General features: G+C 57.3%; 107 protein-coding genes, 3 tRNA genes and 2 pseudogenes. 45 read left to right on the top strand and 67 right to left on the bottom strand.

Annotated elements, in window-relative coordinates; all coding sequences use genetic code 11:
- The first annotated feature begins 250 nt into the window (after window positions 1–250).
- Window positions 251–1810 (top strand): TerC family protein, encoded by a 1560-nt coding sequence (locus CKW14_RS25510; RefSeq protein ID WP_095126364.1) that lies wholly within the window; start codon window positions 251–253, stop codon window positions 1808–1810.
- Between the two features lie 95 nt (window positions 1811–1905).
- Here the strand turns inward: CKW14_RS25510 and CKW14_RS25505 are convergent, their stop codons facing one another.
- Together CKW14_RS25505 and CKW14_RS25500 are read right to left on the bottom strand one after the other, a co-directional pair.
- A complete protein-coding gene (locus tag CKW14_RS25505; RefSeq protein WP_095047816.1) occupies window positions 1906–2334 on the bottom strand; it encodes a co-chaperone YbbN in 429 nt (142 codons plus the stop codon).
- A 97-nt stretch (window positions 2335–2431) separates the two neighbouring features.
- Window positions 2432–2836 carry a hypothetical protein gene (locus CKW14_RS25500; protein ID WP_095047815.1) on the bottom strand — a complete coding sequence of 135 codons (405 nt, stop codon included), beginning with the start codon at window positions 2834–2836 and terminating at the stop codon, window positions 2432–2434.
- A 417-nt stretch (window positions 2837–3253) separates the two neighbouring features.
- Between CKW14_RS25500 and CKW14_RS25495 the strand changes: the two genes are divergently transcribed.
- From CKW14_RS25495 to CKW14_RS25460, 8 genes are all read left to right on the top strand, one after another.
- A complete protein-coding gene (locus CKW14_RS25495; RefSeq protein ID WP_095047814.1) occupies window positions 3254–4102 on the top strand; it encodes a transporter substrate-binding domain-containing protein in 849 nt (282 codons plus the stop codon).
- 51 nt (window positions 4103–4153) lie between these two features.
- Entirely contained in the window at window positions 4154–4816 is a 663-nt protein-coding gene (locus CKW14_RS25490) for an amino acid ABC transporter permease (protein WP_003225455.1), read from the top strand.
- 9 nt (window positions 4817–4825) lie between these two features.
- Entirely contained in the window at window positions 4826–5488 is a 663-nt protein-coding gene (locus tag CKW14_RS25485; RefSeq protein WP_095047813.1) for an amino acid ABC transporter permease, read from the top strand.
- Window positions 5485–6276 carry an amino acid ABC transporter ATP-binding protein gene (locus CKW14_RS25480; RefSeq protein WP_095047812.1) on the top strand — a complete coding sequence of 264 codons (792 nt, stop codon included), beginning with the start codon at window positions 5485–5487 and terminating at the stop codon, window positions 6274–6276. The genes CKW14_RS25485 and CKW14_RS25480 overlap by 4 nt, the downstream gene beginning before the upstream one ends.
- Before the next feature lie 30 nt (window positions 6277–6306).
- The gene (locus CKW14_RS25475) at window positions 6307–6696 is read left to right on the top strand and encodes a RidA family protein (RefSeq protein WP_007912330.1); all 390 of its coding nucleotides are present in this window, start codon (window positions 6307–6309) and stop codon (window positions 6694–6696) included.
- A gap of 129 nt (window positions 6697–6825) precedes the next feature.
- Window positions 6826–7590, top strand: a complete 765-nt coding sequence (locus tag CKW14_RS25470) for an IclR family transcriptional regulator (protein ID WP_095126363.1) — start codon at window positions 6826–6828, stop codon at window positions 7588–7590.
- Window positions 7591–7629: 39 nt separating this feature from the next.
- Entirely contained in the window at window positions 7630–8844 is a 1215-nt protein-coding gene (locus CKW14_RS25465) for an amino acid deaminase (protein WP_095126362.1), read from the top strand.
- Between the two features lie 157 nt (window positions 8845–9001).
- Window positions 9002–9937, top strand: coding sequence for a sugar kinase (locus tag CKW14_RS25460; protein ID WP_095047809.1), 936 nt, complete (start codon window positions 9002–9004; stop codon window positions 9935–9937).
- 130 nt (window positions 9938–10067) lie between these two features.
- Here the strand turns inward: CKW14_RS25460 and CKW14_RS25455 are convergent, their stop codons facing one another.
- Together CKW14_RS25455 and CKW14_RS25450 are read right to left on the bottom strand one after the other, a co-directional pair.
- On the bottom strand, window positions 10068–10343 hold the full coding sequence (locus CKW14_RS25455; protein ID WP_007912322.1) for a peptidylprolyl isomerase: 276 nt from the start codon (window positions 10341–10343) through the stop codon (window positions 10068–10070).
- A gap of 51 nt (window positions 10344–10394) precedes the next feature.
- On the bottom strand, window positions 10395–12932 hold the full coding sequence (locus CKW14_RS25450; protein WP_095047808.1) for a PAS domain S-box protein: 2538 nt from the start codon (window positions 12930–12932) through the stop codon (window positions 10395–10397).
- Between the two features lie 113 nt (window positions 12933–13045).
- On the opposite strand from CKW14_RS25450, the gene CKW14_RS25445 reads away from it, so the two are divergent.
- The gene (locus CKW14_RS25445) at window positions 13046–14155 is read left to right on the top strand and encodes a PilT/PilU family type 4a pilus ATPase (protein ID WP_095047807.1); all 1110 of its coding nucleotides are present in this window, start codon (window positions 13046–13048) and stop codon (window positions 14153–14155) included.
- Window positions 14156–14282: 127 nt separating this feature from the next.
- Complete coding sequence (locus CKW14_RS25440; protein ID WP_141231828.1) at window positions 14283–18050, top strand: hypothetical protein; 3768 nt, start codon at window positions 14283–14285, stop codon at window positions 18048–18050.
- A 48-nt stretch (window positions 18051–18098) separates the two neighbouring features.
- Here the strand turns inward: CKW14_RS25440 and CKW14_RS25435 are convergent, their stop codons facing one another.
- From CKW14_RS25435 to CKW14_RS25390, 10 genes are all read right to left on the bottom strand, one after another.
- Window positions 18099–20054, bottom strand: a complete 1956-nt coding sequence (locus CKW14_RS25435) for an acetoacetate--CoA ligase (protein WP_095047805.1) — start codon at window positions 20052–20054, stop codon at window positions 18099–18101.
- A gap of 151 nt (window positions 20055–20205) precedes the next feature.
- Window positions 20206–20979, bottom strand: a complete 774-nt coding sequence (hbdH, locus tag CKW14_RS25430) for a 3-hydroxybutyrate dehydrogenase (protein ID WP_095126360.1) — start codon at window positions 20977–20979, stop codon at window positions 20206–20208.
- 7 nt (window positions 20980–20986) lie between these two features.
- A complete protein-coding gene (locus tag CKW14_RS25425) occupies window positions 20987–22378 on the bottom strand; it encodes a GntP family permease (RefSeq protein ID WP_007912313.1) in 1392 nt (463 codons plus the stop codon).
- Between the two features lie 296 nt (window positions 22379–22674).
- Entirely contained in the window at window positions 22675–24081 is a 1407-nt protein-coding gene (locus CKW14_RS25420) for a sigma-54-dependent Fis family transcriptional regulator (RefSeq protein WP_095126359.1), read from the bottom strand.
- A 166-nt stretch (window positions 24082–24247) separates the two neighbouring features.
- Window positions 24248–25822 (bottom strand): ABC transporter ATP-binding protein, encoded by a 1575-nt coding sequence (locus CKW14_RS25415; protein ID WP_095126358.1) that lies wholly within the window; start codon window positions 25820–25822, stop codon window positions 24248–24250.
- A gap of 9 nt (window positions 25823–25831) precedes the next feature.
- Entirely contained in the window at window positions 25832–26854 is a 1023-nt protein-coding gene (locus tag CKW14_RS25410) for an ABC transporter permease (protein ID WP_095047801.1), read from the bottom strand.
- Entirely contained in the window at window positions 26854–27915 is a 1062-nt protein-coding gene (locus CKW14_RS25405; protein WP_034154280.1) for a microcin C ABC transporter permease YejB, read from the bottom strand. Before CKW14_RS25405 ends, CKW14_RS25410 begins: the two co-directional genes overlap by 1 nt.
- Entirely contained in the window at window positions 27915–29783 is a 1869-nt protein-coding gene (locus CKW14_RS25400; RefSeq protein WP_093430974.1) for an extracellular solute-binding protein, read from the bottom strand. Before CKW14_RS25400 ends, CKW14_RS25405 begins: the two co-directional genes overlap by 1 nt.
- A gap of 133 nt (window positions 29784–29916) precedes the next feature.
- On the bottom strand, window positions 29917–30198 hold the full coding sequence (locus tag CKW14_RS25395) for a peptidylprolyl isomerase (protein ID WP_007912303.1): 282 nt from the start codon (window positions 30196–30198) through the stop codon (window positions 29917–29919).
- A 98-nt stretch (window positions 30199–30296) separates the two neighbouring features.
- Window positions 30297–31166 (bottom strand): triacylglycerol lipase, encoded by an 870-nt coding sequence (locus tag CKW14_RS25390; RefSeq protein ID WP_095048096.1) that lies wholly within the window; start codon window positions 31164–31166, stop codon window positions 30297–30299.
- 335 nt (window positions 31167–31501) lie between these two features.
- Here CKW14_RS25390 and CKW14_RS25385 point away from each other — a divergent pair, with 335 nt between their 5' ends.
- Complete coding sequence (locus CKW14_RS25385; protein ID WP_095047800.1) at window positions 31502–32581, top strand: hypothetical protein; 1080 nt, start codon at window positions 31502–31504, stop codon at window positions 32579–32581.
- Window positions 32582–32635: 54 nt separating this feature from the next.
- On the opposite strand, the gene CKW14_RS25380 is transcribed toward CKW14_RS25385, so the two are convergent.
- Complete coding sequence (locus CKW14_RS25380; RefSeq protein WP_095126357.1) at window positions 32636–33712, bottom strand: 3-deoxy-7-phosphoheptulonate synthase; 1077 nt, start codon at window positions 33710–33712, stop codon at window positions 32636–32638.
- A 614-nt stretch (window positions 33713–34326) separates the two neighbouring features.
- On the opposite strand from CKW14_RS25380, the gene CKW14_RS30265 reads away from it, so the two are divergent.
- The 9 genes from CKW14_RS30265 to CKW14_RS30055 all read left to right on the top strand — a co-directional run bounded on the left by CKW14_RS30265 (window position 34327) and on the right by CKW14_RS30055 (window position 38882).
- Entirely contained in the window at window positions 34327–34494 is a 168-nt protein-coding gene (locus CKW14_RS30265) for a hypothetical protein (protein WP_245397985.1), read from the top strand.
- Window positions 34494–34937 (top strand): N-acetyltransferase, encoded by a 444-nt coding sequence (locus CKW14_RS25375; protein WP_095126356.1) that lies wholly within the window; start codon window positions 34494–34496, stop codon window positions 34935–34937. The genes CKW14_RS30265 and CKW14_RS25375 overlap by 1 nt, the downstream gene beginning before the upstream one ends.
- Before the next feature lie 127 nt (window positions 34938–35064).
- A complete protein-coding gene (uvrY, locus tag CKW14_RS25370) occupies window positions 35065–35706 on the top strand; it encodes a UvrY/SirA/GacA family response regulator transcription factor (RefSeq protein ID WP_016984198.1) in 642 nt (213 codons plus the stop codon).
- A gap of 2 nt (window positions 35707–35708) precedes the next feature.
- A complete protein-coding gene (gene uvrC / locus CKW14_RS25365) occupies window positions 35709–37532 on the top strand; it encodes an excinuclease ABC subunit UvrC (protein WP_093430986.1) in 1824 nt (607 codons plus the stop codon).
- 32 nt (window positions 37533–37564) lie between these two features.
- The gene (gene pgsA / locus CKW14_RS25360; RefSeq protein ID WP_007950102.1) at window positions 37565–38125 is read left to right on the top strand and encodes a CDP-diacylglycerol--glycerol-3-phosphate 3-phosphatidyltransferase; all 561 of its coding nucleotides are present in this window, start codon (window positions 37565–37567) and stop codon (window positions 38123–38125) included.
- A gap of 60 nt (window positions 38126–38185) precedes the next feature.
- Window positions 38186–38261 (top strand) — tRNA-Gly (locus CKW14_RS25355).
- Between the two features lie 47 nt (window positions 38262–38308).
- Window positions 38309–38382, top strand: a tRNA-Cys gene (locus tag CKW14_RS25350).
- Between the two features lie 196 nt (window positions 38383–38578).
- Window positions 38579–38665 (top strand) — tRNA-Leu (locus CKW14_RS25345).
- A 31-nt stretch (window positions 38666–38696) separates the two neighbouring features.
- Complete coding sequence (locus CKW14_RS30055; RefSeq protein ID WP_176471337.1) at window positions 38697–38882, top strand: hypothetical protein; 186 nt, start codon at window positions 38697–38699, stop codon at window positions 38880–38882.
- 206 nt (window positions 38883–39088) lie between these two features.
- Here the strand turns inward: CKW14_RS30055 and CKW14_RS30050 are convergent, their stop codons facing one another.
- The 11 genes from CKW14_RS30050 to CKW14_RS25295 form a co-directional block, all read right to left on the bottom strand.
- Complete coding sequence (locus tag CKW14_RS30050; RefSeq protein ID WP_176471336.1) at window positions 39089–39250, bottom strand: hypothetical protein; 162 nt, start codon at window positions 39248–39250, stop codon at window positions 39089–39091.
- Between the two features lie 325 nt (window positions 39251–39575).
- Window positions 39576–40136 carry a fasciclin domain-containing protein gene (locus CKW14_RS25340; protein WP_095126355.1) on the bottom strand — a complete coding sequence of 187 codons (561 nt, stop codon included), beginning with the start codon at window positions 40134–40136 and terminating at the stop codon, window positions 39576–39578.
- A 246-nt stretch (window positions 40137–40382) separates the two neighbouring features.
- On the bottom strand, window positions 40383–40667 hold the full coding sequence (locus tag CKW14_RS25335) for a hypothetical protein (protein ID WP_095126354.1): 285 nt from the start codon (window positions 40665–40667) through the stop codon (window positions 40383–40385).
- A 257-nt stretch (window positions 40668–40924) separates the two neighbouring features.
- Complete coding sequence (locus CKW14_RS25330) at window positions 40925–41155, bottom strand: hypothetical protein (RefSeq protein WP_008082703.1); 231 nt, start codon at window positions 41153–41155, stop codon at window positions 40925–40927.
- A 118-nt stretch (window positions 41156–41273) separates the two neighbouring features.
- Entirely contained in the window at window positions 41274–41504 is a 231-nt protein-coding gene (locus tag CKW14_RS25325) for a hypothetical protein (protein ID WP_095126353.1), read from the bottom strand.
- A gap of 71 nt (window positions 41505–41575) precedes the next feature.
- On the bottom strand, window positions 41576–43213 hold the full coding sequence (locus tag CKW14_RS25320) for an ABC-F family ATP-binding cassette domain-containing protein (protein WP_095126352.1): 1638 nt from the start codon (window positions 43211–43213) through the stop codon (window positions 41576–41578).
- A 144-nt stretch (window positions 43214–43357) separates the two neighbouring features.
- Window positions 43358–44395, bottom strand: a complete 1038-nt coding sequence (locus tag CKW14_RS25315; protein WP_095047793.1) for a DNA topoisomerase IB — start codon at window positions 44393–44395, stop codon at window positions 43358–43360.
- A gap of 72 nt (window positions 44396–44467) precedes the next feature.
- On the bottom strand, window positions 44468–45547 hold the full coding sequence (modC, locus tag CKW14_RS25310; protein ID WP_095126351.1) for a molybdenum ABC transporter ATP-binding protein: 1080 nt from the start codon (window positions 45545–45547) through the stop codon (window positions 44468–44470).
- 3 nt (window positions 45548–45550) lie between these two features.
- Window positions 45551–46231: a molybdate ABC transporter permease subunit gene (gene modB / locus CKW14_RS25305; protein ID WP_093431052.1), complete on the bottom strand. Its 681-nt coding sequence runs from the start codon at window positions 46229–46231 to the stop codon at window positions 45551–45553.
- A 1-nt stretch (window position 46232) separates the two neighbouring features.
- A complete protein-coding gene (modA, locus tag CKW14_RS25300; RefSeq protein ID WP_095047790.1) occupies window positions 46233–47000 on the bottom strand; it encodes a molybdate ABC transporter substrate-binding protein in 768 nt (255 codons plus the stop codon).
- A gap of 170 nt (window positions 47001–47170) precedes the next feature.
- Window positions 47171–48235 (bottom strand): nitronate monooxygenase family protein, encoded by a 1065-nt coding sequence (locus tag CKW14_RS25295; protein WP_095126350.1) that lies wholly within the window; start codon window positions 48233–48235, stop codon window positions 47171–47173.
- Between the two features lie 354 nt (window positions 48236–48589).
- Between CKW14_RS25295 and CKW14_RS25290 the strand changes: the two genes are divergently transcribed.
- Window positions 48590–49573 (top strand): MDR family oxidoreductase, encoded by a 984-nt coding sequence (locus CKW14_RS25290; RefSeq protein WP_095126349.1) that lies wholly within the window; start codon window positions 48590–48592, stop codon window positions 49571–49573.
- A 32-nt stretch (window positions 49574–49605) separates the two neighbouring features.
- Here the strand turns inward: CKW14_RS25290 and ada are convergent, their stop codons facing one another.
- From ada to CKW14_RS25265, 5 genes are all read right to left on the bottom strand, one after another.
- Complete coding sequence (ada, locus tag CKW14_RS25285; protein WP_095126348.1) at window positions 49606–50673, bottom strand: bifunctional DNA-binding transcriptional regulator/O6-methylguanine-DNA methyltransferase Ada; 1068 nt, start codon at window positions 50671–50673, stop codon at window positions 49606–49608.
- An 87-nt stretch (window positions 50674–50760) separates the two neighbouring features.
- Entirely contained in the window at window positions 50761–51426 is a 666-nt protein-coding gene (alkB, locus tag CKW14_RS25280) for a DNA oxidative demethylase AlkB (RefSeq protein ID WP_095126383.1), read from the bottom strand.
- Between the two features lie 5 nt (window positions 51427–51431).
- Window positions 51432–52142 (bottom strand): 2OG-Fe(II) oxygenase, encoded by a 711-nt coding sequence (locus CKW14_RS25275; protein ID WP_095126347.1) that lies wholly within the window; start codon window positions 52140–52142, stop codon window positions 51432–51434.
- Between the two features lie 93 nt (window positions 52143–52235).
- Complete coding sequence (locus CKW14_RS30045; protein ID WP_176471335.1) at window positions 52236–52403, bottom strand: hypothetical protein; 168 nt, start codon at window positions 52401–52403, stop codon at window positions 52236–52238.
- A 34-nt stretch (window positions 52404–52437) separates the two neighbouring features.
- Window positions 52438–52740, bottom strand: coding sequence for a DUF1883 domain-containing protein (locus CKW14_RS25265; protein WP_007912251.1), 303 nt, complete (start codon window positions 52738–52740; stop codon window positions 52438–52440).
- A gap of 210 nt (window positions 52741–52950) precedes the next feature.
- On the opposite strand from CKW14_RS25265, the gene CKW14_RS25260 reads away from it, so the two are divergent.
- Both CKW14_RS25260 and CKW14_RS25255 read left to right on the top strand, forming a co-directional pair.
- Window positions 52951–53307: a hypothetical protein gene (locus CKW14_RS25260; RefSeq protein WP_095047784.1), complete on the top strand. Its 357-nt coding sequence runs from the start codon at window positions 52951–52953 to the stop codon at window positions 53305–53307.
- Window positions 53308–53378: 71 nt separating this feature from the next.
- Window positions 53379–53609 (top strand): hypothetical protein, encoded by a 231-nt coding sequence (locus tag CKW14_RS25255; RefSeq protein WP_008082673.1) that lies wholly within the window; start codon window positions 53379–53381, stop codon window positions 53607–53609.
- Between the two features lie 3 nt (window positions 53610–53612).
- Here the strand turns inward: CKW14_RS25255 and CKW14_RS25250 are convergent, their stop codons facing one another.
- Both CKW14_RS25250 and CKW14_RS25245 read right to left on the bottom strand, forming a co-directional pair.
- Window positions 53613–53900 (bottom strand): hypothetical protein, encoded by a 288-nt coding sequence (locus CKW14_RS25250; RefSeq protein WP_093431076.1) that lies wholly within the window; start codon window positions 53898–53900, stop codon window positions 53613–53615.
- A gap of 137 nt (window positions 53901–54037) precedes the next feature.
- Window positions 54038–54223 carry a hypothetical protein gene (locus CKW14_RS25245; protein WP_090283267.1) on the bottom strand — a complete coding sequence of 62 codons (186 nt, stop codon included), beginning with the start codon at window positions 54221–54223 and terminating at the stop codon, window positions 54038–54040.
- Between the two features lie 258 nt (window positions 54224–54481).
- Here CKW14_RS25245 and galU point away from each other — a divergent pair, with 258 nt between their 5' ends.
- Window positions 54482–55321: a UTP--glucose-1-phosphate uridylyltransferase GalU gene (gene galU / locus CKW14_RS25240; RefSeq protein ID WP_093431079.1), complete on the top strand. Its 840-nt coding sequence runs from the start codon at window positions 54482–54484 to the stop codon at window positions 55319–55321.
- Window positions 55322–55449: 128 nt separating this feature from the next.
- Entirely contained in the window at window positions 55450–56808 is a 1359-nt protein-coding gene (gorA, locus tag CKW14_RS25235; RefSeq protein WP_095126346.1) for a glutathione-disulfide reductase, read from the top strand.
- Here gorA and CKW14_RS25230 read toward each other — a convergent pair.
- The gene (locus tag CKW14_RS25230) at window positions 56805–57821 is read right to left on the bottom strand and encodes a DNA-binding protein (RefSeq protein WP_095047782.1); all 1017 of its coding nucleotides are present in this window, start codon (window positions 57819–57821) and stop codon (window positions 56805–56807) included. The two genes, gorA and CKW14_RS25230, sit on opposite strands and share 4 nt — an antisense overlap.
- 177 nt (window positions 57822–57998) lie before the next feature.
- Here CKW14_RS25230 and CKW14_RS25225 point away from each other — a divergent pair, with 177 nt between their 5' ends.
- The 3 genes from CKW14_RS25225 to ahpF all read left to right on the top strand — a co-directional run bounded on the left by CKW14_RS25225 (window position 57999) and on the right by ahpF (window position 61324).
- Window positions 57999–58937: a site-specific integrase gene (locus CKW14_RS25225; RefSeq protein ID WP_095126345.1), complete on the top strand. Its 939-nt coding sequence runs from the start codon at window positions 57999–58001 to the stop codon at window positions 58935–58937.
- Between the two features lie 136 nt (window positions 58938–59073).
- Window positions 59074–59637, top strand: coding sequence for an alkyl hydroperoxide reductase subunit C (ahpC, locus tag CKW14_RS25220; protein WP_047602282.1), 564 nt, complete (start codon window positions 59074–59076; stop codon window positions 59635–59637).
- A gap of 124 nt (window positions 59638–59761) precedes the next feature.
- The gene (ahpF, locus tag CKW14_RS25215; RefSeq protein ID WP_095126344.1) at window positions 59762–61324 is read left to right on the top strand and encodes an alkyl hydroperoxide reductase subunit F; all 1563 of its coding nucleotides are present in this window, start codon (window positions 59762–59764) and stop codon (window positions 61322–61324) included.
- A 372-nt stretch (window positions 61325–61696) separates the two neighbouring features.
- Here the strand turns inward: ahpF and gloA are convergent, their stop codons facing one another.
- Window positions 61697–62218, bottom strand: coding sequence for a lactoylglutathione lyase (gene gloA / locus CKW14_RS25210; protein WP_007963339.1), 522 nt, complete (start codon window positions 62216–62218; stop codon window positions 61697–61699).
- 139 nt (window positions 62219–62357) lie between these two features.
- On the opposite strand from gloA, the gene CKW14_RS25205 reads away from it, so the two are divergent.
- Window positions 62358–62876 carry a DUF4946 domain-containing protein gene (locus tag CKW14_RS25205; RefSeq protein ID WP_095047779.1) on the top strand — a complete coding sequence of 173 codons (519 nt, stop codon included), beginning with the start codon at window positions 62358–62360 and terminating at the stop codon, window positions 62874–62876.
- A 219-nt stretch (window positions 62877–63095) separates the two neighbouring features.
- On the opposite strand, the gene CKW14_RS25200 is transcribed toward CKW14_RS25205, so the two are convergent.
- Window positions 63096–63461, bottom strand: a complete 366-nt coding sequence (locus tag CKW14_RS25200; protein WP_093431101.1) for a histone-like nucleoid-structuring protein, MvaT/MvaU family — start codon at window positions 63459–63461, stop codon at window positions 63096–63098.
- A 235-nt stretch (window positions 63462–63696) separates the two neighbouring features.
- A complete protein-coding gene (locus CKW14_RS25195) occupies window positions 63697–65232 on the bottom strand; it encodes an EAL domain-containing protein (RefSeq protein WP_095126343.1) in 1536 nt (511 codons plus the stop codon).
- A gap of 364 nt (window positions 65233–65596) precedes the next feature.
- Between CKW14_RS25195 and hppD the strand changes: the two genes are divergently transcribed.
- Entirely contained in the window at window positions 65597–66673 is a 1077-nt protein-coding gene (gene hppD, locus CKW14_RS25190) for a 4-hydroxyphenylpyruvate dioxygenase (RefSeq protein ID WP_093431113.1), read from the top strand.
- 145 nt (window positions 66674–66818) lie between these two features.
- Here the strand turns inward: hppD and rarD are convergent, their stop codons facing one another.
- The 4 genes from rarD to CKW14_RS25170 all read right to left on the bottom strand — a co-directional run bounded on the left by rarD (window position 66819) and on the right by CKW14_RS25170 (window position 72790).
- Window positions 66819–67700, bottom strand: coding sequence for an EamA family transporter RarD (gene rarD, locus CKW14_RS25185; RefSeq protein WP_093431116.1), 882 nt, complete (start codon window positions 67698–67700; stop codon window positions 66819–66821).
- 202 nt (window positions 67701–67902) lie between these two features.
- Entirely contained in the window at window positions 67903–70017 is a 2115-nt protein-coding gene (locus CKW14_RS25180) for an acyltransferase family protein (RefSeq protein WP_095126342.1), read from the bottom strand.
- A 113-nt stretch (window positions 70018–70130) separates the two neighbouring features.
- On the bottom strand, window positions 70131–71144 hold the full coding sequence (locus CKW14_RS25175) for an aldo/keto reductase (RefSeq protein ID WP_095047776.1): 1014 nt from the start codon (window positions 71142–71144) through the stop codon (window positions 70131–70133).
- A 335-nt stretch (window positions 71145–71479) separates the two neighbouring features.
- The gene (locus CKW14_RS25170; RefSeq protein ID WP_095126341.1) at window positions 71480–72790 is read right to left on the bottom strand and encodes an MFS transporter; all 1311 of its coding nucleotides are present in this window, start codon (window positions 72788–72790) and stop codon (window positions 71480–71482) included.
- Window positions 72791–72961: 171 nt separating this feature from the next.
- On the opposite strand from CKW14_RS25170, the gene CKW14_RS25165 reads away from it, so the two are divergent.
- The 4 genes from CKW14_RS25165 to CKW14_RS25150 all read left to right on the top strand — a co-directional run bounded on the left by CKW14_RS25165 (window position 72962) and on the right by CKW14_RS25150 (window position 78643).
- Window positions 72962–74083, top strand: a complete 1122-nt coding sequence (locus CKW14_RS25165) for a sugar diacid recognition domain-containing protein (protein ID WP_095050898.1) — start codon at window positions 72962–72964, stop codon at window positions 74081–74083.
- A gap of 246 nt (window positions 74084–74329) precedes the next feature.
- Window positions 74330–75469 (top strand): glycerate kinase, encoded by a 1140-nt coding sequence (locus CKW14_RS25160; RefSeq protein WP_095050897.1) that lies wholly within the window; start codon window positions 74330–74332, stop codon window positions 75467–75469.
- A gap of 319 nt (window positions 75470–75788) precedes the next feature.
- Window positions 75789–77414: a methyl-accepting chemotaxis protein gene (locus tag CKW14_RS25155; protein WP_095050896.1), complete on the top strand. Its 1626-nt coding sequence runs from the start codon at window positions 75789–75791 to the stop codon at window positions 77412–77414.
- A gap of 41 nt (window positions 77415–77455) precedes the next feature.
- The gene (locus CKW14_RS25150; protein WP_095126340.1) at window positions 77456–78643 is read left to right on the top strand and encodes a pyridoxal phosphate-dependent aminotransferase; all 1188 of its coding nucleotides are present in this window, start codon (window positions 77456–77458) and stop codon (window positions 78641–78643) included.
- Between the two features lie 131 nt (window positions 78644–78774).
- On the opposite strand, the gene CKW14_RS25145 is transcribed toward CKW14_RS25150, so the two are convergent.
- From CKW14_RS25145 to CKW14_RS25125, 5 genes are all read right to left on the bottom strand, one after another.
- Window positions 78775–79752 (bottom strand): D-glycerate dehydrogenase, encoded by a 978-nt coding sequence (locus CKW14_RS25145; protein WP_095126339.1) that lies wholly within the window; start codon window positions 79750–79752, stop codon window positions 78775–78777.
- 13 nt (window positions 79753–79765) lie between these two features.
- The gene (locus tag CKW14_RS25140) at window positions 79766–81064 is read right to left on the bottom strand and encodes an MFS transporter (RefSeq protein ID WP_095050893.1); all 1299 of its coding nucleotides are present in this window, start codon (window positions 81062–81064) and stop codon (window positions 79766–79768) included.
- 48 nt (window positions 81065–81112) lie between these two features.
- The gene (locus tag CKW14_RS25135) at window positions 81113–82141 is read right to left on the bottom strand and encodes a sugar kinase (RefSeq protein ID WP_141231827.1); all 1029 of its coding nucleotides are present in this window, start codon (window positions 82139–82141) and stop codon (window positions 81113–81115) included.
- Complete coding sequence (locus CKW14_RS25130) at window positions 82134–82916, bottom strand: sugar phosphate isomerase/epimerase (protein WP_095126338.1); 783 nt, start codon at window positions 82914–82916, stop codon at window positions 82134–82136. Before CKW14_RS25130 ends, CKW14_RS25135 begins: the two co-directional genes overlap by 8 nt.
- Before the next feature lie 89 nt (window positions 82917–83005).
- On the bottom strand, window positions 83006–84034 hold the full coding sequence (locus tag CKW14_RS25125) for a LacI family DNA-binding transcriptional regulator (RefSeq protein ID WP_095050891.1): 1029 nt from the start codon (window positions 84032–84034) through the stop codon (window positions 83006–83008).
- A gap of 108 nt (window positions 84035–84142) precedes the next feature.
- Here CKW14_RS25125 and CKW14_RS25120 point away from each other — a divergent pair, with 108 nt between their 5' ends.
- The 3 genes from CKW14_RS25120 (at window position 84143) to CKW14_RS25110 (ending at window position 89932) form a co-directional block, all read left to right on the top strand.
- A complete protein-coding gene (locus tag CKW14_RS25120) occupies window positions 84143–85072 on the top strand; it encodes a hypothetical protein (protein ID WP_218233213.1) in 930 nt (309 codons plus the stop codon).
- Window positions 85073–85151: 79 nt separating this feature from the next.
- A complete protein-coding gene (locus CKW14_RS25115) occupies window positions 85152–87299 on the top strand; it encodes a hypothetical protein (RefSeq protein ID WP_095050890.1) in 2148 nt (715 codons plus the stop codon).
- 173 nt (window positions 87300–87472) lie between these two features.
- Window positions 87473–89932: an autotransporter outer membrane beta-barrel domain-containing protein gene (locus CKW14_RS25110; protein WP_095126336.1), complete on the top strand. Its 2460-nt coding sequence runs from the start codon at window positions 87473–87475 to the stop codon at window positions 89930–89932.
- 63 nt (window positions 89933–89995) lie between these two features.
- On the opposite strand, the gene CKW14_RS25105 is transcribed toward CKW14_RS25110, so the two are convergent.
- The 4 genes from CKW14_RS25105 to CKW14_RS25090 all read right to left on the bottom strand — a co-directional run bounded on the left by CKW14_RS25105 (window position 89996) and on the right by CKW14_RS25090 (window position 95856).
- Entirely contained in the window at window positions 89996–90463 is a 468-nt protein-coding gene (locus tag CKW14_RS25105; protein ID WP_095126335.1) for a hypothetical protein, read from the bottom strand.
- Between the two features lie 298 nt (window positions 90464–90761).
- A complete protein-coding gene (locus CKW14_RS25100) occupies window positions 90762–91403 on the bottom strand; it encodes a DUF1345 domain-containing protein (RefSeq protein ID WP_095050887.1) in 642 nt (213 codons plus the stop codon).
- 181 nt (window positions 91404–91584) lie between these two features.
- A complete protein-coding gene (locus tag CKW14_RS25095; RefSeq protein WP_095126334.1) occupies window positions 91585–94683 on the bottom strand; it encodes an efflux RND transporter permease subunit in 3099 nt (1032 codons plus the stop codon).
- 15 nt (window positions 94684–94698) lie between these two features.
- Window positions 94699–95856: an efflux RND transporter periplasmic adaptor subunit gene (locus CKW14_RS25090; protein ID WP_095050885.1), complete on the bottom strand. Its 1158-nt coding sequence runs from the start codon at window positions 95854–95856 to the stop codon at window positions 94699–94701.
- Between the two features lie 266 nt (window positions 95857–96122).
- On the opposite strand from CKW14_RS25090, the gene CKW14_RS25085 reads away from it, so the two are divergent.
- Window positions 96123–96824 carry a response regulator transcription factor gene (locus CKW14_RS25085; protein WP_007912171.1) on the top strand — a complete coding sequence of 234 codons (702 nt, stop codon included), beginning with the start codon at window positions 96123–96125 and terminating at the stop codon, window positions 96822–96824.
- A gap of 4 nt (window positions 96825–96828) precedes the next feature.
- Window positions 96829–98130, top strand: coding sequence for an ATP-binding protein (locus tag CKW14_RS25080; protein ID WP_095126333.1), 1302 nt, complete (start codon window positions 96829–96831; stop codon window positions 98128–98130).
- 127 nt (window positions 98131–98257) lie between these two features.
- Here CKW14_RS25080 and pncA read toward each other — a convergent pair whose 3' ends face one another.
- The 4 genes from pncA to CKW14_RS25060 form a co-directional block, all read right to left on the bottom strand.
- A complete protein-coding gene (gene pncA, locus CKW14_RS25075) occupies window positions 98258–98884 on the bottom strand; it encodes a bifunctional nicotinamidase/pyrazinamidase (RefSeq protein ID WP_095126332.1) in 627 nt (208 codons plus the stop codon).
- Window positions 98885–98931: 47 nt separating this feature from the next.
- A complete protein-coding gene (locus CKW14_RS25070; protein ID WP_095126331.1) occupies window positions 98932–99693 on the bottom strand; it encodes a transcriptional regulator in 762 nt (253 codons plus the stop codon).
- Window positions 99690–100175, bottom strand: a complete 486-nt coding sequence (locus CKW14_RS25065; RefSeq protein WP_371857763.1) for an RNA polymerase sigma factor — start codon at window positions 100173–100175, stop codon at window positions 99690–99692. Before CKW14_RS25065 ends, CKW14_RS25070 begins: the two co-directional genes overlap by 4 nt.
- 63 nt (window positions 100176–100238) lie before the next feature.
- Window positions 100239–100772, bottom strand: a complete 534-nt coding sequence (locus CKW14_RS25060) for a tetratricopeptide repeat protein (RefSeq protein ID WP_095126330.1) — start codon at window positions 100770–100772, stop codon at window positions 100239–100241.
- A gap of 159 nt (window positions 100773–100931) precedes the next feature.
- Between CKW14_RS25060 and CKW14_RS25055 the strand changes: the two genes are divergently transcribed.
- The gene (locus CKW14_RS25055) at window positions 100932–101705 is read left to right on the top strand and encodes a class I SAM-dependent methyltransferase (RefSeq protein WP_095126329.1); all 774 of its coding nucleotides are present in this window, start codon (window positions 100932–100934) and stop codon (window positions 101703–101705) included.
- Between the two features lie 120 nt (window positions 101706–101825).
- Here the strand turns inward: CKW14_RS25055 and CKW14_RS25050 are convergent, their stop codons facing one another.
- Entirely contained in the window at window positions 101826–102164 is a 339-nt protein-coding gene (locus CKW14_RS25050) for a DUF2834 domain-containing protein (RefSeq protein WP_095050878.1), read from the bottom strand.
- Window positions 102165–102539: 375 nt separating this feature from the next.
- On the opposite strand from CKW14_RS25050, the pseudogene ilvA reads away from it, so the two are divergent.
- Window positions 102540–103535: pseudogene (gene ilvA / locus CKW14_RS25045) on the top strand (threonine ammonia-lyase, biosynthetic); the annotation flags it as partial.
- 30 nt (window positions 103536–103565) lie between these two features.
- On the opposite strand, the gene CKW14_RS25040 reads toward ilvA, so the two are convergent.
- Window positions 103566–103871, bottom strand: coding sequence for an NIPSNAP family protein (locus CKW14_RS25040; protein WP_095126327.1), 306 nt, complete (start codon window positions 103869–103871; stop codon window positions 103566–103568).
- Window positions 103872–103892: 21 nt separating this feature from the next.
- Window positions 103893–104378 (bottom strand): serine protease inhibitor ecotin, encoded by a 486-nt coding sequence (gene eco / locus CKW14_RS25035; RefSeq protein WP_095050876.1) that lies wholly within the window; start codon window positions 104376–104378, stop codon window positions 103893–103895.
- A gap of 367 nt (window positions 104379–104745) precedes the next feature.
- On the opposite strand from eco, the gene CKW14_RS25030 reads away from it, so the two are divergent.
- Entirely contained in the window at window positions 104746–105015 is a 270-nt protein-coding gene (locus CKW14_RS25030) for a DUF1652 domain-containing protein (RefSeq protein WP_007912157.1), read from the top strand.
- Here CKW14_RS25030 and CKW14_RS25025 read toward each other — a convergent pair.
- Window positions 105012–105410 (bottom strand): hypothetical protein, encoded by a 399-nt coding sequence (locus CKW14_RS25025; RefSeq protein WP_095126326.1) that lies wholly within the window; start codon window positions 105408–105410, stop codon window positions 105012–105014. The genes CKW14_RS25030 and CKW14_RS25025 overlap by 4 nt on opposite strands.
- An 89-nt stretch (window positions 105411–105499) precedes the next feature.
- Window positions 105500–105769: a DUF2790 domain-containing protein gene (locus CKW14_RS25020; protein WP_095126325.1), complete on the bottom strand. Its 270-nt coding sequence runs from the start codon at window positions 105767–105769 to the stop codon at window positions 105500–105502.
- A gap of 14 nt (window positions 105770–105783) precedes the next feature.
- Between CKW14_RS25020 and CKW14_RS25015 the strand changes: the two genes are divergently transcribed.
- Entirely contained in the window at window positions 105784–106182 is a 399-nt protein-coding gene (locus tag CKW14_RS25015) for a hypothetical protein (RefSeq protein ID WP_095126324.1), read from the top strand.
- Window positions 106183–106260: 78 nt separating this feature from the next.
- Window positions 106261–106557 carry a hypothetical protein gene (locus tag CKW14_RS25010; RefSeq protein WP_038368500.1) on the top strand — a complete coding sequence of 99 codons (297 nt, stop codon included), beginning with the start codon at window positions 106261–106263 and terminating at the stop codon, window positions 106555–106557.
- A 66-nt stretch (window positions 106558–106623) separates the two neighbouring features.
- Here the strand turns inward: CKW14_RS25010 and CKW14_RS25005 are convergent, their stop codons facing one another.
- The 8 genes and pseudogenes from CKW14_RS25005 to CKW14_RS24970 form a co-directional block, all read right to left on the bottom strand.
- Entirely contained in the window at window positions 106624–107394 is a 771-nt protein-coding gene (locus tag CKW14_RS25005; protein WP_095126323.1) for a PoNe immunity protein domain-containing protein, read from the bottom strand.
- Window positions 107369–108178 (bottom strand): PoNe immunity protein domain-containing protein, encoded by an 810-nt coding sequence (locus tag CKW14_RS25000; protein WP_095126322.1) that lies wholly within the window; start codon window positions 108176–108178, stop codon window positions 107369–107371. The genes CKW14_RS25005 and CKW14_RS25000 overlap by 26 nt, the downstream gene beginning before the upstream one ends.
- Window positions 108179–108209: 31 nt before the next feature.
- The gene (locus CKW14_RS24995; RefSeq protein ID WP_095126321.1) at window positions 108210–109232 is read right to left on the bottom strand and encodes a type VI immunity family protein; all 1023 of its coding nucleotides are present in this window, start codon (window positions 109230–109232) and stop codon (window positions 108210–108212) included.
- 310 nt (window positions 109233–109542) lie between these two features.
- Window positions 109543–110526: a type VI immunity family protein gene (locus CKW14_RS24990; protein WP_371857762.1), complete on the bottom strand. Its 984-nt coding sequence runs from the start codon at window positions 110524–110526 to the stop codon at window positions 109543–109545.
- Window positions 110519–111301 (bottom strand): PoNe immunity protein domain-containing protein, encoded by a 783-nt coding sequence (locus CKW14_RS24985; protein WP_095126320.1) that lies wholly within the window; start codon window positions 111299–111301, stop codon window positions 110519–110521. Before CKW14_RS24985 ends, CKW14_RS24990 begins: the two co-directional genes overlap by 8 nt.
- A 202-nt stretch (window positions 111302–111503) precedes the next feature.
- A complete protein-coding gene (locus CKW14_RS24980) occupies window positions 111504–112445 on the bottom strand; it encodes a PoNe immunity protein domain-containing protein (RefSeq protein ID WP_095126319.1) in 942 nt (313 codons plus the stop codon).
- A gap of 3 nt (window positions 112446–112448) precedes the next feature.
- Window positions 112449–114011, bottom strand: a complete 1563-nt coding sequence (locus tag CKW14_RS24975) for a hypothetical protein (protein ID WP_095126318.1) — start codon at window positions 114009–114011, stop codon at window positions 112449–112451.
- Window positions 114008–114864 (bottom strand): annotated as a pseudogene (locus tag CKW14_RS24970) (type VI secretion system tip protein VgrG); the annotation flags it as partial. The pseudogene CKW14_RS24970 and the gene CKW14_RS24975, both read right to left, overlap by 4 nt.

Below are 114864 nucleotides of genomic sequence, written 5' to 3'. Positions count from 1 at the left end.
ATTTGCCGCTGTAGGAAATGTTCCCAAAGCCTGTACGCTCCAAGGCCATTTTTCATTCAGGATTTGCATGAACACCCTCTCGGAGCCTCCCAGTCGCACCTTCCCCTCGCGCCATGGCGCGGTCTTGACGCACTCGCAGCATCCGGTTTTCCGACATCCGACTATCGTTGCTAACGCGGCCCTAAAGCCTTCGCGTTGCGCTTTGCCGTGTCCGGCAGCCTGAATTCATCGAGAGAGATAGAGACGTTTTATGGAATGGTTAGCGGATCCCACGGCCTGGTTAGGCTTGTTGACTTTGATCGTGCTGGAACTGGTGCTGGGTATCGACAACCTGGTGTTCATTGCAATTCTGGCAGACAAGCTGCCACCGCATCAGCGTGACCGCGCGCGGATTATTGGCCTGTCGCTGGCGCTGATCATGCGCCTTGGCCTGTTGGCGAGTATTTCCTGGCTGGTCACCCTCACGCAGCCATTGTTCGAGGTGTTCGACAAGAGTTTCTCTGGTCGCGACCTGATCATGTTGTTCGGTGGTGTGTTCCTGCTGTTCAAGGCCACCATGGAATTGCACGAACGCCTTGAAGGCCACATCGGTGAGCGCACGACCAACGCCGCTTACGCCTTGTTCTGGCCGATCGTCGCGCAGATTGTGGTGCTCGACGCGGTGTTCTCGCTGGATGCGGTGATCACGGCCGTGGGCATGGTCGATGAACTGGCGGTGATGATGATCGCGGTGATCATCTCGATTGGCTTGATGATTGTCGCCAGCAAACCGCTGACGCGCTTCGTCAACGCGCACCCGACGGTGATCATGCTGTGTCTGGGCTTCCTGATGATGATTGGTTTTGCCCTGACGGCCGAAGGTCTGGGCTTCCACATTCCGAAAGGTTATCTGTACGCCGCCATCGGTTTCTCGATTCTGATCGAGGTGTTCAACCAGATCGCCCGGGCTCGCCGCAAGCGTTCGATGCAGGGTTTGCGGCCGATCCGCGAGCGCACGGCTCATGCGGTCATGCGCTTGCTGGGCGGGCGCAAACTGGCGGCGGAAGAGGTCGGCGAGGAAATTTCCGACCTGCTGGACAACGGAGAAGCGCCAAGCGAGGAACTGTTCGACCGTCGCGAACGGGTGATGATCAGTGGCGTACTGCAACTGGCCGAGCGGCCGATCCGCCATTTGATGACCGTGCGCGCCGATGTCGACACCATCGACCTGGCGGATGACGCTGAGGCGATTCGCACGAAGTTGATGCACTCGTCCTACTCTCGCCTGCCGCTGATCCGCGACGGCGTAGTGGATGAACCGCTGGGCTTCGTGCACAAGAAGGAACTGCTCAAGGAATACCTGGCTGGCACTGAGCCGAACCTGGAGCATCTGGCGCGCAAGACTGTCAATCTTCTCGACAGCTATTCGATCCTCAACGCGCTGGAGCAGATGCGCGCAGCGTCGACCCACATTGCCTTTGTGGTCAACGAGTTCGGCGATTTTGTCGGCGTGTTGACCATGACCGACATTCTCGAATCGATTGCCGGCGAGTTGCCTGATGCCAGCGAAGTCGAAGGGCCGGATGTGGTGGAAGAGCAGGGCGGTTTCATGGTCAGTGGTGCGTTGAACCTGACGCGTGTCCGCCAACACACCGGTTTCGGCGCCGAGCCTACCGAGGATTATCAGACCATGGCCGGGTTGGTGATGAGCTTGCTGGATCGGCTGCCGATGATGGGTGATCGTCTGGAATATGAAGGCTGGCAGATGACCGTCAAGGCTGTTGAAGAACGGCGGGTGACGCGGGTGTTGTTGGTGCGTGAGGCCGCGTAAATCCAGGTCCGGCGCTGACAGTGGCGGCCCCTTCGCGGGCTTGCCCGCGAAAGCGATTTGTCAGACGCCGCAACGATTAGGGTAAATGCATTGCCTCAAATCATCCGCCGATGCGCACGCGTGATCGTGCAGAGCCTGCTCAACGTTCGGCGCAACCACGGCAGATCATGCCGTGGTTTCAAATGAGTACCGGGTGCCTTGGTCTTGCCAATATGCAAGGCGAAGTCAGCCGCCAACGTTTCTTCAGTGCCAATCCCCTTGAGCTTTTTCACCAGCCTGCCGTTCTTGTAGAACAGCACCGTCGGCGTGCCGGTCACTTGCGGATGACGTGGCGATTCGCTGGTTTTGAGCATGTAGATGTTGGCGCGATGCCGGTACGGCTCGGCAACCTGGCGAAACACCGGCCCGGCCCATTCGCAGGCGGGGCAGTGTTCGTTGGCGAAGTACAGAATTACCGGACGCCAGGTTTTCAGGGCTTTGCGGTAGGTAGTGGGTAGCGCTGAGTGAGGGGCTGGCGAACTCATTGAAAACTCCTTTTCACGATACTCGGCAATGCATTCACGAGGCGTAAAAGCGAGTCACCATTGAGTGGCGACTCGCTTGTCTGACTTCAGCGGTGTGTTAGAGCAACTTCGACAGCACCACATCGCCAAAATAAGATCCTGGGACACCAAACTCACCATCACTGGCTTCCAGCGTGACTTTGAACTTGAGGGTCGAGATCTGTACGTCAAATTTCTTCGACAGCACTATCCACTCTTGACCGCCATGAAGGTCAAGGTGAACTTTTTCGCCTGTTGGAAGAGGCTCAACAGTGATACGGGCAGCATGGCTAGGTAAAGTTTTCAGCCTTGCGGAGAGCATGAACTGCCCACCGCCGCCGCTGCCGGTGAGGACTTCCTGACTGATTGAGTCGGGGGCAGCGACGATGCAGTGACCGGTTACGTAGAGCACATTCTCCGGGTTGGTCGCCGTCCAATGCTCGCCTTGCTGAGAAAAGTCGTAGTTTTTAATGAGGTTGGCCATTACGAATATCCTTATCGAGAGTGCTTTCAAGCCCTGATTGGCCAAGTCAGTAGGCTTGTAAATCTGCCCCTCGACAACTGTCAACTCTGACAGGTGTAGCCGTAAATCCGATGAGTGGTCATGGCTTGTCAAACGTCTTTTTCATCCCCGCGTTGGACCTTGATCGTGGATTTGATCAGGCATCCGGATGCACACAAATGTGACGTTACTTCCCACAGGGTTGCATTTGGTAGCGCGCATCAGGCAGCAGTCTTGTTTTCTCTTGATTCCGGCTTTCAACTAACACTCTGAATAGGTTCGATTTTCTACACACGCATGTTTTTCAGCCAATCCTGTGGCACACTTTCTGCTGTCTATTCCGTAGTAACAAACCGTGTTCCGGTATAGCGGAATAAACACCATCCTGGAGTGCTTGCCATGCATCGCCGTCCTTCGTTGTTCAAAGCGTGTGTTTTTGTTCTTGTGGCTTCGTCCGCTGTCATGGGTATGGCCCAGGCAGCCGACAGCAAGCTCGACAGTGTTCTGGCCCGTGGCAAGTTGATCGTGGGCACCGGCAGCACCAATGCGCCGTGGCACTTTCAGGGCGCGGACGGCAAGTTGCAGGGGTTTGATATCGACATCGCCAGGATGGTGGCCAAAGGTCTGTTCAACGACCCGAGCAAGGTCGAATTCGTCGTGCAGTCGTCCGATGCGCGAATTCCCAATCTGCTCACCGACAAAGTCGACATGAGCTGCCAGTTCATCACCGTCACCGCCAGCCGTGCGCAGCAAGTGGCGTTCACCCTGCCGTACTACCGCGAAGGCGTCGGCCTGCTGCTGCCGAACAACAGCAAGTACAAGGAAATCGAAGACCTGCAAGCCGCCGGCGACAGCGTCACCGTGGCGGTGCTGCAAAACGTCTACGCCGAAGAGCTGGTGCATCAAGCATTGCCAAAAGCCAAGGTCGATCAGTACGACAGCGTCGACCTGATGTACCAGGCCGTGAACTCCGGCCGCGCCGATGCCGCCGCCACTGACCAGTCCTCGGTCAAATACCTGATGGTGCAGAACCCTGGCCGCTACCGCAGCCCGACCTATGCGTGGAGCCCACAGACTTACGCGTGCGCAGTCAAACGAGGCGATCAGGATTGGCTGAACTTCGTTAACACCGCACTGCATGAAGCGATGACCGGCGTTGAATTCCCGACCTACGCCGCCTCGTTCAAACAATGGTTCGGTATTGATCTGCCGTCGCCCGCCATCGGTTTCCCTGTCGAATTCAAATGATCCCGTGAGAGTGGGGCGATTAAAGTCGCCCCGCTCAAGGTACTGCTGACCATGAACTATCAGTTGAACTTTGCCGCCGTGTGGCGCGATTTCGACACCTTGCTGGCGGGGCTCGGTCTGGGCCTTGAACTGGCCTTGGTGTCGATCGCCATCGGCTGCGTGATCGGCCTGCTGATGGCGTTTGCCTTGCTCTCCAAGCATCGCGCCTTGCGGGTGCTGGCTTCGGTGTACGTCACGGTGGTGCGTAACACGCCGATTCTGGTGTTGATTCTGTTGATCTACTTTGCGTTGCCGAGTCTCGGGATTCGTCTGGACAAGATTCCGTCGTTCATCATCACGCTGTCGTTGTATGCCGGGGCGTACCTGACCGAAGTGTTCCGTGGTGGCTTGCTGAGTATCCCCAAAGGCCAGCGCGAGGCCGGGCTGGCCATCGGACTCGGTGAATGGCAGGTCAAGGCCTACGTCACCGTGCCGGTAATGCTGCGCAATGTGCTGCCGGCGCTGTCGAACAATTTCATTTCGCTGTTCAAGGACACCTCGCTGGCCGCCGCGATTGCGGTGCCGGAGCTGACCTATTACGCGCGCAAGATCAACGTCGAAAGCTACCGGGTAATCGAAACCTGGCTGGTGACCACGGCGTTGTATGTCGCGGCCTGTTACCTCATTGCCATGCTGCTGCGATACCTGGAGCAGCGTCTGGCGATCCGCCGATAGGAGGCTGCGATGTACGAATCTCCCAGTTGGTTACATGAATTGTGGGTCGCGCGTGAGCCGTTGTGGCAGGGCTTTCTGACCAGCGTGCAAGTGTCGGCACTGGCGATTCTGCTCGGCACGATGCTCGGCGTGGTCACCGGTCTGGTGCTGACCTACGGCAAATTCTGGATGCGCGCGCCGTTTCGTTTTTACGTCGACCTGATTCGTGGCACGCCGGTGTTTGTGTTGGTGCTGGCCTGTTTCTACATGGCGCCGGCACTCGGTTGGCAGATCAGCGCATTTCAGGCCGGGGCCTTGGGCCTGACGCTGTTTTGCGGTTCCCACGTCGCCGAGATTGTTCGCGGTGCATTGCAAGCTTTGCCGCGCGGGCAGATGGAAGCGAGCAAGGCCATCGGCCTGACGTTCTACCAATCGCTCGGCTACGTGCTATTGCCTCAGGCGCTGCGGCAGATCCTGCCGACCTGGGTCAACTCGTCCACGGAAATCGTCAAGGCGTCGACCTTGCTCTCGGTGATCGGCGTCGCCGAATTGCTCCTCAGCACCCAACAGATCATCGCCCGGAACTTCATGACCCTGGAGTTCTACCTGTTCGCCGGTTTTCTGTTCTTCGTCATCAACTACGGCATCGAATTACTCGGCCGGCACATTGAAAAGCGGGTGGCCTTGCCATGACTCAAGCTCAAGTTTCCCCTCAGACTCAGGCGTTGCTGGACATCCGCGGCCTGCACAAACAGTACGGCGCAGTCGAAGTGCTCAAAGGTGTCGATCTGAGCATGCAGCGCGGCAACGTGGTGACGCTGATCGGCTCCAGCGGCTCGGGTAAAACCACGCTGCTGCGTTGCGTGAACATGCTCGAAGAATTCCAGGGCGGGCAGATCCTGCTCGATGGCGAATCCATCGGCTATGACGAGGTCAACGGCAAGCGTGTGCGGCATGCGGAAAAACTCATCGCCCGCCATCGTGCGATGACCGGCATGGCGTTCCAGCAATTCAACCTGTTCCCGCATTTGACCGCATTGCAGAACGTCACCCTGGGCCTGCTCAAGGTGAAGAAAATGCATAAGGATGAAGCTGTGGCGCTCGCCGAGAAATGGCTGGAGCGCGTCGGCTTGCTGGAGCGGCGCAATCACTTTCCCGGTCAGTTGTCCGGCGGTCAGCAACAGCGCGTGGCGATTGCCCGGGCGATTGCGATGAACCCGAGCCTGATGCTCTTCGATGAGGTCACTTCGGCTCTCGACCCGGAGCTGGTTGGCGAAGTCCTCAACGTGATCAAGGGCCTGGCCGAAGACGGCATGACCATGCTGCTGGTGACGCACGAGATGCGTTTCGCCTTCGAGGTCTCGGACAAGATCGTTTTCATGAATCAGGGGCGGATCGAAGAGCAGGGGCCTCCCAAGGAACTGTTCGAACGCCCGCAATCGCCGCGTCTGGCTGAGTTTCTGAAAAATACGCGGTTTTAATCTTACGTTTTCACATCAGGAGAAACACCCATGAGCATTACGCGTTACGGCACCGGCAGCACCGCCGCTGGCGGCCAGCCACGTCCCTTCGCTCGCGCCGTTGAAGCGGATGGCTGGCTGCATGTGTCCGGCCAGGTACCGGCGGTGGATGGCGAGATTATTGTGGGCGGTATCGTCGAGCAGACCCATCAGACCATGAAAAACCTGATCGCGATTCTCGAAGAGGCCGGGTATGGCCTGGAAGACGTGGTGCGCGCAGGCGTGTGGCTGGATGATCCGCGGGATTTCAGCAGTTTCAACAAGGTCTTTGGCGAGTACTTCAAGCCTGAGCACGCACCGGCGCGCGCCTGTGTGCAGGCGAGCATGATGGTTGATTGCAAGGTCGAGATCGATTGCATCGCGTACAAGAAAAAGGCCTGATACACCGCGGCTCTTGTAGGAGCTGCCGAAGGCTGCGATCTTTTGGCATTTTTGGATGCGCCAGAAAGGCAAGATCAAAAGATCGCAGCCTGCGGCAGCTCCTACAGGGAATATTGAGTGAGTAATGACATGACCGAAGACACCATCAAACGCCGGGCTCGCGGTCTGGACCGGGCGTTCGATATTCTCGATTTCCTCAAGGAGATCGGCCAGCCGCTGCGCCCGAATGACATCGCCAACGGCATCGGCAGCCCGAAATCCACGGTCTACGAACTGGTTGCATCGTTACTCGAACGACGGATTCTGGAGCCGGTGGGCAAGGACGGTCATGTCTACCTGGGCCGGCAGTTGTACTTCCTCGGTCAGGCACATTTGCGTCATTTCGACCTCAGCCGCGAGGCCGATCATGCCTTGCAGGATATCGTCAGCCAGACCCGTGAAACCGCGCAGATGTGTCTGCTCAACGGGCGTAAATACACCGTGGCACTGATGAAGGAGGGCGAGCGGCATTTCCGCATTTCCTCCGACATCGGTGAAAACGCCCCCATCCCGTGGACCGCCTCCGGGCGCCTGCTGCTTGCGCATTTAAGCGATCAACAAATCATCGACCTGATCGACGAAAACGACTTCATCCTGCCCGACGGCGAGCGCCTGCCGCTGGAGCGTTTTCTGGCGGAAATCCGTCAGGCCGGCATCGATGGTTTCTTCTCCTTCGACAGTGTTGCCGACACCTTTACCCATTGCTTCGCCGCGCCGGTCAAAGACCCGCAAGGCGTGGCCATTTGCACCTTGTGCATCGTCGCGCCACGGGCCGATGCGAAAAACAATTACAACGACTATCGCCGGGTGCTGATCGAGAGCGCCAACAGCCTCGCCCGGCGCATCAACGAATAACGGCGGCTGGCTGCAGCCGCGAATGTGAGGAGTTCGACCATGACCACTGCCATCAATACTGCTGGAGAAAAGGGCGACGCTGCCATCGGCGCGCACCTGGTACGTGACGTCAGCCTGCCGGCGCTGGTGCTGCATCGTGCAGCGCTGGAGCACAACATCCACTGGATGCAGAAATTTGTCAGCGACAGCGGCGCGGAACTGGCGCCCCACGGCAAAACCAGCATGACCCCGGCACTGTTCAAGCGTCAGCTCGACGCCGGCGCGTGGGGCATCACCCTCGCCAGCGCGACCCAGACCCGGGCGGCTTATGCCCATGGCGTGCGTCGGGTGCTGATGGCCAACCAATTGGTCGGCACGCCGAACATGGCGTTGATTGCCGACCTGCTCGCCGATCCGTCATTCGATTTCTATTGCATGGTCGATCACCCGGACAACGTCGCTGATCTCGGCGCGTACTTCGCCTCGCGCGGGGTGAAGCTCAACGTGATGATCGAGTACGGCGTGGTCGGCGGGCGTTGCGGTTGCCGCAGCGAGCAGGAAGTCATTGAGCTGGCCAAGGCAATCAGCGCGCAACCGGCGCTGGCCCTGACCGGCATCGAAGGTTACGAAGGGGTGATCCACGGCGATCACGCCGTCAGCGGCATTCGTGAATTTGCCGCGTCGCTGGTGCGCCTGGCGGTGCAGTTGCAGGACAGCGGCGCATTCGCCATCGGCAAGCCGATCATCACCGCCTCGGGTTCGGCCTGGTATGACCTGATTGCCGAGTCGTTTGAAGCGCAAAACGCCGCTGGGCGTTTCCTCAGCGTGTTGCGCCCGGGCAGCTACGTGGCCCACGACCATGGCATCTACAAAGAGGCGCAGTGCTGCGTACTCGACCGTCGCAGCGATCTGCACGAAGGTTTGCGCCCGGCGCTGGAAGTCTGGGCCCACGTGCAGTCGCTGCCGGAGCCGGGTTTTGCGGTGATCGCACTGGGCAAGCGTGATGTCGCGTTCGATGCCGGTTTGCCGGTGCCGTTGCTGCGCTACAAGGCGGGCGTAGTGCCGGCGCTGGGCGAGGATGTCGGTGCGTGCAAGGTCACGGCGGTGATGGATCAGCACGCGTTCATGACGGTGGCGCCGGGCGTTGAGTTGCGCGTGGGCGACATCATTTCCTTTGGTACGTCGCACCCGTGCCTGACGTTCGACAAGTGGCGTGTGGGGTTGTTGGTGGATGAGCAGTTGTCGGTGATCGAGAGCATGGAGACTTGTTTCTAAGGCTTCAGACCGAGTTGCGGCCAATCGCTGGCAAGCCAGCTCCCACAGGGTTCAGTGTTGATTACAAAATCTGTGAGCGACATGAATCCTTGTGGGAGCTGGCTTGCCAGCGATGAGGCCCGCCCAGACACCCGCGAATCAACAGAGACACCACAAGATGAACACCCTCAGCCCCCTGGGCCCGAACATTCCACGCATCGCCCTGATCGGCGAATGCATGATCGAACTGCAGCAACGCGCCGACGGTAGCCTGCAACAAAGCTTCGGCGGCGACACCCTGAACACGGCGGTGTATCTGTCCCGCGCCATGGGCGAGAAGGCGCAGGTCGATTACGTCACCGCACTGGGCGATGACAGTTTCAGCGACGCCATGTGCCAGATCTGGACCAGCGAAGGCATCGGCCTGGATCTGGTGCAACGTCTGCCGGGTCGCCTGCCGGGCCTGTATTGCATCCAGACCGATGCCAGCGGCGAGCGGCGTTTTCTCTACTGGCGCAACGAAGCGGCAGTTCGCGACTGTTTCACCACCCCGGCCGCCGCGCCGATTCTGGCGGCGTTGCCGGATTACGATGTGCTGTATTTCAGCGGCATTACCCTGGCTGTGCTCGGTGCGTTGGGCCGGGAAAAACTTATCCAGACTTTGATCGAAGGCCGTCAGCGTGATGCGCGCATCGTCTTCGACAACAACTATCGACCGCGCTTGTGGGCCTCGGTCGAAGACGCGCGGGACGCCTATCGCAGCATCTTGCCGTACGTTGATCTGGCGTTGTTGACGGTGGATGACGAACAGGCACTGTTCGGTTTTGCCGATTGCGCGGCAGTGTTTGCTGCTTACGCGCAGTTCGGCACGCCGGAAGTGGTGCTCAAGCGTGGCGCCGAAGCTTGTTTGATTCAGTGTGATGGTGAAGCGTTCGAAGTGCCGGCGCAGAAGGTCGAGAAGGTGGTGGACACCACGGCGGCGGGGGATTCGTTCAGTGCGGCGTATCTGGCCAGTCGATTGCTGGGCGGCAGTCCGGTGGAGGCTGCCGAGGCCGGGCATCTGCTGGCCAGCAAGGTGATTCAGGTGCCGGGGGCACTGATTCCCAGAACCTGAAATGCAACACCTGTAGGAGCTGCCGAAGGCTCGGGCCGCGATCGGACGATCTTTTGATCTTGATGTTAAAAAACAAGATCAAAAGATCGCAGCCTCGTTTCACTCGACAGCTCCTACAGGGCTGCAGTGTTTAATCGCGGTAAAACACCTGCACTAGGTGATAACCAAACTTGCTCTTGATCGGCCCATGCACGGTGCGCAGCGGCTTTTTGAAAATCACCGCATCAATCGCCCCGACCATCTGCCCCGGCCGCACTTCACCCAGATCGCCGCCACGCTTGCCGGACGGGCAGGTCGAGAATTTCTTCGCCAGCACATCGAACGCTTCACCCTTGGCGATGCGTTGTTTGAGCTGTTCGGCCTCTTCGGCGGTTTTCACCAGAATGTGGCGGGCTTGGGCTTTCATCGTGCGATACCTGATAACGGGGTGACGGCGGGTCGCGGATTATGCCTCAAGTCACGGGGTTTGGCTGATCATCGTGTGGATCTTGCTGGCCAGCAGCTCAATGGCAAACGGTTTGGCAACCATGTCCATGCCGTCCTCAAGAAATCCCTGACGCTCGGCGGCTTTCTGCGCATAACCGGTCATGAACAACACCTTGAGGCCCGGCCGATGCTGGCGGGCGATCTCCGCCAGTTGCCGGCCGTTCATGCCTGGCAGGCCGACGTCGGTGACCAGCAGATCCACGCGTAGATCGGACTCCAGCAGGGGCAGGGCGGTCTTGGCGTCTTCGGCTTCGTGGGCCTGATAACCCAACTCCCTGAGCAGATCGAGCACCAGCATGCGCACCGCTGGGTCATCCTCAACCACCATCACGGTTTCACCGGTCGCCGTCGCCGACGGTTGTTCAACGGCGACGATGGCCGGCCGTTCCGGTTCGACGCCATACAAGCGCGGCAGGTACAAGCGCACGCAAGTGCCCTGGCCCGGCAGGCTGTCGAGGCTGACATGACCACCCGACTGCTGGGCAAACCCATAAATCATCGACAGCCCCAGCCCGGTGCCCTGGCCGATGGGCTTGGTGGTGAAGAATGGATCGAAGGCCTTGGAACGCACCGAGGGCGTCATGCCGGTGCCGTTGTCGCTGACCGCCAGCATCAGGTAATCGCCGGCCTTGACCGGTTCGAGCGTGGTGATGTCGCTGCCGTCGAGGTAGACGTTGGCCGTTTCGATCACCAGTTCACCGCCATCGGGCATCGCATCACGTGCATTGATGACCAGGTTGAGCAAGGCGTTTTCTAGCTGACTGACGTCGGTACTGACCGGCCAAACGTTCTCGGCCAGACGCAGGGTCAGTTCGATCGGATCGCCCTTGGTACGGCGGATCAGATCTTCCAGCGAATGCACCAGTTCATTGGCGTCGAGGGTTTTGCGATCCAGCGACTGGCGCCGCGAGAACGCCAGCAATCGATGGGTCAGCGCTGCCGCACGGTTGGCCGATGACACGGCGGCTTCGGTAAAACGGCCAATTTCGTCAGCCCGGCCGTTGGCGATGTAGCGCTGCATCAAATCGAGGCTGCCGATAATGCCGGTGAGCATGTTGTTGAAGTCGTGGGCGATACCGCCGGTGAGCTGGCCGACAGCCTCCATCTTCTGCGCGTGGCGCAAGGCATCTTCGGCGCGCTCGCGTTCGAACATCTCGTTCTGCAAACGCTGGTTGGCCTGGGCCAACTGTTCGGTGCGGGCGCTGACCCGTTCTTCCAGGGTTTCGTTGAGATTGCGCAAGGCTTCTTCGGTTTTCTTGCGCTCGGTCTCATCGATCACAAAGATATAGAAACCACTGATCGCGCCGTCGGCGGCGTAACGCGGCAGGTAATTCATCAGCGCGTGGCGATTGCTGCCATCGCGGTGCGGGGTATACAGGCTGAATGAGCACGGTCTGCCGGCCAGCGCCTCGGCAATGTAGGGCAGGCGCAGGAAATACGCTTCTTCACCGATGACTTCGCGAATCGTGCGCCCGTAGAGTTCCTGTGGCGTGAGGCCGTACCAATCCAGATAGGCCGCGTTGTTGAGGCGAAAGCGCTCTTCACAGTCGACATAACTGATCAGGATCGGCATGGCGTTGATGATCAGTTGCAGTTCGGTCTGGCTCTGGCGCAACGCCTGTTCGGTGTGTTTGCGCTCGGTCAGGTCCAGCGCCGCGCCGAGAAAACGCATGGGCCGGCCATGATGATCCTTGTAGCAGCGCCCGCGGGCGAATACCCAGCGCACCTCGCCATCGCCTTGCTGCAAGCGATATTCCTCAGCGTATTCGGTGCCGTGGGTGATGCAGTGCTTGATGCTGCGCGCAATCATGGCGCGGTCTTCCGGGTGCACGCCTTGCAAGTAATCGCTGATCGGCAACCGACCGGCGAGGCTGGGGTCGACGCCATGCAATTGGGCGAAATGCGCATCGGCGATAAAGCGGTCTTCGCCGATGTCCCAATCCCAGGTGCCGACAGCATCGGTCGCAGCCAGGGCCAGTTGCAGGCGCTCCTCGGTTTCCCGTTGGGCTTTGAGGCTTTCTTCCGAGCGTCGCTGCAGTTCCAGAGCGATGCGGCGGCGTTCGTTGGTTTCGATCGCGGTGACGAGGATTCCGGCGACTTGCGCGGTCTCATCACGAATCGGGCTATAGGTCAGATCCAGCCAGAAGTCGGATTCTCTGCCGTCTCGTTGCAGGGTGAAGCGTCTTTCGCTGTAGGTGCGAACCTGGCCCTGTAGGACGGCGCTGTAAATAGGGTCGGTAAAGTCGCGAAGTTCCGGCCAGATCTGGTGCGCAGGCTGTCCGAAAGCGTGCGGATGCTTGTGGCCGGCAAGCAGGGCGAAACCGTTGTTGTAGATCTGCGTGAGCTGCGGCCCCCACAACAACAGCATCGGCATCGGCGAGTGAATCACGATGTCCACCGCGGTGCGCAGGCTCTGCGGCCAGTTGCCGGCAGCGCCCAGGGGGCTGCGGCTCCAGTCGGTACGGGCGATCAGTGCCTGTGCGTCGTCGGTGTTCGGTACAGCATTCATTACATCAATCCTGAGCGTGGTTCGTTGAGGCGACGTCTATCATTGTTGCAGTTGATCTGCGCCAGGCGCAGGCCGTTGTCTGTTCATTGAATGCTTCGCGGGTGCTTTTTGCCATGGAAATCGATGCGCTGTTGTCAATTTTGTCCAATAAAAACGGTTCGGACCTGTTCCTCTCCACGGGAGCACCGCCCAGTGCGCGCATTGACGGCGTGCTCACAGTGTTGAGCGAACGCCCGTTCAAAAACGGTGAAACCGCGGCCATCGGCGCCTCCCTGATGGACGCCGAGCAACGACGGGAGTTCGACCGGGATCTGGAAATGAACCTGGCGATTTCGCGAGCGGGCATCGGGCGTTTTCGCGTCAATATCTTTAAGCAGCGCAATGATGTATCGATCGTCATTCGCAATGTCAAACTCGACATCCCGCGTTTTGCCGATCTGAAATTGCCGGCAGTACTGCTTGACACCGTCATGCTCAAGCAGGGGTTGATCCTCTTTGTCGGGGCCACCGATTCGGGCAAGTCGACCTCGCTGGCCGCGCTGATCGACCACCGCAACCGCCATAGCAGCGGGCACATCATCACCATCGAGGACCCGATCGAGTACATCCATCGCCACCAGCGCTCGATCATCAATCAACGGGAAGTCGGGGTCGATACACGCAGCTTCCACGCGGCCCTGAAAAACACCCTGCGCCAGGCACCGGACGTGGTGCTGATCGGCGAAATCCGTGACCGCGAAACCATGGAACATGCCCTGGCGTTCGCCGATACCGGGCATCTGGTGCTCTCGACGTTGCACGCGCACAACGCCAATCAGGCACTGGACCGAATTATCAATATGTTCCCGGAAGAACGGCGACCGCAGTTGTTGCATACGCTGGGAAACAACCTGAAAGCATTTATCTCGCAACGCTTAGTCCGCACCGTCGATGGGCAACGCAGGGCAGCTGTCGAGGTGCTGTTGGGCACGCCAACCATCGCAGATCTGGTTCGGCGCGGACAGTTCGAGGAGCTGAAACCGATAATGGAAAAATCCACCGAACTGGGTATGCAGACATTTGATGCGGCGCTGTACGCATTAGTCGCTGAAGGTGCAATCAGTGCGCAGGAAGCTTTAAAGAATGCTGATTCGGTGAATAATTTGAAGTTGCGGATGAAACTTTCTGAAGAGGCAAATGCTGGTAACGATACAACGTCCGAAGAATGGGGGTTGATCGATTAATGTTTTCTTGATTGTTTGTGGGGGGCGGAAACAGTTATTCATGTTTTTTAGATGGATTGGTCGTATCAAAGAAAGTAGAACGTCATCGCGCTGAAGTTGTCAGCTAATTACTTGGTGAGGTTCTAGTGTGAATGATAAGGCCCGGAATAAAACGTTCTGGTCTTCGGCTGTTGCTCTTTCCGAATGGAAGAGCAGGGATGAAGCCGATGCCGTTGAGCGTCAATTGGTTTTGACTCAACTAGAGGCGGCGTTAAGCCAATACACGGATGATCAAAAGATCAATTGGTATGGGCATGAAGTAGAGTTGCAAGCCGGATCGTCGTTGTTCGAGATCTACAATCCCGGCAGCCTTTTGCTTAATGAGTTACTTGCTACCGGCCCGGTATTCGGTGCGATTGCCAGAGAAGGCGCAAGCGATCATGACGGACTTCTGCGCGTTACGCCCGACGGCAAGATGGAAGTCCGTGCGGTCAGGGGGTGGGTGGATCTGGTCGCGGCGCGGCACTTTGAATACAGTGTTCCGACACAATCTGCACTGACGTTGATTTCGGATATAGCAAAAGTGGCCGGTGGTTATATATGGCCTGATAACGATATAACTCTCGATCAATGGTTTCGCTTTCATGACATAAACTTGCCGGACAACAAGGCGAAGGTCAGGAATTTGATCGATTTTTTCAAGTTTGATCCGCCAGTGCCAGAGTCGGGCAACTACTGGGAGTATTTTCAAACCGAAGATCCGGCATTTGTCGTATTAAGTGAGGAGCAGTTTTCAGCTATTCGTAATGCGACTGCCAAGTTGATGCCCAACAGAAAACTTCTCACGGCCCTCTACAATGTTACCGGTCGCGCCGCCGTCACACATGAGAGTGCGGCTCAACGGGTCATTGAACTCGTCAATCATCCGATTGCTCTTAATCTCGCCGGTGACTACCTGAAAGAACTGGGCTGGTTCGGTGTGAACGAGGGACAGCAGGCTTCCGATGACATTCTTCGGCAATTGCTGATGACGGCGATATTGCTCGACCTTGATCCATCGATTGGTCACGGCATACAACGTAATCGTGTGGTCGGACTTGATCTGTATGCGCCGAAAAATGTTGATCGTCACCCCTCGGTCATACTTGAGGCGCTGACGGCTGTGCTGCGAACCCGACAATGGCTTGAGGCTGGTCTGGAGCCGTTGGTTGCCCACTTGCTGTTGGCACGCAACGCACCCGAGTTTCTGGTCAGGGAGATTCCTTCGTCGGTTACCTTGGGTTCGATTGGATGGATCAATTTCTGTCGCGCCGTCATGCTGGTCGAGACACTGAAAACCGGTGCGACGCGTGGCATGACCTATGCGCAGGTCATGGCGTATGGCGAACTTGAACCGGTCAGTGAGTCGCAGAAACACAAGCGTGACCTGGCCATGATTGACCCAATCGTTGATTGGGCATTGATCAACCAGATTGTGACCGCCGCTGAACTTGAGCAGGCCGAGCAAACCACTACCCGACGTGCAATTGATGCATTCGAGCGCCACTCGGAAACGTTCGCTCAAGTCGCCAAGGCATTTTCGACGCCGTTACCCGACAGAGCGAAGATTGCCCGATCCGCTTTGCAAGTCGCCGCGCCTGGTTGCGACAGCCTGGACGAAAAAGCACTGTCCGAGAAAGGCGGACAGCAAGTCATGTCGATGGTCGACTTGCATCAATCAGGTGATCTGGTCACTGGCCAGTGGGATAGACGTACCGTGCGCCTGGTCACTAACGGTGTCCTCAGGCCGGCCATCAACTACAACCCGTCCGGTGTCAGCCTTTACGCGCGTTACCCGAACTTGTTGAAGCTAGGATCCTGTGACGAGGAGATGGATCGTCAGTTGGCTGTGCATTTCAATGATTTGAACAGCGCCATGTTGTCTAGCGTGAAACTGGCTTTGGCGCAGATGCCAGAGGCGGATTTGCAAGTCTTCATGAATGCCGATATTCACTTCCTGACCGTACGCGAGTCCGCCATTTATTTTAAATCGCGCGGCCTGGGCGGGCCCCTGAAAATTGATCTTGACCAGGAAACAATGCAAAGCAGAGATGCCGCCACGGGACGTTTTGGCATTGTGATGTATGCGTCTCACGAGAATGCGGACATCTGCTACGAACTGTTCACATCGCGCGCAGAGACTCGAAAAAATGACGCTTTGGCGGCTTTCATCAAGCGAGAGCGAAAACTGCGACAACGTTCAAGAATGAGTGCCAGCGCGGATCTAACGTTTCCACTGAGCATCACCGCGACGCAACTCCTGCCGCTCGATGTAAAACGCTATACCCATGCGACTGCTGAAGACTCTTCGATCACCAGCAGCATGGCCATTATCGATAATTTTGGCCTGCTGAACGCACCGCGAGCACCTTCGACGCCTAAGCCGGGGTTCTATCAAAAATTCAACGACGCGAATATCGAACGTATCGCCACGTTCCTGGTTAAAAATCGACCTTATCTGAACAAGAACGAGCTGAGAGAATTGGTACGCGTCCCGACTCCGCTTGAACTTTCCAGGGAGGAGGGCGAGCGATTGCTGACTTATTTCATCGACCTGGTGGTGCCTTTCAAAAAATGCATCGAGGATATTGCCTCGGGTGAACATGACAAGGTCGTCGACGGAGTTTACGGATGTCTGATGGATGGCATCGGCCTGGTGGGCACGGTGGCAGGAGCCACCTCCAAAGTCTTGAGCATTTCGGCGAAGGCTATTTCAACCACATCCAGGGCGGCGCGTTTTACCCGATTGGCATTCACCTCGGCCGTTTCCCTTCTCAACCCGCTGGATGGGGTGCCCTCTGGCATTCAGGCGGGCGGAAAATTGGTGAATAAGGGCTTGTTGCGTTTTAGCAAAAACAGCCATGAACTGGTTGCCAGGGCCAACAGCCAATTGCACAAACTCAGTGGCCGTCGGCAGTCCTATGATTTGCTCGGTGCGTCGCAAAGTACCCATTTGGGGTTGGGTCACTGGCAACCTCGCGGCACGCCTGGCAACGTTGTTGCTGTTCTGGCGGCCCGCAGCGGCAACCAATGGTACGCCTTGAACCGGCGTGGCAAGTTGTGGGGTCAACCGCTGAGCGGCTTCGCCTATCAAACACCCTTGCAGTTGCCGTATTCAACCAAGACACTTCCCGCGAGCTACACGTGCAACTTCATCGAAACAAGTCTACCTCGCGCTCGGGCGAAGATTGACAACGCTATTGCTGTGATCAGCCGACATGAGTTCAAGCGAGACGGCGATCTGCTGATGAAGGCACTGTTCGGTAACACGTCGCAGGTAGCGACTGATCGACTGGTGAATTATCTGCGCTTGATTCGCTTTGATTTCGCTGGCTTCTCAGTGAGCAACACGCTTCTCGATGCAGTGAAGCATAACGAGACACTCGCTTCTTTTGATGTGAACAACTACAAGCGTTGGAAAAGTGCCAGCTCCAACGACGCATCGGGTATTGCGTTTATCGAGATTTATACTCAAAACCTGAACAAACACTTCGTCAATCTGGGCTTCAACCATGACGTGGTGGCCGATGACCTGATCCACGAACTGTTTCATGGCAGTGCGCAGACCGTGGATGTCGGCTACGCCACGGACACAGAGCATGCAAGCCACAGCGGGCAGCGACTGGATGTAGCGCAGCTGCTGAATCTTGCGTCCGGCAACCTCCCTGTCGCGGACTCGATCGCTGGCAATCATGCGGTATCCAAGGCCTTTGAGAATGCCGACTCGCTGGCAATTGCCACTTCGTTACTGAGTCAAATGGCTACGGACAAAACGACATTCGACCGCAACATGACGATCATTCGCAGGGCACTCGATGCCAGTGGCGGTAGAGCGATTGGTCAGCCGGTTGTGATTACGCTGAACAAACCCCTCTGACGCCATGCACCGTCGTCAACGCTTGCCGTAAGCGTATCAGCGCCGGGTTCAAACGCTCAGTTCCAGCCGATCCCGAAACTGCTCCAGCGCTTCGGGATTGGCCAACGCATCGGTGTTTTTCACCGGCCTGCCGTGCACCACCTCGCGCACTGCAAGTTCGACAATCTTGCCGCTGATGGTGCGCGGAATGTCCGTCACCGCAACGATCTTCGCCGGTACATGCCTTGGGGTGGTATTGGCGCGGATCTCCTGACGGATGCGTTGCTCCAATGCGTCATCCAGTGCCAGCCCTTCGCGCAACTTCACAAACAGCACAACCCGCACGTCATCCTGCCACTGCTGACCGATAGCGACGCTGTCCAGCACTTCGCTGACTTTCTCGACCTGCCGATAGATCTCCGCTGTGCCAATGCGCACGCCACCCGGGTTGAGCACTGCATCAGAGCGGCCATGGATCAGCATCCCGCCGTGAGGCCGTTGCTCGGCGTAATCGCCCTGTGCCCAGACCCCGGGAAACAGGCTGAAATACGATTGCCGCAATTTTGCGCCGTCCGGGTCATTCCACAGGCCAATCGGCATGGCCGGGAAATGCCGGGTGCAGACCAGTTCACCTTTTTCACCGAGCACCGGTTGGCCGGCGTCATTCCAGACTTCGACCGCCATGCCCAGGCTCTTGCCCATGATCTCGCCGCGCCGCACCGAGGACAGCGGATTGGCGTTGACGAAGCACGAAACGATATCAGTGCCGCCCGACATCGACGCCAGGCATACATCCGCTTTCAAGTCGCGATAGACGAAGTCATAGCTTTGCGGCGATAACGCTGAGCCCGTGCACAGCAGCGTCTTCAGGCTGCCCAGATCATGACTTTCCCGGGGCTTGGCGCCGCTGCTTTCCAGGGTGGCGAGAAACTTGGGGCTGGTGCCGAACACACTGATGCGCTCGTCGTCGATCAAGTCGAGCAAACGCTGGTTGTCCGGGTGAAACGGCGAGCCGTCGTACAGCACCACCGCGCTGCCGACCGCGAGCGCCGAGACCAGCCAGTTCCACATCATCCAGCCGCAGGTGGTGTAGTAGAAAAGTCGATCGCCGGGGCCGAGATCGCAATGCAGGCCGTGTTCCTTGACATGTTGCAGCAACACGCCGCCGGTGCTGTGGACGATGCATTTCGGCACGCCGGTGGTGCCGCTGGAATACAGCACGTACAGCGGATGATGGAACGGCATCGGGACAAAATCCGGTTCGCCGCCGACCTGATAAAAGTCATCCCATAAAGTCACTTCGGCGTGAGTCTTGTATGCCTCGACACGGGCCTGCGGCTGAGCGTAAGGCACGATGATCAACTGCTTCAGCGTTGGCAGTTGCTCAAGTATTCCGTTGATCTTGTCGGTCTGCTCGATGACTTTGCCGGCATAGCGATAACCGGCGCAGGTGAGCAGCACCTTGGGTTCGATCTGGCCGAAGCGATCGATCACCCCATGGGTGCCGAAATCCGGCGAGGAGCACGACCAGATTGCACCGAGGCTGGTGGTGGCGAGCATCGCCACCAGGGTCTCCCAGGTATTGGGCATGCAGGCGGCGACGCGATCGCCAAGACCAACACCGGCGGCGCGCAAACCGGCTTGAAATCCGGCGACATGCTCGGCGAGTTCGGCCCAGGTCAACTGCTCGCGTTGACCGTTCTCCGCCACGCTGATCACCGCCACGGCATCGTCACGCCGCCGCAGCAAGTGTTCGGCGAAGTTCAGCGTGGCGCCGGGAAACCACTCGGCGTCGGGCATCTTCGAGCCTTCGCGCAGCACGGCATCGGGTTGCGTGTGGAAGCGGATATCGAAGAAATCGACAATCGCCTGCCAGAATTCCGCGCGCTGCTCGACGCTCCATTGGTGCAGGGCAGGGTAATCGTCGAGTTTCAGTGAATGGCGTTGATTGACCGCACGACGGAAGGTGTCCATGCGCGACTGGGCGATACGGTTGGCGTCGGGTTGCCAGAGGATGTCGGACATTGTTTGCCTCTTGTTTTATTCATGCACAAGGTCGAGCGCACACATAGCACCTGTGGGAGCGAGCCTGCTCGCGATAGCGGTGTGCCAGAACGGTAAAATTTAACTGACACAAAGCTATCGCGAGCAGGCTCACTCCTACCGGGACGCAGCATTACTGCGCCAACCACCCACCATCAATATTCCACGCCGCGCCGCGCACCTGGCTGCCAGCCTCGCTGCACAAAAACAACACCAGTTCGCCCAGATGCTGCGGCGTCACGAATTCCAGCGATGGTTGCTTCTCGGCCAGCAAATCATGCTGCGCCTGCTGCGGATCGACCCCCTTGGCCGCACGGTCGTCGATCTGCTTCTGCACCAGTGGCGTGAGCACCCAGCCCGGGCAGATCGCGTTGCAGGTGACATTGCTGGTCGCGGTTTCCAGGCCGACCACTTTGGTCAAGCCGATAACGCCGTGCTTGGCGGCGACATACGCCGCTTTGCCGGTCGAGCCGACCTGGCCATGCACGGAGGCGATATTGATGATTCGCCCCCAGCCTTTGGCGCGCATTCCCGGCAAGCTCAGACGCGTGCTGTGAAACACCGAAGACAGGTTGATGGCAATGATTGAGTCCCAGCGCTCGACGGGAAAATCCTCCACGGCGGCGACGTGCTGGATGCCGGCGTTGTTGACCAGAATGTCGACACCGCCGAATTCGCGCTCGGCGTAATTGATCATGTCGGCGATCTGCGTCGGGTCACTGACATCGGCCGGATGATGGCCGACCTTGTCGCCGAACCGGGCGACTTCGGCGATGACTTTCGACGCATCGCCAAAACCATTGAGAATCAGATTCGCGCCAGCCTTGGCCAGGCTCAGTGCGATGCCCAGACCAATGCCGCTGGTGGAACCAGTCACCAGCGCGGTCTTGCCGGAAAGAGTCGTCATGAGTACCTCACACAATGCCAGTGGCGTAGAAAGTGCCGATCACTACGAAAACCGCCAGGGTCTTGATCAGCGTAATACAGAAAATGTCTTTGTAGGCTTCGCGGTGGGTCAGGCCCGTCACCGCGAGCAAGGTGATGACCGCGCCGTTGTGCGGCAGGGTGTCCATGCCGCCACTGGCCATCGCGGCGACGCGGTGCAGCACTTCCAGCGGAATGTTCGCGGCGTGGGCCGCACTGATGAACTGCTCGGACATCGCCGCCAGCGCAATGCTCATGCCGCCCGACGCGGAGCCGGTGATACCGGCCAGAAGGGTCACGGTGATGGCTTCGTTGACCAGCGGATTGGGAATCTGTTTGAGCCAGTCCGCCAGCACCAAAAAGCCTGGCAGCGACGCGATCACCGCGCCGAAGCCATACTCCGAGGCGGTGTTCATCGCCGCCAGTAATGCGCCGCTCACGGCACTTTTGCTGCCTTCGGCGAGCTTGCTGCGAATCGCCTGAAAGCCAAACGCCAGGACCATCAGAATGCCGACCAGCAAAGCCGCCTGCACGGCCCAGATCGCCGTCAGTTTGGCGATCTCGGTGGTCACCGGTGCCGCCATGCCCGGCAGCGCGAGGCTGTGGGTCTTGCCGTACCACTGCGGAATCCATTGGGTGAAGAGCAGGTTCATGATGCCCACCGCCAGCAATGGCGACAGGGCAAGCCATGGGTTTGGCAGTTTCAGATCTTCAGCGGTTTCCGGCTCGTTGCGCAATTCAGTGCCGTAGCCTTCGCCAGCACGTTGCGCCTTGTTGCGTTGCCGCTGCAGAAACAGCATGCCGGCGCAGAACACGAAAATCGTGCCGATCACGCCCAGCCACGGCGCCGCCCATGCGGTGGTGTTGAAAAAGGTGCTGGGGATGATGTTCTGGATCTGCGGCGTGCCGGGCAGGGCGTCCATGGTGAACGAGAAAGCGCCGAGAGCGATGGTGGCCGGGATCAGCCGCTTGGGGATATTGCTCTGGCGGAACATCTCGGCAGCAAACGGATAGACCGCGAAGACCACCACGAACAGCGACACGCCGCCGTAAGTAAGCAGAGCGCAGACCAGCACGATCACCAGCATCGCTTGCTTGGTGCCGAGCAAGCGAATGGCCGCCGCGACAATCGAACGGGAGAAGCCCGACAGTTCGATCAACTTGCCGAACACGGCACCGAGCAGGAATACAGGGAAATACAGTTTGATGAAGCCGACCATTTTCTCCATGAACACCCCGGTGAACGCAGGGGCGACGGCGGAAGGGTCGGTGAGCAGAACTGCGCCGAGGGCGGCAATCGGGGCGAAGAGGATAACGCTGTAGCCACGGTAGGCGGCCAGCATCAGCAGCGCCAGGGCTGCCAAAGCAATGATCACACTCATGGTGTGTCTCTCCAGAATTGTTATTTTTGTGGGTAGAACGGGTGTGGGAGAGGCTATAGCGAGATCTGTGCCAGATGTCTAACTAATTGAAATATAAGAATTTTATTGATTTGCTTGAGGGGTTTTCAGGTATTTTGTCTCATTTTGGAGACCGGGTTAAGCCGAAAAGATCGCAGCCTTCGGCAGCTCCTACAGTGCGGACGCGAATTTCCCCTGTAGGAGCTGCCGAAGGCTGCGATCTTTTGATCTTCAAACAATCGATCTACAGAAAGAGATCATTGTCTCTATTTAGAGACTCAGGCAATCCCCAACGCCACCATCTTCTTGTACAACGTCGACCGCCCAAGCCCCAATCGTACCGCCGCTTCCGGCACGTTCCCCGCACATTTCGCAAGAGCTGCCTGAATCAACTGCCGATCAAACCGCTCCCGCGCCTGAGCAAAAGTCTCGTCAGCCAGCGTCTCCATCGTCGGCACCGAGGCACGCTCAACTGGCGTCAAGGTGCCAATCGCCGCACGAATATCCTGCTCAGTCAGCATCAAGTCATCACTGAGCAACGCCGCCCGTTCGAGCACATTACGCAGTTCGCGAATGTTCCCCGGCCAGGCATGCTGGCCGAGCAACGCCAGCGCATCCCGGTGCAGTTCGTGTTGGCTGCGCAGTTCTTCCAGAATCGCTTCACTGAGTGCCGGTAAATCATCAAGGCGTTCACGCAATGGCGGCACCTGAATCGGCAACACATTCAGGCGATAGTACAAATCGGCGCGGAACTCGCCGCGCTTGATCGCCGCTTGCAGATCGGTCGAGGTGGCAGCAATCACGCGCACGTCGCTCTGAATCACCTCGTTGGAGCCGACCGGTTCGAACTCCTTTTCCTGCAACACGCGCAGCAGTTTGCTCTGCAAGGGCAGCGGCATGTCGCCGATCTCGTCGAGGAATAACGTGCCGCCCTGAGCGATCTGCAACTTGCCGGTGCGACCCTTGCGGTCGGCGCCGGTGAACGCGCCCGGTGCCGTGCCGAAAAATTCCGCCTCCAGCAGTGCCTCGGGAATTGCCGCGCTGTTGATGCTGACGAACGCTTTGTGCGCCCGTGGCGAGGCGCTGTGAATCGCCTGGGCCAACAGCTCTTTGCCGGTGCCGGTCTCGCCGAGCAGCAGCACCGGCGACTCCGCGCTGGCGCTGCGCCGAGCGCGGCGTTTGACTTCGAGGCTGGCAGCGCTGGTGCCGATGAAATGGGCGAAGTTGTATTTGGTTTGTCGGGCGCGCAGCAGAGAACGGGTCGAGGCCAGCTCTTCCTGCATGCTTAAGTAGCGTTTGAGCATCGGCGACAGCGTGCGCAACTCGTCGAACAGGGCAAAACCGATCGCGCCGATGACCGTGCCGGCGTCGTCGTGGATCGGCAGGCGCATCACCACCAAAGGCTCCTTCGGCGTGTCCTGCATGTCCAGAAGAATAGGGCGACCGGTGCGCACGACTTCGCGCAACAGGCTGCCGGGAATTACGCTTTCACAGGGTTTGCCGATCGCGCCTGCAGCCGATTCAAGACCGAAACGCCGAGCATAACGCTCGTTCATCCAGACGATACTGGCATCGCGGTCGACAATCACCGTGCCCTCGCTGGATTGCTCGATGATCTCGAACAGCGAACGGATCGCCAGGGTGCGCACCCGTTGGTAGTCCTTGAGGCTTTCGGTGGTGTTCATGGATGCTGATCCTGATTGTGTATGGCCTGTGCCGGCCCCTTCGCGAGCAGGCTCGCTCCCACAGTAGATTGGGTCTTTCCCAAATTTTGTGTCCGGCGTGAACCTTGTGGGAGCGAGCCTGCTCGCGAAAGCCTCGACCCGGTTTCACGCCGAACACATATGACGCCTACCCCGGATGCGCCGCCGCCAACAGCTCTTTGGTGTACGGATGCTGCGGTGCAGCAAACACCTCATGGCTGGCGCCACGCTCGACCACTTTGCCGTCCTTGATCACGATCATGTCGTGGGCCAGCGCGCGCACCACCGCCAGGTCATGGCTGATGAACAGATAAGTCAGACCGTGTTTTTCCTGAAGCTGGCGGAGCAGCGCGACCACTTGTTTCTGTACCGTGCGATCCAGCGCCGACGTCGGCTCGTCGAGCAGGATCAGCGCCGGTTTCAGCACCAGAGCCCGCGCGATAGCGATGCGTTGGCGCTGGCCACCGGAGAATTCGTGGGGATAGCGATGGCGACTTTGCGGGTCGAGACCGACCTCTTTGAGTACGCGGATGACTTGTTCATCGCACTCGTCAGCGCTTGACTCGCAATGCACTTCCAGGCCTTCGCTGATGATCTGCGCGACTGACATGCGCGGGCTGAGGCTGCCGAACGGATCCTGAAACACCACCTGCATCTGTCGGCGCCATGGGCGCATTTGCTTCTGATTGAGACCGTCGAGTGCCTCGCCCTGAAAGCGGATACTGCCTTCGGAGTCGAGCAGACGCAGGATCGCCTGACCCAGCGTCGATTTGCCGGAACCAGACTCGCCGACGATGCCCAGCGTCTTGCCACGCTGGATGCTTAGGCTGATGCCATCCACCGCACGCAGGTACTGCTTGCGCTGGAACAGACCGCCACCGACGACAAACTCAACCTTGAGATCGTCGACCTCCAGTACGTTTTCGCGCTCATCCCGAGGCAGTGCTTCGCCTTCGGGCTCGGCGTTGAGCAGCACGCAGCTATAAGGATGCTTCGGTTCGGTAAACAGGGTTTCGCAGGGCGCCTGCTCGACGATTTCCCCGGCCTTCATCACGCACACCCGTTGCGCGATGCTGCGCACCAGATTGAGGTCATGGCTGATCAGCAGCAGCGACATGCCCAGGCGCTGTTGCAGGGATTTGAGCAGCAGCAGGATCTTGCGCTGCACGGTCACGTCGAGCGCGGTGGTCGGTTCGTCGGCGATCAACAGCTCCGGTTCGCAGGCCAGGGCCATGGCGATCATCACCCGTTGTCGTTGTCCACCGGAGAGTTGATGCGGGTAAGCCTTGAGGCGTTCCTTGGGTTTCTGGATGCCCACCAGTCCGAGCAGTTCGAGGATCCGCGCCTGCGCCGCTTTGCCGCCGAGGCCACGGTGCAGCAGCAGGGTTTCGCCGATCTGTTTTTCGATGGTGTGCAGCGGATTCAGCGAGGTCATCGGCTCCTGAAAAATCATGGCGATGCGGTTGCCACGCAGTTCGCGCAAGACTTTGGGATCGGCGCCGATCAGTTCCTGTCCGCGATAGCGAATGCTGCCAGTGGTTTGCGCTTCGCTTTCGGGCAGCAATTGCAGAATCGAATGGGCGGTCACCGATTTGCCCGAGCCCGACTCGCCAACCAGGGCCAGACACTCACCGGGGCGAATGTCCAGGCACAGGTCGCGCACCACGGTCTGGTCATGGAAGGCAACGTTGAGGTTACGGATTTCAATCAGGTTGTCAGTCATGGCCACGCTTCAGGATCGAGGGTCGAAGGCGTCACGTAACGCTTCGCCGATGAACACCAATAAAGAAAGAATCAGCGCCAGGGTGAAAAACGCCGTCAACCCGAGCCACGGTGCTTGCAGATTCTGTTTGCCCTGGCCGATCAACTCACCCAGCGAGGCGCTGCCGGCGGGCATGCCGAAACCGAGAAAATCCAGCGCGGTGAGGGTGGAAATCGCCCCGGTCAGAATGAACGGCAAGTAGCTCAATGTTGCATTCATGGCGTTGGGCAGAATGTGTCGGAAGATCACCTTGCGATCGCTCAGGCCCAGCGCGCGGGCGGCTTTGACGTACTCCAGATTACGTCCGCGCAGAAACTCGGCGCGCACCACATCCACCAGCGCCAGCCATGAGAACAGCGCCATGATCCCCAGCAGCCACCAGAAATTCGGCTCGACGAAACCAGAGAGGATGATCAGCAGGTACAACACTGGCAGCCCCGACCAGACTTCCAGCACGCGCTGCCCGAGCAAATCGACCCAGCCACCGTAGTAGCCCTGCAATGCCCCGGCGGCGATGCCGATCAGAGCGCTGACAAAGGTCAGCATCAAGGCAAACAGAATCGACACCCGCGCGCCGAATATCACTCGCGCCAGTACATCCCGCGATTGATCGTCTGTGCCTAACCAGTTGACTGACGTCGGCGGGCTCGGCGCCGGTTTGGTGAGGTCGTAGTTCGGTGTGTCGTCACTGAACGGAATCGGCGGGAACAGTAGCCAGCCGCCGTCCTTGCGAATCAGGTTCTGCACATAGTCGCTGCGATAATCGGCCTGGAATGGCAGTTGTCCGCCGAACTCCTGTTCGGTGTGGCGCTTGAACACCGGGAAGTACCACTGGTCCTGATAGCTGACGACCAGAGGCTTGTCATTGGCGATCAACTCACCACCCAGTGTCAGCACAAACAGGCCGATAAACAGCCATAACGACCACCAGCCACGGCGGTTTTTCTTGAAGCGCTCGAAGCGCCGACGCCCTAGAGGGGAGAGCTTGAACATCAGGCGTTCCTCGCGGCGAAGTCGATACGCGGGTCGACCAGCGTGTAGCACAGGTCACCCACCAGTTTTATCAGCAGGCCGAAGAGGGTAAAGATGAACAGCGAACCGAACACCACCGGATAATCCCGCGAAACTGCTGCTTCGTAACTCATGCGCCCAAGACCATCGAGGGAGAAGATCACTTCGATCAGCAAGGAGCCGGCGAAGAACACACTGATGAACGCCTGCGGGATGCCGGACACCACCAGCAGCATCGCGTTACGGAACACATGGCCGTACAGCACGCGACGCTCGCTCAGGCCTTTGGCGCGAGCGGTCACCACATACTGGCGGGTGATTTCATTGAGAAACGAGTTCTTGGTCAGGATCGTCAGCGTGGCGAAACCGCCGATCACCAGTGCCGTCACCGGCAGCACCAAGTGCCAGAAGTAGTCGGCAATCTTGCCGAGGGTCGACAGCGATTCGAAGTTATCCGACACCAGGCCACGCACCGGAAACCAGTTCAATGACGTGCCGCCGGCAAACACCACGATCAAGAACATCGCAAACAGAAACGCCGGCATCGCGTAGCCGATGATGATCGCCGTGCTGCTCCAGATATCGAAATGACTGCCATGGTGCACGGCCTTGCGGATCCCCAGCGGGATCGACACCAGATAGGTGATCAGCGTCGCCCATAGCCCGAGGGAAATGGTCACGGGCATTTTTTCCAGGATCAGGTCGGTGACTGTCGCGCCACGGAAAAAGCTTTTGCCGAAATCCAGTTGTGCGTAGTTCTTCAGCATCAGCCACAGGCGCTCATGGGCCGGTTTGTCGAAGCCGTACTGTTTTTCGATGTCCTTGATCAGTTGCGGATCGAGGCCGCGACTGGCGCGGGAAGTACCGCTCATGGTTTCGCTGGCACCGCCGCCGACACTGGCGCCGCCGATCCCTTGCAGGTGGGCGATGGCCTGTTCCACCGGACCGCCGGGCGCGGCCTGGATAATCACGAAATTGACCAGCAGGATGATCACCAGCGTCGGGATGATCAGCAGCAGGCGCCGCAGTATGTAACCCCACATCAGTGCGGCCCTCCGGGTCTGCCACGGGCAATTTTTTCCGCGGTCATCTGCTGATTGGTCAGCGGTGTGCTGCTGATTTCCCACCAGCTCTCGATGGCTTCGTCATTGCTGGCTTGCACCGACGGTATGCCGAAGCGGTTCCACCACACGGTCGAGGTGCCCGGTGGATAGTAGTTGGGAATCCAGTAGTAATTCCATTGCAGCACCCGGTCCAAGGCGTGCGCGTAATGCAGCATGTCGGACTGGGTGGAGGCGCGGATCAGGCCGTTGATCAACGTATCCACGGCAGGATTTTTCAACACCATGTAGTTGTTCGCGCCCGGGTCGTTGGCCGACGCGGAGGCGAAGTAATTGAGCAATTCGCCCCCCGGCGAGGTGCTGACCGGGTAACCGGTGACGATCATGTCGTAGTCGCGGCTCATCAGGCGATTGACGTATTGCGAGGAGTCGATACGGCGAATGTTCAGATCGATGCCGATCTGTTTCAGCGTGCGCTTGTACGGCAGCAACAAGCGATCCATGCCGTTCTGGCTGACCAGGAAGGTGAAGCTCAGTGGTTCGCCCTGGGCGTTCACCAACTGATCGCCATCCGGTTTCCAGCCCGCCTGTTCGAGCAGTTCGAGGGCCTGCAACTGTTTGTCACGGATGACACCGCTGCCATCGGTTTTCGGCGCTTCGAAGACTTTAGTGAAAACCTCTTCGGGAACCTGGCCGCGCAGCGGTTCGAGGATTTTCAGTTCCTGCGCATCGGGCAGTTCGCTTGCCGCCAGTTGTGTGTTGGAAAAGTAGCTCTGCTGGCGGATATACATACCGCGCATCATCTGCCGGTTGCTCCACTCGAAATCCCAAAGCATGGCCAAGGCCTGGCGTACGCGGCGATCGGCGAACATGGGTTTCTGCAGGTTGAACACAAAACCCTGGGCTGACTGTGGCGCCTCGGTGGCCAGATGCGCCTTTTGCAGGCGTCCGTCGCTCAGTGCCGGGCTGTCATAGCCGATCGAGTAGCCAGTGGCCGAAAACTCGCGGTTGTAGTCATAGGCGCCACCGCGCAGCACTTGGCGGGCGACGTCGGTATCACCGAAGTACTCGATGCTGAAATGATCGAAATTGTACAAGCCACGACTGACCGGCAGATCCTTGCCCCACCAGTCGGCGTTGCGTTCAAACGTGATACTGCGCCCCGAATCGACCTTGCCGACTCGATACGGGCCGCTGCCCAAGGGGGCTTCATAACCGCCGCCGCCGGCGAAATCGCGGCTCTTCCACCAATGCTCGGGGAATACCGGCAGGGTCGCGATGTCCAGTGGCAGGGTGCGGTTTTCATTACTCTTGAAATCGAAGCGCACGGTCAGCGGCGCTTCGACTTCGACGCCTTTGACGTCGGCAAACTGGGTGCGATAACGCAGGCTGCCCTGGGTCATCAATAAATCGTAGGTGTAACGCACGTCTTCGGCGGTGATCGCTTTGCCGTCGGCGAAGCGTGCCTTGGGATTGATATAGAAGCGCAGCGACAGACCATCATCCGAGCGTTCCATCTTTTGCGCGACCAGACCGTAGACCGTGTAAGGCTCGTCGAGCGAGCGCTGGGCCAGCGGCGAATAGAGCAAGCCATCGATCTGAGTGACGCCGATGCCTTTGTCTATATAAGGAAGGACATGGTCGAAGTGGCCGATCTCGATGGCCGAGCGGCGCATTGTCCCGCCCTTTGGCGCTTGCAGGTTGGTGTAGTCGAAATGACTGAAGCCGGCAGGATACTTGGCAGGCTCGCCATAAACGGTCAACGCGTGTTGCGGTGCAGCGTTTGCGCCGGTGGCGCCCGTCAACAGGGCGAGGGCGGTGAGCATCAATGTGGGGAAAACCAGTCGCATTGTCAGCCTTGGAACCGGGAAATCGATAAGCGCAAGTTGTACGCGAGAGGCGCGTCAGTCGCCAGCCGTATATGTAACTGAAACACAACGGCCCACCAGAAGGCGGGCCGTTGGCGAGCAATCAGGCGACGGATCAGTCCTGACGGCTGGTGACTTCCAGCAGGTGATAACCGAACTGGGTTTTTACCGGACCTTGCACGACGTTGATTGGCGCGCTGAAGACCACGGTGTCGAATTCCTTGACCATCTGGCCAGGACCGAACGAACCCAGATCACCGCCCTGACGGCTCGATGGGCAGGTGGAGTTGGCCTTGGCGACTTCGGCGAAATCAGCGCCGCCTTCGATCTGGGCCTTGAGTTCGTTGCACTTGTCTTCGCTGGAAACCAGGATGTGGCGGGCAGTGGCTTTAGCCATGGGGAAACTCTCCAATCTATTTCAGTAAAAGTGTGGAGCCTACCGGATTCAGTGGGCGAATTCTCGGCAAAGTTCCGTTCGGTTGTCCGTGGCTTTGATCAGAGATTCGCGGCTCGCAGACGTTCAGCATGTTCGACGTACAGCTCAATCGGGTCGGGCAGTGCGGTTGCCGTGCTGGCCGTGCGGCGCAGGCTGCCCAGATGATCCAGCGGGTAGTCGGAGCGGATCACTTGCCCCAAGTGAGAACTGAAGCGGCCAACGAAGCCGTCATTCTGCTGCGTTTCGGTCATGAAGTACTGCGATAACGCGTGGCAAATGCTTTGGGTTGGATCGAGTGTCGACGGGCTGTTGGCCGGCAGGACGCCGCTCCATGAGTAATAGCGTACGCCGTTGACCTGTTCCGGGCCTTGTCCGCCCCAAGTGCTGGGCAATCCCTGCGGAAACTTGTCGTTGAACTCGCCTACGCCTTCGGTCGTCAGTGCATTGAGCGCCGCCAGTGCGTTCTGCGGCAAGGTGACACTGCCACTGAGCAACGATAGAAAATCGGCAAATAGCGTCGCTACATTTTGGGCGACGACCTCCGGTAGCCGCCCGGGTATCAGGGCCTTACGCAGAAAGTCGGCCAGTTCCGAACCGTGATTCGGGCCGCTGACGGAGGTTACGGAAGCGACGGCGTGTGGCGCGAGCGCCGCAGCGTATCGAGCAGCCAGTGCTCCCTGACTGTGTCCTATGAGGTTGACTTTGTCTGCACCTGTGCCTCGCAAGACACGATCAATCTGTGCAAGTAATTGTTCACCCCTGGTTTCGTTTTTATGGGTGGCAGAAAGGTGCGGAACAAACACTCGGCTGCCGGCCGTTTTCAGAGCGTCCTTTACGTCATGGAACAGCTCGAAGTGACCGATGCGCTCGAATCCGAACAGGCCATGTACCAACAGGACGGGATAGCGAGTTGAAGCATTCCGTTGCATGTTCTTACCTTTTTCGCAGAAGTTCATCGGGGAATCCGGAGGCCACTCTAAAACACTCATCCAGCCGAAGAAGTAAGAAGGGGCTTCTCTTGGCCGTTGAATCTGGACTAGTGGCTGTACGAATTTTCAGATACTTATGAAATCCGAATCGGAAGTTGAGGACATCTTTCGCTCGGTTGATGGCGTTTTTGCGTAGTTTGCCTACCCGGTGGGAGGCCTTTGCCGGATGTTCGCGGCGGATGAGGCTGACATCGAAAGTGTGCGCAATAGCGTTCAATGTTGGCTGTCGACGCCGCCCATGAAAGCGGCGTTCTTTCCAAGGAATGGAGCCACTAATGCACACGCACGAAGTCGAGTTTTGCTACCGGATGCGCCACCCCGCCAGCCCCTGTGTTTCGAACGAACTGCTGCCAGCGGCAACCGTTGATAGTCTGAAGGGGACGGTGCTTGATCCATCACTGGGCAAGGTCGTTGTCCGTATTGCTCCTTATGCAAACATGAGCTGCGGCGATCAGTTGCTCTTGAGTTGGGACGGTCTGGACATAGAGGGCTTTGCTTATCAGCATGAAATGGTTCGCTATGTCAGCGAAGCCCAGGTCGGCAAAGACATCGTTTTCGTGATCAAAGGCCTGCATATCGCTGCACTGGATGGCGGTTCGCTGGCGGTCTACTGGAAACTGTTCAGTGCGCGCTCGGCTGAACCGGCGGTGTCTGCCCGTGTGCATTTGTCCGTGGGTGATGTGCGGCCACAATTGCTTGCGCCGATTGTCGAGGGTGCGGTCGGAGGGACGCTGGATCCGGCGCGGGTGCCGGACGGCACGCTTATTGTGCTCCAGCCTTATGCCCGAATGGCGGCGGGGGATCGAGTCACGTTGCTGTGGGGCGCTGACGCATTGTCCGCAACGTTCAGCGACAGTTTGAAGGTCGAAGCCTTTGCTGTCGCAGACGTACTGTCATTCTGGGTTGAAGGGGCGCACATCGCTGCTCATCTCGGCGGCGAGGTAGTGGTGCGCTATCAGGTCGAGCAGGCGGGCGGAGTCATTCGCGAGTCCGAGGCGGCAAGAATTCTCGTTACCCCGTTCCTGCGGGGAGAGCTTGAGGCTCCCGATGTACTTGAAGCTGAAGACGGCGTGCTGTTGAAAGAGGACTCCGTCGATGGCGTCACCGTCGTGATCGGTAATGCCCGGACGCAGGAAGGCGAGTTGGTCTATCTCAAGTGCGACGGGGAACTGTTCAATCATCGGGATGACCGTGAAATCACTCGGGAGACGGCGGGGAAGCCGCTGATCTTCATTGTGCCGCACCGATTCTGGCGTGAGCACCATGGCACGACCGTGCGGGTGGCCTACACGGTTGAACGTCTGGACGATGTCAGTCAGACGTCTGCGGCCACACAGGTGCGAGTGGAGGGGTAACGCGGCGTGACCAGCCCTGCGGTTTGCGATAAATCCGCGGGGCTGGCCGGATAATCAGCCTTTTGCCTGGGCACTGAGACGTTGAGATGCGTCCAGCAGCAAACGCTCCGTTGCGCTGAAACCGAGGCAGCCATCGGTAATCGAAACCCCGTAACGCAGGGATTCGCTCAGCGGTTGGCAGCCCTCGAACAGGTGAGACTCGATCATCATGCCGATCAGAGAACGGTCACCTTGCAGGCGTTGCTCAAGCACTTCGTTGAAGACGCCAGGCTGGCGTAGCGGGTCCTTGCCACTATTGGCGTGGCTGCAATCGACCATGATCCGGCTCGGAATCTTCAGGCGATCCAGGTCGGCATGGATTTTGGTCACGCTCTCGCGATCATGGTTCGGCCCTTTATGGCCGCCGCGCAGAACCAGATGGGTGTCGGGGTTGCCTGGCGTTTGAATGATGGCCGGATGGCCCTGACTATCGACGCCGAAATGCCGGTGCGGATGGGCTGCCGAACGCATGGCGTCAACCGCAATGGCGGCACCGCCGTCGGTGCCGTTCTTGAAGCCGACGGGCATGCCCAATCCACTGGCCATCTCCCGATGGATCTGCGATTCAGTGGTACGCGCGCCAATGGCCACCCAGCTCAACAAGTCATCGAAGTAACCGGCAGCCATGGGTTGCAGCAACTCAGTGGCCACCGGCAGGCCGAGGCGGATCATTTCCAGCATCAGCTCACGCGAAAGCGTAAGGCCGCCAGCCATGTCATCACTGCCATCCAGATGCGGGTCGTAGGCCATACCTTTCCAGCCGACCGTGGTGCGCGGTTTTTCGACATAAGCTCGCATCACCAACAGCATTTCGCCGCTGACTTCCTCAGCCAGTCGAGCGAGCTTGCCAGCGTATTCGAGTGCGGATTGCGGATCATGGATAGAGCAGGGCCCGACGATGACCAGCAGGCGCTGATCCTGGCCGTTGAGAATGGCGCGAACTGCCTGACGGTGGGCGGTGACTTGCTGACTCAAGGCATTGCTCAGGGGCAATTGCTGTTTGAGTTGCAACGAGCTGGGCAGACGCAGAGTCAATGCTTCGTTGGCAGGATTCAGGGTGGACAGCGGCAGAGCAGAAACGGACGAGTTCATATTCGGTCTTCCTGGGCTGGCGGCGGGTTCTCCCGCTCGCTCGGCCCTACTGGGGTGTTCGACAATTGGCCGTATTGGCTACGTGGGTGTGCTTGCCACCTGTAGGTGACCGATCGGAGGCGGCAGGCTGTCCCGAGCGGAAGCTGGTAAATCGCCAGGCGTTAAAGCTGTCGTAACGGTAATAAGTGGCGTAGTTCATTTCGTGAATCCTCAAAGTGTCTGGTGTGTTGCTGAAAAGTTTGGGGCTGAAAAAACAAAACCCCCGGTCGGGAGGCCGACCGGGGGTTGAGAATTCTCTGGTAGGCGACCCGTTGTTATGGGCGCCGTTTGGGTATCAGGCGCGCCAGTGGCTAAACCAATACCCAAAATAAAAGCTGACCGGAGCGCAAACGTCATTCACCCGGGCAGCCGCAACCGAGCGCAAGGCGCTGGCAGTACGAAGCTGTGAGAGGGCGTTGAACATGGTCTGTCTCCAATGAATGGGCCGAGCTTACTAGAGGCCGATACGCCTCAGCAATCAGAAATTGCTATCGCGTAATCAACGAAACATCTATTGCTAGCGTCGCGCTGGAGTTGTGACATTCTGCACTTCGCTTGATGACCAAGGATGAACCGTGTCGACACAAAACATTGCTGCTGCCCATTCTCTGCTCATTGCCGGTGAGTTTTTACACTGTCGCTTTATCGAGGCCGCAGCGGCCGGGGCAGGTGATCTGTTGGTCATGGCCGAGCGCGTCGTGGGTGCATGGCTGGGGCGAATTGTTCCTGTTGTGCAAGCCTGATGACATTCCACTTACGATTGGCGGTTCCAGAAGATCTGGCGTTTGCCCGTGATCTTACCTGTCAGAACATGCTGCGCTACTACATTCGCCATGACCTGCTATGGCAGGACGAAGCGTTCGACGTGGCGTGGTTGGGGCGGCAAAACTGGCTGATAGTGAAGGGTGATGTGCCAGTGGGCTTTCTCAGTCTCAGTCGGGATATACGCGCGCTGTACATTCGTGAACTGCAGATTGCTGAAACGTATCAGGGGCAGGGTGCTGGTTCTTGGACGATCGATCAGGTTATCGACATGGTCCGCAAAGAAAGACGCCCGGCTCTACGCCTGACCGTATTTGAAAATAATCCGGCGAGAAACTTGTATGAGAGAAAAGGACTACAGGTTCAGGGCGCGGACGAGTGTTTTCTGCGAATGCAGCTTGATATCGGTACACATGTGCTCTGAAACCCACGGCCGGCAAGCCTTCAATGATGAATTGAAACTTTTTAAATGACGCTTTCCGCTAGGTCTGCGTGGCACTTTTTGCTAAGGTGTCCGGCATCCCAATATGACCATATCGCGAGGTGTCTGCTTGATTAGGGTGCTAGTGGTCGATGACCATGATCTCGTTCGTACAGGCATTACACGTATGCTGGCCGATATCGATGGCTTGCAGGTGGTTGGCCAGGCCGAATCCGGGGAAGAGTCCCTGATCAAGGCCCGAGAGTTGAAGCCCGATGTGGTGCTGATGGACGTCAAGATGCCTGGCATCGGCGGCCTGGAAGCCACGCGCAAACTGTTGCGCAGTCATCCGGATATCAAGGTGGTCGCGGTCACGGTGTGTGAGGAGGATCCTTTTCCGACACGCTTGTTGCAGGCCGGTGCTGCGGGTTATCTGACCAAGGGCGCGGGTTTGCCGGAAATGGTTCAGGCGATTCGCCTGGTATTTGCCGGCCAACGCTATATCAGTCCGCAGATTGCCCAGCAATTGGCGATCAAATCCTTCCAGCCCTCCAACGACTCTCCCTTCGATGCCTTGTCCGAGCGCGAAATTCAGATCGCCTTGATGATTGTCGGCTGTCAGAAGGTACAGATCATTTCCGACAAATTGTGCCTGTCGCCGAAAACCGTGAACACCTATCGCTATCGTATTTTCGAGAAGCTTTCGATCAGCAGCGATGTCGAGTTGACCCTGTTGGCGGTTCGTCACGGCATGGTTGATGCCAGCCTCTGACCATGACTGAAACATTCGATTCCGGCGCGTTTCTGTCGACAGTCAGTGGACGCCCAGGCGTCTATCGCATGTTCGACAGCGATGCACGCCTGTTGTACGTGGGCAAGGCCAAGAACCTGAAAAAACGCCTGGCCAGCTACTTTCGCAAAACCGGCCTGGCGCCGAAGACTGCCGCGTTGGTGGGGCGCATTGCGCAGGTCGAAACGACCATCACCGCCAATGAAACCGAAGCGCTGCTGCTTGAGCAGACGCTGATCAAGGAGTGGCGGCCGCCGTACAATATCCTTCTGCGCGACGACAAATCCTATCCCTATGTTTTTCTGTCCGACGGCCAGTTTCCGCGCCTGAGCATTCATCGCGGGGCCAAAAAGGCCAAGGGCAAGTACTTCGGCCCCTATCCGAGTGCCGGCGCCATACGTGAAAGCCTGAGTCTGCTGCAAAAGACCTTCTTCGTTCGGCAGTGTGAAGACAGCTACTACAAGAACCGTACCCGCCCATGTCTGCAGTATCAGATCAAACGCTGCAAGGCGCCTTGCGTGGGGCTGGTCGAGCCTGACGTGTATGCCGAAGACGTGCGCCACTCGGTCATGTTTCTTGAGGGGCGCAGTCACGCGCTGACCAACGAGCTGTCCACGGCGATGGAGGAGGCGGCGATCAACCTGGAGTTCGAACGAGCCGCCGAGTTGCGTGACCAGATCGCGCTGCTGCGCAGGGTTCAGGATCAACAAAGCATGGAAGGCGGCACAGGGGACATCGATGTCATCGCGGCATTCGTCAACCCGGGTGGCGCCTGCGTGCACTTGATCAGTGTGCGTGGCGGACGCGTGTTGGGCAGCAAGAATTTCTTTCCGCAAGTCGGCATCGAAGAGGACGTGTCGGAAGTCATGGCCGCGTTTCTTGGCCAGTATTTCATCAGCAGCCCTGAGCGCGATTTGCCGAGTGAGCTGATCGTCAACGTGGTGCATGAAGATTTTCCAACGTTGATCGAAGCGATCCATGAATTGCGTGGTCGCGAGCTTGCCATCAGTCATCGGGTGCGCGGTACGCGGGCACGCTGGCAGCAACTGGCCGTCACCAACGCCGAGCAGGCACTGGGTGCACGCCTGGCCAACCGCCAACACACCGCCGCGCGCTTTGAAGCCTTGGCCGAAGTGTTGAATCTGGATGAACCGCCGCAGCGCCTGGAATGCTACGACATCAGCCATTCCAGCGGTGAGGCGACGGTTGCTTCCTGTGTGGTCTTTGGCCCGGAAGGCGCGATCAAGTCGGACTACCGGCGCTATAACATCGAAGGGGTCACGGCGGGTGACGACTATGCCGCCATGCATCAGGCCTTGACGCGACGCTTCAGCAAACTCAAGGAAGGCGAGGGCAAGTTGCCAGACATCTTGCTGGTGGACGGTGGCAAGGGCCAGCTGTCGATGGCTCGCGATGTTCTCAACGAGTTGGCCGTACCAGATCTGATTCTGCTCGGTGTCGCCAAAGGCGCTACTCGCAAGGCGGGCTTCGAAACGTTGTATCTAAATGATGCGGCGCATGAGTTCACCTTGCGTGGCGACTCGCCGGCGCTGCACTTGATTCAACAGATTCGCGATGAGGCGCACCGCTTCGCGATTACCGGACACCGCGCACGCCGTGGCAAAACCCGCCGTACGTCAACGCTGGAAGGCGTTGCCGGCGTTGGGCCGACCCGACGTCGCGACTTGTTGAAACATTTTGGTGGATTGCAGGAGCTGACTCGTGCAAGCATCGAAGAGATCGCCAAAGCCCCGGGGATCAGTAAAAAGCTCGCAGAGTCGATTTATGCGAACCTGCATAGCGAGTAGAATGCCCCTTCACCTCGTAGCCAGTTGTGCCGATGAATATCCCTAATCTGATTACCGTTCTACGCGTCCTGCTCATTCCGATCTTCATTTTGCTGTTCTATCTGCCTTATCAGTGGAGTTACATGGCCTCCGCCTCGGTGTTTGCCTTTGCGGCAGCGACGGATTGGCTGGACGGTTATCTGGCTCGCCGTCTGGAGCAAAGCACTCCGTTCGGGGCGTTTCTCGATCCGGTAGCCGACAAGCTCATGGTTGCGGTGGCACTGGTGCTGCTCGTTCAAGAACACGGCAATCTTTGGCTCACTCTGCCGGCTGCTGTCATCATCGGTCGCGAGATTGTGGTGTCGGCATTGCGTGAATGGATGGCCGAACTCGGCGCCCGTGCCCACGTAGCCGTTTCAAATCTGGGCAAGTGGAAAACCGCGGCGCAGATGCTTGCGCTGGTCATTCTGTTGGCCAACCCGAAGGACTTCAGTTTCTGGGTTATCTTGGGTTATGCCTTGCTGATGGTCTCTGCCGGCCTGACCTTGTGGTCGATGGTGCAGTACCTGCGCGCCGCCTGGCCGCACCTGAAGACTGATGTTGAAAAGAAATAAAACTTTTTTGAATCAAAGGGTTGACGGAGCTTCTTAATTCTATAGAATGCGCATCACCAAGCGGGAATAGCTCAGTTGGTAGAGCACGACCTTGCCAAGGTCGGGGTCGCGAGTTCGAGTCTCGTTTCCCGCTCCAAGTTTGTACAGTGTTTGTTGTTGTGCTACTGACAGCAGATACTTTGAGGCCGAGTAGCAAAATGGTTATGCAGTGGATTGCAAATCCACCTACGCCGGTTCGATTCCGACCTCGGCCTCCACTATAAATAAGCTCCGTAGATCCATGATTTACGGAGCTTTTTTATTTGCAAAGTACCGCAAGATTTGGTCTTGAAAAACGGTCATTGCGAACTTGCTTCACCGGGAAGTGATGTATATATTTCCCGCACTGTTGTTCAAGGCTGGATCCTGTCAGGATCGCGACTGGGCAGCAGAAGATAGCAGCACCGCGCTACCGCCCGAATGGCGAAACTGGTAGACGCATGGGACTTAAAATCCCCCGCTCGTAAGGGCGTGCCGGTTCGATTCCGGCTTCGGGCACCATCTTAAATCAAGGGTTTGCGGGCGAAAGCTGATGCAAGCCCTTGTTTGTTTCTGGTCAGCAATCATTTGGTTGGCATTGCTGTTTGCCCTTGCGATTCCTGATGTATTGCTCGGTCATTATCACGGTCGTACACTCAAGTTTATTCCCCGCCTGCAAAATCTCACGCTGGACTCTGCCTTGTCTGTACTCGCCTTGGCGCGCAAATCTCGCCTCTGAAACTCAGCCTTAAGCCATCCGTTCCGCTGGTTGCCGTTGGGCGCGGAGGGGAGTGCATTCAGGTGGTGTGCCAGCGGTTTGATACGAGGCGGTTATCATAGCTCGCAGTTTCATCCAAATCCCTCGATTGCCCAGCGGCTAATATCTGCAAGCTGCATGGCGTTACGAAAAGATGCCCGGACGTAGCCGGGCTTTTAGGGAAGAGTTCAGCGCGAATCCGCTTCTTTCGGAGAACGAGACGAAGTTTTTTTACTTCGTCTCCGAAGCCAGCTAAAGAACGCGTGCACCGGATGCAGGAAGGCCACAAGCACGCCGATGAGCATGATGATGAAGATGGCCACAAGCGGGATGCTTTCGTGCGAGAACATGGTGGGTTACTCCTGTAGTCACTATGTCGGAACCCGCAGCCTAGACGCATCAAACCATGTTTTCGATGAACGTATATTCATCCTTCAGCGCTTCGGTTGTGCTACAGCGAGGCTCACGAGTCAGGCGGTATCTGGAAATCAGCGAGCAACCAAAAAGACCATCCCGAGTTGGCTGGGTTATTTGAAATTTGGTTCGTAAAACATTCGCTGTATCGCCGCGCAACCGCCAGACAAAACCATTTGCTCAATGCTAAACCCGCTCGTGAAGTGCCTATTCGGGTAATAGCACCCGGCAAACTGTGCGTCAGCCGGGAACCAGGCGCGTTTAAGGCATCAAGACAGAGTCGACAACGTGGATCACACCGTTTGACTGCATCACGTCTGCGATGCTGATACTTGCCTTACCGCCTTTGGCGTCCACCACCCATAACTTGCCTTCGTACAGCTTGATACTCAGCGACTCACCTTGAACGGTTTTCAGCATAACGGTGCCGCCGTTCTTTTTGGCCTCGGCCATTATTTGTGCAGATGTGTGAGTGCCGGGCACAACATGGTAGGTCAGGATTTTGGTCAGATCGGCTTTGTGTTCAGGCTTTACCAGTGTGTCGACGGTGCCTGCCGGAAGCTTCGCAAACGCTTCGTTTGTCGGGGCGAAGACGGTGAATGGACCTTTGCTGTTGAGCGTATCAACCAGCCCGGCAGCCTTGACCGCCGCTACAAGTGTCGTGTGGTCCTTCGAGTTGACTGCGTTCTCAACGATGGTTTTAGTGGGGTACATCGCTGCGCCTCCGACCATCACCGAGTTGGCGGCAAAGCTGAAGGTTGCAGTTACGCAGAGAATGGCGAAGCAGGCTGCTGCAGCAATTTTTTTGTAAAAGGCATGCATGATGTATCTCCTTGGCTCTTGTGCCCTCCGAGTGAGGGTATTGAATCTACGAACCAGCGATCAAAATGGATGCATCGGTTGTTGAAATGATTTTGTGAGTGCTGTCCGTGTCAGGCTTTTGTCCTGGTGCAACTGGCTGCTCGTAAGGGCGTGCCGGTTCGATTTCCGCTTCGGCCACCCTGAATAGCAAAGGCCTGCATGAGTTTCCTCATGCAGGCCTTTTTTGTGCCTTGCTTATACGCGCTGCTAGACGAATGCTTGCCCGCTAAAGCCGCGAGGCAAGCGCTGAAGACCGGCCATTGCAGTGAGGCGCTCGATCCATTCTGCGTGCCAGTTGGTCGCGCCGTGGGAGGTCTTGGCCTGACGGGCCATGCGGCGGGTGGCGTTGCGCTGATCCTTTCGCGCCTGTTTGTAGGCATCGGTATTGCGGCAACTGCGGCACTTCACGCGATTGAGTTCGCGGCTTGCCGACAGTTGTTTGCCTTTATGGCCGCAGGCCAGATGCCCGTCGACGTTGAAATGGATAACCATAACTGTCTCCTTTTCGACATGTATAAGTTATGACAACTCATGCACGGCAACCGTTCGCCGTTTGGACGCAGGCAAAAAAACACCCGCATGCGGGCGGGTGAGGGCGTTAGTTTGCAAAGGAGTGGCTTCACTGTAGACGCGCAGATGTAGTCGTCACGTGAAAAACTGGAAAAATAAACATAACGGCCAGACACAAGCGCGGTGACTCATGTGTCACCGCTAATGAGCAAACTCCTGAAACCCTGGCCGGGTCGAGTTCATCTGAACCGAGGCAGTGGCCGATCAACAGGCTTTAGCGCCGACAGCGTATTGCGAATCAGCGGAGCATCCTTCTCGATGTCGTTCAGCCGGTCTCGGATGCGCAGGGCGGTGGGGTGTCCACCTTGGTGATCGACCCAGTCGGCGATCTCTTTGCAAGCGGCGGCGAGGCGCGCTTGTCGAGCGTCGAGCAGGGTGAGGAGGGTGGTGATGGACTCTTTTTCGGACATGGAACACCTCCGTTCTATGAAACCTGGGCTGCAGCAAAAAGCCCGCGTGTTGCGAGCCTTCTGCCGTGGGGCGCTGCTCCTTCAGCTGGTTTCAGTATAGACCCGCTTCTGATCGGCATCAGCCTGAAGACTGGCGGGCCGCTGATGGGGAACTCGCTGCGTTGAGGCGTCTGCATTCACGTCGTGCGTCCTCTTCCGCGTCATGGCCATCGCCGATGAAACCGCCAGTACGTGTGTCGCAGATGCGAAACCAGCTAGTGGCTTTCGCGGGATCATGCTGGCTGTCTTCGGCACGTCGACCGTAAATAATGATCTTGTTGCAACGCTTCACGACGAAAATGTCTTCCATGGCGTCACCGCAGCTGATTCGTGTCAGATCAACTATAGAAGCCCTCGGCAATCGTGCAAAAAATAGGCAGGTCAGCTCGTCGGTTGCCAGCGCCAGCCTTCGGGGTGCCAGGTCAAACAATGGCTTGGGTTTAACGCCTGTAGAAACGCTTGATCGTGGGAAACCGCGACAATCGCTCCGGGAAATGCCTGCAAGGCGTGTTCGAAAGCGTGCACCGACGCCAGGTCCAGATGATTGGTGGGCTCATCCAGCAGCAGTAATTGCGCGGGCGTCTGGCGCCACAACGCCAGCGCAAGGGCTGCTTTCAAGCGTTCGCCGCCACTGAGTGAGGCGCACGGGCGGTTAACGCGTTGTGCGTCGAGTTGCAGATGAGCGAGAAAGCTGCGCAACTCACCTTCGCTCAAAAGTGTTTGCTGTTCCTGCAACTGATCGACAATCGATGCGTGCTCATCCAGCAGCTTCAGTTGTTGGTCGAAAAAGGCAAAAGGCACGTGCGTGATGCACTCGCCACTTACCGGCGCCCATTCACCCGCCAGCAATTTCAACAGCGTCGATTTGCCACAACCGTTGTGACCGCTGACAGCGATGCGCATCGGCCCTTGAATGGCGAGGTCAAGGCGGGTGGTGGGCGCATCTGCCGGTAACCCTGGCAAGCACGCGTCGATCAGCGTGCACACCCGCCGATTGCTCGGCACCACGCTGCCCGGCAGATTGATCAGCACGCCGTCGGCGGGCAGGACGTTTTCGTACGCCTCGCGAACACGCTGATCCAGATCGGCCTTGCGTGCCTGGTGGCCGACTTTTACCTGCCCCATGATGTCCCGCGCAGCGGCTTTCAACGCTGCCCGCTCGAAGCCCGAAACGTTGGCACTTTGTGCGTGGCGACGGCTGCCGGCGGCATGGCGCTGGATCGTGTCGTGCTCGCGGTGCAGCCGCGTACGTTCGCGCTGACGTTCGATACGGGCCTGATCGAGCTGTGCCTGCGCCGCCTGTTGATGGATCCTGCGTTGCTCGGTGAAATCCGAAAACCTTCCGCTGAAAACTGTTACTCCCAACGTCGTGAGTTCGACAAATCGCTGCATCTGCTCCAGAAGCTGGCGGTCGTGACTGACGATAATCAGGCCGCCACGCCAGCGCTCAAGCAGGCTCATCAGCCATTGCCGACCGCCGCTGTCGAGGTGATTGGTGGGCTCGTCGAGCACCAGCAATGGCGCCTGACTCAGCAGTGCGCCGATCAAAGCGATTCTGGCTTGTTGGCCACCGCTGAGGTGCTCCGTCAGATCCGACCCGGTGAGGTCGGTCAGCCCGGCCCCATCGAGCATCTGGCGCAAGCGCTCGGCCAGATCCCAGCGTTCATCGATGAGGTCGAAGTCGTGCGCAGTGGCAGCACCGCATCTTAGTCGCTCCAGTGCGCTGAGCGCCGGGGCCGTCCCCGTTGCATCGGCGACGGTTTGCCCGGGTGTGGCGATGAACGTTTGTGCGACGTAATGCACGCAAACCGAGCGTGCCACGCTGCCGGTGCCGGGTTGTAATTGCCCGGCAATCAAACGTGCAAGCACACTTTTGCCAACACCATTGCGCCCGACGATCGCAGTCGGTTGATGATCGAAAGTCAGGTTCAGGTCTTCGAACAGTGTTGCGCCATTGGCGAACTGAAAGCCCAGTTGATTCAGGGAAACGAGTGCGGGTGTACGCGAGACGTGAGTCATCGGCACCTCCAAAAAATGTCGTGAAAACTGACAAGCGCCGAGAACGGCGTGTCGCGATTACATTTTTAGAAGGCTGGATTGTTCACTGCTGCGGTCGTCCGAAGGAGGGGAAGGTGGCTAGCCTAGTTGACGATGTGCGGCGGATCAAGGTGCGTCGGTCATCTCGCTCATTCGCTCGAGAAACATCGCCAGCGCCACTTCCTCCGCACGCAGGCCTTTGCGCACGCGCGGGCGAGGCAGTTCAGCGAGGGCGCCGAGCATGAATTTCTCCACCACGGCGGGGTGGATGTAGCATTTTCGGCACACTGCCGGGGTGTTGCCCAACTGCTTGGCGACGCCTTTGACCATCTCCACCACATGCCGCTTGGCCTCGGTCTCGGACTCCCATTGCAACTCGCGCAATACCGCCAGCGCCAAGGCACTGCCGGCCCAGGTGCGGTAATCCTTGGCGGTGAAATCGGCACCGGTCAGGGTTTGCAGGTAGGCGTTGACGTCGGAAGAACTGACGGTGTGTCGCTCACCGTTTTCATCGAGATACTGAAACAGATTCTGCCCGGGAATTTCCAGGCAACGCTTGATGATGCGTGCCAGACGCCGATCCTTGACGGTGATCTGGTGTTCGATGCCGCTTTTGCCGCGAAACTGGAACAGGATCGCGCTGCCGTTGACTTCGACATGTCGGCTGCGCAGGGTGGTCAGGCCGTAGGAACGGTTGTCGCGGGCGTATTGGGTATTGCCGACCCGGATCAATGTGGCGTCGAGCAGGGTGATCACCGTGGCCATGACCTTGTCACGACTGAAGCCGGGCGCGGCCAATAGCGCCTCCAGTTGTTTGCGCAGTTTCGGCAACGCGAGACCGAACTCACGCAGGCGCGAATACTTGTCGGCATCGCGCACTTCGCGCCAGCGCGCGTGATAGCGATATTGCTTGCGGCCACGGGCATCACGGCCGGTGGCTTGCAGATGACCGCGCGGATCCGGACAGATCCACACATCGGTATAGGCGGGTGGTACGGCAAGGGCATTGATGCGTTTGATTTCATCCGGATCACTGATGCGCTGGCCTGACGGCTCGAAATAGCTGAACTTGCCACGCAGCTTTTTGCGGGTGATACCGGGCTGGGTGTCGTCGACGTAATGCAGGTCGGATGGCAGGTCGGCAGTCAGCACGGTGTCGGGCATGGCAGTTTCCTTTGATGGCGCGGCGGTCTGTAAAACGATTGACCGCACGCCGTTGCCGTGGTGCCGAATGATTTAAGCGAGGACTGCTACCGCTTTGATCTGCGCCCATAAATGCTGGCCCGGATGCACGCCCAACTGATCCCGGGAGTAGCGTGTAATACGCGCGAGCAGCGGGGTGCCGCCAACATCCAGGCGAATCAAAACGTGGGCGGCGTTGTCCGCCGATTGTTCGCTGACCACCGTCACCGGCAGTCGATTGAGGATGCTGCTGAATTCGCTGTTCTGCAGGCTCAGGCTGATATCCCGCGCGTGTACTTTGCAGCGCAGGGTCTGACCCGGTTCCATCGGCGCGTGCGTCACACGGATGCTCATCTCGGTGGCCGGCAATTGCAGGCTCAGCAGTTGATACTGCGCATCGTAGGCGCTGACCTGCCCTTCAATGATCACCCCGGCGTCATCGCCCATCGCCATCGGCAGGTCAAGACGTGCGAGGGTTTCGCCAATCGGGCCGCTGGCCAGCGCTTTGCCTTCGCTGAGTAGCACCAGATGGTCAGCCAGTCGCGCCACTTCATCCTGGGCATGGCTGACGTACAACACCGGTGTGTCCAGTTCGTCGTGCAGACGTTGCAGGTACGGCAGGATTTCACTTTTGCGCTGGCTATCGAGAGCGGCCAGTGGCTCGTCCATCAGCAGAAGTTTCGGGCTGGTCAGCAGGGCACGGGCGATGCCGACACGCTGGCGTTCGCCTCCCGACAAATGCTGCGGATGACGTTCGAGCAAATGCTCGATGCCCAAGAGTTCGGTGGCCTGCGCCATGTCGACCCGACGCTGGGACTTGGCGATGCGCTTGAGGCCGAACTGCAGATTGGCCAGCACCGACAGATGCGGAAACAGGCTGGCTTCCTGAAATACATAGCCGAGCGCGCGTTTGTGTGGCGGGACGAAAATGCCGTTATCGCTGTCCTGCCAGACTTCATCGTTGATCTGGATGAAGCCATGTTCAGCGCGCTCAAGCCCGGCAATGCAACGCAGACAGGTGGTTTTACCCGAGCCGGAGTGGCCATAAAACGCAGTCACGCCACGGCCTGGCAAGTGCAGGTCGACATCGAGACTGAAGTCCGTATAGACCCGTTTCAAACGCACATCGATCATCGATCAGCTCCAGCCTGCACGGGTCTTGCGGCTGGAATACAGCGCCAGCAACACCAGAAACGAAAACACCAGCATCGCCCCGGCCAGCCAGTGAGCCTGCGCGTATTCCATCGCTTCGACGTGGTCATAAATTTGTACGGAAACCACGCGGGTCTTGTCGGGAATGTTGCCGCCGATCATCAGCACCACGCCGAACTCGCCGACGGTATGCGCGAAACCGAGTATCGCTGCGGTGATAAAACCGGGGCGCGCCAACGGCACAATCACGCTGAAAAACGTGTCCCACGGATTGGCGCGCAAGGTCGCGGCCACTTCCAGGGGGCGGGTGCCGATCGCCGAGAACGCGTTCTGCAACGGTTGCACCACGAACGGCATGGAATAGATCACCGAACCGATCACCAGCCCGGTGAAGCTGAACGTCAAAGTGCCCAGGCCCAGCCATTGGGTGAATTGGCCGAGAAAACCGTGCGGCCCCATCATCAGCAACAGATAGAAACCGATTACGGTCGGAGGCAGTACGAGGGGCAGGGCGACGATCGCTCCGATCGGGCCGCGTAGCCATGAATCGGTGCGCGACAGCCACAGGGCGATCGGCGTGCCGACCACCAGCAAGATCGCGGTGGTCAGGGACGCCAGTTTCAGGGTCAGCCAGATCGCCGCGAAATCGGCGCTCGTCAGTGACATTTTAGAGCTGGTAACCGTAGGACTTGATCACCGCAGCGGCTTTCGGGCCTTTGAGGTATTCGACCAAGGCTTTGGCGGCGGCGTTGTCTTTGCCTTTGTTCAGAATGACCGCGTCCTGTTTGATCGGGTCGTGCATGCTCGCTGGGACGATCCATGCCGAACCGCTGCTGACTTTGCCGTCCTTGTAGATTTGCGACAGGGCAACAAAACCCAGCTCAGCGTTGCCGGTCGAGACGAATTGGTAGGCCTGAGTGATGTTCTGGCCTTCAACGATCTTGGCTTTGGTGGCGTCGGTCAGTTTGAGTTTTTCCAGCACTTGCGTGGCTGCCAGACCATAGGGCGCGGCTTTCGGGTTGGCGATGGACAGGTGCTGGTATTCGTTCTTTTTCAGCACTTCGCCTTTCGCATCGACATAACCTTCTTTAGCCGACCACAACGCCAGCGTGCCGATGGCGTAGGTGAAGCGCGAACCTTTGACGGTCTCGCCTTCTTTTTCGAGTTTTTCCGGGGTGGTGTCGTCAGCGGAGAGGAACACTTCGAACGGCGCGCCGTTCTTGATCTGAGTGTAGAACTGGCCAGTGGCGCCATAGGCTGCGACCAGTTTGTGCCCGGTGTCTTTTTCGAAATCGGCGGCGATGGCCTGGATCGGCGCGGTGAAGTTGGCTGCCACAGCCACCTGCACTTCATCAGCCTGAACTGCGCCGACGGCGAAGACGGCGAGCAAAGAGGCCAAGCAACCAGGGGCAAGACGTGAGGCACGAATGGTCATGTAACAGCTCCGTTATTGGCGAGTGCAGCGGGCAGCTATTGTTTGAAGTGGGCTGCGCCGATGCGAGAGGTGAATTCGCTATATATCGAAATATATAGCGAAATACCGCCAAACAGGAAGTGTTGGTTAAAATCAGCGCGAGGATGTTTGAATCTTCGCGCTGTGCAGCTTCAGCGGCTTGCGAGTTTTGCCAGTGCGCCTTCGGCCAATTGTCGAGTCAGTTCAGCGCTACCGAGGTCTTTGCCCAAGGTGAATGCCTGACCGGCCCAGAGGTTGGCAAACTCTGCTTCGTTGATCGCTCGCAGCGGCATCAGCGCACCCCCGGCCAAGGGAAATGCTGGTGCCTGGGGCGAAATCGGGCCCAGCTCACGCATGACGCGGTTGAGAATGCCCCGTGCCGGCCGCCCGGTAAAAATATTGGTGATCGCTGTTTCGCTTTCCTTGGCGGTGCGCAGCGCCTTGTGGTGAGCGGCGCTGACTTTTGCTTCCGGCGTGAACAGATAGGCGGTGCCGACCTGTACCGCTGAGGCCCCCAACATAAACGCCGCCGCCATGCCGCGCGCATCGGCAATTGCCCCGGCGGCAATCACCGGTACGCTCACCGCATCGACCACCTGAGGCACCAGGGCAAACGTGCCGACCTGACTGCTCAGATCATCACTGAGAAACATGCCGCGATGGCCGCCGGCCTCGTAGCCCATGGCGATAATCGCGTCGCAGCCGTTCTGTTCCAGCCAGATCGCTTCATCGACCGTCGTGGCCGATGAGAGAATTTTCGCCCCGGTTGCCTTGACCCGCTCGAGCAAGGATTTCTCTGGCAGACCGAAATGGAAACTCACAACTTCAGGTCGAAATTCTTCCAGCACTTCACAGGCTGCGGCATCGAATGGCGCGCGGTTGGATACCGGAGTCGGTGCAGCGAAATCGGCGCCCAGTTCACGATAGTAAGGCTCCAGCAAATGCTTCCAGTCACGTGCACGTTGCTCATCGGCTGCCGGTGGCTGATGGCAGAAGAAGTTCACGTTGAAGGGCTTGTCGGTGTGCTGGCGGATGGTTTTCAGCTCTTCGCGCAATTGCTCGATGCTCAACATCGCCGCCGGCATCGAACCCAGGCCACCGGCGTTGCACACGGCGATGACCATGGACGAATTCGTCGCACCGGCCATCGGGCCCTGGATGATCGGCAATTCAATGCCGAGCAGATCAAGAAGACGGGTGTCTGGCCATTGGCTCATGAGGGCGGTTCTCCGAACGGTGCAGCGGGCAGGGGGCAAAACCGGTTTTTAGCAGCAAAACCGGATTCGGGGCCAGTTCGAAATTCAGAACAACCCGTGCAGTTTTTCAGCGTCGATGACATCCGCCGCTCTTCGGCCTCCAGAAGCGTGATGAAAATTGCTGGTACGTCGGTGGTCGCGGCAATGGCGAACTCTTTAAAAATTTCGGCGAAACCACGACTGTCGAAAAAGCATAGACGCGGGCCATGGAAATACCCGGCCGATTTGCCGATTGGCGCAAAGTCGAATGTGGCAGGGTGTTGCGATGTGCTATTTCAAGGCACGACATTCTGAAAACAGTCCAGCGAGGCAGTCATGTTTAACGCCATTGTGATCGACAAAGACGACAGCGGTTACCGCGCCAACCTGCAACAGGTCAACGAGGAGCAATTGCCTGAAGGCGATGTCACCGTGGCTGTTGCGTACAGCACGCTGAACTTCAAGGATGGCTTGGCGATAACCGGCAGCAGTCCGGTGGTGCGCAAGTTTCCGATGGTGCCGGGGATCGATCTTGCGGGCACCGTGGAAGCCAGTTCACACCCCGACTATAAGGTGGGTGATCAGGTGCTGCTCAACGGCTGGGGTGTTGGCGAGAATCACTGGGGCGGTCTGGCGCAGAAGGCGCGACTCGATGGCGATTGGCTAATTCCATTGCCCAAGGCCTTTACGGCGGCGCAAGCGATGGCTGTCGGTACGGCCGGTTATACGGCGATGCTGTGCATTCTGGCGCTCGAGCGCAATGGCGTGACGCCGGAGCAGGGTGAGGTGTTGGTCACGGGGGCCAACGGCGGTGTCGGCAGTTTTGCCATCGCCCTGCTGAGCAAACTCGGCTACCGCGTCGTCGCGTCCACCGGCCGGGTCTCCGAGCATGAATATCTGCAGAAGTTGGGCGCCGGCGAAATCATTGACCGTGCGACGTTGTCAGCGCCCGGCAAGCCACTGGCCAAAGAGCGTTGGGCGGCGGTGATCGATTCGGTTGGCAGTCACACCCTGGCCAATGCCTGCGCGAGCACCCGCTCCGAAGGCACCGTCGCCGCCTGTGGTCTGGCCCAAGGTATGGATTTCCCGGCGTCAGTGGCGCCGTTCATTTTGCGCGGTGTGACCCTCGCCGGCATCAACAGCGTGACCCAGCCCAAGGCCCGCCGGCTGCAAGCATGGGAGCGTCTGGCCAAGGATCTGGATTTCTCGCTGCTGGCATTGATCAGCCACGAAATCGGCCTGAGTGAAGCCATCGAGGCGGCGCCAAAACTGCTCGCCGGGCAACTTCGCGGACGGGTTGTGGTGGACGTCAATCGCTGAGGTTTTCAGGTTGCGTAGCATCCATTGACCGTTCACGCCGGCGTCTCGCGCTCAAGCAACTGACGCTTGCGCTCGACCCCCCAGCGATAACCGGAAAGGTTGCCATCGCTGCGCACCACGCGGTGGCAAGGGATCGCCACCGCCAGGCGGTTGGCCCCGCATGCCTGAGCCACTGCGCGCATGGACGTCGGCGCACCGATGCGCTGGGCAATTTCGGCGTAGCTGGCGGTGCTGCCGAGCGGAATCTCCCGCAAGGCTTGCCAGACACGTTCCTGAAACGCCGTCCCCCGCACGTCCAGTGGCAGATCCAGGCCAATGGCCGGTGCTTCGATAAAACCCACGACTTTGGCGATCAACTGTTCAAACCCGCTGTCTGCGCCAATCAGGTTGGCTTTGCGAAACTGATCCTGCAGGTCGCACACCAGTTGGTGCGGGTCGTCCCCCAGCAAAATCGCGCACACCCCACGCTCGCTTTGCGCCACCAGAATCGCGCCCAGCGAGCATTGGCCTACGGCAAAATGGATGTCGTTGTTTTGACCGGCAGCGCGGTAGTCGCCAGGTTTCATACCCAGCAGTTGGTTGGCTGATTCGTAGAAGCGGCTGTTGGAGTTGAAGCCTGCGTCATATAGAGCATCCGTCACCGAATTGCCGTCCGCGAGACGTTCCCGCACTCTGCGCGAACGATGGGCGGCGGCGTAGGCTCTTGGCGTGAGGCCAGTGGCGGCTTTGAACACGCGATGAAAGTGAAACGGGCTCAAGCCGGCCGTCTCTGCGAGCTCGTTCAGGGCGGGCGGATTTTCGGCCATCTCGATTTGCCGGCATGCCGTGGCAACGGTCGCGGCATGCTGCGCGGCGACATCACTTTGATCCTTGCTCGCACGTTTGCTCGGCCGATACCCCGCGGCTTCGGCCTGTTGGGCGGTGTCGAAAAACTCGACATTTTGCGGTTTCGGCAAGCGTGCCAGGCTGCTCGGGCGGCAGTAGATGCCCGTGGTTTTTACCGCATAGACAAACTGTCCGTCCGCCTGCGGATCCCGTGCGAGCACGGCGGCCCAGCGTGGATCATGTTCGGTATCAAGCGGCGTCGAAAGCGTTTTCATGATGAGTAATCCGTTGACCTGTTTGATTCAGGTTAACCAGCCTCGCCAGGCACAACACTCCGGGCCTTGCGGTCAAATTTTTCGGGTTTAGCGAGCCAGCCGAAATGTCAGATTGATCCGCTGTTGACCCAAGCGCGGATGCTGACCTTGCTTGATTGGCAATACGCCGTGGTAGCGCAATCGGTCGACGCCGCCCCAGACCACCATGTCACCGTGCAGCAGCGAAATTCGCCGGGTCTTGTCGCTGCGCGCAAAACCGCCGAACAGAAATATGGCTGGTAATCCGAGTGACAGGGAAACGATCGGCGCGGCGTAGTCCTTTTCGTCTTTATCCTGATGCAATGACATTTTTGCGCCGGGGACATAGCGATTGATCAGGCAGGAATCTGCATTGAAGCCAGAGAAACCAGCTCGCTCGGCTGCCGAATGCGCCAGAGCAGCGAAGGATTTCGGCATCTGCGGCCAAGGCAGCCCGTTGAGCGGGTCGACACCCGAATAACGATAGCCGCTGCGATCAGTGATCCAGCCCCGCTCACCGCAACTGCTGGTGCCGACAGACATGCTGAAACCGCCCGGTGTGACCATGTGGCGCAAGGGGGCCACTGCGAGAACGGCGTCCAGTGCCGGCAGCAATTGATCGACAATCGGCAGGGCGAAGCCGCGCAATAGCCAGGATTGTTCGCCAATCTGTTCGGCTCGGGCGTGTTGTTCGGGTTCGTGGTCAGCGAACAGGTCGAGAGTTGTTGAGGACATGGCCATCAGGTTGCGTCGTGAAAGATGATGCCTAGGGTATGCCTTTTTCCACTGTGCAGGCGACTGACACCGTGGCGCATGGTCACCCGATAATCACCGCGCACGCCTTTGACGGGGCGCTGATTCACGGCAAAGATCAGCGCATCACCTTTCGTCAGATCGAGTACGTGCGGGCGAGATTGCATGCGCGGGCGTTGCTCGGTGAGAACGAACTCTCCGCCGTTGAAGTCTTGCCCGGGTTCTGACAGAAGAATCGCCACTTGCAGCGGAAAAACCGATTCGCCGTACAGGTCCTGATGCAGGCAGTTGTAGTCCTGCGGGCCGTACTGCAACAGAAGAGGGGTAGGACGTCGTTGGCCGGCGGCATGGCAGCGCTGAAGAAACTCGGCGTGGTTCGCCGGAAAACGTTCGGGCAGGTGCATGCGTTCGTACCAGCGATTGGCCAAGGGGACCAAGCGCGGATACAACGCGCAGCGAAGGCGTTCTACCGGTGTCGGCAGCGGATATCGAAAGTATTTGTACTCGCCGCGACCGAAACCGTGGCGGGCCATGATGACCTGCGATCGAAACGGTTCGGTCTGTGGATACAGCGCACTCAGGTGATCGCAGGTTTCGGCCAGCAGCAGCGAACGGATGATCGCGTAGCCGTCCTGATCCAGTTGCTGCGCAAGGCTTGCCCAGTCGAGCGAATCCAGACGCGAGGGTGACATCGACATGCTGACTCCTTGACGCTTGGTCGAAGAAAGTCAGTCTAGGCAGGACGTAGCGGCAGAACACTCCGCCGCTTGCGGTCGAATTCCTGTCGATGCTTACAGCGCTTTGCTGACGGCGATCTCGCTGATCACATCATCTTTGCCGTGGATCGCGTCAAGCGCAGCCTTGGCTTCTTCTTCAGTGCCGTTTTCCAGCTGCGCGAACTCGAAGCGGCGTTCACCGTTGAGTTTGTACTTGATGACATATTTGGTTGTTTGGGCCACGGTCATGCTTTCCTTTCTGGTCGGACGGCGTGTCTCAGCTGAGTTTGGTGCTGGAGCGACGGATGATCTTGATCGAGTGGGTCAGCGTCGGCTTGCGGGTTACGCTGATCGCACGGCGGTTGACCGTGTCTATGGTGATGTTCCAGAAACCGGTGCTCGGCGCGGTGATACGGGCCGGGAAGGTGTCGAAGGCGCCGCCGTGATAGGTGTGACGGCCGCCATTTTTGAAGCTGCGGAAGTTAGCGTCGTTCATCAGACGGATGTTGCACATTTGCGAGCATTGAATGACGACGATGTCGTCTTCGTTGAGGTGTTCGCGCTGGTGAATGAATTTCATGGGCGCCTCCAGAAGGGCTTTTTCTACAAAATCAAAACGATAGCTTGTAATTGCGCGCAGTTTATCAGCCCGCACGGGTTATTATCTGGCCGTCGGGCGTTGGTTTGACAATTTTGAACAGATATTCGCAATCGGATGCGGGTTAAATGCAGAAGGCCCCGGAGAAAAACGGCATTTGTGCTGTCGGACGGTCTTTAACGGAGGTTTTGTATGAAGTGGGGTGTGGTGTGTCTGCCGTTGATTCTGGCTGTGGGTGGTTGTGCGAGTGTTTCCGAAATCAATGAAACGCTGCCGACCATGAGCGTGATCTCCGGCAAGAAACCCCATGAATATGCCCAGTGTCTGGCCGATAAACTGGCAGACAGCCGCGGCGCGCTGCAAGTACAGCCGCACAAGGACGGGGTTCAGGTCATCGTACCGGGGAAACTTTCTACCGGAGCAGCCGCGGTGTTTGATATCGAAGATCGCTCCGGTGGCAGCAGCATCAAGTTGCATGAGCGCATGTCGAACGTGCCGGTTCGCCCGCGTGACGTGCAAAAGGCCGCCAATGCGTGTATTTCCGGCTGATAGACTGACCGTCATCAGCACCGATGCCGTCGCAGTCATGCTGTGACGGCATTTTCATTTCTGGAGTCGCGATGAAGCGAGAGCAAGTACGGGAGCGCCACGTAGAGGGCCTGATCTCTGCCACCCATGTCATCCAGAACCCGGCGAATCCGGGTGAGTGGATCGTGTTTTTCAAGAAGAGCGCCGGGCGCAGCTACTTTCTGGTCGACGATAACGACGAAGTCGAATCCTTCAACCGTCTCGACGATCTGATCGAAGTCGTTCGTGGACTCGGGATCAAGTTCGCCGAAATTCATATGTAAGGTCTATTTGCAGACCACGACAACGCTGCGGTTCTTGTAGTTGCCGACATCAACGCCCAGGGTTTTGTCACTTTCCTTGGGCTGGGGTGTGCCGTCGGTGCCAACGATTCGGTAGCCAGTGCCCGCGCAGGAGGCATCGGCTTTTTCATAGCAGGTCGCCCAGGAATTCGCTTCACCGGAGCAATCGATCGACAGCCCCTGTTCACCATTGTTCAGGTATGTGGGTTGGGAGGTGGCGCAACCGGCCAGTGCCAATACCGCGATCAGGGGCAGCCATTTTTTCAGATTCATGTTTGTGGTCTTCAGCGAGGGAGGGACTAGACGCTCTGACAGCGCCGGTGTGAAAAGGTTATAGCGTTTGGCCACTTGTTTGTAGGTGGGCACAAAAAAGCCCTGCGCAAGGGCAGGGCTTGGGGTGTCGCAGTCGATCAGTCCTGATCTTTGCCACGGCGCTTGGCCGATGCCGGAGTGTCGGTGAACACTGCCGCTACATCGGTCGCCATTTGCTCGCTGTCGAAAGGCCCGGCGATGTGCTCGCCATTGGTCGTGGTCAGCGTCCACTTGCCGTCTTTCTTGTCGATCACATACCCGTTGACGATTTTTACCGCGGCCATCTATCTGTCTCGTTCGCTGGTTCAAAGACGCCATGATACCGGCAAATGCTCGCATTGGGGGGCGATGAGCGTATGGTGATTCAGTTTGTCGACTGCTTTGAGCTACGCTGATCTGGCTGCGCCAGGATGTCGATGGAACTATCGGCGAGAATATTTCTCTATGTTGGCATCGGTTAGCCAGTGCGGGGCATTGTAAGGTGCACGCCGCCTGATTAGACTGCGCCGAAACTCGTACACACAGCCCTTTCAAGGACTTATATGATCAAGAAATGCTTGTTCCCAGCAGCCGGTTACGGTACTCGCTTCCTGCCAGCGACTAAAGCCATGCCTAAAGAAATGCTGCCGGTGGTAAACAAGCCACTGATCCAGTACGGCGTTGAAGAAGCTCTGGACGCTGGCCTGACGGAAATCTCCATCGTGACCGGTCGTGGCAAGCGTGCTCTGGAAGACCACTTCGACATCAGCTACGAGCTGGAAAACCAGATCAAAGGCACCGACAAAGAGAAATACCTGGTCGGTATCCGCAAACTGCTCGACTCGTGCTCGTTCTCCTACACCCGTCAAACCGAAATGAAAGGTCTGGGCCACGCGATCCTCACTGGTCGCCCGCTGATCGGTGACGAACCGTTCGCCGTGGTCCTGGCGGACGACCTGTGCGTCAACCTCGAAGGCGACGGCGTACTGACCCAGATGGTCAAGCTGTACAAGCAGTTCCGTTGCTCGATCATCGCCATCCAGGAGGTCGATCCGCAGGAAACCAGCAAGTACGGCGTTATCGCCGGCGAGATGATCCGCGACGACATCTACCGCGTTCACAGCATGGTCGAGAAGCCAAAGCCGGAAGACGCGCCGTCGAACCTGGCTATCATCGGTCGTTACATCCTGACTCCGGACATCTTCGACCTGATCGAACAAACCGAGCCAGGCAAGGGCGGCGAAATCCAGATCACCGACGCCCTGATGAAACAAGCTCAGAACGGCTGCGTGATGGCCTACAAGTTCAAAGGCAAGCGTTTCGACTGCGGTGGCGCTGAAGGCTACATCGAAGCGACCAACTTCTGCTTCGAGAACTTCTATAAGACTGGCAAGGCTTACTAAGAGCGCTTGATTGGTCTGTAAGAAAAACCCGCTTCGGCGGGTTTTTTCATTTTGCGCCCCCATATGACTGGCAGCGCTTGCCCAATGGGTGGCTGCAGGTATGCTGATCCCCTGCCGAGGAGATAGAAATGGCCTACGATTTTGACCTTTATGTGATTGGTGCCGGTTCCGGCGGTGTGCGCGCTGCGCGTTTTGCGGCCGGTTTCGGTGCGAAAGTGGCGGTGGCGGAGAGCCGTTATCTGGGCGGGACCTGCGTCAATGTCGGCTGTGTGCCGAAAAAGCTGCTGGTGTACGGCGCGCATTTCGCCGAAGACTTTGAGCAGGCGTCCGGTTTTGGCTGGAGCCTGGGCGAAGCGAATTTCGACTGGGCGACGCTGATCGCCAACAAGGATCGTGAGATCAATCGCCTCAACGGCATCTATCGCAATCTGCTGGTCAACAGCGGCGTGACCTTGCATGAAGCGCACGCGAAGATCGTTGGCCCGCATGAAGTTGAAGTGAATGGTGAGCGTTTTACAGCGAAAAACATTCTGATCGCTACCGGTGGCTGGCCGCAGATTCCGGAGATTCCGGGGCGCGAGCACGCGATCGGTTCCAATGAGGCGTTCTTCCTCAAGGAGCTGCCAAAGCGTGTACTGGTGGTTGGCGGCGGTTACATCGCCGTCGAATTTGCCGGGATCTTCCACGGCCTTGGCGCGAACACCACGCTGCTGTATCGCGGCGATCTGTTCCTGCGCGGCTTCGATGGTTCGGTGCGCAAGCATTTGCAGGAAGAGCTCACCAAGCGTGGTCTGGACCTGCAGTTCAATGCCGACATCGCGCGTATCGACAAGCAGGTCGATGGCAGTTTGAAAGCCACCCTTAAAGATGGTCGTGTGCTGGAGGCGGATTGCGTGTTCTACGCCACGGGTCGGCGTCCGATGCTCGACAATCTGGGGCTGGAAAACACCGATGTGCAGCTCAACGACAAAGGCTTCATCAAAGTCGACGAGCAGTATCAGACCAGCGAGCCATCGATTCTGGCGCTGGGCGATGTCATTGGTCGTGTGCAACTGACGCCGGTGGCGCTGGCTGAAGGTATGGCTGTGGCACGACGTCTGTTCAAGCCAGAGCAATACCGTCCGGTGGATTACAAGATGATCCCGACGGCGGTGTTCAGCCTGCCGAACATCGGCACGGTCGGTTTGACCGAAGAAGAAGCGCGCGAGGCTGGCCACGACGTGGTGATTTTCGAAAGCCGGTTCCGGCCTATGAAGCTTACCCTGACCGAATGCCAGGAAAAAACCCTGATGAAACTGGTGGTCGACGGCAAGACCGACAAAGTCCTCGGCTGCCACATGGTCGGCCCGGACGCTGGTGAGATCGTCCAGGGCCTGGCGATTGCCTTGAAAGCTGGCGCAACCAAGAGCGACTTCGACGACACGATCGGGGTGCACCCGACGGCCGCCGAGGAGTTCGTCACCATGCGTACGCCGGTCGGCGCTTAAGCGTCTTTCGGCTTGGCTGAGTCTGGCGCTGCCGCAACGGCAGCCGCCAGACGCTGACTTTCTTCCAGGCTTGCCTGAGCCTTATTCAATTCCTTTTCCAGTGACTGGTTGAGCAGCGTCTGCTCCTCGATGCTCTGTTTGAGTGTCTGGCTTTCCAGCGTGGCCACGCGCAGGCGTTCCTGGAGGAGGGTGCGTTCGCTGTCGACGCGGGTCGCTTGCTCCAGCAATTGGTCCTGACGCTGATTACTCTGCTTGAGCTGATCCTGCAGCAGACTCAGTTCGCGCTGCGTGCCACGGTTTTCCGTGAGCAGGCGTTCGTTGTCGCGGTGCAGTTGCGTGATCTCGTCCTGACGAACCAGTGCGCTTTGCTGCGCCTGACGCAGTTCGGCCTGAATCTGTTGCACCTGCGCTTCGTGGCGGCTCTGTTCCTGCTCGCGCTGCTCTTTGCTGGCGTTGCGGTAGTGCTCCAGCGCGTCACGGGCATGCAGGTGTTTTTCTTCCAGCGAGCGGATCTGCTCGTCCTTGTCCTGCAAGCGCAACTCAAAGTCGGCCAATGCCTGATTCAGCCCGGCATTGCGGGTCTGCTCGGTTTGCAGCATCGAGCGTGTGTTGTTCAGCGCTTCGGATTCACGTGCCAGTGCAGCGCCTTGAATGTCGTGCTCGTGTTCGAGCTTTTCCAGTGCCTGACGCGTCTGTTGCAGCTCCGACTCCAGTGCTTCGCGCTGCTCCTCGAACTGCTCGCGGGCTTGCTCGATGGGCTCTTGCGCTTGTTCTTTGAGGCGTTGGGCGAGCCTGGAGACGAGGGCGGTCAATTCGTCATCGATAGGCTCAGCCGAGGCTTCAACGGGCTGAGCGCCGTCATCCAGTTCTTTCAAATAGCGATGGATCGTGGTTTTCGAGCCGGTGTTGCCCATTTCAATGCGTACTGCATCGATGCTCGGGTGTTCGCCACGGGCGAGGATCGCTGTGCGCGCGATCTGCACCAGTGCTTTGGTAATGCCGCCACGGGCCATGTGAACTCCTACGGTTACGTACTGTGGTACATGCCACTAAAGTACGCAGTGTACCATCTCAAAAATAAAGATAAACCTTTGATAACCAAGACGCGGGATATACTGGTATTACCCAGTGTCAGACGGCAAAATGCGTTTCTGCATCCCTGTCTCAGTACGCCAGCGAGAAAACAGCCCATGAGCGATCTGGATCGCTATCTGCAAGCCGCCACCCGTGACAACACGCGCCGTAGCTATCGCGCGGCCATCGAGCATTTTGAAGTGAAGTGGGGCGGGTTCTTGCCGGCGACGGCCGACAGCGTCGCGCGGTATCTGGTGGCGCACGCCGAGGAGTTGTCGATCAATACGTTGAAACTGCGTCTGTCGGCGCTGGCGCAGTGGCACAACAGCCAAGGGTTTGCCGACCCGACCAAGGCGCCGGTGGTGCGCAAGGTTTTCAAAGGGATTCGGGCTTTGCATCCAGCGCAGGAGAAACAGGCTGAGCCGTTGCAGTTGCAGGATTTGCAGCGCGTCATCGACTGGCTGGAGCATGAGGCGCAAACCGCAAAAGAGCAGCAGGATCGTCCGTCACTGCTTAAGGCTTATCGTGATCGCGCCTTGATCCTGCTGGGGTTCTGGCGCGGCTTCCGCAGCGATGAGTTGTGTCGCTTGCAAATCGAACACGTGCAAGCGCATGCCGGCAAAGGCATCACCTTGTATTTGCCGCGCAGCAAGGGTGATCGGGAAAATTTCGGGCAGACCTATCAAGCGCCGGCGCTGCTCAAGCTGTGCCCGGTGCAGGCCTATATCGACTGGATCACCGAAGCGGCGCTGGTACGCGGCCCGGTTTTCCGCAGCATCGACCGCTGGGGCAATCTGAATGAGGAGGGCCTGCACGCCAACAGCATCATTCCTTTGCTGCGCCAGGCGTTGCAGCGTGCCGGCATTGCCGCCGAAAACTACACCAGCCACTCCCTGCGTCGCGGCTTTGCCACGTGGGCACACCAAAGTGGCTGGGATCTGAAATCGTTGATGAGTTACGTCGGCTGGAAGGATATGAAGTCCGCGATGCGCTATGTTGAAGCCAGCCCATTCCAGGGGATGGCTCGGATTACGGATAAACCGGCTACGTCGTAGAGATCGTTTTCTTCTATTAATACAGTCAGCTAATAGCGAAAACAAATCAGCAGCATCAGGTTTGCCAATGAGCCATCCGTCGAGTGAGTGGGTAGGATTCACCCATCGAATTCACAACCCTGACGGAGAGTCATCAATGCCTATCATCAACAGCCAAGTAAAACCGTTCAAAGCTACCGCGTTCAAAAACGGCGACTTCGTTCAAGTCTCGGACGCTGACCTGAAAGGCAAGTGGTCGGTTGTATTCTTCTACCCAGCCGACTTCACCTTCGTTTGCCCAACCGAGCTGGAAGACCTGGCTGACAACTACGCTGCTTTCCAGAAACTGGGCGTAGAGATCTACAGCGTTTCCACCGACACCCACTTTGCCCACGCTGCCTGGCACAACACTTCGCCAGCCATTGGCAAAATCGAATACACCATGATCGGCGACCCGACCCACGTCATCTCCCGCAACTTCGACGTGCTGATCGAAGATGCTGGTCTGGCTGACCGTGGCACCTTCGTGATCAACCCTGAAGGCCAGATCAAAATCGTTGAACTGAACGATGGCGGCGTTGGCCGTGACGCTTCCGAGCTGCTGCGCAAGATCAAGGCTGCTCAGTACGTTGCTGCTCACCCAGGCGAAGTTTGCCCAGCCAAGTGGAAAGAAGGCGAGGCCACTCTGGCGCCGTCCCTGGACCTGGTCGGCAAGATCTAAGTCTGTGACACGCAACTCAGGGCGGTACGCCGCACCTTCTTAAGTACGCTGCACCGCCCAATAAAAATGCCCGGGCGAGATTCGCTCGGGCTTTTTTTCGCCTCAAATAAAGGAAATCGCCCGTATGTTGGACGCCAATCTTAAAGCCCAGTTGAAATCGTACCTGGAACGGGTCACCCAGCCGATCGAGATCGTTGCCTCCCTCGACGACGGTGCGAAATCCCGTGAAATGCTGGAACTGCTGAAAGACGTTGCCAGTCTTTCGAGCCAAATTACCTTGATCGACAGCGGTGACGATACACGCAAGCCATCGTTCTCGATCAACCGCCCGGGCGCCGACATCAGTCTGCGTTTCGCCGGCATCCCGATGGGCCACGAGTTCACCTCGCTGGTGCTGGCCCTGCTGCAAGTCGGCGGCCACCCATCGAAAGCCAGCGTTGAAGTGATCGAGCAGATCCGCTCGCTCAAAGGCCAGTTCAGCTTCGAGACGTACTTCTCGCTGTCCTGCCAGAACTGCCCGGACGTGGTCCAGGCGCTGAACCTGATGGCCGTGCTCAACCCGAACATCCGCCACGTCGCCATCGACGGCGCGTTGTTCCAGGACGAAGTCAACGATCGCAAGATCATGGCCGTGCCGAGCATCTACCTCAACGGTGAGAACTTTGGTCAAGGCCGCATGGGTCTAGAAGAAATCCTCGCCAAACTCGACACCGGTGCCATCGAGCGCCAGGCTGAGAAAATCAGCGCCAAAGAGGCCTTTGATGTGTTGGTCGTCGGTGGTGGCCCGGCCGGTGCGTCGGCAGCGATTTACGCTGCACGTAAAGGTATCCGCACTGGCGTCGCCGCTGAACGTTTCGGCGGGCAGGTGCTCGACACCATGGCCATCGAGAACTTCATTTCCGTACAGGAAACCGAAGGGCCGAAACTGGCCACGGCGCTGGAAGAACACGTCAAACAGTACGACGTCGACATCATGAACCTGCAACGCGCCGACAAGTTGATCCCGGGCAAAAACGGCGAGCTGCACGAAGTCCGTTTCGCCAGCGGCGCGACCCTCAAAGCCAAGAGCGTGATTCTCGCGACCGGTGCGCGCTGGCGTGAAATGAACGTGCCGGGCGAGCAGGAATACCGTAACAAAGGCGTGGCATACTGCCCGCACTGTGACGGTCCGCTGTTCAAAGGCAAGCGCGTGGCGGTGATCGGCGGCGGTAACTCCGGCGTTGAAGCGGCCATCGATCTGGCCGGCATTGTCTCGCACGTCACGCTGCTGGAGTTCGACGTACAGCTGCGCGCCGACGCCGTATTGCAGCGCAAACTGCACAGCCTGCCGAACGTCACGGTGATCACCAGTGCGCAAACCACAGAAGTCACCGGCAATGGCGAGAAGGTCAACGGCCTGCGCTACAAGGATCGCAACACCGATGAGTTGCGTACCGTCGAGCTGGAAGGGATCTTCGTGCAGATCGGTTTGCTGCCGAATACTGACTGGCTGAAGGGCACCATCGAGTTGTCGCCGCGTGGCGAGATCATCGTCGACAACCGGGGTGAAACGTCGAGTCCGGGCATCTTCGCTGCCGGCGACGTGACCACCGTGCCGTACAAGCAGATCGTGATCGCGGTGGGCGAGGGCGCCAAGGCTTCGTTGAGTGCTTTCGATCACCTGATCCGCACTTCGGCTCCGGCGTAAGCGTCCAGCCAGAAATGAAAAAACCCGTGAGCGATCACGGGTTTTTTATTGCATGTGAAAAGCTGCCCCTCACCCCAGCCCTCTCCCGAAGGAGAGGGAGCCGACCGAGGTGTCTGGCGCTGTCCGTCGACCTGAAAGATCCAGTCGATTATGGATTCAATGCCAATCGTTCAAGTCGGCGTAATTCTCCAATATCCCCCAATCAGCTCCCTCTCCCTCCAGGAGAGGGAGCCGATCGAGATGTCCGAAGTGGGGTGTCGATCTGTAAAACCTGATCGATTATGGATTCAACGCCAATCGTTCGAGTCGGCGTAATTCTCCAATATCCCCCAATCAGTTCCCTCTCCCTATGGGAGAGGGGCTTTTCAGTCTTTACAGCGGCGCAGGCTGAATGATCTCGACCCAGTAACCATCCGGATCCTTGATGAAAGCCAGGCTCTTCATGCGGCCATCGGTCAGGCGCTTCTGGAAGTCGCAGCCCAACTCTTCAAAGCGCGCACAGGCCGCGACGATATCCGGCACCGAAATGCAGATATGACCAAAACCACGCGGGTCGGTATTGCCGTTGTGATAGGCAAAATCCGCATCGTTTTCGGTGCCGTGGTTATGGGTCAATTCGAGAATGCCCGGGATCGATTTCATCCACTCAGTGCGGGCAGCCGCGTCGGCCGGGATCTGCGCTTTGTCGACCAGTGCGAGGAAGTACAGGCTGAACTCGGCTTCCGGGAAATCGCGTTTCTCCACCAGCGAGAAGCCCAGGACGCGGGTGTAGAAGTCCAGGGATTTGGTGATGTCTTTGACGCGCAACATGGTGTGGTTGAAAACGAAGTTGCGGGTTGCGCTGTCTGGGGTGGCGGTGACGCCGGGGAACGTATTGAGTTCGTGCAGGCTCATGGGCCCTCCAATAACTATGGGCGAGTGAATGGACGCAATGATACGCATGCCTGTCGGCATCGCCAAATGAAAGGGCAGGCTTGCCCTGCGTGCGGGCGAGCCTCAGACTTTACGGCTCAATCTGCGAGTGCGTCCGGCAATGATCCGACTGTTCAAATCCGTGTTTGTTTTTTTTGTGTTGTCGCTTGTGGCGGTCTGCGCGTCAGCGGACGAACCAAGCATTACCTGGCCAGCCGGTTGGCAAGTCGAGGCGCTGCCCGAGGCAGCTGCACAGGTTTCCCGTCAGCGCGCGGTCAAGAATGACGCCGATGGCAATCAGGTGATGGTCATGGAATTGACCATGACTCATGTCGAAGCAGGGCATCAGGTCAATTTGCAGGGCGTGCTGCTGGAGATGCGCAAGTCGATACAGAAGGACTTTTTCCAGAGCGGTTACCAAAGTGTCTGCAACAAAGTGCATCCGGCGACGCTGGGTACTTTGCCGGCACTGGAAACCACTTGCACCATCACCGAAAACGGTCGGCATGTGTTGTCGCAAACCCTAGTGGCGGCAGTCGAGGCGGACAAGGCTTATGTTCTTTCCTACGCCGGGCAAGCTGAGATTTATAAGGCCAGCGCAGACGAGATAGTGGCGCTGAGAAACAGCTTGAAACTTTAAGGTGCTGTACTCTTCACGGAGAAGGTTAGATACCCGAACGGATTAAGCACAAAGTTTAATGGCGGCCTTGATCGCAACATCGCGCCGCAAAATGTTTAGCTTTATGACTCAGCAACGTTACAGAAAACCCGCAACTTGTTCGATGAAATTCATTTCATTTGTTAGACATTGTCAACAAAAAAGCCCTGCGTCATGCAGGGCTTTTTTGTTGGCGTTGGATTAACCGCGCAACCAGGAATCAACGGTGGCTGCACCGTATTGTTCCTTCCAGGCTTTCAGGCCACGGTGATTGCCGCCCTTGGTTTCGATCAGTTCACCGGTATGCGGATTCTGATAAACCTTGACCACGCGAGCGCGGCGGGTTTTAGGGGCTGCAGAGGTCTGCAAAGCGGATTTTGCCGGGTTCGGATCGAGGATGGCGACGATGTCCTTCAGGCCTTTGCCGTAGGTTTTCATCAGCCCCTGGAGCTTTTCTTCGAATTCGATTTCTTTCTTGAGCCCGGCATCGTTCTTCAGCGATTCCAGCTGTTTGAGCTGTTCCTGAAGGGCCTTTTCAGCTGCACGAAATTCAGCGAGTCTGGACAATATCTTTACTCCAATAGTGTGTTTGGCTGATACCAACCGCAAACAAAGCTAATAAGCCAAGAGCCTTGAAGCGACTCGGTGATAAATGGCTCCCCTGCCAATCTTGCTCAGGTTGAAAAAATTGTAGTAGTTAATGCGCCAAGAGTAAATCCTGATGTTGTCCTCATGTAACAACAGCGGTCTTTTGTATCAATTTGGTGCGCCTGGCCGGTACGCTCGTCTTAATCCGGCTTAGTTAATGGTGAGTTAATGCGCTGATGAATTCCGTAGCCGGCATCGGTTTGCCGAACAGATACCCTTGCAGGAAGTTGACGTGATGTGCGGTCAGATAATCGGCTTGCGCCTGAGTTTCGACACCTTCGGCAACAATACCCAGATCAAGCTTGGCCGACAGGTCGATAATGGTATCGAGAATGTGTCGGGACAACGCATCGACACCGATCATGGCGACGAAACTCTGATCGATCTTGAGGAAATCCACATTGAATTTGCGCAAGTAGCCCAGGCTTGAGTGGCCGGTGCCGAAGTCGTCAATCGCGATCTTCACGCCCAGCGCGTGCAGTTGCTCGAACAGCTGGCGAGTGATGTCGGTCGGCTCGATCAATTCGCGCTCGGTCAACTCCAGCACCAGGTTGATGCTGTCGGCGGCGAACGCGGCGAGAAACGTTCGACAATCCTCCACCAGTTCCAGGTCTTTGCAATGGCTCGCGGTGATATTGATGCCGATATGAAATGGCGCGGTGAACGTTGCTGATAGCGGCCCCAGCAGCGCGGCAGTTTGTTGCATCAGGGCGCGGGTCATCGGCACGATCAACCCCGAATGCTCGGCGAATGGAATAAACAGATCCGGACGTACCAGGCCTTCTTTCGGGTGAGTCCAGCGCATCAACACTTCAGCTCCCGACCATGCCTTGCTGTCGCCATGCACCACGGGCTGGAAGTAGGGAATGAACTCGCCAGCCTCGAGCGCGCGGAGCATTTCGTGGCTCGGTGAAGTGGAGCGCTTCTGCAGGACATGGCCAATGGTCCCCGAAACCACGCCAAAAAAAATCAGCAGACTGAACAGCGGCGGATATTCATCGACCATGTAGCGCCAGGTTTCGCCCTCGGGAAACCCGGCAGAAACACTGAACGCATAACGGGAGGAGGCCAGGGTGTTTTGCGCTATCGGCAGCGTGGGGAGGGTACCGGTGTGGACTTTGCCGTCGCCCGATAGCCAGTTATCGCCCACTTGCAGCACCAGCAACATGTGCCGGCCGATCAAACGCAACATGTTGCTTAGATGGTAACCGTCCAGTGTCGTCAATGCGCCGCCGCGACCTTCGCTGAGCCGATAAACCAGCAGCGCGGTGTTGGGGGTGACCGGATTGCCGTTCATCAGCCACAACTTGCCCTGGTTGTAGTCGCCCGCGTTGACGGCTTCCTTGAAGTCGCCAAACAAAGAGCTGCAATAAAGGTTGTCGTCCCACACCAGATTGGTCGAGCGCACGAACGGGCGGCGGGTTACTTGCTCGCGCAAGGCGAGTTTGACGTTTTCGCAATTCTGACCGGCCAATGGCAGCAATTCGCGCGCCGCTTGCGCGGTGTTGTCGAGCATCAACTCGAACTGGTGCAGCGCCTCTTCGGCGGTCTGTTGTGAGCCTTGCTCCAGCGTGCGTCCGGCCTGCATGTAAAGAATGGCGCTGCCCAGCAGCATCGGAAGCAAACCGCTGAACAGCGTGACGGCGATGCGGGTGCTGCGTTTGCGGCGGGGTCTGACGGTCAACGGCATGGGCGCATCCTGTTGCGGGGGGAGTGGGACTCTCGAACGCAGGCCGGATAACGGCGCGCCGCTGAAAAGCATAGTGCAACAAAGCCCTTGCGCCGGGCGCCAAAAAGCGGATTTTATAGGGAGGGCAGACAAGCCTATTTACGCTGTGTAGAATCGGGTTACGCATACAATAATAATCGTCTTCTGGCAGCAGAAGCCTCGCCCGCAAGAGCCTTGGGTCGACAATGAAGATATTCGGGTTTCAACTGATCTACGGTGACTTCCTCGCCCGCAGTGTGCGTGGCATCTCCTGTGCGCCACCCACCGACCTCGCATGACTGACAAATAACCCTGGTTAATTGATAAGAAATGATGAGGCGCCACCATGGCAGATTTATACGAAAACCCAATGGGCCTGATGGGCTTTGAATTCATTGAGCTCGCATCGCCGGTGCCGGGCACCCTGGAGCCGATCTTCGAGATCATGGGCTTCACCAAAGTCGCGACCCACCGCTCCAAGAACGTGCACCTGTACCGTCAAGGCGCAATCAACCTGATCCTCAACAACGAACCGAACAGCGTGGCGTCGTACTTCGCCGCCGAACACGGCCCATCCGTGTGCGGCATGGCGTTCCGCGTCAAGGATTCGCAAAAAGCCTACAACCGCGCACTGGAACTCGGCGCTCAGCCGATCCATATCGAAACCGGTCCGATGGAGCTGAACCTGCCGGCGATCAAAGGCATTGGCGGCGCGCCGCTGTACCTGATCGACCGCTTCGGCGAAGGCAGCTCGATCTATGACATCGACTTCGTGTTCCTCGAAGGCGTTGATCGCAACCCGGTCGGTGCCGGCCTGAAGATCATCGACCACCTGACCCACAACGTCTATCGCGGTCGCATGGCCTACTGGGCGAACTTCTACGAGAAGCTGTTCAACTTCCGCGAGATCCGTTACTTCGACATCAAGGGCGAGTACACCGGCCTGACCTCGAAAGCGATGACCGCACCGGACGGCATGATCCGCATCCCGTTGAACGAAGAGTCGTCCAAAGGCGCTGGCCAGATAGAAGAGTTCCTGATGCAGTTCAACGGTGAGGGCATCCAGCACGTTGCGTTCCTCACCGATGACCTGATCAAGACCTGGGATCAGTTAAAGAAGATCGGCATGCGTTTCATGACCGCGCCGCCAGATACTTACTACGAAATGCTCGAAGGTCGCCTGCCGAACCACGGCGAGCCGGTTGATCAGCTGCAATCGCGCGGCATCCTGCTCGACGGCGCCTCGGAGCAGGGCGATAAGCGCCTGCTCCTGCAGATCTTTTCGGAAACCCTGATGGGCCCGGTGTTCTTCGAATTCATCCAGCGCAAAGGCGATGATGGTTTCGGCGAAGGCAACTTCAAGGCCCTGTTCGAGTCGATCGAGCGCGATCAGGTGCGTCGTGGTGTGCTTGCCACTGAGTAATCCGCCACTGAAATGAAAAATCCCGGCCTGCTGAAATGCAGAGTCGGGATTTTTTTGTAGATCAAAAGATCGCAGCCTTCGGCAGCTCCTACAGGAAAAACGCATTCCAAATGTAGGAGCTGCCGAAGGCTGCGATCTTTCGCTTTTAAGGACGGCGTTGGCGCATCAGGTGTTTGAAGCCTTCGAAGACCAGCACCACTACCGCCAGCCATATCGGAATATACGTCAGCCACTCCCCGGACTTGATGCTCTCACCGAGCAACAACGCCACACCGAGCAACAGCACCGGTTCAACATAACTCAACAAGCCAAACAGACTGAACGGCAGCAAACGGCTGGCAATGATGTACACCACCAGTGCCGACGCACTGATCAATCCCAGCAACGGAATCAGCCACATCAGCCCCGGGTACTGATCGAACACGCCGAAGCCTTGCTCGCCACCCTGCACAAACCAGTACGCCACCGGCAGCATCAGGGTCATGTCGACCCACAAGCCGCCGAGGTTATCGGTCTTCAGATATTTGCGCAGCACGAAGTACAGCGGATAGCCGACCACGACCACCAGCGTCGCCCAAGAAAACCCACCGACCTGATACAGCTCATTGAGCACGCCCAAACTGGCGAAGAACACTGCAATTTTCTGCAAATAAGACAGGCTCTCGCCGTAGGCAATGCGCCCGGTCAGCACCATCGCCAGTGGCAACAGAAAGTAGCCCAGCGACACGTCGAGGCTGTAGCCATTGAGCGGCGCCCACATGAACAGCCACAGTTGCACGCCGAGCAGGGCAGAGGAGACGAGCAGGCCGGCGATCAATTTCGGCTTTGCCGCCATCAACCGCACCAGCTCCAGCACCCGCCGCCATTCCCCGGACACCAGCATGAACACGGTCATGCACGGCACCGTCAGGAGCATCCGCCAGCCAAAGATCTCCACGCCGCTCAACGGTGTGAGCAACGAGGTGTAGTAATACATGACGGCAAACAGCACCGAGGCCGAAACCGATAGAGCGATACCTTTAGACAAACTGTCCTCGCGGGTTGATGGTCAAACGGGGCGCGAAGGATACGTGGTTTTTGTGCTGAATATTGGGCAGATGCTCAATATTCTTCACACATATACCGTCTAGGCGTTGCCGCAGGCTGCGATCTTTTGGTCTTGCCTTTAAAAGTCGAAGATCGCAGCCTGCGGCCATTCCTCCACAAGCGTAGTCAGTGCCAGGAAAACATCACTGAGCAACCTTCAACGGATTACCGAAGCGCTTGAGGTACATCTCGCCGAATTTGTAAGAGGCGTAATCGGTGACGTGACCAATATCACGATAGACCGGCAAGCCATCGACGGTGGTCATACACGCGTCGTCTTTGCATTGCACGATTTTCGGGTCAATGACGATCAAGCCGGGATATTCAGCCTTCAGGTCATTGAAGAGTTTTTCCAGCACCGGCTCTTTGGCACCTGACCATGGCGCTGTGGCGCAGAGACTGCTTTGCTCGGCACTGCCCATCAAGCCGCGCAACTTGACCTGTTGCAGCAGGCAGGTGTTGATCCCGGCAGGCATGGGCAGCGTGTTTTCCAGAAGGACCGGCGTAGCGCCTGACTCGACAATCTTGTCCAGCGCCTTGCGGATCGCGGTGCCGAGGCGTTGTTGCGACAGTTCCGGGCTGCGCGGGTCGTCCCGTCTGGTGACGATGTCGTCGTCGAGATAGGCCTCCCAGAACTGACCCACGATCACATACTTGAAATGCTGCTTCGCAATCATCTCGTAATAGCGTTGAGTGGCGTTATGGCATTTTTGATACAGCCCGTTCGTGTATTTACTCTCGTCATAGAGGTAGATCCCGGGCAAGGCCAGGCACGCCGGGTAACCCTGTGTGAGGACGGCAAGGTTGGCATCCCTGGCCAGTGTTTCAACGAAACCCCAGTAATGATTCGAAAACGAATCGCCCATCAGCAATATTTGCGGCGCGGCCTGCACGGCGCCTGATATGCAGCCAGGATCGGCGCCATCGCTGACGCCCAGGCATCCTTCCCGATTGGCTGGAACAGAGGCTTTCAAGCCATTGAACACCTCGTTATAGCCTTGGTTGAAACGGTCGGGCCAGCCTTCATGCCTGACGCTGGCAGCGTGGAGCAGCGACAGACCGATAGCCGGTACGATCATCAGCACGACCAGCGTTTTGGCAAAGCCGAGCCTGGCCTTTCGAAACCGGTTTTCGACCAGCACATAGCAGAGCCAGGCCAGGACGAACGTCGAAACAAAGTAAAAGATGATCATCGGCGGGGTGAGGGCGATGCCCATGTAACTCATCACTGCCAGGATCGGCCAGTGCCACAAATACAAGGAGTACGAGAGCGTGCCGATAAACACCAGCGGTTTGAAGGCCAGCAGTTTCGAGGTGATGCTTGCATCACCAATACCCTGGAACAGCAGCGCTGCAGTGGCCAGGCACACGGCAATGGCGTGGTACTGCGGGAAGCCCGGCAGGATATCGTCGAGGGTGGCGCAATAGATAATCGTGACAAGCGCAAGTGCACAGACCAGAGAGGCGCTCAGGCGATTGAGCCTGAACTTGCCTGTGCCGAAGATGACTGCGCAGGAGCCAATCATCAATTCGAAAATTCGCGCGGTGAAGAAGTAGTAATTTTTTTCTGGATTGGTGTAAGACAGGTACAGCGCGAGCGCCATTGCCGCCAGGGTCAAACCGAGCACCGCCGCTTTGAAAACGCTTTTTGCCAGATAGCGGTTAAGCAACCAGAGGCCCAGTGGCAGGGCCAGATACCACTGCCATTCGATGGCCAGTGACCAGGTGTGCAGCAGTGGCAGGCTCGCCGTATCCGGCGTGGCGTAACCCGTTGTCACTTTGGAAAAGTATTGGTTGGAGATGATTAACGACGTGTACTTTTCGCTTTTGAGAAAATCGACATAGTCATCGGGCAAATACAGCAGCGTGCTGACTATCAGCGTAACGACCAGCAACGCAATCACGGCCGGTTGCAAGCGCCAGATTCGACGCGTGTAGAACCCCGAGAAAGTGAACGTGCCGTTGTTCAGCGATTTCATGATGATCGCGGTCGTCAGATAACCCGAGATCACGAAGAAGATATCGACGCCAATAAAACCGGACGGAAAAAGCGCCAGACCGCCGTGAAAAATCAATACCAACAACACCGCGATTGCGCGCAGTCCGTCAATATCCGCACGGTATTCAATCGATGGTTTGCGCTTGCCGGTAGTCGCGTTTGCTTGCGAGGAAGAGGGATCGCGCAGCTTATCGCCTGGCAGTTTGAACAGCAGACTGCGCAAAAGCTTGCTGGAAACCGCAACGGGGCGATTGGGCATTTATCAGTCCTTGGTTATTTCTGAACGATCAATCAACTCATTCCGTTTGATCGCGCTTTGATCCGCTGAAAAAACAGCCGAGGGTGTCGGCTGTCGAAGGGAGGCGGGCAAACTCAAGCCTGGTGCGGTTTACGCCCCGACACAAAATGACTCACATCGTTGAATCCAGGTGTCGATGAGTGCCCTGGCGTGACCAGCGAATCGATAAATGCCTCATCTTCAGCGCTGATCTTCACGGTCTGCGCCTTGGTGTACGCATCCCATTGCTGCTCCGTCCGCGGGCCGACGATCGCCGACGTCACGGCACTGTTGTTCAACACCCAAGCGATTGCAAACTCCACAATTGCGACGCCGCGCTGCTCGGTGTACTGCTGAATCTGTTGGGCAATACGCAGCGACTCGACGCGCCATTCGGTTTCCAGAATGCGCTTGTCCTGACGTCCGGCGCGGCTGTTGGCGTCCGGTTTGGCGTCCGGTGCGTATTTGCCGCTCAGCACGCCCCGGGCCAGCGGGCTGTAAGGCACCACACCAAGGCCATAGCTTTGCGCTGCTGTGATCTGCTCGGTCTCGGCCTGACGGTTAACGATGTTGTACAGCGGTTGGCTGATCACCGGGCGGTCAACACCGAGTTTATCGGCGATACGAATCACCTCGGCGATCCGCCAGCCGCGATAGTTGGACAACCCCCAGTAGCGAATCTTGCCCTGACGGATCAGATCGCCAATCGCCGACACGCTGACTTCAAGCGGTGTGTTGTGGTCTTCACGGTGCAGGTAATAAATGTCGAGATAGTCGGTGCCGAGCCGGGTCAGGCTGGCATCGATGCCATTGAAGATATGTTTGCGGCTCAAGCCGCTGCGGTTTGGCACGCCGTCCACCGGGCCGAAACCGACCTTGGTCGCCAGCACCCATTCATGCCGATGCCGGGCAATTGCTTCACCGACGATCTCTTCGGAGCGGCCGTTGGTGTAGACATCGGCGGTGTCGATGAAATTGATCCCCTGATCCCAGGCTTTGTCGATGATGCGCAGCGAATCCTCTGCGCTGGTCTGCTCGCCAAACATCATCGTGCCGAGGGTGAGGGTGGACACCTGTAACCCTGAGTGCCCGAGAGTGCGAAAGCTCATGCCGAAATCCTTTTGTCGGTGGGAAAGCCCTAATCAAATACCAGAAGCGCGTGACGCGGCAAAGTGAATTATTAGCTGAATACAACCCTCACCTTAACCCTCTCCCGGAGGGAGAGGGGACCGACCGAGGTGTTTCAAAGAGGTACGCCGACGTGCAATACCGAGTCGAATTCAGATCCTGAATAGCCCGGCAATCGGCTCCCTTTCCCCCTCGCCCCCCTGGGGGAGAGGGCTGGGGTGAGGGGGAAAAGGATCTACAGAACACCACAAACTCCAAGCCGAACCCCCAATAAAAAACGACCCTGAAAAGGGCCGTTCTTCCGTGCATCAAAAACTCAAGCCCGCAACGTCCGCGTCATGCGCAACGCCAGCAGACTCCCGCCCACAATCACACCCGCCAACAGATACAACGCCGCGTCGGTCGAACCGGTGCTGTCCTTTACCCAACCCACCAGGTACGGACTGAGGAACCCGGCCATCTGCCCCATCGAGTTGATCAACGCCAGACCACCGGCCGCAGCCCCGGCGCTCAACATGGCCGTCGGCACTGGCCAGAACATCGGCAGGCCGGTCAGCGCGCCCATGGTGGCGATGGTCAAACCCAGAATCGCAATGGCCGGGTTGGCCGCGAAATTCACCGCAATCACCAGACCGATCGCGCCCATCAGCATCGGCACCACCAAGTGCCAGCGACGCTCCTTGCGCAAGTCCGCCGAACGCCCGACCAACAGCATGAACACCGCCGCCAGCAGATACGGAATCGCGCTCAACCAACCGATCACCAGGTTATCGCTGAAGCCAAGGTTCTTGATGATCGACGGCAGCCAGAAGTTGATCGCGTACACGCCGCTCTGGATGCAGAAGTAGATCAGGCCAAACGCCCAGATCGCCGGGTTCTTGAACACCGCCAGCAGCGAGTCGGAGGTGGTTTTCGGTTTGTTCGCCAAATCTTCGGCCTGATCCGCTTCTAGCACTGCACGCTCATGCGGGCTCAGCCACTTGGCGTTGGCGAAGCTGTCGCTCAGCAGGAAATAGGCGAGGGCGCCGAGGATGACGGTAGGAATGCCTTGCAGCAGAAACATCCACTGCCAGCCGGCCAGACCGCCCTGGCCCGCAGCAAAGTGATTGAGAATCCAGCCAGAGAACGGGCTGCCGAGCAATCCGGAAACCGGGATCGCCGACATGAACAACGCCATGATCCGGCCACGGCGGAAGGTCGGGAACCACTGCGAGAGGTACAAAACAACGCCCGGGAAGAACCCGGCTTCAGCCGCACCGGTGAACAGCCGCAGGGTGTAGAACTCGGTCGGGGTGGTGACGAACAACAGGCAGGTCGACAGCGTGCCCCAAGTGATCATCATCACCGCGATCCAGCGCCGTGGGCCGAATTTGGTCAACGCCAGATTGCTCGGTACGCCGCACAGCACGTAGCCGATGAAGAAGATACCGGCACCGAGGCCGTACACGGTTTCGCTGAATTTCAGGGCATCAAGCATCTGCAATTTGGCAAATCCAACGTTGACCCGGTCGAGGTAGTTGAACAAGTAGCAGATGAAAATGAAGGGGATCAAACGCAGGGTGATGCGTTTATAAACGGCGTTTTTACCGTCATCGATGGTCTGGGTAGCTGCGGCGCTCTGCGACATAGCGGCTCTCTCTTTATTATGATTTTTTGCGATGCAAAGGGTAACGTTGATCGCCCCGAGAGTCTCGGCCACCTTTGGCTGGATTGTCTTTGTGCCTGCGCACAGGGTTTGCCGTCAGACCCTGTGCGGGTGAACAACCGCCAGTGCCATAAATCAAGGATTGCCGCCGCTATGTTTGAACTCGATCACGACCTCGCCCAGGATATCGTCGACCGGGCCATGGCCATTTTGCCCTACAACGTCAACGTCATGGACAGCCAGGGGCTGATCCTCGGCAGCGGTGAACCGGAGCGCATCAACACCCGTCACGAAGGCGCGCAACTGGTGTTGGCCAACGGTCGCGTGGTCGAGATCGACGCGCAGACCGCCGTGCATTTGAAGGGCGTGCAACCGGGGATCAACCTGCCGCTGTTGCTCGATCAGCGCTTGATCGGAGTACTTGGCATCACTGGCGAACCGGAGCAGTTGCGCACTTACGCCGAACTGGTGCGCATGACCGCCGAAATGCTAGTTGGCCAGCGCAATCAGCAGGCCGAGCAGCAATGGCGGCGCCAGCGTTGTGATGATTTGCTGGCGCTGCTGCTGAGCGAGGCGGGGGATTCGCCGCGTCTGGTCGATGAGGCGCAGCAACTTGGCCTCAAACCGCAATTGACGCGGGTGCCGTATCTGTTCGAGCTGGGTCTTGAGCATGGGCCGGGGCAAACCGTTGAGGCGTTGAGTGCCTGGCTGACGTCGCGTTATCCCGATAGCTGGTGCGTGAGTTCGGCGAAGTCGTCACTGCTGTGGTGTCGGCCGGCGAGTCAAAACGTCGAGCATGATCGCTTGCTGGAAAAACTCGACGGCCTCGGCTGGAAGATTCTGCGCATTGCCGTGGGCGGGCAGGCCGATGGACTCGCCGGGCTGCGCCGTTGTTATCGCCGCGTGGGCGACTTGCTCGCCTATGGTCGCGAAGTGTTGCCGCATTCGCGATTGCTGACGCTGAACCGCTATCGATTGCCAGTGATGTTGTGGCGGCATCGTAACGATGATGCACTGGACGAATTGCTCAAACCGTTGCGCAAGGTGATCGCTAAGGACGGCAACGGCCAGTTGCTGGCGACGTTGCGCAGTTGGTGTGAGCACGATGGCCAGAGTCAGGCCTGCGCCGATGCCTTGGGCATTCATCGCAACAGTTTGCGTTATCGGATGGAGCGGATTGCCGAGTTGAGTGGGGTTGATCCGCTGCGGCTCGATGGGATGCTGGCGCTGTATCTTGGGGTGCAGCTGTTACCCCAGACAGATCTGTCGGCATGAGGTGTTTTTGAGGCCGCCATCGCTGGCAAGCCAGCTCCCACAAGGGTTGATGGTGTTCACTACATTTGTGTTCACCGACAATCCCTGTGGGAGCTGGCTTGCCAGCGATGGCGGCCGAACATTCACCGCCACTTTCCCTGTCTTTGTGAAAATGAACAATAAACGCCCCCGCCACTTGTGCAGCGGACAGGCGTCAAGGCGCAGGCCGACTGGCAGCATGAGGGGCATTGCAACCGGAGAATTCCCATGAAGATCGTCATCGCCCCCGACTCGTTCAAGGACAGCCTCAGTGCCCAAGGCGTCGCCGAAGCCATTGCCCTCGGCCTGGCCCAGATCTGGCCGCAGGCAACGATGATCAAATGCCCGATGGCTGATGGCGGCGAAGGCACGGTCGAATCGATTCTGGCTGCCTGCGAAGGCGAACTGCGCCGTACCCGCGTGCGTGGCCCGCTGGGCACAGCCGTCGACGCCGCGTGGGGCTGGTTGCCGCACAACCACACGGCAATTATCGAAATGGCCGAGGCCAGTGGCTTGCAATTGGTACCGCTGGGGCAACGCGATGCCTGCATCAGCAGCACCTTCGGTACCGGCGAACTGATTCGCGCAGCGCTGGATGCCGGCGCGCAACGGGTGATTCTGGCGATTGGCGGCAGTGCCACCAACGATGGTGGCGCCGGGGCGATGCAGGCGCTGGGCGTGAAGTTGCTCGATGCACAGAATCAAGCGTTGGTGGCCGGTGGCTTGGCCCTGGCGCAACTGGCACGCTTGGACTTGAGCGAACTCGACCCGCGGCTGGCGCAGGTGCGTTTCGATATCGCCGCTGATGTGAACAATCCGCTGTGTGGCCCACACGGTGCCTCAGCGATTTTCGGTCCGCAGAAAGGTGCATCGCCGGCGCAAGTGCAGCAACTCGATCAGGCGTTGGCGCACTTCGCCGAACTGTGTGCACAAGCGTTGGGCAAAGACGTCCGCGATGAACCGGGTAGCGGTGCGGCGGGCGGTTTGGGCTTTGCAGCGAAGGCTTTTCTCGGCGCGCAGTTTCAAGCCGGGGTGGAAGTGGTCGCCGAACTGGTTGGCCTTGCCGAAGCGGTCAAAGGCGCTGATCTGGTGATCACCGGAGAAGGGCGATTCGATGCGCAGACCTTGCGCGGCAAGACCCCGTTCGGTGTTGCGCGGATTGCCAGGCAGCACGATGTCCCGGTCATTGTCATCGCCGGGACGTTGGGCGAGGGTTATCAAGAACTTTACGAACACGGTATCGATGCGGCATTTGCCGTGACCAGCGGCCCGATGACACTGGAACACGCCTGTGCCGAAGCACCGCGTCTGTTGCGTGAACGCGCCACCGACATCGCCCGAGTCTGGCAGCTTGCCGCCAAACGCTGAGCCAGATCGGAATCTACCCCTGAAGGAGCTGCCACAGGCTGCGATCTTTTGATTTTGCTTTTAAAAGCTCAAATCAAAAGATCGTCCGATCGCGGCCCGAGCCTTCGGCAGCTCCTACACCAAGCGATCAACAGTGTTTCATTGTTGTAACACCCGGAAAAATAGTTGCTATTGACCCGCAATCTTCCTAAAGCCTGGCCGATACAGCTAACAGGCGCGCACATAACTTCCTAAAACAGTGACGCCGGACTGAACCCGCCCCCTCGGGCCAGTGATGACGCATGGACGCTCGTAGTTTCTATCTTTCGAGAGCTCAACTATGTCCCTGCGTAATCTGAATATCGCGCCCCGTGCCTTTCTCGGTTTTGCCTTTATCGCCTTGCTGGTGATCGTACTCGGTGTGTTCGCCGTCAATCGCATGTCGATCATCCGTCAGGCTTCGATCGATATGGACTCGACGCAATTGCCCAGTGTCACCCACCTCAGTGCGGTAACGGAAAACGTCCTGCGCATGCGCATCCTGTCGTTCCGTGTACTGGTCAATCGCGAGCCGGCCAGCCTGCAAGAGGCGCAAACGCGCATTGCCGTGCTGGTCGACAAGGCGCGCAAGGCTCAGGCCAGCTATGCCGCGCTGCCGGCAGGCCCTGAAGAACGTGAAATCTACCAGACCTTCTCAACCACCCTGGACAACTACCTGCAAGCGCAGAGTCAGATGATTGAGCTGTCGCGTCAGGACAAACTCGACGAGATGCGCACCCTGATCAACACGCGGATCAAGGAGGGTACTGACCAGATGGGCGAGCAGCTCAACAAGCTGATTGCAATCAACACGACCGATGCGAAAACGGCGGCCACCAAGGCTGGTGAACACTACGACAGCGCCGTGACCGGGATCATCATCGTTGCCGTGATCGCAGCGCTGGCCACCGTGCTACTGGCCTGGCTGCTGACCCGCAGCATCGTCACCCCGCTGAACCGTGCCGTACTGGCCGCACAAACCATTGCCGACGGCAACCTGAGCAAAACCATCGAAGTCGACGGCAAGGACGAAGCGACGCAGTTGCTGCAGGCGCTCGCCACCATGCAGAGCAACCTGCGCAAAACCATCGAACAGATCGCCGGTTCCGCCACACAACTGGGCGCCGCTGCCGAAGAGCTCAGCGCGGTGACCGAAGAAGCCTCCCGTGGCCTGCAGCAGCAGAACAACGAAATCGAACAAGCCGCCACCGCCGTAAACGAGATGACCGCCGCTGTCGAAGAAGTGGCGCGCAACGCCGTGTCGACCTCCGAAGCCTCGAACCAGTCGACCCACGCCGCCCGCGAAGGTCGCGATCAAGTGGTGAAAACCGTCGACGCGATCCAGACCATGACCCACGACGTGCAGAACACCGCGCAGATGATCGAAGGCCTGGCCGCGCAGGGCCGTGATATCGGCAAAGTGCTCGATGTGATCCGCGCCATCGCCGAACAGACCAACCTGCTGGCCCTCAACGCAGCGATCGAAGCCGCACGCGCCGGTGAGGCCGGGCGCGGTTTTGCCGTGGTCGCGGACGAGGTTCGGGCATTGGCTCATCGCACCGCGCAGTCGACCCAGGAAATCGAAAAAATGGTCGCCGGCATCCAGAACGGCACCGGCGAAGCGGTGTCGTCGATGCAGCAAAGCAACCAGCGCACCCAGACCACCCTGGAAATGGCCCGCGCCGCTGGGGTTGCGCTGGAGCAGATCACCCAGTCGATCCATCAGATCAACGAACGCAATCTGGTGATCGCCAGCGCCTCGGAAGAGCAGGCGCAAGTCTCGCGCGAGGTCGACCGCAACCTGGTCAACATCCGCGATCTGGCTACGCAATCGGCCGCCGGGGCCAACCAGACCAGCGCCGCGACCCACGAACTGTCGCGTCTGGCGGTGGATTTGAACGCCATGGTGGCGCGTTTCGTGATTTGAGATACGGTGAAGGCTGGAGACCGCGCAATCAGGAGACGTACATGCGCTATTCAGCCTTGACCCAACGAATCGCCGGGGAGGGAGCCGCTGCCTGGCAGATTCACGACCGAGCGCTGGAGCTGCGCGCCGAGGGTGTCGATATCTTGCTGCTGAGCGTGGGCGACCCGGATTTCGATACACCGCTGCCGATTGTCCACGGCGCGATCGACAGTTTGCTGGCGGGCGATACCCATTACTCCGAAGTGCGTGGCCGTATGGCGCTGCGCAAGCTGATTGCCGACCGCCATCGTCGGCGTAGCGGGCAAGCGGTGGATGCCGACCACGTAATCATCATGCCCGGCGCGCAATGCGCGGTGTATTCGGTGGCGCAATGTCTGCTCGATCCCGGCGATGAAGTGATCGTCGCCGAACCCATGTACGTCACCTACGAAGGCGTGTTTGGCGCGTGTGGCGCAACGGTGGTGCCGGTGCCGGTGCGTCCGGAAAACGGCTTTCGCGTCGACCCGGTGGATGTTGCCGCGCGTATCACCCCGAAAACCCGCGCCATGCTGCTCAACAGTCCGAACAACCCCAGCGGCGCAAGCCTGTCACTGCTGATCTGGCAAGAACTGGCGGCGCTGTGCATCCGCCATGACTTGTGGCTGATCAGCGACGAGGTCTACAGCGATTTGCTTTACGAAGGTCAGCACGTCAGCCCGGCGAGTCTGCCGGGCATGGCCGAGCGCACGGCGACGATCAACAGCCTGTCGAAATCCCACGCCATGACCGGCTGGCGCATCGGCTGGATGATCGGGCCGAAGTCGTTGGCCGAGCATTTGGTCAATTTGTCGCTGAGCATGTTGTTTGGCCTGCCGGATTTTGTGCAGAAAGCCGCAGAGATTGCGTTGCAGTCAGACCTGCCGGAAGTGACGCAGATGCGCGAGGAATATCGCCTGCGCCGGGATCTGGTGTGCGAGCGTTTGCACGGATGCCCGGGGTTGTACCCGATTCGCCCGGATGGCGGCATGTTTGTGATGGTTGATGTGCGCCAGACCGGTCTCGGCGCACAGGCGTTTGCCGAACGGTTACTGGAGGGCTATGGCGTGTCGGTGCTGGCCGGGGAGGCATTCGGGCCGAGCGCGGCGGGGCATATTCGCATCGGGCTGGTGCTGGACCGGGTGAAACTGGCGGATGCCTGTGCGCGGATTGCGTTGTGTGCGGCGCAGCTGTTACAAGCCCGCAGTGCCTGACATTTCACAAATTGATCGTTCCCACGCTCCGCGTGGGAATGCCTCAAGGGACGCTCCGCGTTCCAGCTTCCAGAAGGGACGCAGAGCGTCCCGGGCTGCATTCCCACGCAGAGCATGGGAACGATCAGGTCTCAACCCTGCCAGGCCGATGGATTCACCAGATTCGCCGGCCTCTCTCCCTTCAACGCAGCCAACAAATTCTCCACCGCACACCGCGCCATCGCCTCCCGCGTCTCATACGTCGCCGAGCCCATGTGCGGCGTCGCCACCACATTATTGAGTTGCAACAACGGCGAATCGTGATTCAGCGGCTCACGCTCGAACACATCCAGCCCCGCCGCCCGAATCCGTTGATGACGCAGCGACTCGATCATCGCCGCCTCATCGACCACCTTGCCCCGCGAGATATTGATGAAGATGCTTTCCGGGCGCATCAGCGCGAACTGCTCGGCGCCGATCAAACCTTCGGTCTGCGCCGTCAGCGGCAAGGTCAGGCAAATGAAGTCGGCCTGCTTGAGCAGATCTTCGAGGCTGCGGTATTGCGCATCGAATCGCGCCTCGACCGCCGGTTTGCGCGACTGACTGTGATAGATCACCGGCATACCGAATCCGAAATGCCCACGCTGCGCCAGCGCTTCGCCGATACGGCCCATGCCGATAATCCCCAGCGTCTTGCCATGTACATCGGTGCCGAAATGCGCCGGGCCGATATTGCGGCTCCATTGGCCGCTGCGCACCATGTTCGCCAGTTCCACCACACGCCGGGCAGCGGCGAGGATCAGGGCGAAACCGGTGTCGGCGGTGGTTTCGGTGAGCACGTCCGGGGTGTTGCTCAGGAGAATCTTGCGCCGGGTCAGGTAATCGATGTCGTAGTTATCGACGCCGACCGAGACGCTGGCGATGGCTTCGAGTTGCGGCGCGAGATCGAGCAAGGCTGCGTCGAGTTTCAGGCTGGCGCCGAGTAAACCTTGGGCGCGGGGCAGGGCATCACGCAGTTGCATGAGGCCGTCGGCGTCGAGGCTGTTGATCAGCGTCACCTCACACTGCTCTTGCAGACGAGCCATCAGCGCGGGTGAAAGTTTCTTGTACAACACGACCTGTTTTTTCATGGCAAAAATCTCTTCAGGAGTGCGCCGGCACGGCTCGCGTGGCGACGGCTTTGGCGACGACGCGATCACTGGCGCCGGGCTTGAGAAAAATCGTTAACACCACCGACAGCAGCAATGCGCCGCTCATCAATAGGTACGAAGCGCCGGGCGAACCGGTGGAGCTGTTCAGGTAACCGACCAGATACGAGCCGCCGAACGAACCGAGCGCGCCCATGCTGTTAATCAGCGCCATGGCGCCACCGGCAACGTTGGCCGGGAGAATCTCCGGGACGATGGCAAAGAACGGCCCGTAAGGCGCGTACATGCACGCGCCGGCAATTACCAGTAGCGTGTACGACCACCAGAAGTGTTCTGCGCCCAGCGCGTAGGAGCCGTAAAACGCGATCGATGCGATCAGCAGTGGCGGCCAGACGAAGCGTTTGCGCTTTTGCAACTTGTCCGAACCCCACGACACCACAAGCATGCCGATCACCGCCGCCAGATACGGCAGCGCCGACAGCCAGCCGGCTTCGATCATGTCCATTTGCGCGCCGGCCTTGAGGATCGACGGCAGCCACAGCACAAAGCCGTAAACGCCGATGCTCCAGCAGAAAAACTGCAGCGCGAGAATGATCACCTTCGGCGAACGGAACGCCTCGGCGTAGTTCTTCACTGCTTTGATACCGACCTGTTCAGCAGCCAGTGCGCTTTCCAGATCCTGCTTTTCCTGCTCGTTGAGCCACTTGGCCTGCGCTGGACGATCATCGGCCAGACGCCACCAGATAAACGCCCAGAGTACCGCCGGCAGGCCCTCAATGATGAACATCCAGCGCCAGCTGAAATGCTGCACCAGATAACCCGAAACCACCGACATCCACAGCATCGTCACCGGGTTGCCAAGGATCAGAAAGGTATTGGCCCGTGAGCGTTCGGCACGGGTAAACCAATGGCACAGATACACCAGCATCGCCGGCATTACAGCGGCTTCGACCACGCCGAGCATGAAGCGGATGACGATCAGCCAATAGGCGTTGGAGACCACGCCGGTCAACGTGGCGAGACCGCCCCAGAGAATCAGGCTGACGAAAATCAGTTTCTTCACGCTGTGTTTTTGCGCGTAGATCGCACCCGGCACCTGGAAGAAAAAGTAACCGAGGAAGAACAGCGCACCGAGCAGCGATGACAGGCCCGGGGTGATCATCAGGTCTTCGGCCATGCCCGATGCGGCGGCGAAGCCGTAGTTGGCGCGATCCAGATACGCCAGGCTGTAGGTGATGAACACGATAGGCATGATGTACCACCAGCGGCGGGTGGCGAGGGTTGCGGTTTTCATGGGTCTTGCTCCTGAGCTTGTTGTTTTTGTCGCAGCAGGTTCAATTGATCAGTTGTCTGTGACGGCCCCATCGCGAGCAGGCTCACTCCTACATTTGAAATGCGTTCCCTTGTAGGAGTGAGCCTGCTCGCGATCGGCGCCTTCGAATTCAGTGAGGAGTTCAGCCCGAGTTGGAAGGCCCTCCATATCCCCGCGACTCTGCACCGCCCGACTGCCAATCCAGTTCGCACGCTGCACCGCCTCGGCAAAACTCTGGTGCTCAAGCAGGGCACTGATCATCCCCACCGCAAAACCATCACCGGCACCGACCGTGTCGACGACATGCGCTACCGGCACACCGGCGACAAATCCCGATGCCAGATGCGTTCGGTAATAAGCGCCTTCCGGGCCAAGCTTGATCGCCACCGCTTCGGCACCTTGATCAAGATAAAACGCAGCAATGTCCGCCGGGTCTTCGAAACCGGTGAGCAAACGGCCTTCGCTCAACCCCGGCAGCACCCAATGGGCGAGAGCGGCGAGGCGGTTGATCTCGCCGATCATCTCGCGCTCGCTGGCCCACAGGCTCGGGCGCAGATTGGGATCGAACGACACGCTGCGTCCGGCGTTGCGCATGCGTGTCATCAATTCAAAGGACATCTCCCGCGCCGAGGCCGAGAGCGCTGGAGGAATGCCAGTCGCATGAAGATGGCGAGCGCTCAGCAGATTGGTCGTAATCGACTGCGGCGACAAATGACTGGCCGCCGAACCGCGTCGGAAATACTCGACCTGCGGGTCGCTGCCATCGTCATTGCGCGATTTGAACTGGAAACCGGTCGGGTGCTGTTTGTCGACGTCGACGTGACTGCAATCCAGACCCTCCTTGATCAAGGTCTCGACCACAAAGCGTCCGAGCGAATCGTCGCCGACCCGGCTCAGCCACGCGACGTTGAAACCCAGGCGCGACAGCCCGATCGCGACATTGCTGTCGGCCCCGGCGATGCGCTTGTGAAAGTCTTTGACTGCCGCCAGATCACCGGTCTGCTCGGCGACCAGCATCGCCATGGTTTCGCCGAACGAGAGAATATCGATCTCAGACATGAGCAGGCTCCAGACGCGATTGGCCGAGGCGGGCGAGGGCGGCGACGTGCTCGGTGGTCAGTTGCACCAGATCATCACCCTGCAACGGATATTCGGCGGCGCGCATAACGCCTTGGGCCATGTGCCGCAACAGTTGTTCCCACAGATGCAGGTCACTGACGGCCGGCGGCACCGCCACCAGTTTGTCGTCGGCGCGACGGGCCACGGCTTTGCAGTGCACATAGCCGACATGGCGGCCGAGCAGGCGGGCGGCGCTGGTGGCGGACTGGTCCTGCCACTGCCAGTTGCCAATGTCGAAAGTCATTTTGATCGGCAGATTGTGCTGCTCGACGGCGGCGAAGAAGCGCTGAAACGGTTCGATGCGTCCGCCGTGCAGAGTCTGGTCGTTTTCCACCAGCAGTTGCACTGAAGTGCGCTTCAGGCGTTCGGCCAAGGCTTGCAGATCGTCGGTGTCGGTGAAGTAGCCGAGGGAGACTTTCAGCCATTTCGAGCCGAACGCTTCGGCTTGTTGCAGTGCGGTGATCAACTCGGGATTGGGCTGCGCCTGACCGGCCAGCCACAGTTCGGTCGGTGAGGAATAGATGCTTAGCAAGCCCTGCGCCTGCGTGGCCTGCGCCAGCTGCGCAGGGTCTTCACGCGTCAGCAGTTCCTCGCGCCACTCAATGCGATTGGCCCCGGCGGCAGCCAGAATCTCGATGAAAGCATCCTGCCCGCGCTGGCGTACAAGCTCGGCGCCGTAGCTGGACAGGCTGATGGAAACGGCGGGTTTATTCATTGTTATTGACCTCTGAAACCGGTTTCATTTTTGTTCAAAAAAATATCAGGTGTTGCTGTGTTGTTCTCTCGGGCGCCTTCGCGAGCAGGTCAAGCACTACCAACCTCACGGGTTGACCCACGCTCAACCAGCACCGGCGCAAAATCCACCACCCGCGCCACCTCATCATCCCCACGCAACCGCTTGAGCAAACACTCAAACGCCCGCGCGCCAATCTCCTGCGTCGGCTGAGCCAGCGCGGTAATCCCGCTGCCCACCAACGGATACCAATCCAGATCGTCCAGGGCAATCAGCCCGACATCCTCGAACAACCGCACACCCATCTCCCGCAATGCCGTTGTGGCAGCAAGCGCCGCCACACCATTGGCGCAAAACAATGCTTTCGGGCCGTCGCCGGGAGTGTTTAAAAAGGTTTGAAGTTGCGTGCTCAGGTCATCGCCGGTTTCTAGCACCGCCCCGGCCAGGTTCGAGTGCAGCGCGATCTGCGCCTGAAAACTGCTGACCCGCTCGATCCGCGAGCTGGTGCCGTCATACGGTTCAGTCACCAGCACCAGATCCCGATATCCATGCTGCTCCAGATGCGTGATCGCCATCTCAACGGCTTGCGGGTTGTTCAGCCCGACCATGTCGCTGTCGAGCCCGTCGACCTTGCGATCCACCAGCACCAGCGGCATCTCGCGGCGCAGTTCATGCAGTTCGTCACGGTGATGGCCAAGGGTGTTCACGATCAGCCCTTCGATGTTGTACGAACGCAACAGCGCCAGGTGCTGGCGTTCCTGCTCGTCATCGCGGTCGGTGTTGCACACCACCAGGCTGTAGCCATGCGCACGGCAAGCGGTTTCCACCCCGTGCATTACGGCAATCGAATAAGGGTTACGGATATCGGCGACGAGCATACCGATCAGGCGTGTGCGCCCGCGCTTCAGCCCGCGAGCCATCTGGTTAGGTCGGTACCCGAGCTCGGCGATGGCGTGCTCGATGCGCAGAGCGATGGCATCGGAGAGCAGGGCGCGGTCATCGCCGATGAAGCGCGAGACACTGGCCTTGGACACGCCGGCGCGCTCGGCGACGTCGAGCATGGTTACACGGCTGCGTCGGGCGGTGGAGAAGACGTTCATGGTGGCAACTTTATTTTTGTTGGATGAGTTTTGTTAATCGTTGAAACCGGTTTCAGATAACACCAAATACTCCGCCTTCGTCAAGACACGCCTACTACCTGAAGACGTATGCAACCTGAAAATCCCGACAAGCGGTCACGTACCCTGTCAGATCTGACAGTAGGCGGAACTCATTTTGAAGCGCCTAATAAAAGTCATAGCGTTGCAAGCCGATTCAAGCAGGTACGTCAAATGAACGATCCAAAAACAACAAACCTAGCGGGGCGGCCTGGCACTGATCCAATCGGTGTATTTGATTACGACCCCCCGGTAGTTATTGAGGTCGATGCGAATGGAGTCATTCTTCCTATTGCCCATCAAAATGGCTTGACTGTAATAGTACCGAGATGGCCTTTTCCGGCGCCGGTTGGGTCATCGAATTTTCTTTATATTTATTTGGAGGGGGACGAGGTTTTTAATCAAAACTATCCGAGTCCACTAACCGAGCCAGATTATCGGCCAGTCATTGCGCCTAGGTTCTTCGCCGCCGATGGAACGTACCGTTTGCATTACGAGACCATCACGGAAGGAAATCCCGCTTACTCGGGCGACACAATTCTTGTCGTTAGACGCACGCCACCTGTTTTATTGGTTGAACCTGAATTTCCGAGTAGAAGTCTGCAGGGATATTTGAATTGCGGTTCGACTCCCAGGTTATGGGAGAAGGTGATCGTGCGCATTCCAGTGCCAACGCTGGTGGATTGGTTCGAGAACGACGAGTTGCGTTTGGAGTGGACCGGGTATGCAAGTTTGAATGCTTCCGGTCCAGTGCTGTTTACCCACGAACTGAAGAAGGTATTGACCGCTCAGGAAGTGGTAGAGGGATATGATTTTTTGATAACCGATTATGTGCAATATGTAAAACCGTTGGAAAAGAATTCCTCGGCGTTGGCGGTCTATTCGATATACCGAAACGGTGTGCCTTTTGCGAAGTCATCTCCTGGGCTTATTAAGGTAGACAGGATAATTCCTGGAACAAATCGCAGCTGTGAACCTTGATTGTTGTTGTTTTTTGAAACTTGCTGGATTGCGTTGTTTTTTTGCTGGCGTCGTTAATAAACGGAAGGGAGCTGTTAACATGACAATCGATATGAAGCTAAGCGCTGTACAACAGGCCGCGGAGAACTCTCGGAAAGAACTCAGAAAAAATCGATTAAATATAGGCGTTTCGGCAGATTCGCCAAAACCTGTGATTGTGGGTGTGGCAGATGGTGGAGTAGTGCCCGTTACGATATTGAAAAGCGCCGCGGCACAGGCGGCGACTACAACAGTTGCACGCCAGCCCGATCTTCCCATTACGGTTACTGTTTTCGCATGGGAGTTTCCGAGTGACAGAGACGAAGTAGTTATCGAGGGCTATGCCTTTCAGGAGGGTATCGACGACCCGGATGCTCCTGATAGCTGGGCATGGGTGGAGTGGCTGCGTCAACCGGCCCCCGCTGTTTCCGGTCGGCCTACTCAATGGAATGTCACGTTGCCTGCGGGCAGGCTCACGGATATTCTCACGACGGGTTCTGCCTCACCTACCCAGTGGAAAATCCAAAGTTCGGGACAACTGGACGGCAACCCTCAATACTCTGAAATCACCACTTGTTTCGTGGATACTTTCGCGCCTTTCCACAACAAGGGCGATGTCCGTGTTCTGGCACCCACCCGAGTGGACTTTCCACTGCCTGCGAACGCTAAAATTGATACGGCCTATCTTGAAACCATTCGAACTACCGGGATGGAGTTCACGTTGCCGGTCACAGATGGCAAGTGGGAAATTAAAGCTACAGATAAATGCTTTATTTACTTGAGCCCAACGCTAAGGCCTACACGTCAGCTCACCCCGACTTTGACTGTTGATCCTGTTCCAGCGGATGGGAAGGTGTCTATCCCGATGCTGGACATCAGTAAACTGGCAAACGGTACCGTGTGGCTGATCATGGCCTATGAAGATGCGGCGGGTAACCGCAGCGCAGATATGCTCGCCTACAGTCGAATCGTCGAATTTGTCCCACTTCCTGTCCCCGCTCCTCCGATCATTGACGCTGCCAACACCGCCGGCGATAACGTCATTGACCTCGCCGATGTGAGGTTCTACGGAACTTCAGGGGTACCGATTAGAGTTTTACGTCCTCTAAATACGCAAGACACCGACAAGGCTACTGTGTTTTTCGAGAATTTTGAAACAATTGACCTTGATCCTCCGGTGCAAGAGTTTGGAACCAATACCGAGTTGACCTTCAGGATTAAATGGATTGACTTGAAAACGATTTACGCCTCTCTTGCTGGAGGAGACCCTGACGTTCGTGAAGTTGGCACGCGTGTCGTGTGGACCTGGATGCGTGGTCTCACTCCGAAAGACTCCCCGGCGGCAACTCCCGATCTGGATTTCTCCTACCCAGGTGAGGAAAACCCGGATGAGCCTGATGAAATCAATAAATTGCTGGCGAAAGTGCAACTTCGTGGGGTCGACAAGATTCTGAATACACTGAATCCTCCGGATCTGCTGACAGATCCGGAGGTCATTATTCCATTGCCGACCACCGAGCCATTGGGTAACGACGTTGTTTGTAAGTGGTTCTACAACGGACTTGTCGTCAATGAGTTTTCACCGGAAGGTTTGACAGAATACAAAGGTACTTTGCCCGCCCAGAGAGTGGTTGATGGTCAAGCCGGGGACAAATTGACCTACTGGAGCTTCTCGTATATCGGCGGTATCAACCCGCAACGGTCTCTGGATGAAACGGTCACGGTGACAACTGTCGCGAAGGAAGTGCCTGACCCGGTCATTGACAGGTTGTTCGACAACGGCACGATTATCAACTGCCCAACCGTTGGATTCATCCGAGGCGTCAAACCACCTCTGCCGTTTTTGACTTTCAGGGTCGCGGCGAATCCTGTTCTGGCTGGCTTGCAAAGCATTACCGCCCATTGGGTTGGGACTACTGATGCTGCCGGACAATCGCCAATCACTGATACCGATCAAGATGTGCCTATTACTGTAACCGGAGCCGAAGCCACGACGGGCATCACGGGTCAGATCGCGGAATATCTGACCAAGATTGTACCGATCCAGACGCGCCCGGATCCTTTCCCTGTACCTGCGCCGGCGATTACTTATGCATCACTCAAGTACACGGTGGTGTGGACCGATGGTACTCGAGCAACATCGAATGCCACAGTGAAGATTATTTCTCTGGTCAATGGGAACCGTGAGTTCTGTCATGAAGTGAGGTGATTAGAGGGAGAGTCAAGAAAACCGGGTCCGATTAAACGGGAGGCATGAGAAATGCCTTCCCGTTTGGTTTTTTCAACGGCGCAGATTTTTCTTTCAGTAGTTAAGGATTAGTCCTACAGAAAAGCGAGAACTTGGTCTGTAGCCTTCTGGCCATTCTGGGGGAGGAAACTTTAATGGGAAGCCTCCCAAAGTTATCCTTGTTGATTTATTTTTGGGTGGTAATTCTTATGCCTTTGCATTGTTTTGACAAAAAACTGATGGCGGGTCGTGCAGGAAAATTCTGGTTTCTCGCTTTTTCCGTATTGTCCACATCGATGGCTCATGCTCGCGCCATCATCACCGATGAAACGATCAATAATAGTGCGCCAGTGGAGGACTTTATTATTGGGCGGGGTGCTACGTTGACCGTGAATAATGCTGAGACATTAAATATTTCTTCGAATGCTTCAAAGCTGGTTGTTAATGCCGGAACCTTGCAAGATATTCGAGCAACTAACGGTTCGACAGTGACGCTCGATCGTGCCACGGTCACGGCGCGTGCAAATCAGCCGGCTGTCACCATTACCAACTCAACCGCTGTCATCACAAACAGCACGATTACCAGTGATACCACAGGGTTGCAGGTTGGGCGTATACCTAGCGCGCCTCGTGAGACAGTGGTGTCCCTGATTGGAACTACGGTTACCGGCGGTATAGAAGCAGCGGTCGTCAGCGCGCAAACTACACTCAACCTGACCCGTTCTGATCTGATTTCCAATAGCGCCAATGGTTACGGTTTACGCTTGGCCAGCGGCGATGTTTTCGCACAAGGCGGCAGTATCGTCGGAGGAATGAATGGCATCTTGCTGAGCGGGGATAATTTTATCGATCGCGCCAATACCCTGGTGCTGGATGGCACGCGCGTGTCGGGAGGCAGCGGTGCCGCTATAGCGGTCGATAGCGCCGGGCGTTCGATTGTTACTAACGTACACGTACGCAATGGTGCCGATCTGGTTAGCGGAAATGGCAATTTGTTAGAGGTTGGCAACGGTGGATTAGTTAACCTGACTGTTGATAACAGCGCACTCACTGGAAACGTCGAAATTGCAAATGGCGCGTCTGCCAATATCACATTGCAAAATGATAGCTCGTTGTCCGGTAATCTTCACAATGCGGCAGCAGTTAATGTGAATAACCGAAGCTTTCTCAAAGGGGATATTGTTAACGATGTGCCTGGCGGTGCTTCTGTAGTAATTGACTCTGCGTCTGTCGTCCAGGGGAATATTTACAACTCCACGAGCGTCGATGTGAATAATGGCGCTCAGTGCAAAATGACCGGAAACAACCTGGTCAGTAAACTGCATCTTAATGGCGGCACTGTTGATTTGACTGGCGGTGATGCGTTTAATCGTGTTGATATCGTCAATCTGTCGGGCACTGGTGTTTTTGCGATGAGAGCAGATCTTGCCGCTGATGAAAGTGATTTTTTGAATGTTTCCGGTACGGCTACAGGGAGCCACCAGTTATTGATAGCTGCCAGTGCCAACGATCCAGCTTCGGGTAATCCTTTGAAAATCGGTAACATTGCGACTGGCGATGCCGCTTTCTCTTTACTGAATGGTTCTGTGGATGCGGGAGCATTCACTTATAAACTGTTAAAGGAAGGGGAGGGGTTGTACCTTGCTCCGGACAAAGAGACGGTCAGCACAGGTACCAATACGGCCCTGGCAATTGCTGCAACTGCACCGACTATTCTCTATGCAGAAATGACTACGTTGAATAATCGACTCGGTGATCGACGTTTGAATGGCGCTGAGCCGAGTGTCAGCGCCCGATCGACAGGACAATCTCAAGCCGGGGTCTGGATCCGAACCTATAGCAATCAATACAATGTTGAGAATGCCTATGGTGACGGTTATTCACAAAGCCAGAAAGGTGTATCGGTGGGGGCAGACGCACCTTTACCGATAGGAGATGGCCAATGGCTGGCGGGAGGCTTTGTCGGTTATAGCAAAACCGAGATGGATCTGAAACGAGGGAGCAACGCGACTGTCAACAGCGGATATCTTGGCGGCTATCTAACCTGGTACGACGCAGCGACGGGCTTTTACGTTGATACGGTCACCAAAATCAACCAGTTCGATAACAGTGCCAAAGTCACTATGAGCGATGGAACACGAACCAAAGGTGATTATAAGAATCTGGCACTCAGTGGTTCGGTCGAGGTTGGCAAACATATCGCTTTTGAAAATGGCGTGTTCCTGGAACCCTTTACCCAAGTCGCGGCTGCCATCGCTCAGGGCAAGGACTACACGCTTGATAATGGCTTGCGCGTCAGTAATGATCACACCCGCTCACTGGTCGGCAAGGTCGGTACCACGGTCGGCAGCGAAATGGCCTTGGCCAATGGTGGAAAATTGCAACCCCGATTAAAAGTCGCACTTTCACAAGAATTTATAAAAAATAACAAGGTCACTGTGAATGACACTCAATTTAATGATGATCTGTCGGCTACTGCTGTGGAGTTGGGCGCAGGAATAAACTGGACGCCGACGAAAAAAGCCTGGCAGGTTTACAGTGAGGTCAATACCAGTACGAGTAAAACCGTCAGCCAGGATTGGAGCGCTAGCGTCGGAGTGAGTTATAACTTCTAATGTTTGTATAAGAATCATAAAATAAAAAGGAAGCCAGGCTTCCTTTTTATTGTTCGCTATTTTTCAAATGATTGCGGTGTCGTAACTTAATTGGCCGGAGATTTTGAATGAGCTGCCTTCGGTGTCGCTAACGGTTATATCAAAATTCCCATCGATTTTGCTGACTTCATCACCTTTGCGTATTAGGTTCAGAAATACTGTGCCTTGGATGGCAGAATAAATATGAGGCTCGGCATCAGCTGTGTCGATGTAGTCAATTTTGAGTCCCTTGGTTGTAGCGGGAATGAAGAAAGTTCCGCCTTCAGTGCCTTCAGGGAAAAGCAGGGTAATCGTTTTCGTGTCGATTCGGGTTTCATCTACTCTAACAATGTGCTCGGCTGTGAATACCCATTGTTTGCCACCTAATTCCGGGTAGTCTTCCAGTTTCAGATTGAAGTAATTGGCGTTAAAGTTTACTACGTCGTTATTGCGCAAGATTTGGGCAGTGAATGAATTTATGGTTTGGATGGTTACATTGAGCGGCGCATTCATGAACGTTCTCCGAATTTAGTTGGGTACCTATCCATAAGCCAGATCCAGCTTAATGCATGGATGTCACATATAAACGTGTGTGCGCAACTTTGTATACTGTCAGAGTTGACAGGTGTACAGGCGGGTAGTTTTATGCTTCTGCAGATTGCAAGGGTGTTTCTTTATATGCAGTACGGTTTTTATACTTTAAAGCGTGATGCCCTGATTTCCCATGTTGGAAAGCGTATCAAGTCATCGTTCGCTGGCTCGTATGGTGATCAAATTGCAGGCGGTAATCCTGAAAGGCTTCGCACCGCCGTCAGCCGAACAACCCCGCTGCAATATTGATCGAAAACCCCAGGATTGCTGTGTTGAAAACAAATCCGATCAACGACTGCGCCAGCACGATTTTCCGTATATCCCGTGTCGCCACGCCTACATCCGCTGTCTGCACTGCCACACCGATGGTGAACGAGAAGTACAAGAAGTCCCAGTAGTTGGGCGTGGTCAGACCTTCGGCAAAACGCAGGGCCGGCTCCTTGCTATCGCAGGTGTAATACAACCTCGCGTAGTGCACGCAGAAAATCACTCCGATCAGCAGCCACGAACCGATCACCGTGAGGGCGGTAAAGCCGTAGTGCAGGAGCTTGCGCGTGGTTTCCAGATCTTTGCTGCCCGCGAGTTCGAAGGTGATGGTCGCCAGACTAGCGAGGGCAGCGATGCACACCACAAACAGCACCAGCCCGGCATTTTCGTCTTCGACTTCAGCGATACGTTTGACGTCCGGCGCCTTGGCGCGCACGGTCAGCCAGAACATCAGGATCAGGTAAGTCCAGACACCGGCGTTCCAGCCGATGAGGATTTTGCTGACGATGGAATCGGCGGGGGCCAACAGACCAGTGGCGAGGCCGAAGAGGGCGGCGGCAGACAGGCGAGGGTGGGTGCGGGCGAGGAAGCGCATGGGGACTCGATGGGCCAGGGTAGTTCAGACACCTTAGCCCAGCGATGCAGGATATGACCACTGACTCGAGTTTATGAAGAACCCTGTGGGAGCGAGCCTGCTCGCGAAGGCGTCGGTAGATTCAACATAGATGTTGGCAGACCGGACGCTTTCGCGAGCAGGCTCGCTCCCACAATTGGTATCAGTGGGGTTTGGTGAATCGTTGTACGAGCTTCATGACCACGACGAAGAACACCGGGACGAAGATGACCGCCAGCGTCGCGGTGATCATCCCGCCAATCACGCCGGTGCCGATCGCCTGCTGACTCGCCGAGCTGGCGCCGGTGGCAATGGCCAGTGGCACCACGCCGAGAATGAATGCCAGCGAAGTCATCACGATCGGTCGCAGACGCAAACGCGCGGCCTGCAACGTCGCATCGATCAGGTCGTGACCTTCGTCATACAGGCTCTTGGCAAACTCGATGATCAGGATCGCGTTCTTCGCCGACAGACCGATGATGGTGATCAGGCCAACCTTGAAGAACACATCATTGGGCATGCCGCGCAATGTCACCGCCAGCACCGCGCCGAGCACGCCCAGCGGCACTACCAGCAACACCGAGGTCGGAATCGACCAGCTCTCGTACAGCGCCGCCAGACACAGGAACACCACCAGCAACGACAGCCCAAGCAGGATCGGCGCCTGGTTGCCGGACAAGCGTTCCTGCAACGACAGCCCTGTCCATTCCTGGCCCAGACCTTTCGGCCCCTGCGCCACCAGACGTTCAATCTCCGCCATGGCCTCACCCGTGCTGTGCCCCGGCGACGGCTCGCCGGAAATCGCAATCGCCGGATAGCCGTTGTAACGGGTCAACTGTGCCGGGCCTTGAATCCAGTTGGCCTGCACGAACGCAGACAGCGGCACCATGTGCCCGGTGTTGTTACGTACATGCATTTTCAGCAGATCGGCCACCTGGCTGCGTTGATCGCCTTCGGCTTGCACGACAACACGCTGCATGCGCCCCTGATTGGGGAAATCGTTGATGTAGCTGGAGCCGACGGCAGTGGACAGCACATTGCCGATATCGGCGAACGATACGCCCAGGGCATTGGCCTGCTTGCGGTCGACCACCAACTGCACCTGCGGCGCTTCGGCCAGCGCGCTTTCACGCACGTTCATCAGTACCGGGCTTTTCTCGGCGGCTGCGAGCAGTTCGGTGCGCGCTTGCATCAAGGTCGCATGGCCGAGGCCGCCGCGATCCTGCAAGCGGAACTCGAAACCGCTCGATGTGCCGAGGCCATCCACGGGCGGTGGCAGCACCGAGAACGCCATGGCGTCCTTGATTTCAGTCAGTGCGATATTGGCGCGATCGGCAATCGAGCTGGCGGCATCATCACTGCTGCGCTGCGACCAGTCCTTCAGCGTCGAGAACGCCAAGGCTGCGTTCTGGCCGCTCCCGGAGAAACTGAAACCGAGAATCACCACGGTGTCACTGATCCCCGGCTCGCTGGCGTTATGTGCCTCAAGCTGTTCAGCCACGGCCACCGTGCGGTTCTTGGTAGCGCCGGGCGGCAGTTGAATATCCGTGATGGTGTAGCCCTGATCTTCCACCGGCAGGAACGAGGAGGGCAGACGCGCGAAGCACAGGCCCAGTCCAACCAGCAGCACAGCGTAGATCAGCAGGTAACGGCCGCTGCGTTTCAGCGCATAGCCGACCCAGCCCTGATAGCGATCAGTCAGGTGCTCGAAGCGGCGGTTGAACCAGCCGAAGAAGCCGGATTTTTCGTGGTGTTCGCCCTTGGCAATCGGCTTGAGCAGCGTCGCGCACAGTGCCGGCGTGAGGGTCAGGGCGAGGAACGCCGAGAACAGAATCGATGTCGCCATCGACAGCGAGAACTGCTGGTAAATCACCCCGACCGAGCCTTGCATGAACGCCATCGGAATGAACACCGCGACCAGCACCAGCGTGATGCCGATGATCGCGCCGGTAATCTGCGTCATGGCTTTGCGTGTGGCTTCCTTGGGCGACAGGCCCTCGGTGGCCATGATCCGCTCGACGTTCTCCACCACGACGATGGCGTCGTCCACCAGAATACCGATGGCCAAGACCATGCCGAACATGGTCAGCACGTTGATCGAGAAGCCCAGCGCGAGCATGGTCGCGAACGTGCCCATCAGCGCCACCGGCACCACTAGCGTCGGGATCAACGTGTAGCGCACGTTCTGCAGGAACAGGAACATCACCGCAAACACCAGCAGCATCGCTTCGCCCAAGGTGTAAATCACTTTGGTGATCGAGACTTTGACGAACGGCGAAGTGTCGTACGGAATCTTGTATTCCACGCCCGCCGGGAAGTAGCGCGACAGCTCATCCATCTTCGCCCGCACCAGGGTCGCGGTGTTCAGCGCGTTGGCGCCCGGCGACAACTGCACGCCGACAGCGGTCGACGGTTTGCCGTTGAGACGCGTACCGAACTGGTATTCCTGGCTGCCGATCTCGACCCGCGCGACGTCACCGATGCGCACGGTGGAGCCGTCGCGATTGGCCTTGAGCACGATGTCGGCGAACTCTTGCGGCGTCGACAACTGACCTTTCACCAGAATGGTCGCGGTGATTTCCTGACTGGATGGATTGGGCAGATCGCCGATGCTGCCGGCGGACACCTGAGCGTTCTGCGCGACGATGGCTTCATTGACGTCAGCCGGTGTCAGGTTGAACGCGATCAGCTTCTGCGGATCGATCCAGATGCGCATGGCCCGTTCGGCGCCATACAACTGCGCCTTGCCGACGCCCTCCAGACGCTTGATCTCGTTCATCACGTTACGCGCCAGATAATCGCTGAGCGCCACGTCATCGAGCTTGCCATCGCTGGAGGTCAGGGTGATCAGCAAGAGAAAACCGGACGAGACTTTTTCAACCTGCAAACCCTGCTGAGTCACCGCTTGCGGCAGGCGCGACTCGACCACTTTGAGGCGGTTTTGCACGTCGACTTGCGCCAGCTCCGGGTTGGTGCCCGGCTGGAACGTGGCTTTGATCGTCGCGCTGCCGAGGCTGCTTTGCGATTCGAAATACAGCAAGTGATCGGCGCCGTTGAGCTCTTCCTCGATAAGGCTGACCACGCTTTCATCGACGGTCTGCGCCGAGGCGCCGGGATACACGGCGTAGATTTCGATCTGCGGCGGGGCGACGTCGGGGTATTGCGCCACCGGCAACTGTGGGATGGCCAGCGCACCGGCCAACAGGATGAACAGCGCGACGACCCAGGCAAACACCGGGCGGTCGATAAAGAACTGCGGCATAGAAAAGCGTCCTGCTTACTGACCAGAGGTCTGGGCAAGTGGAAGAGGGGTGTTGTCGATCTGCACGGTTTCGCCGGGGCGGGCGTGTTGCAGGCCTTCGATGACGATGCGGTCGCCGGGCTTGAGGCCGCCGGTGACGATCCAGCGATTGTTCTGCACCGCGCCCAGTTGCACCGGTTGCTCAGCGACGCGCATCTGCTCATCGACGGTCAGCACCTGAGCAATGCCGGCGCTGTCACGCTGCACGGCACGCTGCGGCACGGTAATGCCGTTCTGGATGGTGGCCTGTTCCAGACGCACGCGGATGAAACTGCCCGGCAGCAAGTCGAGATCCGGATTTGGGAATTCGCTGCGCAGGATGATCTGACCCGTGCCCGGGTCGACAGTGATGTCGCTGAAGAGCAATTTGCCTGGCAGCGGATACAGGCTGCCGTCATCCTGAATCAGCGTGGCTTTGACCTGATCCTGGCCGACTTCCTGCAGTTGCCCGGAACGGAACGCGCGGCGCAACTCGTTGAGTTCACGGGTCGACTGGGTGAGGTCGGCGTGAATCGGGTTGAGCTGCTGAATCAGTGCCAACGGTGTGGTTTCGTTCTGCCCGACCAGTGCGCCTTCGGTGACCAGCGCACGGCCGACGCGACCGGAAATCGGCGCGGTGACGGTGGCATAACCCAGATTCAGTTTCGCCCGTTCGACGGCAGCCTTGTTGGCCGCAACGTCAGCAGCGGTTTGCCGGGCATTGGCGCGGGCGTTGTCGTAGTCCTGAGCGCTGATGGCTTTGTCATCGATCAACTGGGCGTAGCGTTGCTCTTGCAGTTTCGCTTGAAAGGCATTGGCTTCTGCCTTGCGCAGCGCAGCTTCGGCGCTGTCGAGGTCAGCCTTGAACGGCGCCGGGTCAATGCGGAACAGCACATCGCCTTTTTTCACGTCGCTGCCTTCGCGGAAGGTGCGTTGCAAGACCACACCGGCCACCCGTGCGCGCACTTCGGCGATGCGTGGCGCGGCGATGCGGCCGCTGAGTTCGCTGCTGATCGTCAGGGGATGCGCTTCGAGCGTCTCGATGCGCACCGTGGCCGGTGATGCCTGATCCTCGGCTTTCGAGGATGAATCACAGGCGCTCAGTGTCAGCGCCATCGCGATCAGGCCGAGTCCGGCCAGCAGTTTCTTCGACATGTACAACCCCCAATATTGATGTCCGCATCCTACGGGCAGACGCCGAGATTAGCGGTGAAGCTTTGTAGGCGCTGTGTGAAATTGTGTAAGGGTTTTGCTCAGGGATGGGCGAGGGCGTATATCCTTCAGGTCTTGAAATTTATTGCGACAGATAGATAGCTTTCGCGAGCAGGCTCGCTCCCACAGGGGATCGCATTCCAAGTGTGGGAGCGAGCCTGCTCGCGAATGGGCCTTATCAGTCGCCACAGCACTTTCTGGATCACCCCATGCCCAACATCCTCCTGGTCGAAGACGACACCGCCCTCGCCGAACTGATTTCCAGCTACCTGGAGCGCAACGGATATTCCGTCAGCGTGATCGGCCGTGGTGACCATGTGCGCGAGCGGGCGCGAGTCAATCCGCCGGATCTGGTGATCCTCGACCTGATGCTGCCCGGCCTTGATGGCCTGCAAGTCTGCCGTTTATTGCGCGCCGATTCGGCGACGTTGCCGATCCTGATGCTGACGGCTCGCGATGACAGTCACGATCAAGTGCTGGGCCTGGAAATGGGCGCCGACGATTACGTCACCAAACCCTGCGAGCCGCGCGTGTTGTTGGCACGGGTGCGCACCTTGTTGCGCCGCAGCAGCCTCGGCGAACCGCTGACCGCCAATGACCGCATTCTCATGGGCAATCTGTGCATCGACCTGTCCGAGCGCACCGTGACGTGGCGCGATCAGCCGGTCGAGCTGTCCAGCGGCGAATACAACTTGCTCGTGGTGCTGGCTCGCCATGCCGGCGAAGTGTTGAGCCGCGATCAGATCCTGCAACGCCTGCGCGGGATTGAATTCAACGGCACCGATCGCTCGGTGGACGTGGCGATTTCCAAGCTGCGCCGCAAGTTCGACGACCATGCGGGCGAGGCGCGCAAGATCAAGACCGTGTGGGGCAAGGGCTATCTGTTCAGCCGCTCAGAGTGGGAATGCTGAGCTGATGTTTCGCATCCTGTTTCGCCTGTATCTGGTGACGATCGTCTCCTACAGCGCGGCGATCTATCTGGTGCCGGATCTGGTGGTCATGGCGTTCCGGGATCGCTTCGTCACTTACAACCTCGATTATTCGCGCGGTCTGCAATCGTTGATTACCCGTCAGTTTCACGCCGTGCCGCACGAGCAGTGGCCGGCGCTGGCGGCGTCGATGGACAAGGATTTCCAGCCGCTGCACATCGCCCTCGCGCGGATCGACGATGCCGGGTTCACCGCTCTCGAGCAGCAACGCCTGCGCCGTGGTGAAAACGTCGTACGCATTGGCGACTGGGGCTGGCGCACGTTGGCGGTGACGCCGCTGGACGACACCACCGCCGTGCAAATGGTCGTGCCGCCGGATCCGCTGGACGTCAATCTGTTGTACTGGAGCATCAACGTCCTGATCGGCGCGAGTCTGCTCGCCTGCCTGTTGATGTGGCTGCGCCCGCATTGGCGTGATCTGGAACGCCTCAAAGGCACTGCCGAACGCTTCGGTAAAGGTCACTTGAGCGAGCGCACAAAAATCGCTCCGAGCTCCAACATCGGCAGCCTCGCCAATGTTTTCGACACCATGGCGGGCGATATCGAAAACCTGCTCAATCAGCAGCGTGACCTGCTCAACGCCGTGTCCCATGAACTGCGTACGCCACTGACTCGTCTGGATTTCGGCCTGGCTCTCGCCCTGTCCGATGACTTGCCGAGCGCCAGCCGCGAGCGCTTGTTGGGCCTGGTCGCGCACATTCGTGAGCTGGATGAGTTGGTACTGGAATTGCTCTCTTACAGCCGTTTGCAGAACCCGGCGCAACTGCCGGAGCAGGTCGAGGTGTCGCTGGATGAGTTCATCGACAGCATTCTGGGCAGTGTCGATGAAGAGCTGGAGTCGCCGGAGATCGTCATCGATGTGTTGCTGCACGGTCAGCTCGAACGCTTCTCGCTCGATCCACGCCTGACCGCGCGGGCGATCCAGAACCTGCTGCGCAATGCCATGCGCTATTGCGAAAAACGCATTCAGATTGGCGTGCAGGTCAATGCCGAGGGCTGTGAGATCTGGGTCGATGATGACGGCATCGGTATTCCCGATGATGAGCGAGAGCGGATTTTCGAGCCGTTCTATCGACTTGATCGCAGTCGGGATCGGGCTACGGGTGGGTTTGGTCTTGGTCTGGCGATCAGCCGTCGCGCGCTGGAAGCACAGGGCGGCACACTGACCGTTGAGTCTTCACCGTTGGGCGGGGCACGTTTCCGGCTGTGGTTGCCCAATAACGCCTGAGCTGCGTGACGCTGAAAATGTACCTGTGGAAGCGAGCCTGCTCGCGAAGGCGTCGGGTCAGTCAACGCATACTTGGCTGACATACCGCCTTCGCGAGCAGGCTCGCTCCTACAGGGAATTGCGTTGTTCAGACCAGCTCTGTGGATTGAATCAACCCGACCCCGGCACTTTGCATCCGCTCAATCGCTGCCGCCAGTGATCCATTCAGATCGATCGCCCGGCACGCATCCAGCACCACATAAGTATTGAACCCCGCCGCCCGTGCATCCAGCGCCGAAAACATCACGCAGAAATCCAGCGCCAGCCCCACCATGTAGACCGTATCGATCCCGCGCTCTTTCAGGTAGCCGGACAGCCCCGTGGTGGTATGACGATCGGCCTCCAGAAAGGCCGAATAGCTGTCGATATCCGGATTGCAGCCCTTGCGAATGATCAGTTGGGCGTGAGGCAGGTCAAGTTCCCGGTGAAACTCGGCCCCCGGTGTCGATTGCACACAATGGTCGGGCCAGAGCGTCTGCTCGCCATAAGGCAACTGGATGACATCGTAGGGCTGGTGCCCGGGATGACTGGACGCGAATGAGGCGTGACCGGTCGGATGCCAGTCCTGTGCGACGACAACCTGGGTGAACTGGCGGGCGAGCCGGTTGATCAGCGGTACAATCAGGTCTCCTTCGGGGACCGCTAATCGACCGCCGGGGGTGAAGTCGTTTTGAACGTCGATCACCAGTAAGGCAGAACGGGATGAATCTGGCATCGTGGAGGCATCCTCGGAAAAAATACGCGCTGAGCATAGTGCAGGAACTAGCTGGTGATTAAGCGGCTTTTTAACAGTTTTGCCTTGTCTTCCAGCGCTATCGGGGCGTCGTGTCCGATCAGCATCCAGGCGTGTTCACGTTCAGTCCAATACACCACGTTCATCTCACGCCGACGCTCATGGGCCAACGGCTGACTGCCGCTGTTCGAGCGGGTCACACACAGCGCCAATGGCCCATGTTTCGCATCCAGATAAACGATCTGCGCAATCGGTACGCCGTCGTACTCCAGCATCTGCGCCCGTTTGAATTCGGCATCAGGCAGCTTCAAAGTGGCTGGCGCAAGGTTCAGGCCCAGGCGCGCATCGACGGTGCGCAGTTGCACGCGTTGGGAGGCTTCGTCGGTGGGCAGGTGATCGAGCGTTTGCGGCACATACAGCGCCATGTAATCGCCCACCAATGCCCGCCAGTTGTTCGATTGCGCGGCGTGCCAGCCGAGGAATAACCGGTCGGCCAACACGCCACCGGCCAACAGCGCAGCGGCGGCGCCACCGATAAACCAGCGGCGATTGAAGCCCGGAGGCTGCGGCGCTGGAATGGCGTCCAGCCGCGCTTGCAGACGCTCCAGCGGGGCCTGTTGCGCCAGCTCGTCATAGGCTTTCTTGTACGGCAGGTTGCTGCGGCTGAGCCATTGCACGCGCAGACTCAGCAGTGAGTCTTCGGCAATGGCGTTGTCGAGTTGATGGCGATAGTCGCCGTCGAGTTCGCCGTCGAGGTAGGCGACCAGTTGCTCATCCGAAGGTGGGTTCATGATCGGTCTCCTTCGGTGGATTTCGGCACGGTCTGCAGCGGTGGGTATTCAGCGAGTTTGAGGCGGGCGGTGGCCAGACGGCTCATGACCGTGCCGATCGGCACTTGCAGGATTTCAGCGACTTCGCGGTAGGACAAGCCTTCGACATAGGCCAAATACACTGTTTCGCGCTGGGTTTCCGGCAGCGCGTCGACGCGGCGAATTACTTGCGCGGCCATCACATGCGTTTGTGCGGCGTACTCACCATCGAACGCCAGTTGACCATCGGCATCGACCTGCCCCGTCCCCTGACGCACGCGACGAGCGCGTACTTCATTGAGCCAGATCGAATGCAGAATGCTCAGCAACCAGCGATCCATGCGCGTACCGTCGAGGTATTGACCGGCGCGCTCCAGCGCTCGCACACACGTGGCCTGCACCAGATCCTCGGCCAAATGCCGATTGCGCGACAGCAACAAACCGTAGCGCCACAATCGCGCCAGATGCTGTCCGAGTTCTGCTCTGAATGCCTGATCGTTGACGATGATGGCGGCCCTTATAAGTGTTCAGGTTTTCGATGAGTCGTTGATGGCTTCGGCCAGGTCCTGGTATTCCTCGCAGGACGTGCCGCAAATCGATTGGATCTGCCGCAACTGCTCCTGCGCCAGGTCAACGCGGCCTTTGATCACATAGGCCTCGCCGAGGTATTCGCGCACTTGCGCGTACTGCGGATCGAGTTTCACCGATTGCAGGTAATAACCGATGCCCTCGTCAGTGCGCCCTAGCTTGCGCGTGGCGTAACCGCGATAGTTGAGGGCCTTGGCGGTGTGCGGTTGCTTGAGCGTATCGAGCAGTGCCAGGGCTTCATCGTAGCGACCGGCCTTGGCGAGGCGATAGGCGTAATCGGTACGGTCAGCGTCCGGCAGCAGGCTGCTGGTTTGCAGTACGCACTTCTGCGTTTTGCTGTCCCAGACCTGGCCTTTCGGGCATTCCGGCTTCTGCACCGGCGCGTCTTCATCGCCATTGGCCAGGGCTAATTGGCTGGACATCGCCGCGACCAGTAACAACGGGGCGGCGAACATAACGGAACGGATAGTCATGGGCAAGGCTCCACAGAAAGTTATGTTTCACTTTGAACACTACAGGGTGAATTTTTATTCATTGCTTTATCAGTGACTGTTCAAGTTCAGCGTAAATTCAAGCGCTATGCTCGTCAGCGTCTGCCGTCGATCCGATGTTTTGCCGTAAGGAGCGTTGCCATGACCGACCACGTCCATCACTCAGCCGCTGCCGGCTACAAAACGGCTGCCGACACCTATGTGAAAGGTCGGCCGGACTATCCGCCGCAGGTCAGTGGGTGGTTGGCCGCGACTCTGGGCCTGGATGGGCACAAGACTGTAATCGATCTGGGCGCCGGTACTGGCAAGTTCACCGGACTTCTGGTGGCGACCGGTGCGCAAGTGATCGCGGTTGAGCCGGTGGCGCAAATGCTGGAAAAGCTCTCGGACGCCTGGCCTGACGTGCTAGCCGTGAGCGGCACGGCGACTGACTTGCCGTTGCCCGACGCTTCCGTGGATGTGGTGATTTGCGCGCAAGCGTTTCACTGGTTCGCCAGTGCCGAGGCGCTGACGGATATCGCCCGGGTGCTCAAGCCCGGTGGCAAGTTGGGGTTGATCTGGAATTTGCGCGACACCCAGGTCAGTTGGGTGCCGAAACTGGACGCCATCGTCAACGCGCTGGAGGGTGACACGCCACGCTATTACACCGGCGTCTGGCGCACAGCGTTTCCGCACCCGGCGTTCGCGCCTCTGCAGGTCGAGCGGTTTCACCATGGTCATACGGGCTCGCCGGAAGACGTGATCTTCAATCGAGTGCGCTCGACCAGTTTCATCGCCGCGCTGCCGGAGGCGCAGCGGGCGAAGGTCGATGAGCAGATTCATGCGTTAATCGCCACAGAGCCGGAACTGCGTGGCAGGGATGTGGTGACGGTGCCGTATGAAACGGCGGCGTTCGTCGCCGTAAAAAAGGGCTGAATGCCACGACATTCCAGTGTAGGAGTGAGCCTGCTCGCGATAGCGGAGTGTCAGTTACCTCATTTTTGGCTGACACTCCGCTATCGCGAGCAGGCTCACTCCTACAGGGTTTTCAGGTGTTCATAGTATCTGGCTGCACTTTGCCACCGCCTTGCGCCGTTCGCGAACCCCACGCACCACCAGATACAACAACGGCCCGATCGATACGAAAACCGCCGTCAACAACAAATAAGGCAGCACCGACCAAATCGACTGCCCACGCGACCGGGCATCCTTGACCATCCACACGCCCGCCAGCGTGGCCAGCAGATACAGATCAATCACCACCTGCGCGGTATCGGGCCGCGACATCAGGCTGATGCCAAAGTCGATCAACGACTGTTCAGCCTGGAGCATCACCGAAACGGTGTAACCGCTAAACGCGAGCAAAGCCGCGAGGGGCAGGGCGATCGACATCATGCATTCCTTCCGTGGTGTGATGAGAGAGTCGCCAGACTAACGCTGCCGCGCAAAATTGGCCATTGACTCGGCAATAGCGCACAGGCTAATTTCCAGCCCATGACTTCGACTGTATCGCGCTGCCAGCCAATGATTATTACCGCCATTCCTCATTTGGCGGGCTAGCTCACGACTGCAGCACCCAACCCGCCCTAGAGGCGGGTTTTTACTTTCTGTCTCCGGGGTTTTTGAAGTGTGGCTCATGTAGGAGCTGCCGAAGGCTCGGGCCGCGATCGGACGATCTTTTGATCTTGTTTTTGATTTAGAAAAACCAAAGTCAAAAGATCGCAGCCTTCGGCAGCTCCTACAGGGACCGTGTGAAATTCTGCCAAGGAGATGTTCATGAGTTACACATACGATCAGCAAACCCTGCTTGAGCACTACGTGAAAAAGATCCTCGCCGCGCCGGTGTACGACATCGCGGTGCGCACGCCTTTGCAAGCGGCGCCGGCGCTGTCGGAGGCGCTGGGCAACCGGATTCTGCTCAAGCGTGAAGACCTGCAACCGACGTTCTCCTTCAAGATCCGTGGCGCCTACAACAAACTGGTGCAATTGAGTGATGAACAGAAGGCGCGCGGGGTAATCACCGCATCGGCCGGCAATCACGCGCAAGGCGTGGCGTTGGCCGCGCGCGAACTGGGGATCGCGGCGACCATCGTCATGCCAGCGACAACGCCGGAACTGAAAGTGCTCGGTGTGCGCAGTCGTGGCGCTGAAGCGCTGCTGCATGGCGAGAGTTTCCCGTTCGCCCTGGCGCATGCGCTGCAACTGGCAGAACAGAGCGGACGCACCTTCGTGTCACCGTTCGATGACCCGGAGGTGATCGCCGGGCAGGGCACCGTGGCGATGGAAATCCTCCGCCAGCATCAAGGTTCGCTGGATGCGATTTTTATCCCGGTAGGTGGTGGCGGTCTGATCGCCGGCATCGCGGCCTACGTCAAATACCTGCGCCCGGAAGTGCGGATCATCGGCGTTGAATCGGAACATTCAGCGTGCCTGAAGGCTGCGCTCGAAGCTGATCAACGCGTCGTGCTGCCCACTGTGGGGACGTTCGCCGATGGCGTGGCGGTAGCGCAGATCGGCGCGTTCGGGTTTGAGGTCTGCCGCTTTTGCGTCGACGAGGTGATCACCGTCAGCAACGACGACCTCTGCGCAGCGATCAAGAATATCTACGACGATACCCGCTCGATCACCGAACCTTCCGGCGCGCTGGCCGTGGCGGGGATCAAGCAATACGTCGCGCGGACCGGGGTGCGCGAGCAGACATTCGTGGCGATCGACTCGGGCGCGAATATCAACTTCGACAGCCTGCGCCATGTCGCCGAGCGCGCCGCAGTCTGCAGCGTCTCGGCGTGAAGCGGCTTACGGCAGCAACGGGCGCAGGAAGCTGCGCTCGTAGCTGAAGATGAACTTTTTCTCGACCAGACTGGCGACCAGTGCGGTGCTTTCCGGGTCAGTCATCGCGATGTGCCGATAGCTTTCGTAATCCGCCAGTGACGGAAAGCTGAACAGGCAATAAGCGATGTTGCTCGCGCCCTCGGACGGCAAAAAGTAGCCGTGATGCGTGCCGCCCAAGCGCTCGACGATGCCAAGCCAGGCCTTGGCGTAGGCCTCGAACTCGGGCAATTGGTACGGATCAATGACATATCGGACGTGGCAGGTAATCAAGCAACGCACTCCTTGTTCGGATTATTCCTGCAGGGCTGTACCGACTTTTTCCGACGCCGACCAGATGCGATAACGCACTTCGACGTCCGACGGCGCATACACCACGACCGGCAACTTGCTGTTGTACCGCAGCATGAAACCGTCACCAACGACCGGCACGAAGGCGCGTTTCTTCTGGCTGCCGGGCGGGCAGGCCATCATCGTGCTCATCGGGCCGATGACCTTTTCCAGTCGATAGAACGGATAACCCCAGCCTTCAAGATTCTTCTCATCGAGAACACCGCCCAAACGCTGGCGATTGCAGTCCACTTCAAGGGTTTTGCCGGCGAGGATTTCCACCTGGAAGTTTTCTTCCTGCTCTTGCTTGGGCAAATGAATAACCTGGCGGGTGAACCCGGCTTCAGCCTTCGGGTACGGCGCGACGTCTTCAAGCTTGGCGGCGTGGGCGAGGGTGGACAGGCTGGCGATGAACAGCCCGGTGGTCGCGTAAACGCGTAAAGAACCCATGGAAGCCTCCGTGCGGGTGTAGGGTGGATAACGGGCATTCTTACCGTCATGGGCCGTGATTGCAAACCAGCGTCGAGTTGCAAATTGCAGTACCCGCCGAGGCCATTCTTGCAATTTGCAAGTAGCCAAATACTGGCACCGCCGCCAAGTGCTTGATTTCATGAGGGTGAAAATGAACCGATGAAAGGCACGCTTTATGCGTCTTTTCAGTGCGGCGCACCGGCCTTGGGCGCCTACACTCCAATGGGCATTTCGCAGTACCACCGCTTGTCGCACCAGGGAAACAGCGGGGACACACCCGTGCAGGGGCAGCAACGGTCAGCGTGAATACTTGATTGGCATCTCACAGTAAGGAGAGGGTTTCGCCATGTTTCTGTCTGCCTTGGAACTACGCAATATCATTGAAAGCAGTTTTCTGCCGAAACGCTGCCAGTGCACGCTGTCGCCGGACTTGTCGATGACCGTCAAGGTTTTCGGCGATCACCAGACCGATCAAGTCGATCTGTTGGTCAGTGGCATCGACGCCAGCCACCTCAATGGCTGTCGTGAAATCAACGAACTGATCGCCGGGCTGCGCTCGGATCTGAACCAGCAAACTGTGCAACATCACTACAGCCCACGCTCCAGAGTCGTTTAACGCACCGTTTCACCCAGTTCGACCGTCACGCGCCGGGCCTGCACAAAACCAAGGCCCAGCGCGAACTCGACCAGCACCGCGAGCAAAATCCCGGGGCCGGCATGGCCGTTCAGCCATTCCGCAAAACCCAGCACCGCCAAACCAAAACAACCGACGATAAACCCGTTGCTCAGCGCATTGCGCCCCAGCGACGGCGGCGCGTTGCGCACCAGATAAAACATCACCCCCAACGCCGCAAACAGCACCGCACTGCGCCGCGCGACAAACCCGGCAGCGTCGGAATACTCGATGCTCCAGATCGCCAGCAGCCTCTCCGGGAAAACGCCCCAAGCCAACGCCAGCAAAAAACACAACGAACACGTGAAGCCCGACAACGAGCGAAACGACAACTGCATGGCGAATCCTTGCGGCAGTGAGGAGGGCTCCGAGCATAACCGCCGAAACTCCCCACGCCTACCGCAAACCCGCAAATCAGACGTTTCTGTCAGTTCTGGAAGTTGCACGCGTCAGACAATTTCCGGTAGCTGATTTCTTCAGGCTTACCGGCATTGTCGATGTACTTCATATCGGCCGTGACCACTTTGCACAGTTGCGTTGGCGGCTCGGTCAACGACACCACTTTGGCCACATGCAGCGGCATGCCGTACTCATACGGCACGGCTTTGGAAGTGGAAGAGGTGTCATTGGCCTGGGCCAGCCCGGCAAACGCGGCGCAGGCGAGGGCGGCAGTGAGCAATAAAGGACGAATGTTCATGAAAGGACTCCCGAGTGGCGGTTCTAGCGTTCGGCGTGATGCACCCGAACCTGCCGCACTGGGCAACAGCCAGAATGGCTGAGGGCGTGCGGTTCAGTAGAGTTTTTGACCACGGCGTTAAGAGATGGTTAACCGAGCTGAACGCCGGCTGTCAGGGAGTGCGGCGGTTTTCTCAGGAAGGTTTGGCGAATTCCTACAAAGGCTGGTGCCTTGTCTGCTTTCGGCGGCTGGAGCGGGGCGGTTATTGTCGGTTGCCGCTGCAAAATCAGTGGTTCGGGTTTGGTCACCCGGGAATAATCGATTGCATATGTGCCATCATTTGCACCGCGGAGTTCTTTGACCGTGAAGTGCATAGCTGTGGCGGCCGTGTGCAGGACGCCTTCGGGCGAGCTGAGTTGATTGTTCTCGGTTGACCAAGCCTGTACACGGTCCGCCTCCCACCGTTTGGTCACGGTGTCGGCGGTTACTTTTGAAACAATCGAGTAATCAATATGCCAATAATCAAACTGCTACAAAACCGCTATCTCCCCCTCAGCAGCAACGTCACCGAAACCCCGACACTGCTCATCGACACCCAAGCCAACCCGAAAGACATCCTCGAAGCCGCCGTCCAGCGCATCCGCGCCGCCGCCGACCTGCTCGAAACCCTGCATTGCCTGTGCTTCAAGCACGCCGACGTGCAAGACATTCCACACATTACCCATGCGCTTTACCTGCTGACGCAGGATGGCAATGATTTGCTGCAGGTGGCGCAGCAGCAGATGTTGAACTGGAAAGCGCCTGCTTGAGTTCACCACTCAAAAAAGCCTGCCGTCGAAAGAGGGCAGGCTGAGGGGCTGCGGGATTCGAAAAGCTCATTGTGGTTGCTGGCTGCGAGCGTATTCGACCAGATCCTTGGGGTAGACCATGTGATCGATTTTGCTGTCGTCAATGCCATACAGAAAGGCAACAGCGCCTGCTTCAAATGCCCAATACCCTACGTAGGTTCCTTCCTCTCCTTGAAGATGGGAATCGTGCCAAGGGGCTTGCTTGAAGGCTCGATACCATTGCTGGCAGTATTTTTTAATAAGTTTAGGCGGTTCGCCTTTCGTGTCGCTGTAGATTGCTTGGATAAGTAGTGTATAGACGTCGTGATACCACTCATCTATGTCGCGCCGATGTGGAATAAATGTGTTTAGCAAAGCCTCATAAAGGGTGTCTTCACCTGCATATCCTGCGTCGTCAATGAGTTTGACAAAGCGTAGGAGCAGGTCAGTCCGATGTAAAAGTATGCAAAGACTGATGACTTGAACGGCTTCTTCGTACTGATTGGGCCAATCATCGATTGCCAGAGGAGAAATGTTCGGCACGCCTAAATGCTCGGCCAAAGTCTTTTGGCGAATTTCATATTTCTCTATCAGCTCTTCAAGTATAGGAATAAGTTTTTCTATACGCTCGCCTGCTGTATAGGTGGCAAATAACTTTTCCAAAGCAAGCGTCTGGAAATATCTTGCGCGCTGAGATGCTTCTTCTAATGCGGAGTCTGATTTGAATTTGTTTGTTGAGAACAAATTTAGAAGCTCGTCATATTCCCTGAGGAAATTTTCATAGCGTGCGGCGCTAAAGAGTGTCTGTCTTATGTTCATGAGTATTTTGCTCCAATCGAATGGCCACATTTCTGGCGTATTCGACTAAGTCCTTTGGATAAACCATGTGATCCATTTTGCTGTCATCTATCCCATATAAAAATGCGATAGCTCCTGCTTCTATAGCCCAGTACCCTACGTAATTACCATCTTCGCCCTGTAAGTGCGAATCGTGCCATGGAGCTTGCTTGAATGCCGGATACCAACTTTCGCAGTATCTTTTTAATAGATTTGAGGCTTCGTCTTTATCTTCTTCGTAGATGGCTAGGACGAGGGGGGTGTAGACGTCGTGGTACCAACGGTCAACATCGTATCGATCCGGTAAAAGCTTGCAAAGAAGGTCCTCATATAGCGTGTCGTCGCCGGCGTACCCTGCAGGATCAGTAAGTGCAACAAAGCGTTTTAGTAAATCGGTGCGATGGAGAAGTATGCATAAACTAAATACTTGAACGCACTCTTCGTACTGATCTAACCAATCATCAATGGTTAACGGTGTTATGTTCGGAATGCCTTCATGGATAGCCAGTTTTTCTTGAAGTATTTCGTAGCCGTCGACAAGACTTTCCATCAGTGGGATTAGAGTGTCTATTTCATTTCCGGCTGTATAGCGGATAAGTATTTCTTTGAGTATCAATTTTTGGAAGTGACGAGCTCTCAGAGAGTTTTCTTGGTTCTCTGAGTCCGCCTGAAAAGTATTTTCTTCGAAGAATAAATTTGTCTTTTCCTTGTTTCTAAAAAAATTAGAATAGCGTGCCTCGCTCAAGAACTTCTGCCGTGTATTCATATAGTTTCTCTTCCTGAAAGATCCGGTGCCTCTATTCTTCAAACTGGATGCCTTCTTGAGGGCACAGTTTTCCAGATTCGACACAAGTTGGATTAGCGATAGTGTATTCTCGGTCAAATCGAGCATACCATTGCGCGGAGCTTTCTTTTTCGAAGCAGTTACCGTGTGGAGAGTAGGTATGCAACTGACTAGGTGTAGGAATGCGGAGTGATTTAACTATTTCATTGACGACTAAGTAAGAAGGTGGCGCGCCGTCCTCGATTGCACCGAGCTGAGGATAATCTCCGGCGCGGATGATCAAGCCGCGACTGTATCGCTCTATATAAACATCGTCACGACCTTTAAACGATTGACGTAGAGCATCCTCTCCACCAAGTTGCTGCACAAAATGATCACCTAACACAGTTTGCCAATTCACCCCTTTGATAGAGTCAATAAGGTGGATAGTCAAACTATGTGGCATTGAGTCAATCTCAAGCCCCAAGTAACGTCGGGCGAGTTCAAACTCTATTGGCAAATAGCTATCGAAATCATAAGGAAGAATTGTTGATAAGCCACCATACCCGTGTTCTGCATTGATTTTTGAACTCAGGAAATCTATCCAGTGATTGTATCGAGATGATCCGAGTTCGGTGGTTATAAACTGCCAAGGAAGTACGATTTTTATATATGATCGAGCATGGTCGCCGTGCAATTCCCGGCTGTTCATGGCTGAAATTCCGTAGTCTTCAGCTTGATACATGCTTGCGGCGCTGGTTAATTGCCATTCGTATTGATCATGCGGGCCTGAACGGATTATTTTTTCTACAGTCTTTTCAAAATTTTGCGATGTAAGCTTGGTGTGTTTGTCTTTGATCTGGCCTTTTAAGTGAGTGCCGAATTCTTGGTAAAAGGCCCGAAAACAATCCATTACAGCTATTTTAACGTCAGTGGTGTAACCACCTTTGAAGTAAAGTGTAGCGATCACGCCGAGTTTGACTACTGGTGTTCCGTCTGAAAGCCTAAATGACAAATCTTCGGCGCGATTCTCGAGGTTTTTAATTTTGTCGTTCACGACTGTTCTCGCCCTATAGATCGGATGGTAATAGCTTGCCTTGGCGCTAGCATGCCCTGAATTCGACTTATCAACAGACGAAACGGGTTTTTAAGTCTTCTATTCATTTTGTCTTTTTATAAATACTTGTTCAGAGTCTGACGGTGAGCTCTGAGCGAGTAGCAGCACTGCTTAGTCTTCGCCTGACCAGTACCAGAGTGTATCGCCCCAGTCGGAGTCATTGAAGCTAGGCATTAACTCGCCTTGTTTGAAAAATTTTCTCGAATTTGCTTTAGCGGGAGTGAACCAGTAACCATCTTTTGTGCACGGTTTATTTGACTCGATACGGGACGGGGGGGGCGATGCTCTCATTTTGATCAAAACGCTCGTACCAAAGGTTGGTACTTTGCTCCTCGAAGCAGTTTCCATAGGGAGAATAATGATGGAGTTGATCGGGTTCAGGATTTCGGACTAATTTCAGAATGCGATTAACCGCGATGTACGAGTCGAGACCGCCTTCACCTATCGGGCCTAACTCAGGATACTCGCCTGCTTGAATAATTACTCCGTTATCATAGTTGATAATATCGATGTTCCCACTTCCGCTTAATTTTTGTCGCAGAACGGACTCTCCGCCTAGGTTCTCGATGAATGAATTTCCAATAATTGACTGCCAGTTAACTCCTTTTATATGGTTGACCAGTTCCGATGCCAAACTATGAGGCATGGAGTCGACGTCCAATCCGCTATATTTTTGAGAAAGTTCAAATTCTATGGGCATATAGCTGTCGTAGTCGAACGGTAATATGCTCGATAAACCGCCATAGCCATGCTCTGCTTCGACCTGATTGCAAAGGTACGTTACCCATGCTTTGTAATTGCCGCGCCCTTCGTCTGTGGTAATGAACTCCCAGGGGAAGACCAACTTTATATACGAGCGTTCGCTATCCTCGTGTATTTCTCGAGAACTAAGCGTGGAAATTCCATAGCTTGCGGCTTCTTTGGTACTAGTGGCACTGGTCAGGTGCAGCTCGCAACGGTCATTACCAGATGATGTCTGGATTTTGGTGATGGCTTTTTCTAATGTTGTCGACGTTAGTGTTTTATAGCTGTCCTGAAGTAAACCTTTAAGATTGGCTCCGAATTCATCATGGAATCTTCGAAAACATTCGATGATTTTCAACTTTTTTTCGGCTGTGTAACCGTCTTTAAAGTAAACCGTAGCGATCACGCCAAGTCTCACCACCGAAGTTCCGTCCGGTAACTCGAACGATAAATCCGGCGCATATTCTAAAAGATTCTTTAGGTTATTCATTTTCTGAGTGTAGCTGATAATTTCGGGCGTATTCGACAAGGTCTTTTGGATAAACCATATGGTCAATATTGTGATCATCTATGCCGTATAGAAACGCGACAGCACCTGCCTCGAACGCCCAGTATCCAACATAGCTTCCTTCGTCACCCTGCAGATGAGAGTCGTGCCAAGGCGCTTGTTTAAATGCCGGGTACCATTCTTTGCAATATTCCGCCAACAGATCAGATGCTTCATCTTTTTCATCTGCGTAGATGGCCTGGAGAAGAGGCGTATAAACTTCGTGGTACCAGTCGTCAATGTCTTCTCTTTCGGGGAGTACTTTGCATAGAAGATCCTCATACAAAGCATCTTGACCATTGTAGCCTGCTTTATCAAAGAGTTCGACGAATCGCTTTAGTAGATCTGTGCGGCGCAGCAGTATGCATAAACTAATTACTTGAATACACTCTTCGTACTCATCTAGCCAGTCGTCAATGGCAAGAGGCGATATATCTACTATATTTTCAGATAGAGATAGTTTTTCCTGGCGGTTCTCATAGTGTGTAATGAGCTCTTCGAGAAGCGGTACTAACGAGGTTATTTCTAATCCGGCAGTATACGAGATGAACAGTTTCTTTAAGGCTACGTTTTTGAAGTGCGTAGCTCTTAATGAGGCTTCTTGCTCTGGAGTGTCTGACTCGAATGTATTGTCTGCCCAGAACTCTTTAGTTTCTTCGCTGTAGTCGAGAAAGTCGAAATATCTGGCCTCGTTTAAAAAATGTTGTCTTCTGTTCATAACAGAGTTTTTACTCAAGGGTGAAGATGATAGTGACGGCTTTTTTTGGTAAAACGCTTTTTAGTTCAATTGTAGGTGGTTTGACTTGGCTTTCATGAGGGTGGGCGGAGTAGTTGTGAAAGTTTGTCAAGTATATTGCTTCCCGTTCTTGCACGCTTCGCTCAGCGTTCAAGGGCTAGCGCCGAGCGAAGGGGAAAGCAGATTATTCCTCGCCGGACCAATACCAAATCGTATCGCCCCATTTCGAGTCGCTAATTTTTGGCATTATGTCACCTTGTAAGAAGTGAGTTCTTGACTGGGCCTGAGCGGGTGTAAACCAATATCCGGTCTTGTTACACGGTTGCCCTGCATCTATACGAGCAACTTGGGATCCGTTATCCGGTCTATAATTTCGGGCGTACTCCACTAAATCCTTTGGGTAAACCATATGGTCTATTTTGCTGTCATCTATGCCGTACAAGTAGGCAATAGCTCCTGCCTCGATAGCCCAATAACCTACATAGCTTCCCTTTTCCCCCTGTAGGTGAGTATCGTACCAGGGAGCTTGTTTAAATGCGGGATACCACTGCTTGCAGTAATCATTCAAGAATTTGGAGGATTTTTCTTTGGTGTCCGAGTATATGGCCTGGATCAGTGGTGTATATACATCGTGGTACCATCTATCGACATCGTGTCTGTTCGGTAACACGTTTCTTAATAAATCTTCGTATAGGGTGTCATCACCAGCATATCCGGCATCATCTATAAGGACTACGAAGCGCTTCAATAAATCGATACGGTGCAGGAGTATACACAAACCTATGACCTGTACGCACTCCTCATACTGGTAAGACCAATCATCGATAGCGAGAGGTGAAATTTTGGGTGCTTGTTCAAAAATCGATAATTTTTCTTGCCATATTTCGTATTTCTCTATTAGCTCCTCAAGTAGCGGAATGATGATTTCAATTTCCTCTCCCGCTGTGTAGCACGCGAAAATTTTATCGAGTAGAAGGCTTTGAAATTGCTCGGCTCGAAGTGAAGCCTCCTCTTCGGGAGAGTCTGACTCAAACGTATTTGTTTTGCAGAACTCAATAACTTCATCATATTCTTTTAAGAAATTTCTATAGTGATTTTCGCTATAGAATTTTTGTCTTTTATTCATGTTTTAGACCTCAATGGTAAGCGATTCTAGCTTTCCATACTTCTTGATTAAAGATTTTTTGCGTTTGTTTACAAAACCTTTAACCTCGTCTTCATTGTAGTGAAATGCTTTATGATTTTTGTGTGTTTCGTCATTTTTATTACCCAGACGGGCGCTTGCGTGTTCTTTAGGACTAAGGCTCGGGTGGTAGAGAGGCGAATAGAAAAGATGACGACTGTATGAACTTCTTACCTGAGCTGCTAGTGCGGGTCCAAGAACTGCATTTCTGATGTTCTTGAAGATCCACTGCTTACTCATCTGCACTAATATAACTTTTGTCTTGGGTGCTGTTGCTTGCTTTGATTTAATAGTAGTTGGCTGACCTTTGCCTGACCTGACAGGCGCCTTGCTCTGGCTACTAGCTTGATCACTTTCAATAGGTTCGATCAAGTCACTCGGGTCTGGTAGCCCGGAAATTCCAAGTTTTGAACTAACACCTGGTTTTCGAGTGTTGTTTATCTTGCGCATAAACTTTGGAGCATCTTCATCACGGCTTGCCTTAGCTTCCACGATGGCAAATTTCTTACCTTCGTTATTTGCCGGATTAGCGCGCCACACAGCATCGATGCCTGTTCCGTTCGCACCATCCGTTAGCTTGTACAGTACGTGGCTAGCCTTAGGACTTCCGCCTGCGGAAAGTTTCCCCAACTTACTGGCACTAGGTTCACCCTCAAGCCACTTCCCATCAGCACCCTTGTCATGCCCGTCCCAATCCTTGCCCCAGCCAAACTCCACTGCACAGATGTAGTCCGCAATGTGTTCGCCACTCACTCCCAAACCTTCGTTCAAAATGCTGGAAGGGGCCTGAAGGCCCATTTTCGAGGCTTCGACCTGGTTGGAGTGGGTGCCACTGGCGCCATCGGTGCCTTTCGCTGCAACCGAGGAGTCTTTGTTGGCGGGTTTTTCTGCTCTTTTCGGGTGGCTGGAGCCGGAGCCGGCTGCCGAGCTATTGCGCTGCATGCCTTTCCATTTCACCAGTCGCTTTTCAACGATCCCGACCATGGCCGGCATGTTGTCGCGGGAGGAGGCGAGGACGGTGACGACGGAGGTTTTTGCCCAGTTGGGCAGGCTCTGGAACGTCGAGGAGCCTTTGACGCCGGTGATGATTTCATCGAGTTCGCCGCGTAGCTTGCCAGCGTTGAATATCTGCTTGAGCAGTTCTTCGGGGCTGGTTTTGATTCCGCACTCTTGCAGGACGAAACGGAGCAGGTCGAACAGTACCGGGGCATAGCGCTGCGGGTCTTTATTGACGATGCGCAGGCTTTTTTTCAGGCCGTCGCCGGGGCCTGGAATCCAGCCGATGACGGCCATCAGCAGGTCAAACTGTGCGTCTTCCTTGCCATCGGTCGACTCTGCGTTGTAGAGGACGATCGCGGATTCAATGGTGTCGTAGGCATCGATGGCTTGCCCCAGGAATGGCACTGCGCCTAGCGCGATGCCTTTTGCCAGCTCAACGGCGGCTTCTTGATAGGCGGCGCTACGGTCTTCGCCGCCGTCGTTTGCGCTCTCAGCTACTGCCTCGCTCATGTCAGCCTCCCTGCGGCTTTCTCCACTAATGCTTGTAAATCAACCTGGTTCGGGTCCAGGCCGAGCTTGCGTAAATCTTCGTTAACTTTTTCGTCCGAGTTCTGCACCACCGCGACACTTTCGCGGCTGAACGGCCGTGGATCTTCGCCGTAATAGACTTTGGCCGGTCCTTTCGGCACGTCTTCCAACCGGGCGAAGCCGTCATCGTCCAGCACGCCTTCACGGGTCGAGCCATCGGCAAAATCAACGCGATAAGACGCGCCCGGCACTGGCTCCAGATTGTCGTAGTGCAAATTCAACTCAAGCCACGTCGGGTTGGCCTTGGCTTTTTCCATCAGCCTTCCGGCGATGTCTGCCGCTGCCAACCCCGGAATCAACGGCACCAAAATCCCGATCCCGGTGCCCACGCCAGGCGCGCCGCCGGTATTGACCTTCACTTCTGCGCCGCTGATGGTCACGCCGCCGGCGTCGACCTTGACGAAACTGCCGCCAGCCTTGGCGGTGAGTTCCATGCCGGCGTCTATCACGACCTTGTCGCCGGCGTGGTAGTGGATTTCGCTGCCGGCTTCGACGAATTGAGCGGTGCCGACTTTTACGTGCTGGGTCACGCCGACGGTCAGGTGCTCGTCGGCGCGCATTTCGCTGATGCGGTCCAGATGGGTGATGCGGTGTTCTTCAACCTTGAATTCGCTCAGCGTGTTGGCTTCGACGGTGTCGTGCCGTTCGTTGCCGACGCGAATCTTCTGATCGTGTTCGATGTTCTCGTCCCAATCGCGTTGGGCGTGGATGTAGATCTGCTCGACGCCTTTCTTGTCTTCGATGCGGAATTCGTTGTAGCCCTTGCCGCCCGGTG

Source organism: Pseudomonas sp. Irchel s3a12 (assembly GCF_900187485.1).
Lineage (GTDB): Bacteria > Pseudomonadota > Gammaproteobacteria > Pseudomonadales > Pseudomonadaceae > Aquipseudomonas > Aquipseudomonas neuropathica.
The sequence above is the reverse complement of the archived record's forward strand: the minus strand, read 5'-3'. Positions and strand labels throughout refer to the sequence as shown.

Excerpts from the sequence above, each read along its gene's own strand:
- CKW14_RS25135 (WP_141231827.1), bottom strand. The coding sequence starts at position 82,141 with ATGTCTGAGATCGATATTCTCTCGTTCGGCGAAACCATGGCGATGCTG.
- CKW14_RS25060 (WP_095126330.1), bottom strand. The coding sequence starts at position 100,772 with ATGACTATCCGTTCCGTTATGTTCGCCGCCCCGTTGTTACTGGTCGCG.
- CKW14_RS25465 (WP_095126362.1), top strand. The coding sequence starts at position 7,630 with ATGACCACTGCCATCAATACTGCTGGAGAAAAGGGCGACGCTGCCATC.
- CKW14_RS25490 (WP_003225455.1), top strand. The coding sequence starts at position 4,154 with ATGAACTATCAGTTGAACTTTGCCGCCGTGTGGCGCGATTTCGACACC.
- CKW14_RS25435 (WP_095047805.1), bottom strand. The coding sequence starts at position 20,054 with ATGTCCGACATCCTCTGGCAACCCGACGCCAACCGTATCGCCCAGTCG.
- CKW14_RS25425 (WP_007912313.1), bottom strand. The coding sequence starts at position 22,378 with ATGAGTGTGATCATTGCTTTGGCAGCCCTGGCGCTGCTGATGCTGGCC.
- CKW14_RS25505 (WP_095047816.1), bottom strand. The coding sequence starts at position 2,334 with ATGAGTTCGCCAGCCCCTCACTCAGCGCTACCCACTACCTACCGCAAA.
- CKW14_RS25010 (WP_038368500.1), top strand. The coding sequence starts at position 106,261 with ATGCCAATAATCAAACTGCTACAAAACCGCTATCTCCCCCTCAGCAGC.
- pncA (WP_095126332.1), bottom strand. The coding sequence starts at position 98,884 with ATGCCAGATTCATCCCGTTCTGCCTTACTGGTGATCGACGTTCAAAAC.
- hbdH (WP_095126360.1), bottom strand. The coding sequence starts at position 20,979 with ATGACGACTCTTTCCGGCAAGACCGCGCTGGTGACTGGTTCCACCAGC.
- ada (WP_095126348.1), bottom strand. The coding sequence starts at position 50,673 with ATGAAAACGCTTTCGACGCCGCTTGATACCGAACATGATCCACGCTGG.
- CKW14_RS25025 (WP_095126326.1), bottom strand. The coding sequence starts at position 105,410 with ATGCAGTTGTCGTTTCGCTCGTTGTCGGGCTTCACGTGTTCGTTGTGT.
- CKW14_RS25170 (WP_095126341.1), bottom strand. The coding sequence starts at position 72,790 with ATGTCGCAGAGCGCCGCAGCTACCCAGACCATCGATGACGGTAAAAAC.
- CKW14_RS25265 (WP_007912251.1), bottom strand. The coding sequence starts at position 52,740 with ATGAAATTCATTCACCAGCGCGAACACCTCAACGAAGACGACATCGTC.
- CKW14_RS25055 (WP_095126329.1), top strand. The coding sequence starts at position 100,932 with ATGACCGACCACGTCCATCACTCAGCCGCTGCCGGCTACAAAACGGCT.
- CKW14_RS25205 (WP_095047779.1), top strand. The coding sequence starts at position 62,358 with ATGATCCGACTGTTCAAATCCGTGTTTGTTTTTTTTGTGTTGTCGCTT.
- CKW14_RS25255 (WP_008082673.1), top strand. The coding sequence starts at position 53,379 with ATGAAGCGAGAGCAAGTACGGGAGCGCCACGTAGAGGGCCTGATCTCT.
- CKW14_RS25295 (WP_095126350.1), bottom strand. The coding sequence starts at position 48,235 with ATGAGCCAATGGCCAGACACCCGTCTTCTTGATCTGCTCGGCATTGAA.
- CKW14_RS25000 (WP_095126322.1), bottom strand. The coding sequence starts at position 108,178 with ATGAATACACGGCAGAAGTTCTTGAGCGAGGCACGCTATTCTAATTTT.
- modB (WP_093431052.1), bottom strand. The coding sequence starts at position 46,231 with ATGTCACTGACGAGCGCCGATTTCGCGGCGATCTGGCTGACCCTGAAA.
- CKW14_RS24985 (WP_095126320.1), bottom strand. The coding sequence starts at position 111,301 with ATGAACAGAAGACAACATTTTTTAAACGAGGCCAGATATTTCGACTTT.
- CKW14_RS25030 (WP_007912157.1), top strand. The coding sequence starts at position 104,746 with ATGTTTCTGTCTGCCTTGGAACTACGCAATATCATTGAAAGCAGTTTT.
- CKW14_RS25405 (WP_034154280.1), bottom strand. The coding sequence starts at position 27,915 with ATGTGGGGTTACATACTGCGGCGCCTGCTGCTGATCATCCCGACGCTG.
- CKW14_RS25110 (WP_095126336.1), top strand. The coding sequence starts at position 87,473 with ATGGGAAGCCTCCCAAAGTTATCCTTGTTGATTTATTTTTGGGTGGTA.
- CKW14_RS25330 (WP_008082703.1), bottom strand. The coding sequence starts at position 41,155 with ATGTCCGAAAAAGAGTCCATCACCACCCTCCTCACCCTGCTCGACGCT.
- CKW14_RS25480 (WP_095047812.1), top strand. The coding sequence starts at position 5,485 with ATGACTCAAGCTCAAGTTTCCCCTCAGACTCAGGCGTTGCTGGACATC.
- CKW14_RS25070 (WP_095126331.1), bottom strand. The coding sequence starts at position 99,693 with ATGAACCCACCTTCGGATGAGCAACTGGTCGCCTACCTCGACGGCGAA.
- CKW14_RS25340 (WP_095126355.1), bottom strand. The coding sequence starts at position 40,136 with ATGCATGCCTTTTACAAAAAAATTGCTGCAGCAGCCTGCTTCGCCATT.
- CKW14_RS25335 (WP_095126354.1), bottom strand. The coding sequence starts at position 40,667 with ATGGTTATCCATTTCAACGTCGACGGGCATCTGGCCTGCGGCCATAAA.
- CKW14_RS25225 (WP_095126345.1), top strand. The coding sequence starts at position 57,999 with ATGAGCGATCTGGATCGCTATCTGCAAGCCGCCACCCGTGACAACACG.
- CKW14_RS25325 (WP_095126353.1), bottom strand. The coding sequence starts at position 41,504 with ATGGAAGACATTTTCGTCGTGAAGCGTTGCAACAAGATCATTATTTAC.
- CKW14_RS25380 (WP_095126357.1), bottom strand. The coding sequence starts at position 33,712 with ATGAACTCGTCCGTTTCTGCTCTGCCGCTGTCCACCCTGAATCCTGCC.
- CKW14_RS25245 (WP_090283267.1), bottom strand. The coding sequence starts at position 54,223 with ATGGCCGCGGTAAAAATCGTCAACGGGTATGTGATCGACAAGAAAGAC.
- CKW14_RS30050 (WP_176471336.1), bottom strand. The coding sequence starts at position 39,250 with ATGTTCTCGCACGAAAGCATCCCGCTTGTGGCCATCTTCATCATCATG.
- CKW14_RS25175 (WP_095047776.1), bottom strand. The coding sequence starts at position 71,144 with ATGAGCTTTCGCACTCTCGGGCACTCAGGGTTACAGGTGTCCACCCTC.
- CKW14_RS25260 (WP_095047784.1), top strand. The coding sequence starts at position 52,951 with ATGAAGTGGGGTGTGGTGTGTCTGCCGTTGATTCTGGCTGTGGGTGGT.
- CKW14_RS25080 (WP_095126333.1), top strand. The coding sequence starts at position 96,829 with ATGTTTCGCATCCTGTTTCGCCTGTATCTGGTGACGATCGTCTCCTAC.
- CKW14_RS24990 (WP_371857762.1), bottom strand. The coding sequence starts at position 110,526 with ATGAATAACCTAAAGAATCTTTTAGAATATGCGCCGGATTTATCGTTC.
- CKW14_RS25115 (WP_095050890.1), top strand. The coding sequence starts at position 85,152 with ATGACAATCGATATGAAGCTAAGCGCTGTACAACAGGCCGCGGAGAAC.
- CKW14_RS25495 (WP_095047814.1), top strand. The coding sequence starts at position 3,254 with ATGCATCGCCGTCCTTCGTTGTTCAAAGCGTGTGTTTTTGTTCTTGTG.
- CKW14_RS25320 (WP_095126352.1), bottom strand. The coding sequence starts at position 43,213 with ATGACTCACGTCTCGCGTACACCCGCACTCGTTTCCCTGAATCAACTG.
- CKW14_RS25445 (WP_095047807.1), top strand. The coding sequence starts at position 13,046 with ATGGAAATCGATGCGCTGTTGTCAATTTTGTCCAATAAAAACGGTTCG.
- CKW14_RS25130 (WP_095126338.1), bottom strand. The coding sequence starts at position 82,916 with ATGAATAAACCCGCCGTTTCCATCAGCCTGTCCAGCTACGGCGCCGAG.
- CKW14_RS25390 (WP_095048096.1), bottom strand. The coding sequence starts at position 31,166 with ATGCAACGGAATGCTTCAACTCGCTATCCCGTCCTGTTGGTACATGGC.
- ahpC (WP_047602282.1), top strand. The coding sequence starts at position 59,074 with ATGCCTATCATCAACAGCCAAGTAAAACCGTTCAAAGCTACCGCGTTC.
- CKW14_RS25020 (WP_095126325.1), bottom strand. The coding sequence starts at position 105,769 with ATGAACATTCGTCCTTTATTGCTCACTGCCGCCCTCGCCTGCGCCGCG.
- CKW14_RS25100 (WP_095050887.1), bottom strand. The coding sequence starts at position 91,403 with ATGCGCTTCCTCGCCCGCACCCACCCTCGCCTGTCTGCCGCCGCCCTC.
- CKW14_RS25160 (WP_095050897.1), top strand. The coding sequence starts at position 74,330 with ATGAAGATCGTCATCGCCCCCGACTCGTTCAAGGACAGCCTCAGTGCC.
- CKW14_RS25275 (WP_095126347.1), bottom strand. The coding sequence starts at position 52,142 with ATGTCGATGTCACCCTCGCGTCTGGATTCGCTCGACTGGGCAAGCCTT.
- modA (WP_095047790.1), bottom strand. The coding sequence starts at position 47,000 with ATGACCATTCGTGCCTCACGTCTTGCCCCTGGTTGCTTGGCCTCTTTG.
- CKW14_RS25290 (WP_095126349.1), top strand. The coding sequence starts at position 48,590 with ATGTTTAACGCCATTGTGATCGACAAAGACGACAGCGGTTACCGCGCC.
- CKW14_RS25150 (WP_095126340.1), top strand. The coding sequence starts at position 77,456 with ATGCGCTATTCAGCCTTGACCCAACGAATCGCCGGGGAGGGAGCCGCT.
- modC (WP_095126351.1), bottom strand. The coding sequence starts at position 45,547 with ATGATCGATGTGCGTTTGAAACGGGTCTATACGGACTTCAGTCTCGAT.
- CKW14_RS25120 (WP_218233213.1), top strand. The coding sequence starts at position 84,143 with ATGCAACCTGAAAATCCCGACAAGCGGTCACGTACCCTGTCAGATCTG.
- CKW14_RS25050 (WP_095050878.1), bottom strand. The coding sequence starts at position 102,164 with ATGATGTCGATCGCCCTGCCCCTCGCGGCTTTGCTCGCGTTTAGCGGT.
- CKW14_RS25250 (WP_093431076.1), bottom strand. The coding sequence starts at position 53,900 with ATGAATCTGAAAAAATGGCTGCCCCTGATCGCGGTATTGGCACTGGCC.
- CKW14_RS25085 (WP_007912171.1), top strand. The coding sequence starts at position 96,123 with ATGCCCAACATCCTCCTGGTCGAAGACGACACCGCCCTCGCCGAACTG.
- CKW14_RS25375 (WP_095126356.1), top strand. The coding sequence starts at position 34,494 with ATGACATTCCACTTACGATTGGCGGTTCCAGAAGATCTGGCGTTTGCC.
- CKW14_RS25470 (WP_095126363.1), top strand. The coding sequence starts at position 6,826 with ATGACCGAAGACACCATCAAACGCCGGGCTCGCGGTCTGGACCGGGCG.
- galU (WP_093431079.1), top strand. The coding sequence starts at position 54,482 with ATGATCAAGAAATGCTTGTTCCCAGCAGCCGGTTACGGTACTCGCTTC.
- CKW14_RS25125 (WP_095050891.1), bottom strand. The coding sequence starts at position 84,034 with ATGAACGTCTTCTCCACCGCCCGACGCAGCCGTGTAACCATGCTCGAC.
- CKW14_RS25420 (WP_095126359.1), bottom strand. The coding sequence starts at position 24,081 with ATGAACACCACCGAAAGCCTCAAGGACTACCAACGGGTGCGCACCCTG.
- CKW14_RS25475 (WP_007912330.1), top strand. The coding sequence starts at position 6,307 with ATGAGCATTACGCGTTACGGCACCGGCAGCACCGCCGCTGGCGGCCAG.
- CKW14_RS25455 (WP_007912322.1), bottom strand. The coding sequence starts at position 10,343 with ATGAAAGCCCAAGCCCGCCACATTCTGGTGAAAACCGCCGAAGAGGCC.
- gorA (WP_095126346.1), top strand. The coding sequence starts at position 55,450 with ATGGCCTACGATTTTGACCTTTATGTGATTGGTGCCGGTTCCGGCGGT.
- pgsA (WP_007950102.1), top strand. The coding sequence starts at position 37,565 with ATGAATATCCCTAATCTGATTACCGTTCTACGCGTCCTGCTCATTCCG.
- hppD (WP_093431113.1), top strand. The coding sequence starts at position 65,597 with ATGGCAGATTTATACGAAAACCCAATGGGCCTGATGGGCTTTGAATTC.
- CKW14_RS25230 (WP_095047782.1), bottom strand. The coding sequence starts at position 57,821 with ATGGCCCGTGGCGGCATTACCAAAGCACTGGTGCAGATCGCGCGCACA.
- CKW14_RS25145 (WP_095126339.1), bottom strand. The coding sequence starts at position 79,752 with ATGAAAAAACAGGTCGTGTTGTACAAGAAACTTTCACCCGCGCTGATG.
- eco (WP_095050876.1), bottom strand. The coding sequence starts at position 104,378 with ATGGGTTCTTTACGCGTTTACGCGACCACCGGGCTGTTCATCGCCAGC.
- CKW14_RS30055 (WP_176471337.1), top strand. The coding sequence starts at position 38,697 with ATGCAAGCCCTTGTTTGTTTCTGGTCAGCAATCATTTGGTTGGCATTG.
- CKW14_RS25485 (WP_095047813.1), top strand. The coding sequence starts at position 4,826 with ATGTACGAATCTCCCAGTTGGTTACATGAATTGTGGGTCGCGCGTGAG.
- CKW14_RS25165 (WP_095050898.1), top strand. The coding sequence starts at position 72,962 with ATGTTTGAACTCGATCACGACCTCGCCCAGGATATCGTCGACCGGGCC.
- CKW14_RS25095 (WP_095126334.1), bottom strand. The coding sequence starts at position 94,683 with ATGCCGCAGTTCTTTATCGACCGCCCGGTGTTTGCCTGGGTCGTCGCG.
- CKW14_RS25155 (WP_095050896.1), top strand. The coding sequence starts at position 75,789 with ATGTCCCTGCGTAATCTGAATATCGCGCCCCGTGCCTTTCTCGGTTTT.
- CKW14_RS25400 (WP_093430974.1), bottom strand. The coding sequence starts at position 29,783 with ATGCGACTGGTTTTCCCCACATTGATGCTCACCGCCCTCGCCCTGTTG.
- CKW14_RS24980 (WP_095126319.1), bottom strand. The coding sequence starts at position 112,445 with ATGAATAAAAGACAAAAATTCTATAGCGAAAATCACTATAGAAATTTC.
- CKW14_RS25140 (WP_095050893.1), bottom strand. The coding sequence starts at position 81,064 with ATGAAAACCGCAACCCTCGCCACCCGCCGCTGGTGGTACATCATGCCT.
- uvrC (WP_093430986.1), top strand. The coding sequence starts at position 35,709 with ATGACTGAAACATTCGATTCCGGCGCGTTTCTGTCGACAGTCAGTGGA.
- CKW14_RS24975 (WP_095126318.1), bottom strand. The coding sequence starts at position 114,011 with ATGAGCGAGGCAGTAGCTGAGAGCGCAAACGACGGCGGCGAAGACCGT.
- alkB (WP_095126383.1), bottom strand. The coding sequence starts at position 51,426 with ATGTCCTCAACAACTCTCGACCTGTTCGCTGACCACGAACCCGAACAA.
- CKW14_RS25500 (WP_095047815.1), bottom strand. The coding sequence starts at position 2,836 with ATGGCCAACCTCATTAAAAACTACGACTTTTCTCAGCAAGGCGAGCAT.
- CKW14_RS25180 (WP_095126342.1), bottom strand. The coding sequence starts at position 70,017 with ATGCCCAATCGCCCCGTTGCGGTTTCCAGCAAGCTTTTGCGCAGTCTG.
- ahpF (WP_095126344.1), top strand. The coding sequence starts at position 59,762 with ATGTTGGACGCCAATCTTAAAGCCCAGTTGAAATCGTACCTGGAACGG.
- gloA (WP_007963339.1), bottom strand. The coding sequence starts at position 62,218 with ATGAGCCTGCACGAACTCAATACGTTCCCCGGCGTCACCGCCACCCCA.
- CKW14_RS25460 (WP_095047809.1), top strand. The coding sequence starts at position 9,002 with ATGAACACCCTCAGCCCCCTGGGCCCGAACATTCCACGCATCGCCCTG.
- CKW14_RS25410 (WP_095047801.1), bottom strand. The coding sequence starts at position 26,854 with ATGTTCAAGCTCTCCCCTCTAGGGCGTCGGCGCTTCGAGCGCTTCAAG.
- CKW14_RS25315 (WP_095047793.1), bottom strand. The coding sequence starts at position 44,395 with ATGCCCGACACCGTGCTGACTGCCGACCTGCCATCCGACCTGCATTAC.
- CKW14_RS25195 (WP_095126343.1), bottom strand. The coding sequence starts at position 65,232 with ATGCCGTTGACCGTCAGACCCCGCCGCAAACGCAGCACCCGCATCGCC.
- CKW14_RS25385 (WP_095047800.1), top strand. The coding sequence starts at position 31,502 with ATGCACACGCACGAAGTCGAGTTTTGCTACCGGATGCGCCACCCCGCC.
- CKW14_RS25105 (WP_095126335.1), bottom strand. The coding sequence starts at position 90,463 with ATGAATGCGCCGCTCAATGTAACCATCCAAACCATAAATTCATTCACT.
- CKW14_RS25450 (WP_095047808.1), bottom strand. The coding sequence starts at position 12,932 with ATGAATGCTGTACCGAACACCGACGACGCACAGGCACTGATCGCCCGT.
- CKW14_RS25005 (WP_095126323.1), bottom strand. The coding sequence starts at position 107,394 with ATGAACATAAGACAGACACTCTTTAGCGCCGCACGCTATGAAAATTTC.
- CKW14_RS25090 (WP_095050885.1), bottom strand. The coding sequence starts at position 95,856 with ATGTCGAAGAAACTGCTGGCCGGACTCGGCCTGATCGCGATGGCGCTG.
- CKW14_RS25510 (WP_095126364.1), top strand. The coding sequence starts at position 251 with ATGGAATGGTTAGCGGATCCCACGGCCTGGTTAGGCTTGTTGACTTTG.
- CKW14_RS25415 (WP_095126358.1), bottom strand. The coding sequence starts at position 25,822 with ATGACTGACAACCTGATTGAAATCCGTAACCTCAACGTTGCCTTCCAT.
- CKW14_RS25395 (WP_007912303.1), bottom strand. The coding sequence starts at position 30,198 with ATGGCTAAAGCCACTGCCCGCCACATCCTGGTTTCCAGCGAAGACAAG.